Source organism: Pantoea sp. Acro-807, assembly GCF_011752675.1.
Classification (GTDB): Bacteria; Pseudomonadota; Gammaproteobacteria; order Enterobacterales; family Enterobacteriaceae; genus Pantoea; species Pantoea eucrina.
Genome location: NZ_VWXE01000005.1, coordinates 115174 through 229543, shown reverse-complemented (window position 1 = coordinate 229543; position 114370 = coordinate 115174). Strand labels below are relative to the sequence as shown.

The following is a 114370-nucleotide window of genomic DNA, read 5'->3' as shown; positions in this document are numbered from 1 at the left end:
GCGCGGCGGTAACGCCTTTTAATAAAAGGTCGCTGACCGGCAAAGCCAGCAGCGCCCCGAGTAAAAATTTACGTCTGGTGGTGGGTTTTTCTAACAGCATGGCGCGACAATTCTCACTAGCTAAGAAAGATAATTTATATTTTTGTTAATGACGTTATAAATCGGCAAACAAGCGGGCAATCTTATGGATACAAATATTTCAGGATGTAAAAATTAAATTTAAAATGTGTTTAAGTGAAGGATGGTTATTTTTTTGCAGTGTCATGCGCGTGCAATAGTGCCACTTATTAACTGAAATTGTGGTTTAAACCCGCTAAAAGCAGGGGTTTTTAGCGCTTTATCTTGATATAACGCTAAAAGCGCTGTATTAAAGAAATAATCGCCTGGCGCAACTGTTGAAAATAAATCACGCTTACGCTGTAGCATCGAACAGCGTAAATATTCAGCTTCATTACCGCTCAGCCAGCTTTTTATCCCTCTGCGGTTTATTTGCCCATTTAATGCATAAAAAACCGGCAAAATAATTAATACCCGGTATTAACGTTATATTCTGACAAAGCTCAGAACAAACCGGCATTTTGACTCTGCCCGCCGCGCGTTAAATTCAGCGTCTCTCCCTCTGAGGATAATAATAATGCGCTTACTGATTTTACTGGCAGCGGTCTGGAGTACTGCCTTTACCCTGCATGCCGCCACGCCAGAGGATACGCTGGTAGTGGCAGTACCGCTGGATGGCATCATCAGCTTTGACCCGGCGGAGAGTTTTGAGACGGTCAGCAACAGCGTGCAACGCAATCTCTACCAGACCCTGACCGAGCCGGACCGCAACGCGCCGCAGCAGCTTGCGCCGCTGCTGGCTAGCGAATGGCATCCCGGCAGTACGCCGCACAGCCTGCGGTTTACCCTGCGGCCCGGCGCGCGCTTTGCCAGCGGTAACGCGGTGACAGCGCAGGATGTGGTGTTCTCTCTGACGCGCGCGGTAGAGCTCAACAAAGCGCCGGCGTTTATTCTGGCGGAGTTTGGCTGGACCCCTGCCAATATCGCCAGCCAGTTTCAGGTGCTGAGCGACACACAGCTGGAGATCCGCTGGCCGGCCGCAATTGGACAGGATCTGGCGCTGCGACTGCTCACCGCGCCGGTGGCGTCGATTGTTGACAGCAAAACGGTACAGCAGCATGCGGTCAACGGTGACAGCGGCAACGGCTGGCTGCACACCCACTCCGCCGGCAGCGGCGCTTTTACGCTGCAGCAGTATGTGCCGCAGCAGGCGGTGGTGCTTGGCGCCAGTCCGCAGGCCAGACCGGCACCGCAGCTGCGGCGCGTGCTGCTCAAAGGGGTAACGGATGCCGGCGCACGCCGCCTGCTGATCCAGCAGGGCGATGTCGATGTCGCCTATCAGCTCGGCCCCGATCAGATCGACGCGCTGAAACAGGATAAGCACCTGCGTATTGAAGCCTTTCCTTCCAGCCTGATTTACTACCTGGCGTTCAATGCCCAAAACGCCGCGCAGCCGGCACTGGCTAACCCGGCGCTGTGGCGCGCCGCGCGCTGGCTGGTGGATTATCAGGCTATCTCACAGCAGCTGCTGAAAGGTCAATACCGCATCCATCAGAGTTTCCTGCCGCAGGGATTTGACGGCGCACTGGAGGAGACGCCGTTTCACTATGACGTCGCGAAAGCCAAAGCCATTCTGGCGGAGGGCGGCATTCAGCCCGGCACGCGCATTGCGCTGACGGTCATCAACCAGCCTCCCTATATTGATGTAGCGCAGGCGCTGCAGGCGAGTTTTGCTAAAGCAGATATCGATATCGATCTGCAGCCGGTAGCGGAGTCGGCGCTGTGGAGTAAAATGCGCGGCCGCGATTTCCAGTCGATCTTTATCTACTGGGGGGCGGATTATGTTGATCCCAATACCAACGCCAGCGCCTTTGCCTGGAACGTACCGGGCGGCGCTAAAACGCTGGCGTGGCGGGTGGGCTGGGATATTCCGCAGCTCAGCGCGCAGACGCGGGAGGCGGCGGGTGAGAGCGACGTGGTAAAACGCCGGGCGCTTTATACCGCACTGCAGCAGCGCGTACAGCAGGACTCCCCGTTTGTGGTCACGCTGCAGGGTGCGCAGCAGGTGGCGATCCGGCAAAACGTGACCCACGTCCGGCAGGGTATCGGCGTCAGCCTGCTCTTCTTCGATACGGTCCGTAAAGGGTAACGCCTCTTCTGCCCTCCGGCACGACCGGGGGGCTTCTCCTTTTCTGCGCAATCAGTTGCGCTACCGCAGGCTGCGCTTGCTATCCTTGGTGTCATAACGCATTGCTGAAGAGCGAGAGATTATGACCACCCCACTGCTGATTGCTCAAACCCACGATATCCGGCTGTCGCTGCTCCCGGCGATGGCCAATCGCCACGGGCTGATCGCTGGCGCCACCGGTACCGGCAAAACCGTTACGCTGCAGAAGCTGGCAGAATCCTTTTCACAGGCCGGCGTGCCGGTATTTATGGCTGACGTCAAAGGGGATTTAAGCGGCATTGCCGCTCCCGGCAGCGCCTCTGAGAAGCTGCAGGCGCGGCTGGCACAGATTGGCGTCAGCGACTGGCAGCCGCATGACAACCCGGTGATGCTGTGGGATATCTTCGGTCAGCAGGGCCACCCGGTACGTGCCACCGTCACCGATCTGGGCCCCCTGCTGCTGGCGCGGCTGCTGGGGCTGAATGAGGTGCAGTCGGGCGTATTGCAGATTATTTTCCGCATTGCAGACGATCAGGGGCTGCTGCTGCTCGATTTCAAAGATCTGCGCGCGATGACGCAGTATATCGGCGACAACGCCAAAGCGTTTCAGACGCAGTATGGCAACATCAGCAGCGCATCAGTGGGTGCGATTCAGCGCGGCCTGCTGGCGCTGGAGCAGCAGGGAGCGGAGCATTTTTTTGGTGAGCCGATGCTCGATATCCGCGACTGGATGCGCTGCGACGAGCAGGGCCGCGGCTATATCAATATTCTCGCAGCCGAAAAGCTCTATCAGCTGCCTAAACTCTACGCCACCAGCCTGCTGTGGCTGCTGGCGGAACTCTATGAGCAGCTGCCGGAAGCGGGCGACCTGGATAAGCCGAAAATGGTCTTCTTCTTTGATGAGGCGCATCTGCTGTTCAGTGATGCACCGCCCGTGCTGCTGGAAAAGATTGAGCAGGTCATCCGCCTGATCCGCTCCAAAGGCGTGGGCGTCTGGTTCGTCACGCAGAATCCGTCAGATATTCCGGATAAGGTACTGGGCCAGCTTGGCAATCGCGTGCAGCACGCCCTGCGCGCCTTCACGCCGCGCGATCAGAAAGCGGTAAAAAGTGCCGCTGAGACCCTGCGCGCTAACCCGGCGTTCGATGCCGTGGCGGCGCTTCAGGCGCTCGGCACCGGTGAGGCGCTGATCTCTTTCCTCGATGAGAAAGGCAGTCCATCTATCGTGGAACGCGCTATGGTGATCGCCCCCGGCTCACGCATGGGGCCGCTGACGCAGGATGAGCGCAACGACCTGATCAACCATTCGCCGCTTTATGGCAAATATGATGATGAGGTCGATCGCGAGTCGGCGTTTGAGCGCCTGCAGCAGGGGATCGCCACCGCGCCGCAGCAGTCAGCGGCGCCGGACGTTAAAGGCGCCGACGTGAAGGTTGAGAGCGGTATTCTCGGCGGCCTGAAAGAGATTCTGTTTGGCACCACCGGACCGCGCGGCGGTAAACGCGACGGCGTGGTTCAGAGCGTGGCCCGCGGCGCAGCGCGCCAGGTCACCAGCCAGATCGTGCGCGGCATGCTGGGCAGCCTGCTCGGCGGGCGCCGCCGTTAAGGACTCTCTGCTAAGATCGGATAATGGATAAATATCAACAACTGAAGCGCAGCAAACAGCTGGCGCTGGCGCTGCTGCTGGCGGCAGCGGCAACCTTTATCGTTACGCTGTTTCTGCCCGCTAATTTCTGGGTGCTGGGCGTTAAAGCGATCGCTGAAGCGGCTATGGTCGGCGCACTGGCCGACTGGTTTGCGGTGGTGGCGCTGTTTCGCCGCGTGCCGCTGCCGCTGATTGCGCGCCATACGGCGATTATTCCGCGTAACAAAGATCGCATCGGCGAAAATCTTGGTCGCTTTGTGCAGGAGAAGTTTCTCGATACCGATTCGCTGCTGGCGCTGATCCGCCGCAACAATCCGGCACAGCTGCTGGCGCAGTGGCTGAACGCGCCGGGCAACGCCGATCGCACAGGGCGTCATCTGCTGCAGGTCATGCGTGGTTTTCTCGATCTCACTGACGATGCCCGCATTCAGCAGTTTATGCGGCGCGCCGTGCATCGCGCGCTGGATAAGGTCGATCTGACGCAGTCCAGTGCGATGATCCTCGACAGCCTGACCAAAAATAACCGTCATCAGGCGCTGCTGGATGCGGCGATTGAACAGCTGCTGCAGCTGCTGCACAAACCCGGCACGCGTGAGTTTATCGCTCTGCAGATTGTGCGCTGGCTGAAGCGTGAGCATCCGGTTAAAGCTAAAGTGCTGCCGACCGAGTGGCTGGGTGAACACAGCGCCACGCTGGTCGCTAACGCGGTGGACTCCATTCTCGACGAAGTGGCGCGCGATCAGGGGCATGAGCTGCGTCTCGGCTTTAATCGCGCGGTGCAGCGGCTGATTGACCGGCTGAAAAGCGATCCGGAGATGGCAGCGCGCGCGGAGTCAGTGAAGCAGTGGCTGAAAGAGGATGAGTCGCTGAATCGCTATATCGGTGAGCTGTGGCAGGATCTGCGCGCCTGGCTAAAACGCGATCTCAGCAGCGACGATTCCCGCGTACAGGAGCGGGTACGGCTGGCGGCGCTGTGGCTGGGAGAGACCCTGCTGGCCGATGAGGCGTTACGCAGTTCAATGAATCAGCATCTGGAGGATGCGGCGCGCAGCGTGGCCCCGGAGTTTGCTGCTTTTCTGACGCGTCATATCAGCGATACGGTAAAAAGCTGGGATGCACGTGATATGTCGCAACAGATTGAGCTGAACATCGGGCGCGATCTGCAGTTTATCCGCATCAACGGCACGCTGGTCGGCGGCACCATCGGCCTGCTGCTCTATCTGCTGTCCCAGTTGCCCGCGCTTCTGCAGACGCAACCCTGACCCGCCGAGGCTGAGCCAGGGCGCCATCATTAACCGAGGGCGCCATAAATGGCGCCCCTACGTTACCCTGCAGGGGCCTCATTAATGAGGCCCTGGCGCATTCATGCGCCCCTGGATCTCTCCCGCTTAACGTCGTTTCAGCAACAGATAGAGACTGATAGCGAAGAAAGCGCCGCTGGGCAGGATTGCCCCTAATATTGGCGGCAGGCCATAGACCAGGCTCAGCGGACCAAAAATCTGATCCAGCACGTAGAACAGGAAGCCGAAGCTGATACCCGTCACCACGCGCACGCCCATCGATACGCTGCGCAGCGGTCCGAAGATAAAGGAGAGCGCCATCAGCATCATGACCGCTACCGAAAGCGGCTGGAAGATTTTACCCCACATATTGAGCTGATAACGGCCTGACTCCTGCCCGCTCTGCTTCAGATATTTACTGTAGTTATACAGTCCGCTGATAGAGAGCGCGTCCGGATCCAGCGCCACCACGCCCAGCTTGTCTGGCGTCAGGTTGGTTTTCCACTCGCCGTTCAGGCTCTGCGAACCGGTGATCTGTTTTGGATCGGTGAGGTCTGACTCATCCACCTGCGCCAGCTCCCACCGCTTACGCGCCTGATCCCAGGTCGCGGTGGCCGCATAGCGCACGCTCTGCAGACGGCGGGCGTCGTTAAAGCGGTAGATGCTGACCCCATCAATCTCGTTATCGCCCTTAATGCGTTCGATATAGATAAAGTCGTTGCCATCCTTCGCCCAGAGGCCGTTCTGCGTGGAGACCAGCGACCCGCCGTAAAGCTGCTGCGCGCGGAAATTACGCGCCATCTGCTCGCCCTGCGGCGCCACAAACTCGCCGACGGCCATGGTCAGCAGCACCAGCGGGATCGCGGTTTTCATGACGGACAGCGCCACCTGCAGGCGGGTAAAGCCGGACGCCTGCATCACCACCAGCTCGCTGCGCTGAGCCAGCGTGCCGAGGCCAAGCAGCGCGCCAAGCAGCGCCGCCATCGGGAAGAAGATCTCGATATCTTTCGGCACGCTCAGCAGGGTGTAGTAGCCCGCATCCAGCGCGGAATACGCGCCCTGCCCGGTTTTGCGCAGCTGATCGACAAACTTGATAATGCCCGACAGCGACACCAGCATGAACAGCGTCATCATGATGGTGTTAAAAATGGTTTTACCGATATAGCGGTCAAGAACCTTAAACATCACACCGACCCTCCGCGGCTGAAACGCGCCCGCAGACGACGCATCGGCACGGTATCCCAGGCGTTAAGCGCCACCGCCAGTGCCAGATACGCGACGTTAACGGTCCACATCCAGATAGCCGGATCGAAGCGCCCTTTGGCCGCATTGGAACGCAGCGAACTCTGCAGCAGGAAGAAGATCAGATAGAGCAGCATCGCAGGCAGCATCGACAATACGCGGCCCTGACGTGGATTGACCACGCTAAGCGGCACCACCATCAGCGCCATAATCAGCACCGAGAAAACCAGCGTCAGACGCCAGTGCAGCTCAGCCTGGAACTGCGGCGTTTTAGTGTTGATCAGCGTAAGCAGATCGGCCTGATCGGCATCGTTAGGATCGAGCGTCGCTTCTTTATAGCCCACTACCGCCTGATAGTTCACAAAGTCAGTGATGCGGAAATCACGCAGCAGCGCGGTACCTTCAAAGCGGGTGCCTTTATCCAGCGTCACCACCTGCGAGCCATCCTTGCGCTGCTCCATATGGCCGCTGTCCGCCAGCACCACCGACGGACGCGCGTTGCCTTTAGGCCGCAGCTGCGCGAGGAACACGTTGCCGAAGGTGTTGCCTTTCACATCCTCGACAAACAGCACGGTATTGCCGTCGCTGGAGGTCTGGAACTGGCCTGCGGCCAGCGCAGCAGCGCCCGGGTTCGCTTTGGCATTCTGCGTAACCTCATCCTGGTAACGCGATGACCAGGGGCCGAGCCAGATCACGTTGACCGCCGCCACCAGCGAGGTCATCAGCATCAGGATCATCGCCGCTTTAACCAGTAACCCTTTACCCAGGCCGCAGGCGTGCATCACCGTAATTTCACTTTCGGTGTATAGCCGGCCCAGCGTCATTAAAATCGCCAGAAACAGACTTAAGGGTAAAATAAGTTGCGCCATTTCAGGCACACCGAGTCCTAACAAGGTCAGAACCAGATTTGTGGGGATTTCGCCATCCACCGCCGCCCCTAAGATCCTGACTAACTTCTGACAAAAGAAGATTAGCAGCAGGATAAACAGGATAGCCAGCTGGCTTTTGAGCGTTTCCCGAACCAGATATCTAATAATGATCACGCTTAGTACGCCTGTGAAAACTTGTCTTTTTGCAGGAAAATCGCTAGTTTCAACGCTTATCAGCCATTTTTCTTCATCAATGGCCGTATTGGTCGCTAAAATGGTCTGTTAATGCGTCAGGGTGGTGAAAAAATATCATATTGTCACCCCACTCATTATGACCAGCGGCGTTAAATTGTCATGGCGTCGCGCCAAATAATGGGTGACGAACGCGCTACATTCTAACGACAGCTACGGCCGTTGTCTTTAAGATTCAGGAGAGTGCATGGAGTTCAGTGTAAAAAGCGGCAGCCCGGAAAAACAGCGGAGCGCCTGCATTGTTGTAGGCGTTTTTGAGCCGCGCCGTTTATCGCCCATTGCCGAACAGCTGGATAAAATCAGCGACGGCTATATCAGTGCGCTGCTGCGCCGCGGCGAACTGGAGGGCAAAGTCGGCCAGACGCTGCTGCTGCACCATGTGCCGAATATTCTCTCTGAACGTATTCTGCTGATTGGCTGCGGCAAAGAGCGCGAGCTGGACGAGCGTCAGTATAAGCAGGTGATCCAGAAGACCATTAACACGCTGAATGACACCGGCTCCATGGAAGCGGTCTGCTTCCTGACCGAACTGCATGTTAAAGGCCGCAACACCTACTGGAAAGTGCGCCAGGCTATCGAAACTTCGAAAGAGGCGCTCTACAACTTTGATCAGCTGAAAAGCAATAAAGTTGAGCCGCGTCGTCCGCTGCGCAAGCTGGTGTTCAACGTCCCGACGCGTCGCGAACTCACCAGCGGTGAGCGCGCTATTCAGCATGGCCTTGCCGTAGCAGCCGGCGTGAAAGCGGCAAAAGATCTCAGCAACATGCCGCCAAATATCTGTAATGCGGCCTATCTCGCTTCGCAGGCACGCCAGCTGGCGGACGCTTACAGCAAAAACGTTACGACCCGTGTTATCGGCGAACAGCAGATGAAAGAGCTGGGCATGAATGCCTATCTTGCGGTCGGCGCCGGTTCGCACAATGAGTCGCTGATGTCGGTTATTGAGTACAAAGGTAACAGCGATCCGGACGCGCGTCCCATCGTGCTGGTGGGTAAAGGGCTGACCTTTGACGCCGGCGGCATTTCCATCAAGCCTGCTGAAGGCATGGATGAGATGAAATATGATATGTGCGGCGCGGCCTCGGTCTATGGCGTAATGCGCATGGTGGCGGAACTCAATCTGCCGCTGAACGTCGTGGGCGTGCTGGTGGGCTGTGAAAATATGCCGGATGGCCGCGCAATGCGCCCGGGCGATGTTCTGACCACGATGTCAGGCCAGACGGTGGAAGTGCTGAATACCGATGCTGAAGGTCGTCTGGTACTGTGCGACGCCCTCACCTACGTTGAACGTTTTGAGCCTGAAGTGGTGATTGACGTGGCGACCCTGACCGGTGCCTGCGTAATTGCGCTGGGTCATCACGTCAGCGGCCTGCTTTCGAATCACAATCCGCTGGCGCATGAGCTGATCAGCGCTTCTGAACAGTCAGGCGACCGCGCGTGGCGGCTGCCGATGGCCGATGAGTATCAGGAGCAGCTGGAGTCGAACTTTGCCGATATGGCGAATATCGGCGGACGTCCGGGCGGTGCGATTACGGCCGCCTGCTTCCTGGCGCGTTTTGCACGCAAATATAACTGGGCGCACCTCGATATCGCCGGCACCGCATGGCGCTCCGGTAAAGCCAAAGGCGCTACCGGTCGTCCGGTACCGATGCTCTCTCAGTTCCTGCTGAACCGTGCGGGTCTGAACGGCGACGATTAATCGGTATTGCGCGTCCTGTGGCGGCATTTCCCCCGTAGGGGCGCCATTCATGGCGCCCGGGTCGATGCGCGTACGGGACGCGATGACGCCATTCATGGCGCCCGGGTCGATGCGCGTACGGGACGCGATGGCGTTCAATATGGCGCGGTGTTTGACCAGGGGCGCATAAATGCGCCCCCTGTGGCGGCATTTCCCCTGTAGGGGCGCCATTCATGGCGCCCGGTTTGATGCGCGTGCGGAACGTGATGACGCCATTAATGGCGCCCGGGTTGACGCGCGTACGGGACGTGATGACGCCATCAACAACATTCCTGCTGCTGATATCGGCCTTAATGTTGGACGCACGCCGCGCGCTGACGCACAATGCTCTCTGTTGTTACTGATGGAATTTAGCCCGCCATGAAAAACGCCACCTTCTATGTTTTAGAGTCAGAAAGCGCCAGTGATGGCCTTAGCGCTATTGAAGCGCTGGTGTGCGATCTGGCTGCTACCCGCTGGCGTGAAGGCAAACGTATCCTGATCGCCTGTGAAAGCGAAGCGCAGGCGAACCGGCTGGATGAGGCGCTGTGGCAGCGCCCGGCTAACGCCTTTGTGCCACATAATCTGGCGGGTGAAGGCCCGCGTTACGGTGCGCCGGTAGAGCTTGCCTGGCCGCAGCGCCGCAGCAGTGCGCCGCGCGATTTGCTGATCAGCCTGCTGCCGGCATTCGCAGATTTTGCCACCGCTTTCCATGAAGTGATAGACTTCGTACCGTATGAAGAATCCCTGAAACAACCGGCGCGCGATCGCTATAAAGCCTATCGTAGCGTTGGTTTCCAACTGAAAACGGCGCCACCACCCCCGCCGCAAACGACATAGCAGAAATGGACAAGACATATAACCCGCAAGATATCGAGCAGCCGCTCTACGAGCACTGGGAACAGCAGGGCTACTTTAAACCGAATGGCGACACCAGCCAGGAAAGCTTTTGCATCATGATCCCGCCGCCGAACGTTACCGGCAGCTTGCATATGGGTCACGCCTTCCAGCAGACCATTATGGATACCATGATCCGCTACCAGCGCATGCAGGGTAAAAATACCCTGTGGCAGGCGGGCACTGACCATGCCGGTATTGCGACGCAGATGGTTGTAGAGCGTAAGATCGCCGCCGAAGAGGGGAAAACGCGCCAGGATTATGGTCGTGACGCCTTTATCGATAAAATCTGGGAGTGGAAAGCGGAATCAGGCGGCACTATTACCCGCCAGATGCGCCGCCTCGGCAACTCCGTGGACTGGGAGCGCGAGCGCTTCACCATGGATGACGGCCTCTCAAATGCGGTGAAAGAAGTTTTTGTGCGCCTTTATAAAGAGAACCTGATCTACCGTGGCAAACGCCTGGTAAACTGGGACCCTAAACTGCGCACCGCTATCTCCGATCTGGAAGTAGAAAACCGCGAAAGCAAAGGCTCGATGTGGCATATCCGCTATCCGCTGGCGGATGGCGCGACCACGGCAGACGGCAAAGATTATCTGGTTGTCGCCACCACCCGTCCGGAAACCCTGCTGGGCGATACCGGCGTTGCCGTCAATCCGGAAGATCCACGCTATAAAGATCTGATCGGCAAAGAGCTGATCCTGCCGCTGGTAGATCGTCGCATTCCGATCGTGGGTGATGAGCACGCCGATATGGAAAAAGGCACCGGCTGCGTGAAGATCACTCCGGCGCACGATTTCAACGACTATGAAGTGGGTCGTCGTCACAAGTTGCCGATGATCAACATTCTGACCTTTGACGGCGATATCCGCAGCCGTGCCGAGGTGTTTGACACCAACGGTGAAGCGAGCACCGCCTGCTCCGATGAAATTCCGGCGGCGTTTCAGGGTATGGAGCGCTTTGCCGCGCGTAAAGCGATTGTCGCTGCCGTGGATGAAGCGGGCCTGCTGGATGAGATCAAGCCACACGACCTGACGGTGCCGTATGGCGATCGCGGCGGCGTGGTGATTGAGCCGATGCTGACCGATCAGTGGTACGTGCGTACCGCCCCGCTGGCGAAAGTCGCGGTAGAAGCGGTAGAGAACGGCGACATCCAGTTTGTACCGAAGCAGTATGAAAATATGTACTTCTCCTGGATGCGCGATATTCAGGACTGGTGCATTTCACGCCAGCTCTGGTGGGGCCATCGTATTCCGGCGTGGTATGACAACGACGGCAACGTCTATGTCGGCCGCACCGAAGAAGAAGTGCGTCAGGAAAATAACCTGGCTGCAGACGTGGCGCTGCGTCAGGATGATGACGTGCTGGATACCTGGTTCTCCTCCGGCCTGTGGACCTTCTCTACCCTTGGCTGGCCAGAGAACACCGAAGCGCTGCGCACCTTCCACCCCACCAGCGTGCTGGTGAGCGGCTTCGACATTATCTTCTTCTGGATCGCGCGCATGATCATGCTGACCATGCACTTTATCAAAGATGAAAACGGCAAGCCGCAGGTGCCGTTTAAGACCGTCTATATGACCGGTCTGATCCGCGATGAAGAGGGACAGAAGATGTCGAAGTCGAAAGGCAACGTCATCGATCCGCTCGATATGGTTGATGGGATTTCGCTGGAAGCGCTGCTGGAGAAACGTACCGGCAACATGATGCAGCCGCAGCTGGCGGAAAAAATCCGCAAGCGCACCGAGAAGCAGTTCCCGGACGGCATCGTGCCATCAGGCACTGACGCCCTGCGCTTTACGCTGGCCGCGCTGGCCTCAACCGGGCGCGATATCAACTGGGATATGAAGCGTCTTGAAGGCTATCGCAACTTCTGTAATAAGCTGTGGAACGCCAGCCGCTTTGTGCTGATGAATACCGAAGATCAGGATTGCGGTCAGCAGGGTGGCGAACTGAAGCTGTCGCTGGCGGATCGCTGGATCCTGAGCGAGTTTAACCGCACGGTGAAAGCGTACCGTGAGGCGCTGGACAGCTATCGCTTCGATATCGCGGCCAATATTCTCTATGACTTCACCTGGAATCAGTTCTGCGACTGGTATCTGGAGCTGACCAAGCCGGTGATGAACAGCGGCAGCGAAGCGGAGCTGCGCGGCACGCGCAACACGCTGGTAACGGTGCTGGAAGCCCTGCTGCGTCTGGCACACCCGATTATTCCGTTTATTACGGAAACTATCTGGCAGCGCGTAAAAGTGCTGAAAAACATCGATCATGACACCATTATGCTGCAGCCGTTCCCGCAGTATGACGCGGCGAATGAGGATGCCGCAGCGCAGGCAGACATTGAGTGGATGAAACAGGCGATTGTCGCGGTACGTAATATCCGTGCTGAGATGAACATCGCGCCGAGCAAGCCGCTGGATGTGCTGCTGCGCGACTGCTCCGCTGACGCACAGCGTCGCGTGGAAGAGAACCGCAACTTCCTCTCCCGCCTGGCGCGTCTCGCGAGCCTGACGATCCTGCCGACGGGCGACAAAGGCCCGGTCTCTGTGACCAAGATCGTCGAGGGCGCAGAGCTGCTGATCCCGATGGCCGATCTGGTCAACAAAGAGGCGGAGCTGGAGCGTCTGGCAAAAGAGCTGCTGAAGCTGGATGTTGAGATTGAGAAGATCCAGACCAAGCTGGCGAACGAAGGCTTTGTGTCGCGCGCTCCGGAAGCGGTGGTCGCGAAAGAGCGCGAGCGCGTGGCGGAGATGGAGCAGTCAAAAGCAAAACTGATTGAACAGCAGGGCGTGATTGCGGCATTGTAAGCGCTTAAGACCTGTTCGTTAACCGAAGCCGGGCTCTGCCTGGCTTTTTTATTACCGGAATTCTGCCATGAGCACCCTCACCTCACTGAATCTGCAGGTCCGCCCGATCTGCGCTGCGGACAACCAGCCGATTGCACAGGTGATCCGCACGGTGTCAGCCGAGTTTGGCCTGACCGCGGATAAAGGCTATACCGTCGCCGATCCCCAGCTTGATAGCCTGTTTGAACTCTACAGTACCCCAGGGAGCGCCTACTGGATTGTGGAGCTGGAAGGCAGCGTCGTGGGCGGCGGCGGCATTGCGCCGCTGGCGTGCAGCGCGCCCGATATCTGCGAACTCCAGAAGATGTATTTTCTGCCGCAGGTGCGCGGGCTCGGCCTGGCGCGTGAACTGGCGCTGCGCGCGCTGGCGTTTGCCCAGGCGCAGGGGTTCCGCCGCTGCTATCTGGAGACCACCGCCAGCCTGACGCGGGCGATTGCGCTTTATGAAGCGCTGGGATTTACGCACATTGACCGCGCCATGGGCTGTACCGGTCACGTCGATTGCGAAGTGCGGATGCTTAAAACGCTGGCGTAGAAGCCCGCACTCAGAACGCGGGCACGCCGCTGTGAAAGCGCAGCTCCGTATCCGGCTCGCCGATCAGGCGCGCTTCCGCTGCGCCGATCGCCTGCACGCGCGGTGTAATATCGCGCGGTGAGATCTGCGCTGCCAGCGCAAGGTAGTCCTGATAGTGACGCGCTTCTGAACGCAGCAGCGAGATATAGAACTTCTCCAGCTGCGCATCCAGATGCGGTGCCAGGCTGGCAAACCGTTCGCAGGAGCGCGCTTCAATATAGGCGCCGCAAATCAGCTTATCCACCAGCGTATCGGGCTCATGGGTGGTGACCTCCCGCAGCAGCCCTTTTGCATAGCGGCTGGCGGTGATTTTGCGGTAAATCAGACCGCGCGCCTGCATGATCTCCCATACCTGATAAAAGTGGTGCAGCTCCTCTTTGATCAGCAGCACCATCTTCTCCACCATCTCATCCGCCCACGGCAGTTCGTTGCGCACGATAACGCTTTTGGTCAGATTTTTATGCGCATTGATGAAGTCGCTGCTGTGCGCTTCGCCAAAGACAAACGCCTCATAAGGTTCGAGCCACGCCAGAATCGCCTCACCGCTCGGTTTATCTGCCACATATTTACGGATCAGCCATACGGCGGTCTGTGCCGCTTTCAGCTCACATACCATGTGATCGGTCAGCAGCAGCGTAAGATTTTCCGGTTTGCGCGCCTCTGCGATCCACGCCTCAGGCGTGCGACAGTGCAGGAACTGGTGGATGGGTGCTAATAGCGGGGCGTAATTCATCGGTGGTCTTTACAGGCAGGTAAGTGAAACGGGCGACAGGCGCCGCCCGGTACAATCAGTGACGGACGCCGTTATCCTCGCCGTCGTCGTCCATCTCTTCATCTTCGTCTTCGTCATCTTCCGCGTTGGGATCTTCGAAGTAGGTACCCCAGCCGTCATAATCGACGTTGTATTTGCCCACCAGGTTCACCAGCTGCTCAACCTGCGCATCGATCAGTTCAGGTTTCAGGGCAGATTCGCTGAGGATATCCACACACATTACCGTGGTGCCATCTTCCAGCTCCAGCTCTTCCGGCTCGGTGACTTCATAGCCCAGCTTAAACGCATCAACTGCCGCTTTTTCCAGCGAGTCGAAGTTGTTGCAGGAGAGATGATGTTCAATGGTGTAGAGCGCGTCCGGATCGCTTCCGTCATCCAGCAGCTCTTCGATGATCAGACGCGTCTCTTCGCGCTGTTCTTCCAGCAATGCTTCGTATGCCATGTGTGAGTCCTCAAAATGGTGGCAGTGAATGCAATTATTTTCCCATACTGCCTCGCGCGCCACTACACAAAACAGAAAGTTTATTTGCGCCGGGGTTGAAAATGAATATTCATACCATTAAATTGAATTTTAATTCATTATTAAGCAGCTTACGGAGCAAAGCATGAGCCAGTTATATTCGAAACATTTCCTGCGGTTGCTGGATTTTACTCCGGCAGAGATCGCCAGCCTGCTGTCGCTGGCCGCTGAATTAAAGCAGGCCAAAAAAAGCGGCAGTGAACCGCGCTACCTTACCGGCAAAAATATTGCGCTCATCTTCGAAAAAGACTCGACCCGTACCCGATGCTCTTTCGAAGTTGCCGCTTACGATCAGGGTGCAAACGTGACCTATCTCGGGCCGGGCGGCAGTCAGATTGGGCATAAAGAGTCGATGAAAGACACCGCCCGGGTGCTGGGACGCTTCTATGACGGTATTCAGTATCGCGGCTATGGTCAGGCGCTGGTGGAAACTTTGGCTGAACACGCCGGTGTACCAGTGTGGAACGGTCTGACCGATGAGTTTCATCCTACGCAGCTGCTGGCCGATCTGCTCACGATGCAGGAGCAGCTGCCGGGTAAAGCGCTGAGCGACATGACGCTGGTGTATGTGGGCGACGCGCGCAATAACATGGGCAACAGCATGCTGGAGGCCGCCGCGCTGACGGGGCTCGATTTGCGTCTGGTAGCGCCTGAAGCGTGCTGGCCGGAGAGCGAGCTGGTAGAGACGTGCCGGGCAGCGGCGGCGCAAACCGGCGGCAAAATTACGCTGACGGAGAATATCGCCGAAGGCGTGCAGGGTGCAGACTTTATCTATACTGACGTCTGGGTCTCTATGGGCGAGGCGAAATCGGTGTGGGAAGAGCGTATCGCTCTGCTGCGCCCCTATCAGGTTAACAGCGCGATGCTGGCGCTGACCGGTAATCCGCAGGTGAAGTTTCTGCACTGCCTGCCCGCTTTTCACGATGACAAAACCACGCTGGGCCAGCAGCTGGCGGCGCAGTACGGACTGGAAGCCGGAATGGAAGTCAGCGACGAGGTATTTGAGTCGGCGCACAGCGTGGTATTCGATCAGGCGGAAAACCGCATGCACACCATTAAAGCAGTGATGGTGGCCACGCTGGCTCAGCGCTGATTAACGCCAGGCAAACGTTTACTTAGCGCTTGCTGCCCGCCCGCGAATGCGTATAATGCGCCACAATTTGCCGGAGGAAATATGCCACAGCGCCAGCCACATTTTGCCGCTCCCGTCCGCCTGAACGCAGGCGGCACCGCTGTTTCTTTCCGCTATTCACCGATCGTTATAAAGCCCCTGTAAAGGGGCTTTTTTTTGTCCGCTATCCGGCAGCACTGAGGAGAAAGCTATGGCTAACCCGCTATATCGCAAACACATCATTTCCATCAACGATCTTAATCGCGATGAACTGGAGCTGGTGCTGCATACCGCTGCCCGGCTTAAGGCGCAGCCGCAGCCTGAGCTGCTGAAGCATAATGTGATTGCCAGCTGTTTTTTCGAAGCCTCTACCCGGACCCGCCTCTCGTTTGAGACGGCGATGCATCGCCTGGGGGCATCGGTGGTCGGGTTCGCCGACGGCGGTAACACCTCGCTGGGCAAGAAAGGCGAAACGCTGGCCGACACCATTTCCGTCATCGGCACCTACGTTGACGCTATCGTGATGCGCCATCCGCAGGAGGGTGCGGCGCGTCTGGCCACGGAATTTTCCGGCGGCGTACCGATCCTCAACGCCGGCGATGGTGCGAATCAGCATCCGACGCAAACCCTGCTCGATCTCTTTACCATCCGTGAAACGCAGGGGCGGCTTGATAACCTCAGCGTCGCGATGGTCGGCGATCTGAAATATGGCCGTACCGTGCACTCGCTTACGCAGGCGCTGGCAAAATTCACCGGCAACCGTTTTTACTTTATCGCCCCGTCAGCACTTGCCATGCCCGCCTATATTACCGATATGCTGGATGAACAGAACATCGTCTGGACGCGGCACGACAGCATTGAAGAGGTGCTGCCTGAACTCGACATTCTTTATATGACACGGGTGCAGAAAGAGCGTCTCGATCCGTCAGAGTACGCCAATGTTAAGGCACAGTTCATTCTGCGCGCCGCCGATCTGCACGGCGCGCGCGGCAATATGAAGGTGCTGCATCCGCTGCCGCGCGTGGATGAGATCGCCACCGACGTCGACAGCACGCCCCATGCCTGGTATTTCCAGCAGGCGGGGAACGGCATTTTTGCCCGCCAGGCGCTTCTGGCGCTGGTACTGAATAGCGAACTGACAGACTAAGGAGCCGACGATCATGACCCAGGATAATAAACTGCAGGTAGAAGCGATTAAACGCGGCACGGTAATCGATCATATTCCGGCCCAGACGGGATTTACGTTGCTGTCGCTGTTCCGCCTGACGGAAACCGAGCAGCGTATTACCATCGGCCTTAACCTTCCTTCCGGCGAGATGGGACGTAAGGATCTGATCAAAATCGAGAACACTTTTCTTACTGAAGATCAGATCAATCAGCTGGCGTTTTATGCGCCGCACGCTACGGTAAACCGTATCGAAGAGTATGAGGTGGTGGCCAAAATTACCCCAACGCTGCCGGCGCGCATTGAGCAGGTGCTGACCTGCCCGAACAGCAACTGTATCAGCCGCAGCGAGCCGGTTTTCTCCAGCTTTGCGGTAAAGCAGCGTGAAGATGATATCCACCTGCAGTGTAAATATTGCGAGAAGTCGTTTGCCCGCCATGTGGTGCTGGGTCACTGGTAATCATCTGACCGCTCCCTATAATGGGAACCCTTGCTTACGCGGCGAGCGCCCCGCTGGCCGCGCACTTCTGAGGAGAAACGATGTCTCGCGAAATCAGTACGGAACAGGCTCCCGCCGCTATCGGTCCCTATGTGCAGGGCGTAGATCTCGGCAGCATGATTATCACCTCCGGACAGATCCCGGTCGATCCGGCAACCGGCGCGGTCGCCGATGATGTGGCAGCCCAGGCGCGCCAGTCGCTGGAGAATGTCAAAGCGATTGTTGAAGCAGCCGGTCTGCAGGTTGGCGACATTGTCAAAACCACGGTCTTTGTCAAAGACCTCAACGACTTTGCCACGGTTAACGCCACTTACGAGGCGTTTTTTACTGAGCATCAGGCCAGCTTCCCGGCGCGCTCCTGTGTCGAGGTCGCCCGCCTGCCTAAAGATGTCAAAATTGAGATTGAAGCGATCGCCGTACGTCGCTGATCCCCTGCCCCTCTCCCGGCCGGGAGGGGGGACTCACCACTTCCTTGCGGCATATCAAGCCATACGCAATTAATCCCGCCCCGGACACAACATATAGTCATTACACTACCTGAAATATCTATATATAGCTCAGGAGTGGTGAATGGTGACGACGGTTATAAAACGCGACGGCTGCAGAGTCCCCTTTGATATACAGCGTATTGAACAGGCCATTGCGGCGGCGGCAGAGGCAGTGGCGCAGTGCGATCCTGCCTGGTGCCGGGCGCTGGCTGAGCAGATTGGTCAGCAGCTGGCCGCGCGCGCGGAAGTCGATATCCATGAGATCCAGCTGGCGGCTGAAGAGGCGCTGATGCATGCCGGTAAACCGGCGGTGGCGCGCGCGTGGATTGAGTATCGCCACGACCGGGACCGGGCGCGCGAGCAGCGCAGCCGGCTGCATCACGCCATCAGGGGGCTGGTGGAGCAGACCGACACCGCGCTGCTGCATGAGAATGCGAACAAAGACAGTAATGTCATCCCGACCCAGCGCGACCTGCTGGCGGGCATCGTGGCAAAACATTATGCGCAGCAGCATCTGCTGCCGCGCGCGGTGGCCGAGGCGCACGATCGCGGCGAGATCCACTATCACGATCTCGATTACGCCCCCTTTTTCCCGATGTTCAACTGCATGCTGGTCGACCTGCGCGGCATGCTGACCCGGGGCTTCAAAATGGGCAATGCGGAGATCGAGCCGCCGAAATCGATCGCCACCGCCACCGCCGTTACCGCGCAGATCATCGCGCAGGTCGCCAGCCATATTTATGGCGGCACGACGCTTAACCGCATTGATGAAGTGCTGGCGCCGTTTGTGGAATTAAGCATGGCGAAGCATCGGCAGGTCGCGGCGGCGTGGCAGATCGCCCGCGCGGAGGAGTATGCCCGGGAACGCACTGAAAAAGAGTGCTTTGACGCGTTTCAGTCGCTGGAATATGAAGTCAATACGCTGCACACCGCCAACGGCCAGACCCCGTTTGTGACCTTTGGCTTCGGGCTTGGCACCTGCGAAGCAGCACGCATGATCCAGCGGGCGATTCTGCACAACCGTATCGCCGGGCTGGGTAAAAACCATAAAACGGCGGTATTTCCCAAGCTGGTTTTTGCCATCCGCGAGGGGATTAACCGTCGACCGGGCGACATTAATTACGATATCAAACAGCTGGCGCTGCGCTGCGCCGCTAAACGCATGTATCCCGACATCCTCAATTATGACCAGGTTGTGGCGGTGACCGGCTCATTTAAAACGCCGATGGGCTGCCGCAGCTTTCTCGACCGCTATGACGTGCAGGGAGAGCCGGTTCATGACGGGCGCTGCAACCTCGGCGTGGTAACGATCAATCTGCCGCGCATTGCGCTGGAGGCACAGGGCAATGATGACCGCTTCTGGCAACTGCTCGATAAGCGGCTGGCGCTGACAAAGCAGGCCCTGATGACGCGTATCGCGCGTCTTGAACGCACCAAAGCGCGCGTGGCGCCGATTCTTTACATGGAGGGAGCGTGCGGCATACGGCTGCAGGCTGATGAAGAGATTGGCGTTCTGTTCCGCAACGGACGCGCGTCGGTTTCGCTTGGCTTTATTGGCCTGCATGAGACGCTGAATGCGCTGAGCGGTAATGCGCAGCACCCTTACGATTCGCCCACGCTGCAGGCAAAAGGCGTGGCGATTGTTTCCCGCCTGCGCGCAGCGGCCAGCGCGTGGAAAGCGGAGAGCGGCTACGGCTTTAGCCTCTACAGCACGCCGAGCGAAAACCTGTGCGATCGCTTCTGTCGCCTCGATGCAGCGGAATTTGGTGTGGTTCCGGGCGTGACCGATAAAGGCTACTACACCAACAGCTTCCACCTTGATGTAGAGAAGAAGGTGAATCCGTACGACAAAATCGATTTTGAAGCGCCCTATCCGGCCATCAGCAGCGGCGGCTTTATCTGTTACGGCGAATATCCCAGCCTGCAGCACAACCTGAAAGCGCTGGAAGATGTCTGGGACTACAGCTATCACCGCGTGCCCTACTACGGCACCAATACACCGATCGATGAGTGCTACGCCTGCGGCTTCAGCGGCGAGTTCAGCTGCACCAGCAAAGGCTTTACCTGTCCCGCCTGTGGCAATCGCGACCCTGCCCGGGTCTCCGTGACGCGCCGCGTCTGCGGCTATCTTGGCAGCCCGGACGCCCGCCCCTTCAATGCCGGTAAACAGCAGGAGGTGCAGCGACGCGTGAAGCACATGAGTGGCGGCCTGCCGAAATGATGCGTATTCATGGCTATTATGACATTGACGTGGTGAACGGGCCGGGCACGCGCTGCACGCTGTTTGTCGCGGGCTGCGAGCATCGGTGCCGGGGCTGCTATAACCCGCGCACCTGGCGCACCGACATGGGCACACCCTTTACGCTGCAGATGGAAGAACAGCTGATTGCCGATCTCAACGATACCCGCGTGCCGCGTCAGGGCTTATCGCTCAGCGGGGGCGATCCGCTGCATCCGCACAACGTACCGCATATTCGCCGGCTGGTGCGGCGCGTGCGGCGCGACTGCCCCGGTAAAGATATCTGGCTCTGGACCGGCTATGAGCTGGCTGAGCTTTCTGCCGCTCAGCGGGTGATACTCGACGCTATCGATGTGCTGATTGATGGCCGCTTTGTTGAGGCTGAAAAGGATGCACGGCTGCAGTGGCGCGGCAGTCGTAATCAAAAGATCTGGTGGTTGCGCCAGCCGCCGCCTGCGGAAGACATTGCGCCGCCGGGCTTGCGTTTCAGTGATTAGCGTCCAGACTTGTCAGGTCACTCATGCAACGAACCCTGGGTTCGTTAACCACATGGAGAAGAGAAGATGGGCAAGAAAATAGCGGTTCTGATCACCGATGATTTTGAGGATTCTGAATTTACCTCACCAGCGGATGCTTACACCCAAGCGGGCCATGAAGTGGTCACCATTGAGATGCAGGCAGGAAAAACGGTGAAAGGTAAACAGGGCAAAGCGGAAGTGAAGATTGATAAAGATATCGATCACGTCAGTGCAGCAGAATTTGATGCACTGCTGCTGCCGGGCGGCCACTCCCCCGACGCGCTGCGCGGTGACGATCGCTTTGTCAATTTCACCAAAGAGTTTGTTGCCAGCGGCAAACCGATTTTCGCTATTTGTCACGGTCCACAGCTGCTGATCAGCGCCAACGGCGTGCGCGGCCGCAAGATGACCTGTGTGAAAGCGATTGCGATCGATTTGCGTAACGCGGGTGCCGATTTTTACGACAAAGAAGTGGTCGTGGATGATGACAAGCTGGTCACCAGCCGCACCCCGGAAGATCTGCCGGCATTTAACCGCGAATCGCTGCGCATCCTGAGCGCATCATAATATCCCGGCCGCCCGTAGTATCCAGGGCGGCATGATATATCTGACCCAGGGCGGCATGAATGCCGCCCCTACAATTATACGACCTGTAGGGGGCGCATTCATGCGCCCCTGGTTTTTGCGATATACCCGCCCCAGGGCGGCATGAATGCCGCCCCTACAATTATACGACCTGTAGGGGGCGCATTCATGCGCCCCTGGTTTTTGCGATATACCCGCCCCAGGGCGGCATGAATGCCGCCCCTGTGATTGCACGACCTGTAGGGGGTGCATTTATGCGCCCCTGGTTTATTTATGATGCGATACGCTGCCAGCTGATTTTCTTGCCAAAACCCAGTGTGTTATCCGTCATCTTCAGCTCATCTATCGTGAGCTGCCAGAGAGGCGCGGTGACTTTTTTTGCGACCGGAAAACGGCGCTGATAGGCGCTTAACGCCTGCGCATCCTCGCTTAGCCGGATATGTCCGCGATACTGGACGCCTTTAAGCAGCTGAACACTTTTCGGCTGGCCATTAATGGTGCCTGCGACCTGCGGGTTATGCAGCATCATGGCACCGTGACGCGTGGCGGTGTCGCTCATCAGCCAGAATGCCATCTGTGCTTCATCAAACAGATAGTAGCAATTAGCGCACCACAGCTCTTCCGATGCGCTGGCGCAAAGCGAAAGCACATGCTGTTTCTTCAGGTAGCGCAGTAAATGAGACAGATCGGACAAAGGTCGCTCCCTGCACATAGCCGTGAACGCGGCGGCACGTTACACTGCTGGTGCTTTGTTTTGAGGTCTGAGAAATGGAACAGAACTGGCAGCTTTATATGCTGCAAACCGCTGCCGGGATGATCTATACCGGAATTACCACCGATGTGGCGCGCCGGCTGCTGCAGCATCAGCAGGGACGCGGCGCCCGCTCGCTGCGCGGTAAAGGGCCGCTTACGCTGATGTTTCACTGCCCTGCCGGTGACCGCGCTGCGGCTTCACGACTGGAGTATCAGGTCAAACAACTCGCCCGTACCCACAAACTGCTGCTGATAGCGCAACAGCCGGCGTGTCTGACCACCTGGTTTACTCAGCGTGGTTAAAAGGCGCAGCAAATACCACTAACCCTTCTGCGCCGCTGAACGCATCGTCTGCCAGCTTGTAAATCTGGAATGTCGCCTCGCTGTCGGGCCAGCGGCAGTGCAGCCCATGATGGGCCGCCGGCTCAAAGCCCAGCGGCTGGTAAAATGCGGGATCGCCCAGCACCACGACCGCGCTGTAGCTGAATTCATTCAGTGAATCGAGCCCCTCATAAACCAGCTGCTTTGCCAGGCCCTGCCCGCGTACCGAACTGTCAACGGCCAGTGGAGCCAGCGCCACCCAGTTACGATCTTCACCCTGCAGCGTTACCGGACTGAAAGCAGCATAGCCCAGCACCTGACCCTCATCATCGGTTGCCACCACGCCCAGCGTGAGCAATCCATCTTCGCGCAGCTGCTGTACCCGTTCAGCTTCAGCTGGGGTCGCAAAACTGCGTTTTAACAGGCTGTCGATGCCGGCAGCATCAACGCCAATCTCAGTACGAATTAACATGGCATCCCCGTGCGTGACGCATAAGCCTGCGCCTTCTGTTCCCTTCTGCCTTAGCCTGAGCAGCTACCAGCAGCAAGTCGTTGGCTTCGCCGCGAAACCCGGCATCTGCTTCGGCATCGCGTGAAACGGTCAGACGCCTCCTGCAGCGTGGCGATGCGGCAAAACTGACTCGCAGCAATCCGATCGCCCAGGCCGCGCCCTTGCAGAAAGTCTAACTCACCTTCAGCGAAAACATGACGAAATTGCGCGTTTAAGAGTTGTTGCAAAAGAGTTTTTTCCATCTCCGTACCCGCTTTGCCCGCAATATACGCCTATTCAGCAGGCTTTTTCCCCTAACCGGCGGCGTACGGTTACGAACGGTGTGGCTCTGCGTATTTATAACAGGTTATCAATTATGCCATCTCTGTCGCGCAGTCCTCCCTGCTGAGATCAACAAGCCTGCTATTACGCGTCAGGAAAATAGCGCAGCGGCAGGGGTATACCTTCCGGAAAAATGGTTAATAAAGGCACAATCCGGCTACATCCCTGCCCTTAATAGCAGTTTTAATATGGGTAATGTTGCGTAATACTTATGGCAGCAGGCTGTTCAACGCCTGCGCCATCATTTGCTGGAGTACTCATGTCTGAGAAAAAACCTGTTCGCCTGTCCGTGCTGGATCTGGCTCCTATTCCGCAAGGCGCGTCTGCGCGCGACGCCTTTCACCATTCACTGGCGCTGGCGCGTCAGGCGGAAGCGCTGGGTTTCCACCGCTACTGGCTCGCTGAGCATCACAACATGACCGGTATTGCCAGCGCGGCGACCTCGGTGCTGATCGGGTATCTCGCGGCAAATACCGAAACCCTGCGGCTTGGATCCGGCGGGATTATGCTGCCTAACCATGCGCCGCTGGTGATTGCCGAGCAGTTCGGTACCCTGGAGTCGCTCTACCCTGGTCGCATCGATCTCGGGCTGGGCCGTGCACCGGGTTCCGATCAGCGCACGATGATGGCGCTGCGCCGTCATCTCTCCAGCGCCCAGGCCGACAGCTTCCCGGAAGATGTCGCTGAGCTGCTGCGCTGGTTTGATGCTGAAGAAGGCGAGCATCATCCGGTACAGCCAGTGCCGGGCCTCGGCCTGAAAATTCCGGTGTGGCTGCTCGGCTCAAGCCTTTACAGCGCTCAGCTGGCGGCGAAGCTCGGGCTGCCGTTTGCCTTTGCCTCGCACTTCGCCCCGGATCTGCTGCTGCAGGCGCTGCATCTGTACCGTGAGAAGTTCCAGCCTTCGGCGCGCCTGGCTAAGCCATACGCTATGGTCTGTGTGAATATTGTGGCGGCAGAGAGTGAGCGCGACGCGCGCTTCCTGTTTACCTCCATGCAGCAGCAGTTTATCAACCTGCGCCGCGGCAAGCCGGGCCCGCTGCCTGCGCCGGTGGAAAATATGGATAGCCTCTGGTCGCCGTCAGAGCAGTATGGCGTGCAGCAGGCGCTGAGCATGTCGATTGTGGGCGATAGCGAAAAGGTGCGTCACGGTCTGGCAGCGTTGCAGCGCGAAACGCAGGCGGATGAGATCATGGTCAACGGTCAGATCTTCGATCCCAAAGCGCGGCTGCGCTCATTTGCGCTGGCGATGGAAGCTGCCGGCACGCTGTAGCAGGTTGAGTAAAAGAGATAAAAAAAGGGACGCCGCATGGCGTCCCTTTTTATTGCTTAACGTTTAGCGATTATGCATCACGACGACGTGAGGTGCCTTCGTCGCGACGTGGGCCACGGCCCGCTTCGCGGCTAAAGCGTCCGCCTTCGCGGCCACCTTCACGACGCTCGGAGAAGCGACGCGGTGCGCCTTCACCACGTGGTGCACTGTCGCCACGCGGTGCGCTGCTGCGACGCTCGCCACCGAAGTCACGACCGCCACTGCGGCGCTCAGTACGCTCGTGCGGCTGTGCATCACCCAGCAGCTGCATATTCATCGGCTTGTTCAGAATACGCGTGCGCGTGAAGTGCTGCAGAACTTCACCCGGCATGCCTTTTGGCAGTTCGATGGTGGAGTGCGTGCCAAACAGCTTGATGTTACCAATGTAGCGGCTGCTGATATCGCCTTCGTTAGCGATAGCACCCACAATGTGGCGAACTTCAACGCCGTCATCGCGACCCACTTCAATGCGGTAAAGCTGCATGTCGCCAACGTCACGACGCTCACGACGTGGACGATCGCCATCACGGCTCTCACCACGGCTGTCGCGGTCACGACGCGGACGGTCAGCGCGGTCATCACGATCGCGGAACTCACGACGCTGCGGACGCGGCGCGTCAGCCGGTACGATCAGTGGACGTTCACCCTGAGCCATTTTCAGCAGGGCAGCCGCCAGCGTTTCGATATCCAGCTCTTCTTCCGGCTGCATTTTGCTCAGCAGCGCGCGATACTGATCCAGATCGCTGCTTTCCAGCTGCTGCTGTACTTTTGCTGCAAATTTGGCCAGACGACGCTCACCCAGCAGCTCTGCGTTTGGCAGTTCTACTTCCGGAATAGTCAGCTTCATGGTGCGTTCAATGTTACGCAGCAGACGACGCTCGCGGTTCTCAACGAACAGCAGCGCACGGCCAGCGCGGCCCGCACGACCGGTACGGCCGATACGGTGAACATAAGACTCCGCATCCATCGGGATATCGTAGTTAACAACCAGGCTGATACGCTCAACGTCCAGACCGCGCGCCGCAACGTCGGTTGCAATCAGGATATCAAGACGGCCATCTTTCAGGCGCTCCAGCGTCTGCTCACGCAGTGCCTGGTTCATGTCGCCGTTCAGCGCGGCACTGTTGTAGCCGCTGCGCTCTAAGGCTTCAGCCACTTCCAGCGTTGCGTTTTTGGTACGCACGAAAATGATGGCTGCATCAAAGTCTTCTGCTTCCAGGAAACGCACCAGCGCTTCAGTTTTACGGCCGTAAGCGGTCCAGTAAGACTGTGAAATATCCGGACGCGTGGTCACGCTTGACTGGATACGCACTTCCTGTGGATCTTTCATGAAGCGTTTGGTAATACGACGAATCGCTTCTGGCATAGTTGCAGAGAACAGTGCGGTCTGATGACCTTCCGGGATCTGCGCCATGATGGTTTCAACGTCTTCGATGAAGCCCATACGCAGCATTTCATCAGCTTCGTCCAGAACCAGACCACGCAGGTTAGAGAGGTCCAGAGTACCACGCTTCAGGTGGTCCAGCAGGCGGCCCGGGGTACCCACAACGATCTGTGGTCCCTGACGCAGGGCGCGCAGCTGTACGTCATAACGCTGGCCGCCATACAGGGCCACGACGTTGACGTTACGCATATGTTTAGAGAATTCTGTCATCGCTTCAGCCACCTGCACCGCCAGTTCGCGGGTCGGTGCCAGCACCAGAATCTGTGGTGCGCGGACAGAAGGATCAACGTTGTTTAACAGCGGCAGTGAGAACGCCGCGGTTTTACCACTACCGGTCTGCGCCATACCCAGAACATCGCGGCCCGCCAGCAGGTGAGGAATACACTCAGCCTGGATTGGGGAAGGCTTAACGTAGCCCATACCGTTCAGAGATTCGAGGATGTCGGCGTTCAGGCCCAGATCAGCAAAAGTGGTTTGAATATCAGTCATGTAGTACACGTGCCTCTTAGATTGCGGCGGCCAGTCTACATAACTCGTCGTGAAAATTTTCAGTCATTTTCATCAAAAAGTGTGAACCGGCTCAAATTAGAAGTTTTGACGAACAGAAAAGCCCTCACCTCTGGAGGTGATGACTTTACAGGTACAACAGGCAATAAAAGTTCGTCAGCTATTGCTGGTCAGATTCTGATAAATCGTCTTGTGTCTGGCCGAGTTGCGCCAGTTCCAACAATGCGTATCGGTGTTCAACAAAGTTGTTAACGTTGTTAGACACCGCCAGTTTGAACAACGCTTTCGCGTCGTCCTTCTCCCCCAGACTTAGGTAGTACTTACCTAAATAGAAGTTGGTTTCACTGAGATGTTCAGCGAGCGAGGTGTTATCCGTTGCGTCCGCCTTGAGACGTTCCATCAATGTTTTTTCACTGATGTCGCCCAGGTAGAACTCGACAATATTCCATCCCCATTGGTCCTTAGCCGCTTTGTCATAACGCTGTTTCAGCGCTACTTTAGCCTGGTCTTTGTCTATCTCGCTTTCAGTGAGATAGAGCCAGAGGCTGCGGAACGGATCGTTAGGATCGTCTTGATAAAACGCCAGCAGATCATCTTGCGCTAACCTGTATCGACCACCGTAGTAGAGAGCGATACCGCGGTTTAAATGCGCATAATTGTAAGTTGGATCAAGCTCAAGTACAGAATCAAACGCTTCGTAGGCGGCATCAAAGTTGCCAGCCTGCGTTAAGTATATACCAAGATAGTTAAACACTTCTGGCATATCTGGTCTTATAGACAGCGCTTGCGAGAAATCGTTCCGCGCCAGTGCCCTCAGACCCAAACTATCATACAACACTCCGCGCTCATATAACAGCTGTGCGCGTTCATCGTCGGTCAGGGCCCGACTGGCAAGAATTTGTTCCATTCGCGCCAGAATGACCTCTTGCTGCAGTGTGGGCTGCAAAGGTACTGCCAGAACTTCGTTCTTACGCCAATTGGAGTTGCTGCATCCTGCCAGCGAAATAGCTGTCGCAACAATACACCAGCGCAAAAAAGGCTTCATTTCCCACTCCCGATACAAACATTGGGATAACCATCCTGTCATCCGCCTGCTATGCACAAGGGTTCCCGCCCTCGCGATGATACCCTGGCGGTGTCAACTTATCGGCACAGCGACCGTGAATTGACGCTACCAGAGTATACAAACACCCCTTTCTGCCGGGCAGAAAGGGGCTAATCAGGACACGCTTATTCAGCGTCAGAAGCGTCCACAGCAGCAGCGGCTTCTGCCGGCTTCTGCTCAGTTGCCTCTTTGATGCTCAGACGTACGCGGCCCTGACGGTCAACTTCCATCACCTTAACCGGTACTTCCTGACCCATCTGCAGGTAGTCGGTCACTTTCTCTACGCGCTTGTCGGCAATCTGAGAAATATGAACCAGACCTTCTTTACCGCCACCGATAGCCACGAACGCACCGAAATCAACGATACGGGTAACTTTGCCGGAGTAGATGCGGCCCACTTCAATCTCAGCGGTGATCTCTTCGATACGACGAATCGCTTCTTTCGCTTTCTGACCGTCGGTCGCAGCGATTTTTACGGTGCCGTCATCTTCGATTTCAATGGTAGTACCGGTCTCTTCGGTCAGCGCACGGATTACCGAGCCGCCTTTACCAATCACATCTTTGATCTTGTCAGAGCTGATCTTAATGGTGTAAATACGCGGTGCGAATTCAGAGATCTCCTGACGCGGCGTGCTGATAGCCTGCTCCATGACGCTCAGGATATGCAGACGCGCACCCTTAGCCTGGTTCAGCGCAACCTGCATGATTTCGCGGGTGATGCCTTCGATTTTAATGTCCATCTGCAGCGCGGTAATACCTTCACGGCTACCCGCTACTTTGAAGTCCATATCGCCGAGATGATCTTCATCACCCAGGATGTCAGACAGCACGACAAACTTCTCATCTTCCTTCACCAGACCCATAGCAATACCGGCAACGGCTGCTTTGATCGGTACGCCTGCGTCCATCAGTGCCAGTGAAGCACCGCAAACGGAAGCCATAGAAGAAGAACCGTTTGATTCAGTGATTTCTGATACAACGCGTACGGTGTACGGGAACTCTTCCTGCTTAGGCATAACTGCCAGTACGCCACGCTTCGCCAGACGACCGTGACCAATTTCACGACGCTTCGGTGAGCCAACCATGCCGGTTTCGCCCACTGAGTATGGAGGGAAGTTGTAGTGGAACAGGAAGCTGTCGGTACGCTCGCCCATCAGCTCATCCAGGTTCTGCGCATCGCGTGCGGTACCCAGCGTAGCAGCAACCAGCGCCTGCGTTTCACCACGGGTGAACAGCGCAGAGCCGTGCGTACGCGGCAGTACGCCGGTACGAACGTCCAGACCGCGGATCATATCTTTTTCGCGACCGTCGATACGCGGTTCGCCGCTCAGGATGCGGGTACGAACCACATTCTTTTCGAGGCTATGCACGATATCGCCGATTTCTGCATCATCCAGCGCAGCATCTTCAGCCAGCAGCGCAGCGATCGTCTCATCTTTGATCACGCCAACCTGTGCGTAACGCTCCTGCTTATCGGTGATGCGGTAAGCATCAGCGATGCGCGCTTCCGCCAGCGCGGCAACACGTGCAATCAGTGCATCGTTAGTCGCTTCTGGCTTCCAGTCCCAGCGCGGTTTGCCCGCTTCGGCAACCAGCGCGTTGATGTTTTCGATAACAACCTGCTGCTGGTCGTGGCCAAATACCACGGCGCCGAGCATCTGCTCTTCAGTCAGGATATCGGCTTCAGATTCAACCATCAGTACCGCGTTCTGGGTACCCGCAACCACCAAGTCCAGACGTGACTGTTTGATCTCATCTGCGGTCGGGTTCAGGACATACTGGTCGTTGATGTAACCAACGCGAGCAGAACCGATTGGACCGTTGAACGGAATACCTGACAGTGACAGCGCAGCAGAGGCGCCAATCATTGCCACGATGTCCGGGTTAACCTGAGGGTTAACAGAAACGACAGTAGCGATAACCTGCACTTCGTTAACGAAGCCTTCCGGGAACAGCGGACGCACCGGGCGGTCAATCAGACGCGCAATCAGGGTTTCGCCTTCGCTTGGACGGCCTTCGCGACGGAAGAAGCTGCCCGGGATACGACCAGCAGCATAGGTACGCTCCTGATAGTTAACGGTCAGCGGGAAAAAGTCCTGGCCTGGTTTCGCTTTCTTCTGGCCAACAACGGTTACAAATACCGCTGTGTCATCCATGCTTACCATAACAGCCGCGGTAGCCTGACGTGCCATCATGCCGGTTTCCAGCGTGACGGTATGCTGACCATATTGGAATTTGCGTACGATCGGATTCAGCAAAATTAACATCCTTAAATTCAGGGCAGAGCCATTGCGGCTCGCCAGTGATAACCGATCTTTGTCGCATCCTCGCGACTAATGACAACCCTCAACCGCCCCTGCGGCAAAGCCTCTCATTAGCCGCGCGAACCTCTGCAAACAAAGATCACACTCAGCAACAATACATGAGTTTGGTCTGGATTGCTGCGGATTGCTCGAAAAAAGGGGCCTTAAAGGCCCCCTTTTCGCGAAACTCGCACAAATCTGATCGTCAGATGCGTTTTTTTGCATAGTGCATGCGCTACATCCCTGATCAGATTCTTCAGACTTAGCGACGCAGACCCAGGCTCTCGATCAGGCTGGTGTAGCGAGCAACGTCTTTACGCTTCAGATAGTCCAGCAGCTTACGACGCTGGGATACCATGCGCAGCAGACCGCGACGGCTGTGGTGGTCTTTCTTGTGCTCAGAGAAGTGACCCTGCAGGTGGTTAATCTGAGCAGTCAGCAGAGCAACCTGAACTTCAGTTGAACCGCTGTCGTTAGCGCCACGACCATATTTAGCAACGATCTCTGCTTTAGCTTCTACGCTTAGAGACATAATAAACTCCAGTAAAAAAATGAATGTATGGGTGCCGATCTCTAATTCAGCAGCCCGCTTTTAAAGCCGCGCTATTCTACTCTGCGCCCGCAGGCAACGCAAATGCGCTGTTGCAGCAAAGATGAGCAGCACGGTCAGCCAGGAAACTCCACCACCAGCCGGCGTGGCGCTACCCGTCCATCGGCGGCGATTTCAGCCATGCCGATGAATTTTTGTGCCTCACCTTCCGTGACCCTTACCAGACCTGCTGCCGGCGTATCCGCAGCCTGGACCGGCATACCCTGCTTAAAGCTGGCGGCAACCGTAACGGGCAGATTGACCACCGGAAAATCTTCCGCCGGGCTGTCCATTGGCAGCAGCAGCGCATCGAGCGCGCTGTAGTCAGGCGTTTCAGCCGCGGTGGCTTCTGCTGCCACCGCCTGCAGCTGCTCCAGCGTCATCATTCGTGCAATCGGGTAGCGTGCGACCTGCAGACGACGCAGCATAATGACATGCGCGCCACAGCCCAGCTTCTCACCCAGATCGTCGATGATAGTACGAATATAGGTGCCTTTGGAGACGTGGATCTCCAGCTCCAGCTCATCACCTTCATGGCGAATAAACTGCAGCTCAAATACGGTGATGGGTCGGGCTTCACGCGGCACGGTAACGCCTTCGCGCGCATACTCATAGAGCTTGCGACCCTGATATTTCAGCGCCGAGAACATAGTCGGCACCTGCATCGTATCACCGCGAAAACTCTCCAGCGCCGCATCCAGCTCAGGCTGGCTGAAGGTCACCGGGCGGGTTTCCACAATGTTGCCATCTGCGTCTGAAGTATCGGTACGTTCGCCCAGCCGGGCGATAACGCGATAACGCTTATCAGAGTCGAGCAGATACTGCGAAAACTTGGTGGCCTCGCCCAGACAAACCGGCAGCATACCGGTGGCAAGGGGATCCAGCGCACCGGTATGACCCGCTTTGTTAGCATTAAACAGGCGCTTAACTTTTTGCAGCACATCATTGGACGACGCGCCCTGATGCTTATCCAGCAGGAAGACACCGTGTACGTCGCGGCCGCGACGACGAGGACGACTCATCAGTCCTCCTTGTCATCTTCCGCCGGGGTTTCACCGCGCCGTTCTGCATCGTTTCTGATCACGTTAGAGACCAGATTTGACATGCGCATCCCTTCAATCAGTGAGTTGTCATAGAAGAAGGTCAGCTCCGGCACAATGCGCAGACGCATCGCTTTGCCCAGCAGAATGCGGATGTAGCCTGACGCCTCTTTCAGCGCTTTCAGACCATTTTTTACCGCTTCCTCATCCTGATCGTTCAGGAAGGTCACAAATACTTTGGCATAGGCCAGATCGCGCGACACTTCAACGCCAGAGACCGTCACCATCATACCCAGACGCGGATCTTTGATTTCGCGCTGCAGAATAATCGCGATCTCTTTTTGCAGCTCCTGAGAAACCCGCTGCGGGCGACCAAATTCTTTCGCCATAATGATATCTCCCAAATAATTCGGGAGGCCAGTGGCCTCCCAAATTGCAGTACATCGATAAGTGAATTATGCGATGGTGCGTTTAATTTCAATGATTTCGAACACTTCGATCATATCGCCAACGCGAACGTCGTTGTAGTTCTTCACACCGATACCACACTCCATGCCGTTACGCACTTCGTTGACGTCATCTTTGAAGCGACGCAGGGATTCCAGCTCGCCTTCATAGATAACCACGTTGTCGCGCAGGACACGAATTGGGTTGTGACGCTTGATGTTGCCTTCGGTAACCATACAGCCCGCGATCGCGCCAAATTTCGGTGATTTAAACACATCACGTACTTCGGCCAGACCGATGATCTGCTGTTTGAATTCCGGCGCCAGCATACCGCTCATCGCAGCTTTTACTTCGTCAATCAGATTATAGATGACGGAGTAGTAACGCAGGTCGACGTTTTCAGCATCAATCACGCGACGCGCAGAAGCGTCAGCACGGACGTTAAAGCCGAGGATGATCGCATTGGAAGCGGCCGCCAGCGTAGCGTCGGTTTCGGTGATACCGCCCACGCCAGAACCGATAATCTTCACCTTCACTTCGTCGGTGGAGAGTTTCAGCAGCGAATCGGAGATCGCTTCTACCGAGCCCTGTACGTCAGACTTCAGAACGATGTTCAGCTCTGAGACTTCGCCTTCAGTCATGTTCGCAAACATGTTTTCCAGCTTCGACTTCTGCTGACGCGCCAGTTTCACTTCGCGGAATTTACCCTGACGATAGAGAGCAACTTCACGCGCTTTCTTCTCGTCACGGACCACAGTCGCTTCATCACCCGCTGCCGGTACGCCAGAGAGACCCAGGATCTCAACCGGAATCGATGGGCCTGCTTCCTGTACTTCGCGTCCCAGTTCGTCACGCATCGCACGTACGCGGCCATACTCGAAGCCACACAGTACGATATCGCCTTTGTTTAGCGTACCTTCACGTACCAGCACGGTAGCGACCGGACCACGACCTTTATCCAGGAAGGATTCGATAACCACACCGCTTGCCATACCTTCACGAATAGCGGTCAGCTCAAGCACTTCCGCCTGCAGCAGAATGGCGTTCAGCAGATCGTCGATACCGGTACCCGCTTTCGCAGAAACGTTGACGAACATGTTTTCGCCGCCCCACTCTTCCGGAATGATGCCGTACTGAGTCAGCTCGTTCTTCACGCGGTCCGGATCGGCTTCTGGTTTGTCGCACTTGTTCACTGCAACCACAACCGGTACGCCGGCCGCTTTTGCGTGTTGAATCGCTTCGACGGTCTGTGGCATCACGCCATCATCCGCAGCAACGACCAGGATAACGATATCCGTTGCCTGCGCACCGCGAGCACGCATAGCGGTAAACGCGGCGTGTCCCGGGGTATCCAGGAAGGTGACCATGCCGTTTTCGGTTTCAACGTGATAGGCACCGATGTGCTGGGTAATACCACCCGCTTCGCCAGAGGCGACTTTGGTTGAGCGGATGTAATCCAGCAGGGAGGTTTTACCGTGGTCAACGTGACCCATGATGGTCACGACCGGCGCACGGCTCTCCTGCGCTGCATCAGTATCACGATCGTCCATTACCGCTTCTTCCAGCTCGTTCTCGCGGCGCAGGATCACTTTATGACCCATCTCTTCCGCGACCAGCTGTGCAGTTTCCTGGTCGATAACCTGGTTGATAGTCGCCATCGCGCCCATCTTCATCATCGCTTTGATGACCAGTGAACCTTTCACTGCCATCTTGTTCGCCAGTTCAGCTACGGTGATGGTTTCGCCGATAATCACGTCGCGGTTAACGGCCTGCGCTGGCTTGTTAAAGCCCTGCTGCAGTGCGCTAGGTTTGCGATGCTTACCGCCTTTACCACCGCGAACCTGCGCACGCGCTTCTTCACGATCGGTTTTAGCTTCGGAGTGCTTGTTGCCTTTTTTGGCAGGACGCGTGGCTTTAGCCGTGGTGCGTGCACGTGCACGACCCGCTTCAACCTGACGATCGTTTTCGTCTTCTGCCTGACGGGCATGAGTTGAAGTTGTGACGTGATAGTCACCTTTATCTTCTTCCTCAGGTTTGTCCCACTCAGCGCCTTTCTCTTCTGCCAGGCGGCGTGCTTCTTCCGCTACGCGGCGTGCGCTCTCTTCGAGCTTACGACGGGCTTCTTCTTCAGCTTTACGCTTCAGTTCAGCCGCTTCAGCTTCGCGACGGGCTTTATCAGACTGCGCAGCCTTGGTCACTTCATCGGTAGGTTGGTTTGTCACTTTATCTTTTTCCGCTGCTTCACGCTTAGCCTTGTCAGCGGCTTCGCGCCTGGCTTTATCTTCGGCTTCACGTTGCGCTTTTAATTCAGCCTCGCGACGGGCTTGTTCTTCCGCCTCGCGACGCGCCTGCTCTTCCGCTACGCGCTGTGCCTCAGCTTCCGCTTCTGCCTGAGCCTGCTGCTCAGCCTCTGCATCACCCTTCACATATGTGCGCTTTTTGCGAACTTCAATTTGCACCGATTTACTTTTACCCCCGGTGCCCGGAATATTCAAGGTGCTGCGCGTTTTGCGCTGCAACGTCAGTTTACCTGAACTGGTTTGACCGTGCTCACGGTTCAGGTGGGACAGTAAGGTCTCTTTCTCTTGCTGGGACACCGCGTCGTTTTCAGACTTAGGGATCCCCGCATCAGCAAATTGCTGTACCAGGCGATCGACCGGAGTCTGAATTTCGGCGGCCAGCGATTTTACGGTTACATCTGTCATGCTGTTCCTTCCTGTTATTACGCGTCATCGCCGAACCAGCAGATATTACGTGCAGCCATAATCAGCGCACCGGCCTTCTCATCATCCAGCCCTTCAATATCTGTCAGATCGTCAACACCTTGCTCAGCGAGATCTTCCAGCGTGCAAACGCCTTTTGACGCCAGGCGATAGGCCAGCGCACGATCCAGGCCTTCAAGATTCAGCAAGTCCTCAGCGGGCTCCTGATTACCAAGGCTTTCTTCTTTCGCTAATGCCAGGGTGGTTAACGCATTTTTGGCTCGTTCACGCAGGGCTTCAATGGTCTCTTCGTCGAGGCCGTCAATTTCCAGCAGCTCGTTCATTGGCACATAGGCCAGTTCTTCCAGCGAAGAGAAGCCCTCTTCCACCAGTATGATGGCGAACTCTTCGTCGATGTCGAGATGTTTCGTGAACATATCGATTGCTGCGTGGGCTTCAGCCTGATGCTTAGCCTGCAGATCGTCGACGGTCATCACGTTCAGCTCCCAGCCGCTCAGCTGGGAAGCCAGACGCACGTTTTGGCCATTACGGCCGATCGCCTGAGCCAGATTACCGGCCTCAACAGCGATATCCATGGTGTGATTATCTTCATCCACCACGATTGACGCCACATCGGCAGGCGCCATGGCGTTAATTACAAACTGTGCCGGATTATCATCCCACAGCACGATATCGATACGCTCGCCGCCCAGTTCACTGGAAACAGCCTGCACGCGTGCGCCGCGCATACCGACGCAGGCACCTACCGGATCGATACGTTTGTCGTTGGTTTTTACCGCAATTTTAGCGCGGGAACCCGGATCGCGGGCAGCCGCTTTAATTTCGATAACTTCTTCACCAATTTCCGGCACCTCAATGCGGAACAGTTCGATCAGCATTTCAGGTTTGGAACGGGTAACAAACAGCTGAGCACCACGCGCTTCAGGACGCACGGCATACAGCACGCCGCGAATACGGTCGCCCGGACGGAAGTTCTCACGTGGCAGCATATCTTCACGTACGATCACCGCCTCGGCGTTGCTGCCCAGGTCCAGCGTGATGTTGTCGCGATTCACTTTCTTCACCTGACCGGTGATGATGTCGCCTTGCTGCTCGCGGAACTGGTCCACAACCATTGCGCGCTCAGCTTCACGTACTTTCTGAACGATAACCTGCTTCGCAGTCTGTGTAGTGATACGGTCAAAGGTGACAGATTCAATCTGATCTTCAACGTAATCGCCCAGATTGAGCGCTTCATCTTCGAAGCGAGCCGCGTCCAGCGTGATTTCACGCGTAGGCTGAGTAACTTCATCAACGATTACCCAACGACGGAACGTGTCGAAATCGCCGCTGCGACGATCGATACTGACGCGCACGTCGATTTCCTGCTCATACTTCTTTTTGGTCGCAGTGGCCAAAGCGCTCTCCAGCGCTTCGAAGATTTTCTCACGCGGCAGAGCTTTTTCATTAGAAACGGCTTCTACTACAGCTAAGATTTCTTTATTCATCCTGGTTAGCCTCAATCCGGACTTTTAAAAGTGGGGGACCAGGTTCGCTTTCTGAATATTGCTCAGTGCGAACACTTCATCGTTACCCTCGACGGTCACAGTGATCATCTCGCCTTCCACCGACTTGATGATGCCCTGCCATTTGCGACGGTTCTGTACCGCCATCCGCAGGACCAGGCTGACTTCCTCACCCGCAAAGCGCGCATAGTGTTCTGCGGTGAAAAGTGGACGATCGAGACCCGGCGAGGAAACTTCAAGGTTGTAAGCCACCGTAATTGGATCTTCCACATCCATCACAGCGCTCACCTGGTGGCTAACATCGGCGCAATCATCAACATTGATACCCTCTTCGCTATCAATATAGATGCGCAAGGTTGATGTGCGACCACGAACGAATTCAATACCGACCAGTTCGTAGCCAAGCGCTTCTACCGGAGCAGAGATCAACTCTGTCAATTTTTGCTCTAATGTGGACAAGCCCACCCCCAAGACATAAAAAAAGGGCCTAAAGCCCAGTGTTACGATTTCCTGATAACAAAAAACCCCGAAAAATCGGGGCTTTTTATGACTGGACCCTGTATGCCGCAGTGCGGCTTCGGCGCACAATCCAGAAGAATTTTTTTCAAAAACTCACTGATAGTGCGTCCGTCGATGCATACAGTATATTTGAAAAAGAACTCTAAGGGAAAGTGGTTGCGGGGGCCGGATTTGAACCGACGACCTTCGGGTTATGAGCCCGACGAGCTACCAGGCTGCTCCACCCCGCGTCCGAAAACGTGGCGAATATTACGCCGATCTTGCGAAAATAGCAAGTTTTACTGAGAATTGGTACCGAGGACGGGACTTGAACCCGTAAGCCCTTTCGAGCACTACCACCTCAAGGTAGCGTGTCTACCAATTTCACCACCTCGGTACTGCACTGACTGCGACGATAGTATAGTCGCTTAAGCGTTGACGATTTACTGCTTACTGCGGGATATCATTGCCCGGGGTTGCCGGTTTAGCTGGCTGAGTCTGCTGTTCAGACTGAGCTGGCGCAGTGAGGTTTTCCCACTCGCTTCCTTTGGAAGTCTTATTGCTGTTCAGGTTACCCAGAATCAGACTGATAATGAAGAACAGCGAAGCCAGTATCGCGGTCATACGTGTCATAAAGTTACCTGACCCGTTTGAACCAAACAGCGTACCGGAAGCGCCTGCACCGAATGAGGCTCCCATATCAGCGCCTTTGCCTTGCTGCAGCATGATCAGACCAACCAGGCCAATCGCCACAATAAGGAAAACAACTAACAGAGCTTCGTACATAATCAACCTGTTTCCTTGCGCGTAACCGCACAGTTAAAGCTTCAACCAATACAGACGGGTAGTCTCGTCATTACCCATCAGAAGCGGGTGTGAATACTAACCAAAGGCGCCTGGCTCTGCAAGTGCAATTTTAGTCATAAAATTCAATTGCAGAAAAAAGCGCCAGCATGATGATTTACCAGGCGAAAAGGCGTCCCGCCTGCCGACTGGCCGGGACTAAACTGCTTTTACCGCTGCGGCAATATTATGCGCCAGCGCAGTGACCTGCGCTTCATCTTCGCCTTCCACCATCACGCGGATCAGCGGCTCCGTGCCTGATTTACGCAGCAGTACCCGCCCGCGCCCTGCCAGCGCCTGCTCTGCTTCGGCAGCCGCAGCTTTCACGCTTTCGCTCTCCAGCGGATCGTGGCTGCCGGTAAAGCGCACGTTAACCAGGATTTGCGGCAGCATTTTCATACCGCTGCACAGATCGTGCAGACTCATGTGGTTACGCACTATGGCAGTAAGCACTTGCAAACTTGCTACAATTCCATCGCCGGTGCTGATTTTATCCAGCAGAATAACGTGTCCGGAGTTCTCAGCCCCCATGCGCCAGCCTTTCTCCTGCATTTTTTCCAGTACGTAGCGGTCGCCCACTTTGGCACGGGTGAACGGGATGCCCAGCTGTTTCAGGGCCAGCTCCAGCCCCATGTTACTCATCAGCGTCCCGACCACGCCACCGCGCAGCTGCCCCTGACGCAGCGCTTCGCGCGCAATGATATAGAGAATCTGGTCGCCATCCACTTTCTGTCCCAGATGATCCACCATCATGATGCGATCGCCATCTCCGTCATAGGCGAGACCAAGGTTAGCCTGCTCTTCCAGGACGCGCTGCTGCAGCTGACGCAGGTCAGTCGCTCCGCACTCCTTGTTGATGTTCATGCCGTCCGGCTGCACGCCAATCGCGATGACCTGCGCACCCAGCTCACGCAGCACGTTAGGGGCGATGTGATAGGTGGCACCATTCGCGCAATCGACCACAATTTTCAGACCGTTGAGACTCAGCTCGCCGGGGAAAGTGCCTTTACAGAATTCAATATAGCGACCGGCGGCATCCACGATACGGCTGGCACGCCCCAGTTCAGCAGATTCCACGCAGGTCAGCGGTTTTTCCAGCTCGCGCTCAATCGCTTCTTCCACATCATCCGGCAGCTTGGTGCCTTCGGCTGAGAAAAATTTAATGCCGTTATCATCAAACGGATTGTGAGAGGCGGAGATCACGATCCCCGCTTCCGCACGAAACGTTCGCGTCAGGTAGGCGATTGCCGGGGTTGGCATCGGTCCGGTAAAAGCTGCCGAGAGGCCTGCTGCTGCCAGCCCCGCTTCGAGCGCCGACTCCAGCATATAGCCAGAAATGCGCGTGTCTTTGCCAATCAGTACTTTTCTTGAACCTGAACGCGCCAGCACTTTGCCTGCGGCAAAACCCAGCTTCAGTACAAAATCGGGCGTGATCGGCGCTTCGCCTACTTTGCCGCGGATGCCATCTGTACCAAAATATTTACGCTCACTCATGCCTGTTATCCTTTTGCTCTCTGGGTCGCTTCCACGATGCGCATCGCTTCAACTGTCTCTTTCACATCATGCACGCGAATAATCTGGGCGCCCTGCATCGCAGCAATGACTGCGCAGCTCAGGCTGCCGGTAAGACGCTGTGCCGGGCCGACATTAAGCAGCTGACCAATCATCGATTTACGCGACATTCCCACCAGCAGCGGTAAGCCGTAATGGTGAAAATGGCTCAGGTGGGCCAGCAGCTCATAGTTATGGCTGAGATTCTTACCGAAACCAAAGCCCGGGTCGAGCAGCAGTTGCGCTTTTTTGATGCCCGCCGCCTCACAGCGCGCAATTTGCGCAGCGAAGTAAGCGTCCACTTCGCTGACCACATTGTTATACGAAGGTGTCTGCTGCATGGTACGGGGTTCACCCTGCATATGCATCAGACAAACCGGTAAACCGCTCTCTGCCGCCGCACCGAGCGCGCCAGGCTCTGAAAGCGAGCGAATATCATTGATGATGTGAGCACCCGCTCTCGCTGCTTCACGGATGACGTCAGGCTTTGAGGTATCTACTGAGATCCAGACTTCAAACCGCTGTGCAATGGCCTCCACGACCGGGATAACCCGCTCCAGCTCCTCCTCAACGCTGACCTCGTCCGCTCCGGGCCGGGTCGACTCGCCGCCGACATCGATGATTGTCGCGCCGGCATTTACCATCTCATTAGTATGCGTCAGCGCATTTACCAGAGAGTTATGCGCGCCGCCGTCAGAAAAGGAGTCGGGCGTTACGTTCAGAATACCCATTACATGGGGGAAGGAGAGATCGAGAAAGGAATCACGCGCGTGGAGTTTCATGGCAGGTATGGTCCTGAAGTGGTCAAACGTTAAATGTAAAAACCCCGGACTGGCCGGGGTTTTTGCTGAGGTGATGGCCTCTTATTTATTGAACTGCTCAGACATGGTATTACCCGGATTCGGCGTACGCGGTTCATCAACCGGACGTGGCGCCTTTGGCGTACCGTTGCTGTCAGAGTTGTTGCTGCCGGGATCTTCCCAGCCAGCTGGCGGTCGCACATCGCGGCGCGCCATCAGGTCATCAATCTGCGGAGCATCAATGGTTTCATACTTCATCAGCGCATCTTTCATCGCATGAAGAATATCCATGTTCTCGCCCAGAATACGACGTGCACGCTGATAGTTGCTGTCGATCAGGTGTTTAACTTCCTGATCGATGATGCGCGCAGTCTCATCTGACATATGCTTGGCTTTCGCTACGGAACGGCCAAGGAACACTTCACCCTCTTCTTCCGCATAGAGCAGCGGGCCAAGCTTCTCTGAGAAGCCCCACTGCGTCACCATGTTACGAGCCAGATTGGTCGCCACTTTGATGTCGTTAGATGCACCGGTAGAGACATGTTCTGCGCCGTAGATGATCTCTTCAGCCAGACGACCGCCATAGAGCGTGGAGATCTGACTTTCCAGTTTCTGACGGCTGGCGCTGATAGCATCACCTTCCGGCAGGAAGAACGTCACGCCCAGCGCACGGCCGCGCGGAATGATCGTAACTTTATGTACCGGATCGTGTTCTGGCACCAGACGGCCGATAATCGCATGCCCGGCTTCATGGTAAGCGGTTGACTCTTTCTGCGCTTCCGTCATCACCATGGAGCGGCGTTCTGCACCCATCATGATTTTGTCTTTGGCTTTTTCGAACTCGACCATCGACACTACGCGCTTGTTGCCACGAGCGGCAAAGAGTGCGGCTTCGTTGACCAGGTTTGCCAGGTCAGCTCCCGAGAAGCCCGGTGTACCGCGTGCGATAATAGCCGCATCGATGTCGGTTGCCAGCGGCACACGGCGCATATGCACTTTCAGGATCTGTTCACGACCGCGCACGTCCGGCAGGCCAACGACAACCTGACGGTCAAAACGGCCCGGACGCAGCAGCGCAGGGTCGAGTACATCCGGACGGTTGGTTGCGGCGATAACAATAATGCCTTCATTGCCTTCAAAACCATCCATCTCAACCAGCATCTGGTTCAGCGTCTGCTCACGCTCATCGTGACCACCGCCTAAACCGGCACCACGCTGACGTCCTACCGCATCGATCTCATCGATAAAGATGATGCACGGCGCAGCTTTTTTCGCCTGTTCGAACATGTCACGCACGCGGGATGCGCCCACGCCGACAAACATTTCTACGAAATCGGAACCGGAAATAGTGAAGAAAGGCACTTTCGCTTCGCCGGCGATAGCTTTAGCCAGCAGCGTTTTACCTGTACCCGGCGGGCCCACCATCAGGACGCCTTTCGGGATTTTACCGCCCAGCTTCTGGAAACGGCTTGGTTCACGCAGATACTCTACCAGCTCACCTACCTCTTCTTTCGCTTCATCACAGCCAGCGACGTCGGCAAAGGTGGTCTTGATCTGGTCTTCCGTCAGCATGCGGGCTTTGCTTTTGCCGAAGGACATCGCGCCCTTACCGCCGCCGCCCTGCATCTGACGCATAAAGAAGATCCATACGCCAATCAGCAGCAGCATCGGGAACCAGGAAATGAAGATAGAAGCCAGCAGGCTTGGCTCTTCAGGTGGTTCACCCACTACTTTGACGTTTTTGGTCAGCAGGTTATCGAGTAACTTGGGATCGTTGACAGGAATGTAGGTGGTATATTTATTACTGTCTTTTTTGGTTACGTTAATTTCACGCCCGTTAATACGTGCCTCGCGGACCTGATCCTGGTTCACTTCCGACAGGAAGGTTGAATAATCAACCCTACGGCCATTCGACTCGCTGGGCCCAAAGCTCTGGAATACTGACATCAGCACGACCGCGATGACTAACCAGAGAATCAGGTTTTTCGCCATGTCACTCAAGGGATTAACCTCATATTACAACGGTGTTAACAGACAGCGTAGGGTACTATATATCCTTCATACCTGGAATCGCAGCATGGATGAATTTGCTGGTTTACCCTGAAACTCAGAATCAGGCCGGGATAAACGCACTATTCAGCTTGCTTTGACGCCGGTATTCGGGCCTACAGTTTGCGCCCTGTCGCCACAATATACACTTCACGTGAACGTAACCGCGAAGCGTCTGGCTTACGAATTTTCACTTTCGTAAATAGGGAGCGAATTTCCCGGAGGTATTCATCGAAGCCATCTCCCTGAAACACTTTCACAACAAAACTGCCGCCGGGAGCCAGTACATCCCGACACATTTCCAGCGCCAGTTCAACTAAATACATTGAACGAGGAATATCCACAGCTGGCGTACCGCTCATGTTGGGTGCCATATCTGACATCACCACCTGAACTTTCTGGTCCCCTACCCGCTCAAGCAGCGCTTTCAGCACGGCCTCGTCACGGAAGTCACCCTGCATAAAATCCACGCCGACAATCGGATCCATCGGCAGCAGATCGCAGGCAATCACCCGCCCGCTATTGCCAATCTGCTGTACCACATATTGTGACCAGCCGCCGGGTGCCGCGCCTAAGTCCACCACGGTCATACCGGGTTTAAACAGCTTGTCACCCTGCTGAATTTCATCAAGTTTAAACCAGGCGCGCGAACGCAGCCCTTTTTTCTGTGCCTGAAGCACATATTTATCGCTAAAGTGTTCCTGAAGCCAGCGACTGGAACTGGCCGAACGCTTTTTACCCGTCATAATTTTTCCAGTTAAATCGTCATCGTAGCGATAAATCAGCGCGCAATGGGTAGCGATGATTTGGCGATATACCCGAGATGGCGGTAGAATGACCCGTTTTCAATCCCTGAGTAAGCAAAAAATACGATGAATCTGAGTACCAAACAAAAACAGCACCTGAAAGGCCTGGCCCACCCACTGAAGCCGGTGGTCATGCTGGGCGGCAACGGCCTTACTGAAGGCGTGCTCGCCGAAATCGAACAGGCGCTTGACCATCACGAACTGATTAAGGTGAAAATTGCCTCAGAAGATCGCGAAACCAAGCAGCTGATCGTCGAGGCCATTGTGCGTGAAACCAAGGCCAGCAATGTGCAGGTTATCGGCAATGTGCTGGTGCTGTACCGCCCGGCGAAAGAGCGCAAAATCACGCTGCCTCGTTAAGCTCTATACTAAGCGCGGCGCAGCGGGCAGAGAAAGTGCCACGCTCACGCATGCGATAAAAGGCCGCCATGCGGCCTTTTTCCTTTCTTTACATTGTGCCCGGCATAACAGCAGCGGGTGCTTACAGATATTCAACCTTCAGCACTTCATACTCCACGTCACCGCCTGGCGTTTTCACAATGGCTACGTCATCGGCCTCTTTGCCCACCAGACCACGCGCCATTGGCGAGTTAACTGAGATCAGATTTTGTTTAAAATCTGCTTCATCGTCACCCACAATGCGGTAAGTAAACTCTTCGTCGGTATCTACATTCAGCACAGTTACCGTGGCACCGAAAATGACGCGACCGGTTTTTGGCATAGATGTGATGTCGATCACCTGCGCATTAGAAAGTTTAGCTTCAATCTCCTGAATACGCCCTTCGCAAAACCCCTGCTCTTCACGCGCAGCATGGTACTCGGCGTTCTCTTTCAGGTCGCCATGCTCACGAGCTTCAGCGATGGAGGCGATGATGCGCGGACGCTTTACGGTTTTCAGTTCGTTCAGCTCTTCACGCAGCTTCTCAGCGCCTTGTAACGTCATCGGAATCTGATTCATTTTGGCTCCTCGTCTCTATCCTGGTTAACGGTGTCATCCTGACTGGTGACAGCAGAATAATCGCTTCTGCGGCACACGGCCCCTTTTCAAAAGCAAAAGAACCCTGACCCGGAAAGCTTTCCGGGTCAGGGATCGGTTTTGCATTTTGATACGTATTTTACCCCAGAGTTCCCTGTGGGTCATCGTTTACTTTGCCCTGCCCGGGGACGTAGTATTGACGCCCCATCCGTCAGTTACCGCGAGATTATGCGATTTTCACGACTTGTTACCGGATTAACCTGCGCGGTAATGCTGCAGGCACAAGCGGCCCCCGTTGAAGAATACATGCAGTATTTACCTGACGGCGCGAACCTGGCGCTGATGGTACAGAAAGTGGGCGCATCAACCCCTATTATTGACTACCACGGAAAACAGATGGCTTTACCGGCCAGCACCATGAAAGTGATCACGGCGCTGGCGGCACTTCTGGAGCTGGGACCCGACTTCCGCTTTCAGACCACGCTTGAGACACGCGGTGCTATTACCGACGGCACGCTGAACGGCGATCTGGTGGCCCGCTTTGGCGGCGATCCTACGCTGAGCAGGCAGAATCTGCGCAATATGGTCGCCGCGCTGAAGCAGCAGGGTATCACGCACATCAAAGGCAACCTGGTGATTGATACCTCCGTATTTGCCAGCCACGATATGGCTCCCGGCTGGCCATGGAACGATCTGACCCAGTGCTTCAGCGCACCACCTGGCGCGGCGATTGTCGACAAAAACTGTTTCTCGGTTTCGCTTTACAGTGGCAAAACCGCTGGTGAAACCGCCTTTGTGCGTATTGCGTCTTACTATCCGGCCCATATGTTCAGCCAGGTCCGGACGCTTGCCCCTAACAGCGGCGAAGGTCAGTACTGCGAGCTGGATGTGGTGCCTGGTGAGCTTAACCGCTATACGCTGACAGGCTGTATGCGCCAGCGGGCAGAACCGCTGCCGCTCGCCTTTGCGGTTCAGGATGATGCCGCCTGGTCAGGTGAAATCCTGAAAGGGATGCTGCGTGCGGCTGATATTGATTATAGCGGTCATCTGGTACGCCAGACGCAGGTTACGTCGCCGGGTACCGTGCTCGCCTCGACCCAATCCGCGCCGCTGCATACGCTACTGCGCATGATGCTGAAAAAGTCGGACAACATGATTGCGGACACCGTGTTCCGCACCATCGGCCATCACTACTTTAACGTGCCGGGTACGTTTCGTGCCGCCTCTGACGCCGTGCGTCGTATTCTGCGCGAAAAAGCGGGTATTGATATGGGCAACAGCATTCAGGTTGATGGTTCCGGCCTGTCGCGTCACGATTTGATCTCGCCAGAGACAATGATGCAGGTGCTGCAGTACATTGCTAAAAACGACGCCACGCTCGACTATATCTCTATGCTGCCGCTGGCCGGCTACGACGGCACGCTGCAGTACCGTGGCGGGCTCCATGAAGCGGGCCTCGATGGCAAAGTCTCAGCAAAAACCGGTTCTCTGCAGGGCGTCTATAATCTGGCAGGGTTTATTACCACGTCCAGCGGTGCGCGCGTTGCCTTTGTGCAGTTTCTGTCAGGCTATGCCGTGCCCCCGGAAAATCAGAAAACGCGGCGTATTCCGCTGGTTCGCTTTGAAAGCCGCCTCTACACGGACATTAACAAGAACAACTAATGAAATTGTTGATTGTTGAAGATGATGCGCTGCTGCAGTCGGGCCTGGCACAGGCGCTGGGCGCTAAGGGTTATGCAACAGATTGCGCCAGCAGCGCCGCAGAGAGTAATGCGCTATTGCGCAGCGGTCAGTATACCCTGATCGTGCTGGATCTTGGCCTGCCGGATCGCGACGGCGCTTCGCTGCTGCGCCAGTGGCGGCGCGAGGGCGTTGCGATCCCGGTGCTGATCCTTACGGCGCGTGATGCGCTGGAGGATCGCGTGGAGGGCCTGGATGCCGGTGCGGATGATTATCTGATCAAGCCTTTTGCACTGGCAGAACTGCAGGCGCGGGTTCGGGCGCTGATCCGCCGCTATCAGGGGCAGAGCGATAACCAGCTGCAACAGGGCGATCTGACGCTCAATCTCAGCACGCAGCAGGTGCTGCTTGAAAATCAGTCGGTGGATATTACGCCTAAAGAGTTTGCGCTGCTGACGCGCCTGCTGATGCGCATCGGACAAAATGTGCATCGCGAAACGCTGCAGCAGGATCTTTATAGCTGGAACGACGATCCCGGATCGAACACGCTGGAAGTGCATATTCATAATCTGCGCCGCAAGCTGGGAAAAGATCGGATTAAAACGGTTCGCGGTGTGGGTTACCGGCTGGAACTGCGCGAATGAACAGTATGCGGCAGCGCTTACTGATCATGCTGGCGCTGATCCTGCTTATCTGTCAGGTCATGAGCGTGATCTGGCTCTGGCACGAGAGCCGGGAGCAGATCAGCTTTCTTGTCAATGAGACGCTTTCGGCTCAGGCGCGCAATCAGCGGGTCGAGAATGAGATCCGCGAAGCGATCGCTTCGTTGCTACTGCCCTCACTGGTGATGGTATGCCTGACGCTGCTGCTCTCGTTCTGGGCGATTAACTGGATTATTCGCCCGCTTAAGCTGCTGCAGGATAGCCTGGCGCATCGTTCCGCCGACAACCTCACTCCCCTGCCGGTGTATGCGGATATGGATGAAATTGTTGCCGTCACCGGCGCGATAAATCAGCTGTTTTCCCGTCTGGACCACACGCTGCAGCAGGAGCGGCTTTTTACTGCCGATGCTGCCCATGAGCTGCGTACGCCCCTCGCCGGGCTGCGGCTGCATCTGGAACTGCTGCAGCAGCAGCAGGTGCCGCAGAGTGAAATGCTGATTAGCCGTATCGATCAGCTGATGCACACCGTAGAGCAGCTGCTCATGCTGTCACGTGCCGGCCAGGCGCTGGCGGGCGGACACTATCAGCAGCTGTGGTGGCTGCAGGATATCATGCAGCCGCTGAAACCAGAGATGGACGAGCTGCTGCTACAGCGTCAGCAGCGGCTGCGCTGGCCAGAGGGGAGTGATATCCCGCAGCAGGGCGAAGCGGTGCTGTTGCGCCTGATGCTGCGCAATTTGCTGGAGAACGCCTCGCGCTATAGCCCGGAAAACAGCGAGGTGCAGGTTAAGCTATACCGGGATGCGCAGCAGGTAACGGCAGAAGTATGGGATGAAGGGCCGGGTATTGATGCCGGAGCCGCAGAGGAGTTAACCCAGGCCTTTCGCCGTCGCGATCAGCGCTACGGCGGCAGCGGACTGGGTCTGAATATTGTGCTGCGTATTGTACAAATGCACCGCGGTACGCTGACGCTGGAAAACCGTGAAGACCGCAGCGGACTGATTGCCCGCTGTACGCTGCCGTATCAGCTCAACGGCTAGCTCTGCAGATAAAAAAAGCGGCCCGAAGGCCGCTTTTAGCTGCGATTAACGCTGATAGATAATTTCGACGCCTTCGTCGTCTTCATCATCCCAGTCATCATCCCAGTCATCATCTTCTTCCACTTCCTGAGCGGTCTCCAGCGCTTCACGATGGTAATCATCCCACATGAACGCGACCTTCTCAGGCTGCTTCTCTTCCAGTTCCGCTTCTTTAGGATTAGCGATGATAAAGCTCATCACATCCCAGCAGAGTTCATTCACGCCGGTACGGCTGGCGGCAGAGATAAGATAATATTTGTCATCCCAGCCGAGCGCCTCTGCAATCGCTTTAGCGCGGCTTTCAGCTTCTTCCTGACTCAGCAGGTCAGTTTTGTTAAACACCAGCCAGCGCGGCTTCTGATAGAGCTTCTCGCTATATTTTTCCAGCTCGCCAAGAATGATGCGGGCGTTTTCAACCGGATCGGTTTCGTCGATAGGCGCAATGTCGATCAGGTGCAGCAGGACGCGACAGCGCTCAAGATGCTTCAGGAAGCGAATGCCCAGCCCGGCGCCTTCCGCTGCGCCTTCAATCAGCCCCGGGATATCGGCCACGACAAAGCTTTTTTCGCTGTCCATGCGCACAACGCCCAGGCTGGGAACCAGCGTGGTAAACGGATAGTCCGCCACTTTTGGCTTCGCTGCAGAGACGGCGCGAATAAAGGTCGATTTACCCGCATTCGGCAGACCCAGCATGCCGACATCGGCCAGCAGCATCAGCTCCAGCTGCAGATCGCGTTTCTCGCCTGGCGTCCCCATGGTTTTCTGGCGCGGGGTGCGGTTAACCGAGGATTTAAAACGCGTGTTACCAAGACCGTGCCAGCCGCCTTTCGCTACCATCAGCTTCTGCTCATGGCGCGTCATATCGCCCAGCGTTTCACCGGTGCCCTGATCGATTATGCGCGTACCGACCGGCACTTTGATGGTGACATCTTTGCCACGTTTGCCGGTGCAGTCGCGGCTCTGACCATTCTGACCGCGCTCAGCGCGGAACGCTTTTTCAAAGCGATAATCGATCAGGGTATTGAGGTTTTCATCTGCCAGCAGATAGACGTCACCGCCATCACCGCCGTCACCGCCGTCCGGGCCGCCTTTAGGAATATATTTCTCGCGGCGGAAGCTAACGCAACCGTTGCCGCCATCGCCTGCGACCACAAGGATCGTCGCTTCATCAACAAACTTCATTCTATTTCTCCGTCACACTGTCGTCTGTCGCTGCAGAGAGCGGCAGACGGGTCCGCCAGGGTCTTCTGTGCTGACCGGCGGCGGATAATGCAAATCTGGTAATATGATATGTACAGAAAGTGTACAACAAACCGCGCAGCTTAGTTAGCGGGGAATCGATAACCGGCGGCAGAATGTAAAAAGCCCCGCAAAGCTGCGGGGCCTTTCCTTCGTGTGTTCAGACGATTATCGTCTGCAGCACGACAACCTTACTCAGCAACGATGCTGATATATTTACGGTTGTTCGGGCCTTTCACTTCGAATTTAACTTTGCCGTCTGTGGTAGCAAACAGGGTGTGGTCACGACCACAGCCTACATTGGTACCGGCGTGGAACTTGGTGCCACGCTGACGAACGATGATGCTACCTGCCAGAACAGATTCACCACCGAAACGCTTAACACCCAGACGTTTTGCGTTGGAGTCGCGACCGTTACGGGTCGAACCACCAGCCTTCTTATGTGCCATTTGTCAGATCTCCTCTTACGCGCTGATCGTCGTGATTTTCACATCAGTGAACCACTGACGGTGACCAGCTTGCTTACGGTAGTGTTTACGACGACGAAACTTAACAATCTTGATTTTTTCGCCGCGACCGTGAGCAACAACTTCTGCCTTGATCATTCCGCCTGAAACCAGTGGCGCGCCGATTTTCACGTCTTCGCCATTTGCAATCATCAGAACCTGGTCGAACTCAATGGTTTCGCCGGTTGCGATGTCCAGCTTTTCCAGGCGAACGGTCTGACCTTCGCTTACTCGGTGTTGTTTACCACCACTTTGGAAAACCGCGTACATATAAAACTCCGCTTCTGCGCTTGCCTTTCTGTGTAATCAGGCGGCGCGATAATATTCACAATAGGGCGCGAATTCTACGCAAATATCCAGCAGAAAACAAGCGCACTTTGCACTCTCCTGCAGAAAAAAAGCGCAGAGTGAATGCAACCGTTTCTCATCCTGAATTTTCAAGTACAATCAGTAACAGATTACCTGAACTCACGCTGGGTAAAAGCGCCTACCATGCAAAAAACGAGTCAAAGCTGAACAGACGAATGAACCTAGAACAAATTAACGAACTAACCGCGCAGGACATGGCGGCCGTCAACCAGACCATCCTCGACCAGCTGAATTCAGATGTCTCACTGATCAACCAGTTGGGCTACTACATTGTCAGCGGCGGAGGTAAACGCATTCGTCCGATGATTGCCGTGCTTTCAGCGCGTGCGCTCAACTATCAGGGTTCGCTGCATGTTACGAACGCAGCACTGATTGAATTTATCCACACGGCAACACTGCTGCATGATGATGTGGTGGATGAGTCTGACATGCGTCGCGGCAAAGCGACTGCGAATGCGGCGTTTGGTAATGCCGCCAGCGTGCTGGTAGGTGATTTTATCTATACGCGCGCTTTTCAGATGATGACCAGCCTCGGATCCTTAAAGATCCTCGCGCTGATGTCAGAAGCGGTGAATGTGATCGCAGAAGGCGAAGTGCTGCAGCTGATGAACTGTAACGATCCTGACATCACTGAAGAGAGCTACATGCGCGTGATCTACAGTAAAACGGCGCGTCTGTTTGAGGCTGCTTCTCAGGCCTCAGCGATTCTGGCAGAGGCTTCGCCTGCTCAGGAGAAAGCGCTGCAGGATTATGGTCGCTACCTTGGCACCGCTTTCCAGTTAATTGACGATTTGCTCGACTACAGCGCAGATGGCGAGACGCTGGGTAAAAATACCGGTGACGATCTCAGCGAAGGGAAACCGACGCTGCCCCTGCTGCATGCCATGCATCATGGCACCCCCGAGCAGGCCGCTATGATCCGCAGCGCGATTGAGGAAGGCAACGGACGCCATTTGCTGGAGCCGGTGCTGGCCGCTATGCAGCAGACGGGTTCACTGGAATGGACGCGCAAACGCGCTGAAGAAGAAGCGGATAAAGCGATTGCTGCGCTACAGCTGCTGCCTGAGAGTCCGTGGCGTACTGCGCTTGAAGCGCTGGCGCATATGTCAGTGCAGCGCGACTTTTAATTCCGGACGGAGCCGCCCGGCTCCGTTTTTTATTTTCCCGCCGTTTCCTGCGCCGTTTGCATAAGTTTGCACGCTTTTTGCGAATACCCGCCAGATTTTGCTACCTGGGTGTAACAATTACTGGAAATTAATGGAACCTTTTTGCTATATAGAGCCGTTAATTTCCAGTTTTACCCTTCACTGCCACAGCAGCGATTACGCATTACATGGATATGGAGAACAAGTTATGCAGACAAGGAAAGAGGATTGGCATCCTGCAGATATTATCGCAGCGCTACGCAAACGTGGTACTTCACTGGCGGCTCTGTCACGTGCGTCAGGACTTTGCTCCTCAACGCTCGCCAATGCGCTGTCACGCCCCTGGCCCAAAGGCGAGTGGCTTATCGCTATGGCGCTTGAGGTACATCCGGCAGAAATCTGGCCAAGCCGCTATTACGATCCTGACACCCTGCTTCTGCTGGATCGCAAAAAGCGGATCCGATCGCCCGATAGTCTGAAAAAGATCCCGGAAAAAAAATAAAAAAAAACCAGCCACGCTGCTGTGACTGGTTCTGGTCCATCATACTGACTGGCTTATTCGCCGCTGATACGCTCAATGTTCGCGCCCATCGCTTTGAGCTTATCTTCGATATGCTCATAGCCGCGATCGATATGGTAAATCCGGTCAACAACCGTAGTGCCTTCAGCAATACAGCCTGCCAGTACCAGACTCGCCGAAGCACGTAAATCGGTCGCCATAACCTGTGCACCCGAGAGCGTTTCCACACCGTGACAAATCGCCGTGTTGCTCTCGATTTCCGCATGCGCACCCATACGGATCAGTTCCGGGATGTGCATAAAGCGGTTTTCAAAGATGGTTTCTGTGATCACGCCCGTGCCTTCCGCCAGCAGATTCAGCAGAGTGAACTGCGCCTGCATATCGGTTGGAAAACCCGGATGCGGTGCAGTGCGGATATTCACCGCTTTTGGCCGCTTGCCGTGCATATCAAGACTAATCCAGTCATCACCGGTTTCAATCTCTGCACCCGCGTCGCGCAGTTTAGCCAGTACCGCATCCAGCGTATCCGGCTGTGCATTGCGGCAGATGACTTTGCCGCGCGAGATAGCCGCAGCCACAAGGAAGGTGCCGGTTTCGATACGATCCGGCAGCACGCGATAGACACCGCCACCCAGACGTTCCACACCTTCAATCGTAATTTTGTCCGTGCCTGCGCCAGAAATTTTTGCACCCAGCGTATTGAGGAAGTTTGCCGTATCAACAATCTCCGGCTCGCGCGCCGCGTTCTCGATTACCGTGGTGCCGGTTGCCAGCGTTGCCGCACTCATAATAGTTACGGTAGCGCCGACGCTGACTTTATCCATGACGATGTGCGCGCCTTTCAGGCGGCCATTGACTGAGGCTTTAACATAGCCCTCTTCCAGCTTAATTTCCGCGCCGAGCTGTTCCAGACCAGTGATATGCAGATCGACCGGACGGGCACCAATCGCGCAGCCGCCCGGCAGTGATACCTGACCCTGACCAAATCGTGCCACCAGCGGCCCGAGCGCCCAGATAGAAGCACGCATCGTTTTAACCAGATCGTAAGGAGCGCTGAAGACGTTAACTTCGCGCGCATCAACATGCACCGAACCGTTACGCTCTGTGCGTGCACCCAGCAGGCTCAGCAGCTTCATGGTGGTATCAATATCACGCAGCTGCGGGACATTCTGAATTTCTACCGGCTCTTCTGCCAGCAGCGCGGCAAACAGAATCGGCAGCGCTGCATTTTTTGCGCCGGAAATGGTCACTTCACCACTTAAGCGGGTGGGGCCTTGCACACGAAATTTGTCCATTAACACGGCTCTCAATTATCTATCAACAAAACAACCAGACTGGTACTCAGAATCCGTTAAGTTTACGGTCGCGAGCCCACTCGGCGGGAGTATAAGTCTTGATGGAAACCGCATGAATGCGATTATCCGCAATGTATTCCATCAGCGGCGCATAAACAGCCTGCTGTTTTTTTACCCGGCTCAGTTCGCCAAACATTTCGCCCACGGCGATCACCTGGAAATGGCTGCCGTCGTTGCTCATCACGTGGACTTCATCTAATGACAGCGCCTGCATCAGGACTGCCTGAACTTCACTATTTTCCATGGTTTATAACTTCACTTGATAATAATAAGGCGGATATCTTAGAGGAAAGCGGCTGAGTCTTAAATATGCAAAAGCCCCTGAACGCATCAGGGGCCTGGTTTTTCAGCCGTCAGATCAGACGCTTTTCTCCGCAGAAACAATAATCTGCTGAAGATTATAAAGCGTAATAAGAGAATGGAGTTTATCTGTCGCACCCGTGAACAGCGGCGTACTTCCCTGCGCGCGTACCATCTCGCGCAGATGCACCAGCAGCGCCAGCCCGGCCGAATCGACCCGCTCCAGAGCCGCCACATCAATGACATTTATATTCTGCATAACCGTTTCACGCTGCTGCCATAGTGTCAGCAGCGTATCCCGGTCAAGCTTGCCGCTCAGTACCAGCGTATCAGTACTGCGCTGCCAGCGTAACGATTCACTCATTATTGCTGTTTATCCAGTGTAATAGGTTGTGCCGCATAGGTTTTCAGCTGTGCAGTCAGGCCATCAATGCCTTTAGTGCGCAGCAGATCGCTCCACTCATTCTGCTTGGTGGTGATCATACTGATCCCTTCGGCAATCATATCGTAAGCCTGCCATTTTCCGCTCTGGCTGTTTTTACGCCACTGAAAATCGAGACGCACCGGCGGACGGCCGTTAGGATCAACAATGGTGACGCGAATAGCCACAATATTGGCATCGCCCAGCGGTTTTTCCGGCTGAATCTGGTAAGTCTGACCGTGATACAGCGCCAGCGCCTGCCCGTAAGCCTGGGCCAGGTAGTCACCGAATGCGGCAAAGTAGGCGTCGCGCTGTGCCGGCGTCGCTTCACGATAGTAACGGCCTAAAACCAGCGCGCCGGCATATTTAATCTGCACATAGGGCAGCAGCTCCTGGCGCACAATATCGCGCAGATAGTTGGGATCCTGCTTGATTTTCGGCTGTTCATTTTTCAGCCGGGTAAAAGTTTTGGCTGCGGCTTCATTCATCAGCTTATACGGGTTGCTCTGATCCGTATCCGCTGCCGTGGCGGCCAGGGGAGCGATTGCCAGCAGGGCAACCATCAGAAAACGTTTCAACATCGTGTTTTACCTCTTTGGATTATTCCGTTGTGGCAGGCGCAGGTGCACGCTCGCCATCCTGTGACTGATTCTCTTTGCTGCCGTCGCCGCTTTTGTAAAGGAACTGACCAATCAAATCCTCAAGCACCAGGGCAGATTTGGTGTCGCGCAACGTTCCGCCATCTTTCAGCATAGCTGAACCGAGATCCGGATCGTCAAAGCCCAGATTCAGCGCCAGAAACTGTTCGCCCAGCAAACCCTGCGTACGAATAGCCAGAGAACTGGTATCCGGGATTTTGTCGACATACTGTTCGCTGATATCCATGGTCACGCGCGGCGACAGGCTTTTCTCATCCAGTGAAATATCCGTTACGCGGCCAATGACGACGCCGCCAATTTTTACAGGTGAACTGATTTTCAGGCCGCCAATATTGTCAAAGGTAGCGTAGAGCTTCCACGTGGGCTCGGTGCCCAGCGATTTGAGATCGGCCACGCGCAGACTGAGAAACAGCAGCGCCACCAGCGCCGCCAGCATAAATACCCCTACCCAAATTTCATTTTTCTTGCTTTGCATTGCATCAGTTCCCAAACATCAGTGCGGTCAGCACAAAATCAAGCCCAAGCACCGCCAGTGAAGCGTGTACGACGGTACGCGTTGTTGCCCGGCTGATACCTTCCGACGTCGGAATCGCATCGTAGCCGTTAAACAGCGCAATCCAGGTTACCGTAATGGCAAAAACTGCGCTCTTGATCAGGCAGTTAAGGACATCATTATGAAAATCTACCGCGCTTTGCATCGCGGACCAGAAAAAGCCGGGATCGATACCTTTCCAGCCAACGCCAACCAGTGCACCACCGGCAATACCGACGGCCGTAAAAATCAGCGTTAACAGCGGCATACTGATAAAACCCGCCCAGAAGCGTGGCGAGACCACGCGGCGCAGCGGATCCACCGCCATCATCTCCATACTGGAGAGCTGCTCTGTGGCTTTCATCAGACCAATCTCTGCCGTCAGCGCCGAGCCGGCTCGTCCGGCAAACAGCAGCGCCGTGACAACCGGCCCCAGCTCACGCAGCAGCGACAGCGCCACCAGCATGCCAAGGCTGGTCTCCGCGCTGTAGGTGGTCAGCACCAGATATCCCTGCAGTCCCAGCACCATGCCGATAAACAGACCAGAAACCACAATAATCAGCAGCGAGAGTACGCCAACGCTATAAAGCTGCCTGATCAACAATGGAGCATGGCGGCGAAAAGCGGGTTTTCCCACCAGCGCATGAAACAGCATCAGACCGGCGCGACCAAAGGTCGCACAGCTGTTTATTCCCCGACGCCCGAACGACGCCAGTGCCTGTAACACCATGAGTTTACTCTCTCCCTGTCCGGGTCAAATCACTAAGATAGTCGCCGGCGGCGAAACGAAACGGCACCGGACCATCAGCATGCCCATCAATAAACTGGCGTACGCGCGGATCGGCGTTCTCCTTCAGCTGCCGGGTGCTGCCTTCAGCAATGATTTTTTGCCCGGCAACAATATAGGCGTGATCGGCGATGCTCAGGACTTCAGGCACATCATGCGATACCACAATACAGGTCACGCCCAGCGAGTGGTTCAGCTCATCAATCAGCTTGACCAGCACGCCCATAGTTATTGGATCCTGCCCCACAAACGGCTCATCAAACATAATGAGTTCCGGTTCCAGCGCAATGGCACGTGCCAGCGCAGCACGTCGCGCCATCCCGCCGGAGAGCTCTGCCGGCATAAGTTTTGCCGCGCCGCGCAGTCCGACCGCTTCAAGCTTCATCATCACCGTGCTGTGCAGCAGTTCCGGCGGTAGCTGAGTGTGCTCGCGCAGTGGCCAGGCGACGTTTTCATAGACGTTAAGATCGGTAAAGAGCGCGCCTGACTGAAACAGCATGCTCATTTTCTTACGGGCTTCATAGAGCTTGCGCCGTGACAGGCTGGGAATATTCTGGCCCTGAAACCAGATTTCGCCGTGGTCAGGCTGCAGCTGACCGCCAATCAGGCGTAACAGCGTTGTTTTTCCGATGCCGGAAGGTCCCATAATCGCGGTCACTTTGCCCGCCGGAACCGTAAGTGAAATATCATCGAATATCGTGCGATCGCCACGGGTGAAACTCACACCGCGCACCTCGACCAGATTCGTTTGCTGCTGAGTCATTATTACCTCGTTAAGCGGGTCGGGCGTACTAAATGGGGTGGATGGTAGCCTGGTAAACCGCAATTCACGATAGTTTTACAGAAACTTACCGGTTCAGTGTGGCGAAAACGGTCATTAAATTTACTTTTGTCGCTCAGAGAGTCAAAATCAGCGGCTGACTCTCCCCGCATCTCAGGTTTTTTTGCCGGCCAGGGTCCGCCGGCACCGTATCCATCAAGGATTTTTCATGTTTGTAGCTACCGCCCTGTTGTTTATCGGATTGCTGTTACTGGCTTACGGGGCCGATCGACTGGTCTTCAGCGCCGCCATTCTGTGCCGCTCATTCGGTATTCCGCCGCTGATTATCGGCATGACGGTAGTCAGTATCGGCACATCGCTACCGGAGCTGATTATTTCGTTTTCAGCTGCGCAACATGGACAGATGGATTTGGCCGTAGGCACCGCGCTGGGCTCAAACATTACGAATATCCTGTTAATTCTGGGTGGCGCCGCGCTGCTTCATCCTTTAACCGTACACTCCAATTTGATTCGGCGCGAACTTCCGCTGCTGCTGCTGGTCTCTTTGCTGAGCGGCATTATGCTGTTTGATAATTACCTGAGCCGGCTGGATGGTGTCGCGCTGTTGCTGATGGCGCTGTTCTATCTGCTGATCGTGATCCGCATTGCCCGCCGCGCCGGACATGACAACAGCGATACACTCACCCGGGAACAGCTGGCAGAACTGCCGCGCGATGAAGCGGGTAACACGGTAGCCTTTCTCTGGCTGGCGGTCGCGCTGATTATATTGCCGATGTCGACCCGTATGGTCATCGACAATGCCACCGTCTTTGCTGATTACTTTGGCGTAAGCGAGCTGGTGATGGGGCTGACGCTTATCGCGGTAGGGACCAGCCTGCCGGAGCTGGCCACGGTTGTCGCGGGTGCGCTGAAAGGTGAAGATGATATGGCGATTGGTAATCTGATCGGCGCCAATATTTTCAACCTGGCGATTGTTCTTGGCCTGCCCGCGCTGTTTCATCCGGGCGAGGTCAATCCGCTCGCGTTTAGCCGTGATTACTGGGTCATGCTCGGCGTCAGCGTAGTGTTTGCCCTGTTTTGTCTGCTGCGTAAGCGGCGCGTCGGCCGGATAGCCGGCGCGCTGTTACTGAGCGGATTTCTTCTCTGGGTGCTATGGCTGTGGCTCAGCCCCACCCTTCTTACTGGCTATTAAGGATGCACTGATATGTCACAGCAGCATGCAGAGTTTGATTTTCAGCAGGCGGGTAAAAAGGTTCTGCGCATCGAACGTGAAGGACTTGAACAGCTTGATCAGTATATCAATGACGACTTCAGCCGCGCCTGCCAGCTGCTTTATGCCTGCCAGGGAAAAGTCGTGGTGATGGGCATGGGCAAGTCAGGACATATCGGTAAGAAAATGGCCGCGACCTTTGCCAGCACCGGCACCGCCTCCTTTTTTGTGCATCCGGGCGAGGCGAGCCATGGCGACCTCGGCATGGTGAGCGCCAGCGATGTGGTTATCGCCATCTCGAACAGCGGCGAGTCGGCAGAGATCCTGGCGCTGATCCCGGTGCTGAAGCGACAGAAAGTGCAGCTGATCTGTATGACCAGCCGCCCGGAGAGCGCCATGGGCCGCGCGGCAGATGTTCACCTGTGTGTGAAAGTGCCGCAGGAAGCGTGCCCGCTGGGACTGGCACCAACGTCCAGCACCACGGCAACGCTGGTGATGGGCGATGCGCTGGCGGTGGCGCTGCTTGAGGCGCGCGGTTTTACGCCAGAGGATTTTGCTCTGTCGCATCCTGGCGGCGCGCTGGGTCGTAAACTGCTGCTGCACGTCAGCGACATTATGCACAGCGGCGATGAAATTCCGCACGTCACGCGCGAGGCGTCGCTGCGTGATGCCCTGCTGGAGATCACGCGCAAAAACCTCGGTCTCACGGTGATCGTCGATGACTTAATGAAAATTGAAGGGATTTTTACCGATGGCGATCTGCGCCGTATTTTTGATATGGGCGTCGATTTTCAGTCAGCGCGTATTCAGGACGTCATGACGCGTGGCGGCATCCGCGTCCGGCCAAATATGCTGGCGGTAGAGGCCTTAAATCTGATGCAAAATAAAAATATCACTGCCGTCCTGGTAGCCGATGAAGATCGGCTGCTGGGCGTCGTCCACATGCATGACATGCTGCGCGCTGGCGTAGTCTGAACAGGAAATGTAAATGAACGCTGAAAATGCGCTGGTTGCCACCTGCTATGGTCCGGTATCAGCTGAAGTCATGGCACGGGCAGCGCAAATCCGCCTGCTGATTTGTGATGTCGATGGCGTCATGTCAGACGGCCTGATCTATATGGGAAACAGCGGTGAAGAGCTGAAGGCGTTTAATGTGCGGGATGGCTACGGCATACGTTGCCTGCTGACCTCCGGCATCGAAGTCGCTATTATAACCGGCCGTCGCGCTAAGCTGCTGGAAGATCGCTGTGAAACGCTGGGCATTACGCATCTTTACCAGGGACAATCAGATAAGCTTTTGGCGTGGCGCGAACTTCTGGATAAACTGTCACTGGACAGCACGCAGGTTGCCTATATTGGCGACGATCTGATCGACTGGCCGGTCATGGCGCAGGCGGGTCTGAGTGTTGCCGTAGCGGATGCACATCCGGTCTTGCTGCCGCGTGCAGACTATGTCACACGCATCGGCGGCGGACGCGGTGCGGTACGCGAAATATGCGACCTGATATTACTGGCGCAGAATAAATTTGAGGATGCCAGAGGGCAATCAGTATGAGTAAAAGCAGGCGTTGGATAACGCTGATTCTGGCTCTGGTCGCGCTGATATTGATCGGCTGGAACCTGACGAATCAGGATGAGAGTGCCACGCCGTTGGCTTCAAACGATCAGGAGCCAACCTACACCAGCGCGAACTCTAATACCGTGGTATACAACCCAACGGGTGCACTGGCCTACAAGCTTGTCTCCGATAAAGTGACCTATTTTTCAGCTGATGAAGTCAGCTGGTTTGATCGTCCCGTTATGACAACCTTTGATGAAAACAAAGTGCCAACCTGGTCAGTACGGGCGGACAAAGCAAAGCTAACGAAAGATCGTATGCTTTATCTGTATGGCCACGTTGAAGTGCATACGCTGACGCAGGATTCTCAGCTGGAACGCATTATCACTGATAACGCGCAGGTCAATCTGGTGACCCAGGATGTCATGTCTGACGACCAGGTGACGCTATTTGGCCGCAGTTTTAACTCCACGGGCATGAAGATGCGCGGCAATTTGCGGACAAAAAACGCCGAACTGCTTGAAAAGGTCAAAACCTCTTATGAAATTCAAAATGAACAAAAATAGCGTTAACGCGCTGCTGCTGGGATCGCTGCTGATTGGCAGCCTGCCCGCGCTGGCTGTCACCGGCGACTCAGAAAAACCGGTTAATATCGACTCCGTTAATCAGGCGCTGGATCTGCAGGGCAACGTGGCGACCTTTACCGGCAATGTTATTGTCACGCAGGGCACGATTAAAATTACAGCGGATAAAGTCGTGGTAACCCGTCCCGGCGGCGACAGCAACAAAACCATTGTTGATGCCTATGGCAATCCGGCTACGTTTTATCAGATGCAGGACAACGGCAAGCCGGTTAAAGGCCATGCCGCTAAGCTGCACTATGAGCTGGCCAACGATTTTGTCGAGCTGACCGGTAATGCTTTTATTGAACAGCAGGACAGCAACATCAAAGGCGATCGCATCACCTATCTGGTGAAAGAGCAGAAAATGCAGGCCTATAGTCAGGGTCAAAGCAAACGCGTCACCACGGTGCTGGTTCCTTCACAGCTGCAGGATAAAAACGGTTCCGCTGCGAGCCCTAAAAAGAGTAACTGACCGATGGCAACTTTAGTCGCTGAAAATCTGGCCAAAGCGTATAAAGGCCGCCGCGTAGTGGAAGATGTCAGCCTGCAGGTTAAATCGGGCGAGATTGTCGGACTGCTGGGTCCTAACGGCGCCGGTAAGACCACGACATTTTATATGGTGGTCGGCATTGTCCCGCGCGATGCGGGCCGCATTATTATCGATGATGAGGATATCAGTATCCTGCCCCTGCACGCCCGTGCGCGTCGTGGTATCGGATATCTGCCGCAGGAAGCCTCTATTTTCCGGCGGCTGAGCGTGTATGACAATCTGATGGGCGTGCTGCAGATCCGCGACGATCTGACCGAAGAGCAGCGCCAGGATCGCGCCAATGAGCTGATGGAAGAGTTCCATATTGAGCATCTGCGCAACAGCCTGGGCCAGGCGCTCTCCGGGGGAGAACGTCGCCGCGTTGAAATTGCACGCGCGCTGGCAGCGAATCCAAAGTTCATTCTGCTGGATGAGCCGTTCGCCGGGGTTGACCCCATCTCCGTTATCGATATCAAAAAGATCATCGAACATTTGCGCGACAGCGGCCTCGGTGTCCTGATCACCGACCATAACGTGCGTGAAACGCTGGCCGTCTGCGAACGCGCCTATATTGTCAGCCAGGGCAATCTGATTGCACACGGCACGCCGGATGAAATTCTGGCAGATGAGCAGGTTAAGCGGGTTTATTTGGGCGAAGAGTTCAGACTCTGATAAGGTGTCGATTAACCCGATATTCGCTTAGGACATTCAAGCCGGATTATGAAGCAAGGTTTGCAACTCAGGTTCAGCCAACAGCTGGCGATGACCCCCCAGCTGCAACAGGCCATTCGCCTGCTGCAGCTCTCTACGCTTGAACTCCAGCAGGAGCTCCAGCTGGCGCTGGAGAGCAATCCGCTGCTTGAGCAGACCGATATTCATGATGAAGTGGACGCACGCGAAACGCAGGAAAGCGATACGTTAGATACCCGTGAGGCGCTGGAACAGAAAGAGATGCCTGACGAGCTGCCGCTGGATGCGTCGTGGGATGAAATTTATACCGCCGGCACCCCTTCCGGCACCGGAACAGATTATCAGGATGATGAACTGCCGGTGTATCAGGGAGAAACCACGCAGTCGCTGCAGGATTACCTGATGTGGCAGGTGGAGCTGACCCCGTTTACCGATACCGATCGCGCTATTGCGACATCGATTGTTGATGCGATCGACACGACCGGTTATCTCACCGTGACGCTGCAGGAAATTTGCGACAGTATCGGCGACGATGAGCTGACGCTGGATGAGGTAGAGGCGGTTCTCAAGCGCGTCCAGCGGTTTGATCCGGTTGGCGTAGGCGCGCGCGATCTGCGCGACTGTCTGCTGGTTCAGCTATCGCAATATGCGGCTGACGCTCCTATGCTAAAAGAGGCGCGCCTGATTGTCAGTGAACATCTCGATCTGCTGGCTAATCACGACTTCCGCAGCCTGATGCGGGTGACCCGCCTGAAAGAAGAGGTGCTGAAAGAGGCGATGCTGTTGATACAGTCGCTCGATCCGCGCCCCGGACAATCGATTAATACGGGTGAACCGGAATACGTTATTCCGGATGTGCTGGTGCGCAAAGCGGGCGCACGCTGGATAGTGGAACTGAACGCTGAAAGCCTGCCGCGTCTGCGGATCAACCAGCACTATGCCGCCATGGGCGGTTCAGCGCGCAGCGATAGCGACAGCCAGTTTATTCGCAATAATCTGCAGGAAGCGCGCTGGCTCATTAAAAGCCTGGAGAGTCGTAATGACACTCTGCTCAAGGTTACCCGCTGTATCGTTGCGCAGCAGCAGGCGTTTTTTGAGCAGGGCGAAGAGTATATGCGTCCGATGGTGCTGGCAGATATCGCGCAACAGGTCGATATGCACGAGTCCACCATCTCACGCGTGACCACGCAAAAATATCTGCACAGTCCGCGTGGTATTTTTGAGCTGAAATATTTTTTCTCCAGCCATGTCAGCACGGAAGGCGGCGGCGAAGCCTCGTCTACGGCCATTCGTGCGCTGGTAAAAAAACTGGTCGCGGCAGAAAATCCCGCAAAGCCCTTGAGCGACAGCAAACTGACCGCCATGTTATCTGAACAGGGTATTATGGTAGCGCGACGTACGGTTGCGAAGTATCGCGAGTCTTTATCTATACCGCCATCAAACCAGCGTAAACAGCTGGTCTGACCGAACTCAGAAGGAAGACCTATGCAGCTAAACCTTACCGGACTCAATGTCGAAATCACTGACCCGCTGCGCGAATTTGTGAACAGCAAATTTGGCAAACTTGAACACTATTACGATCGAATCAATCAGGTTTATATTGTTCTGAAAGTGGAGAAAGTGACTCAGATTGCAGAGGCAACTCTGCACGTTAACGGCGGTGAGCTGCACGCCACAGCGGAAGCGGAAGATATGTACGCGGCCATTGACGGGCTGGTTGATAAGCTGGCACGTCAGCTGACCAAACATAAAGACAAACTGAAAAAACACTAACCTTCACGTTTGCAGAGCGCTGACCCGTTCAGCGCTCAGGGAAAAATGGGGCGGAAGAGCGCCCCGTTTTATCATCTGCGCAAGCGCCAGCAGGGCTTTTCGCTCTGTGGCTATGTGAACTCGCAAGTGAAACCACGATGAACAACGATCTGACACTGGAATTGAGCTCGGTTCTGACGCCTGACTGCACCCGCAGCGGCGTACACTGCCAGAGTAAAAAACGCGCGCTGGAGATTATCAGCGAACTGGCGGCTAAGCAGCTCAATCTGCCGCACCAGACGCTTTTCGAAGCGATTCTGACCCGCGAGCGTATGGGCAGTACCGGCATTGGCAACGGCATTGCTATTCCGCATGGCAAACTGGAAGAGGATACGCTGCGGGCGGTGGGGGTGTTTATCAGCCTCGATCAGCCAATTGCTTTTGACGCCGTGGATAATCAGCCGGTCGATCTGCTGTTCGCTCTGCTGGTGCCTGCCGATCAGTGTAAGACGCACCTTCATACCCTGTCGCTGGTCGCAAAACGCCTGGCAGATAAGACGGTCTGCCGTCGCCTGCGTGCGGCCCAGAGTGATCAAGAGCTCTACGCCATTATCACAGAAGCTCAGGAAGCGCATTCGTAATCAGTACATAGCGTTACCGGTCTGCAGGCCGGATAAAACAGGGGAGAATAGTGATGGTGCTGATGATCGTCAGTGGTCGATCAGGCTCAGGTAAATCAGTTGCGCTGCGTGCCCTGGAGGATATGGGCTTTTACTGTGTCGACAATCTGCCGGTAGTCCTGCTGCCTGAGCTGGCGAATACGCTGACAGAGCGGAATATTTCGGCGGCGGTGAGTATTGATGTACGCAACATGCCGGAGTCGCAGGAAGTCTTTGAGCTGGCGTTAAATAATCTGCCTGACTCTTTCTCTCCTCAGCTGCTGTTTCTGGATGCCGATCGCAATACGCTGATCCGGCGCTACAGCGACACCCGTCGCCTGCATCCGCTCTCCAGCAAAAACCTGTCGCTGGAAAGCGCCATTGATGAAGAGAACGATCTGCTGGAGCCGCTGCGCTCGCGTGCCGATCTGATTATTGATACCTCAGAGATGTCAGTGCATGAGCTGGCTGAGATGCTGCGCACCCGCCTGCTGGGCAAGCGCGAACGCGAACTCACGATGGTGTTTGAGTCGTTCGGTTTCAAACACGGTATCCCGATCGATGCCGACTACGTGTTTGACGTGCGCTTTTTGCCTAACCCGCACTGGGATCCCAAGCTGCGTCCGATGACGGGCCTCGATCGACCGGTGGCGGCGTTCCTGGATCGGCATACAGAAGTACATAATTTTATCTACCAGACGCGCAGCTATCTTGAGCTATGGCTGCCGATGCTGGAAACCAACAACCGCAGCTACCTTACTGTGGCGATCGGCTGTACCGGTGGCAAACATCGTTCCGTGTATATCGCCGAGCAGCTGGCTGACTATTTCCGTTCGCGCGGTAAAAACGTGCAGTCGCGTCATCGCACACTGGAAAAGCGTAAATCATGACCGTAAAGCAAACTGTCGAAATCCGTAACAAGCTGGGTATGCATGCGCGCCCGGCGATGAAGCTGTTTGAGCTGGTGCAGAGCTTTGACGCGGATGTTCTGCTGCGCAATGAAGCGGGCACCGAGGCTGAGGCGAGCAGCGTTATTGCGCTGCTGATGCTGGATTCAGCAAAAGGCGGTCATATTGAAATTGAAGCCAGCGGACCGCAGGAAACTGCGGCGCTGGCCGCCGTTATTGAGCTGTTTGAATCGGGCTTTGACGAAGAGTAAAGGTTTTAGTGTAGCCGGTAGCGATTCAGGAAACCCTCCCCTCCCAGCTGGCGCATCTGACGCATGATCCACTGCTGACGCTGGCGAACATAGCCTGAAGGCGCATCCGCGCGAAAACGGATCGGATTAGGTAATACTGCAGCCAGCAGGGCAGCCTCTGCGATAGTCAGGCGGCTGGCGGGCTTATGGAAATAGTGCTGCGCTGCAGCTTCAGCGCCAAAAACGCCGGGACCGAACTCAGCAATATTAAGGTAGACCGTCAGAATACGACGTTTACTCCAGACGGTTTCAATGCCAACCGTCATCCCCGCCTCCAGCCCTTTACGTAGCCAGCTACGTCCGTCCCACAAAAAGAGATTTTTCGCGGTCTGCTGAGAAAGCGTTGACGCGCCACGCATGCGCTCGCCGCTGCTGTTGTCGAGCACCTGCTGAATAGCGCCAACGTCAAAACCCCAGTGCTCAGGGAATTTCTGATCTTCGGCGGCAATCACGGCCAGCGCCATCCACGGGGAGATGTTATCCATGCTGACCCACTCTGAATGTGCGACATAACTGATATCTCCGTGCAGCCAGGCGCCTGCCTGACGTTCCGCCATAACCGCGGAAAAAGGCACGGGTAAAAAAGCGAAAACGGCAATTCCTCCGATCCAGAGTACTGCCCATGCCAGCAGACATTTAACCATCAGCGACCTGAAAAGGCTGAACCCTTTCCCTCTGTATTTTTTCATTACCTCTTCCTGTATCCCTTCCCTGTATTAATTAATCACTCTGGTCATGATTGCGTCCAGTGCTCATTGTTATACTTGCCTGCATGCTGCCAGCCGGTTTCCGGAGCTGAAAAAGCGTTCAGGCCAGCCGCGGCTCTTCTGCTGATACCCTGAAACATCAAAGACTTCCATCTTTAAGGAATCGGTTCCATGCATAAAAATCGCGCAAAGCAAACTTCAGACCGCCGTTAACCTGTACTAATAGTCATGTTAATAAGACTTTCATATAGCTTAACATTTGCAAAGAATAGCTTAGCGTTTCCTGACTATCGTCTGCTATGAGATCGGTTTCAGACACATATTATGCTGCCAGAAAGCCGAATCCCCCGGCAATTGTCCGTAAATCAAATTTTACACTCTGACCGGCCTGTTTTTCAGAACGACCGATCTGGAAGTTTAACCGCCTGCTTTCCAAAACGTTTCGGATAAATGTGATGCAATACGGCTATTTTTATTACAAAACAATAGCATAAAGAATATTTTCCTGATAACAATCCGTCCCCGGATAGCTATCCGGACTTTCGCCGCTTCCCTCAATCCTGATGGCGAAAAATCAGCCAAAACCGGTTGATATTGGTTAAATAACAAACAAATCAGCGGGGAAATTGATTCCCCGCTTGACAGTGTTGTCAAATTAATGTTTTCTGTAGCGGAACGTTGTTCAACATCACACAATTTAATGAATCTTGTCGCGCAGGCTGGCAAATTTGCTAAGGTGATTTTGTAACGTTAACCAATACCTGACTGCTGCTTTTTACTTCAATTAACCATAACAGCAGCAGTCACTTTTTCCCTGGTGTTGGCGCAGTATTCGCGCACCCCGGTTTCGACCGGGGTCATTTTTTTTAGCGCTTCTGATTTTCCCGCCCGGCAACCCATTCACGCAGTACGGCAACATCCTGTCGCCACTCCTGCTTCAGTTCATCGATCCACTCCTGCACATTGTCCCACCAGGCCGGCAGTTCCGGTGACTGGATCTGTTTTGCCAGCTGCTGCAGATGCAGCAAGCCTACCGATCCCGCGGCACCTTTAATTTTGTGCCCCTCTTCGGCAATGCCTTTTTGATCGCGCGCCATCATATTGGAATCAAGCACATCAAGATAACCAGGCATCATCTGTTCAAACATTGTCAGGCTCTGTGTAATCAGGCCAGGCCCGACCAGCTCGATATACTGCTCCAGCATCGCCACATCCAGCAGCATGCGCGACTGCGTATCCGCGACAGGCATATCTGTCTCTTCTTCCTCGCCCTGATAATCCCAGAATTTTTTGATCACCGCCGTCAGCGCCGGTACCGCCAGCGGTTTACTGAGTACTTCATCCATTCCGGCATCGAGATACTCTTTTTTATCTTTAAGTACGTTGGCCGTCAGCGCGACCAGCGGCGGCAGCTGCACGCCCTTATGCTGCTGATGGATAGCGCGCGCAACGTCCAGTCCGGTCATATCCGGCAGCTGAATATCCAGCAGCACCAGGTCAAACTCCTGCGGATCAAACAGGTTTAGCGCGTCATGGCCATTCATGGCGACCTCAACGCTGCAGCCGAGCTTCTCCAGCACCGAGCGGGCGACAATCACATTCAGTTCAATATCTTCCACCAGCAGTACGTGCAGCGCCGGCAGCGGCAGGCTGTCATCCAGGCCGGTATCTTCCACTTCGTCAGCCACGCGCGGCGCGTTAATCTCAACCACAAAGCAGGAGCCTTTACCCGGCGCGCTGCTGACGGTGATATCTCCGCCCATCGCCTGCGCCAGGCGGCGCGATACCGCCAGCCCGATACCGGTACCGGTCGCGGGTTTGCCGCCGTGCTGATCTTTGACCTGATAATACATGGCAAAGATTTTGTCCTGCTCCTCCTGCGGAATACCCATCCCTGAATCCTGCACTTCAAAGCGCAGCGTTTCATTCGCGCTGTACGCGACCCGCACGACAATCTCCCCCTCGCGGGTGAATTTCACGGCGTTTCCAATCAGGTTCCACAGGATCTGCCGTAAGCGCGTGCCGTCAGCCAGAATTTTATGCGGCAGCGGCAGCGCGGGCTGCATAACAAACTTCAGATCTTTCGGCTGGGCCAGCAGGCCGGATAAGTTTTCGAGATCGGCAAGGAAACCGGTGAAATCAAGCGGCTGGTTATCCAGCTGAACTTTGCGCCGCTCGATTTTGTCCACTTCGATCACATCGTTAAAGATATTGCCCAGCGTAATGGCTGAGACGTGAATCGTTTTCAGGTACTTCAGCTGCTCCTGGCTGAGCTCGGTATCCAGCAGAATACGGCTCAGACCCACGATGCCGTTCAGCGGCGTGCGCAGCTCGTGGCTGATCGTTGAAATAAAGGTGGTTTTCTCCCGGCTGGCGTTCTCCAGCGCATCCTGATAGCGCTTACGCTCCGTGATATCGCGTCCGAATCCCATCAGGCCGCTGCGCTTGCCCACCCGATCGTAATAGGGCACTTTACGGATTTCAAAACAGGCTTTGCGCCCGTCCGGATACTGCAGCCACTGCTCATAGGTGAGCGATACGTTATGGCGAAACACCTTTTCGTCTGTTTCCAGTACCTTGGTCGCTGCCTCATCATCATAAATATCGCGCGGCGTCAGTCCGATCAGCTGTTTTTCACTTAGGCCGGTCAGCAGCTCCATGGCGCGGTTGCAGCCGGAGAACTGTTTGTCGATATTACGGTAGAAGACCAGATCGGGCGATGCATCCAGAAATGAGCGCAGGAAAGAGGATTGCTGCTCCAGCTCAATCTGCGCCTGCTCGCGGCGCGCCATCTCTTCACGCAGCTTATCCATCACCTGTTTACGCGCCTCTTCTGCGCTGATGCGATCGCTGATCTCCTGATTCAGCTGCGTGATGGTCTGTTTCATCTGCTGATTAAGCTCGAGATCGCGCGTGCGCATCTCTTCCAGCTTATCAACCAGCTTCGTTAGCCGCTGACGCGACTCCTCCAGCTGATCGACCACGACTGACAGGAAATAGACCGCCCAGGGCGTAATCAGCAGACCAAAGAAGACCGAGCGCACCACGTCGATACTTTCCACGTGCCCGCGCAGTACCATAGTGACCGCCATCTGGACAATCATCGCCAGCACCACCAGCGCCGACGCCAGCAGCAGTGAAAAGCGCACCAGACCGAGTTTGACCATCAGGTCGACATAATATTGAGCTAACAGACGAATTTGTTTCATGGCAGATCCCCTGAACGAATGGCGCCATCATAACGTAATTAGCCTGCGTCTGCCCGGGCTGACCGGGATATTGCGCCCGCCTGACGCCCCATCATAGTGCATCCGCGCCCGGCTTGAACGTTATCTGGCACGCGCTGAGTAAAGCACTTGACTAATTTGCACAGGTGAATAATCTGAAAGGCCGTCTGCGCGCAGCTAAGCGTCAGACCTTATTGCTCTCTTTCGCCTGTGGCAGCTGATTTCTCAGCATACTGCCACCCCTCCTTATTGCATACTGATTCACATTTAACGAAATTTTACTCAGTTACCTTCTGATTAGTTTTGCTTATACAGACCTATATTTAATTCAAAACAGACGCCATAAGAAAAACAGATACATGACATGCCGGTCTGCACAGCTACGATATTTTATGCTGCTATAAGCAGCACTGCCAGCAGGGTAAAGTAATATCGCCGCCTGCAGATAGTGAGACGGCTCACACTTAGCAGGGGTTTAAATCGGCGCTTATTGACATAAATTTACTGTTAAAAAATATAAAATTCATAAGGTTAACCTCTTTTTTCTGCAGATATAGGGCTCAGCGCTCTCTATTTGACCTCTGTGCGCTTTCCCGATAAGTTGAAATTCCGCTGGATGCTTTCCAGTCGGGACTGTGTCTCGACATATCTATGCAGCAAGAAGACTCCCTCTGGATGCAAGTTATCTCCCGTTAGAGACCGGATTGAAGAGCAACTCATCAAGGACGTTATACCCGGATCCTGAGAGTCATTGCTCGGTGTGGCGACGCCCGCGTACAGCGCGGAAAAAACCAGTGAAACAGCACGCGTCAGCGCTCTGTGCCTGAAACAGAACAGGCAATGTCTAAAGCAGTTTAAGGAGACTCTCAATGTCCACGCAAAAACCTCATTCCTATGGTTTGTACGACCCGGCCGCAGGCAGCGATAGCTGTGGTGTAGGTTTTATTACCCGCAAGGACGGCGAGCAGACACATGACATTCTGCAGATGGCGCACAGCGCACTCTGCACCGTGCCGCATCGCGGCGGGATGTCCGCAGAGGGTGTCGGTGATGGTGCCGGCGTTAACGTCGATCTCTCGCTTAACTTTTTCCGTAAATTAACCGGCCAGGCGCTGGAAGCTGGCCAGTTTGGCGTAGGCAACTTTTTTGTCCCGAAAGATGCCGCGCTGCGGGCTAATGCCGAACGTCTGGTTGAAGAGACGCTGGCCGCATGGAATTTCCCGGTGCTGCTGAAGCGCGATATGCCGCTGGATAATAGCGTAACCCGCCCTGCCGCCGTGGCGTTTCAGCTGCCGATTGTGCAGTGGGTGTTTGCCGCTCCGCCTGCGCTGACGAATCAGACTGACTTCGAACGTCAGATCTACCGGGCGCTGCTGGATATCGAAGCGCGCGCGTTCACCGAAAGTGAGTTTGGCGGCCTCTATCCGCTCTCACTCTCTTCCCGCACGCAGGTGTTTAAAGCGCGTCTGAACTCGAATGAAGTGATCCCTTACTTTAAAGACCTCACCGACAGCGATCACCAGGTGCGCGGACTCTTTTTCCATACCCGCTTCTCGACCAATACCGATCCCCATACCACTATGGCACAGCCGTTCCGCCTGATGGCGCATAACGGCGAGCTGAATACCGATCGTAAAAACCGCATTGCTGAAGCGGCGCTGATGCTGGCGCGCGGTAAAAAAATTGTCCGCCCTAAAGGCCAGTCTGACAGCTCGCGTCTTGACCAGAGCATCCACAGCCGCCTGATGGAAGACGATCTCGACCTGATCACCGCCGTGGTCTCCATGATGCCCCCGGCGTGGGAGAACGACAGTTCACTCTCCGCTGACGTGCGTGCGATGCTGGAGTACTTTTCGCTGTATGAAGAGAAAAATGATGGTCCGGCCGCGCTGATTTTCGGCAACGGCGAGGTCATCGGTGCTCGTCTGGATCGCCTGGGCTTGCGTCCGCTGCGTTCAGTGGAAACTGCCGACTATATCGGTGCCATGTCAGAAGCGGGCCAGATTGCCTTTCCGCCAGAAAGCGTACTGCGTCGCGGCCGCATCGAAGCGGGCGGTATGCTCTATTACGATCACAAAGAGAAGCGCGCCTATACCACGACCGAAGCGCTGGAAAAACTGGCGGCCGCAAAAGATTATCGTGCCCTGCTGCAGGCGGCGCGCGTCGAGCTGCATGAGCTGCCGGAAATTCCGGCCGAGAAGCTTGGCTCTCCGCTGCGCTATCGCGGCGATCTCAAAACCTACCAGCGTTTTGTCGCCTACTACTACAACCAGGAAAGCTTCAAGTTCATGATGGATCCGATGCTGCAGACCGGTGCGGAGAAGATCTCCGCAATGGGTTACGGCAACGCCATCAACGGCCTTTCCGATCATGAAGGCGGCATGGCGCACTACTTTTCGCAGCGCTTTGCGCAGGTGACCAACCCGCCGCTCGACTCTATCCGTGAAGCTGACGGCATGACGCTGCGCGTGGCGCTGGGCGCAAAACCCCATCTTGGCCGTAGCAAAGGGCAGCAGATTATTGTTCCCAGTCCGATCCTGACCCACCTTGATATGCTGCGCCTGCGCGAGCAGAACGTGGCACCTTACGCGCGCTTTGAAATGCTCTATGAGCCGGTGACCGGCAAAGATATCGTCAGCCGCGCCGCTAATGCCAGCGCGCTGGAAAAAGCGATAGATAATCTGGCTCAGCAGGTGGTGGATTTCGCCCGTACGCAGGGCGGCATTGCCGTGATCACCGATCGTCACGTATCAACCACTCATGCCGCCATGCCGATGCTGCTGGTGATCTCCGCCATTAACCAGCGTCTGGTGCAGGAAGGGCTGCGTCTGGATGTCTCTCTGGTGGTTGAGAGCGGTCAGAGCATCTCGTCGCACCATATCGCTGCCACGCTCGGCTTCGGTGCTTCCGCCGTCTATCCGCTGGGCGTACAGATGCGCGCAGAAGAGAAATTTGGTGAAGGCGAAGAGGGTAATAAGGCGTTCAGGCGCTATGCCAAAGCCGCTGAGAAAGCGCTGATGAAGACCATGGGTAAAGTGGGCCTCTGCACCGTCGAGAGCTACAGCTGCGGTGAGTTTTTTGAGCCTAATTTTCTCGATACTGAAGATCCGGTGCTGAAAAAATATTTTCCGAATATCAAAACCCCGGTGGGTGGCGCAGGCTTCCCGGCGATCGCCCAGATGGCAGTAGACTGGCATCAAAGCGCGCTGAAAATCCAGGGTGAAGCGGAAGTGCCGCTGCTTGGCCTGTTCAAAGAGCGTGCGGAAGGTGCCGGTCACTCCTACGGCACCATCGCCGTGCGAACCTTTATCGATATGACTGAACAGCCGATCCGCTTTGCCGATAAGGCGCGCGAAGAGGATAACTTTATCCGTCTGATGACGCTCGCCAGGCTGGAAAACGCGTTTGGTATTAAAGCGGACGCATTCAAAGAGAGCAGCTTTGAACGGATCCCGAATGCGGTCATCGATACCTTTGCCATTACGCCGGATTACCGTCAGTTCTCCAGCCTGATGCATGCTGAGCGCAAACGCCGTCCGGCAGCGCTGCGTGACATTCTTGCCCTGCCCTGCGATCTGACCCACGTTGACAGTGAAGCGGAGTTTGGCCGCAAGCTGGGCCGCTATTCGCTGGTGAACAATGGTTTCGCCATCCGTGGCCTGCAGTGTCAGACGGTGGCGGGCAGCCTGAACCAGTTTGAACTGCGCCTGATCGACGCGATTGCCGGTCTGAAACCGGAGCAGGAGCGTCTGGCGGCGCTGGCGCGTGCGCTCAGCACCCGCTTCCGGGATGACATTGAGAGCAGCAGCGTGGAAGAGAGCGTGCTGCGCATTACCGCCTATGGTAAGGCCGCAGAGTACCTGGCAAAAATTTTCACGGCGCAGCCTTCGCTGCCGCTGGAGGAGATTCAGCCGGCACACGAAATCACCCGCACCTTCGCTTCCGGTGCAATGAGCCACGGAGCGCTGGTTGCGCCTGCGCATGAAGCCGTCGCGCACGGCACCAATATGGTGGGCGGCATGAGTAACTGCGGTGAAGGCGGCGAGCACTATTCGCGTCACGGCACCATCCGCGCCTCGCGCATTAAACAGCTGGCTTCAGGACGTTTTGGTGTCTGGGCGGCCTACCTGGCCGATCCGATGCTGGAAGAGCTGGAGATCAAAATTGGTCAGGGTGCAAAACCTGGCGAAGGCGGTCAGCTGCCGGCGCCTAAAGTCACGGTAGAGATTGCTGCCGCACGCGGCGGCACGCCGGGTGTGGAGCTGGTGTCGCCTCCGCCTCACCATGACACCTACTCCATTGAGGATCTGGCACAGCTGATCCACGACTGCAAAGCCGCGCGCGTGCGCGTTATTGTCAAACTGGTCTCTTCAGAAGGTATCGGCACCATTGCGGTGGGCGTAGCCAAAGCCGGCGCCGACGTCATTAACGTGGCGGGCAACACCGGCGGAACCGGTGCGGCATCGGTAACCAGCCTGAAATATACCGGCCGCGTGGCAGAAATCGGTATTGCTGAAGTTCATCAGGCGCTGTGCGCCAATGGCCTGCGTGACAAAGTACAGCTCCGCTGCTCCGGCGCGCAGCAGACCGGCAGCGACGTGATTAAATCCGCGCTGCTGGGCGGCGATAGCTTTGAGTTTGGTACCACGGCACTGATGATGCTGAAGTGCGTGATGGCGAAAAACTGCAACGTGAAGTGCCCGGCGGGCTTAACCACCAATGCCGAAGCCTTTGATGGCGATCCGCGTCAGCTGGCGCAGTACTTCATTAACGTGGCGCAGGAAGTGCGCGAGTTTCTCGCCCGCCTCGGCCTGCGCTCGCTGCGTGAGGCGCGCGGCCGGGCCGATCTGCTGCACCTGATGGATCATCCGCTGGAAGTGGGCAAACTCGATCTGCGCGCCATGCTGACGGTAGTACCGGAACAGAAAATCGCGCATCCGGTCTATCTGGAAAAAGATTTTACGCTCGACGACGGCTGGGTAACGGAAGTGACGGCGCAGCTGGTTGAGCAGGCGGGCCGTGAGGTTACTCTGGGCAACGGCGTGACGCTGAATAACCGCAATAAAAGCGTTGGCGGACAGCTGGCTATCGATATCGAGCGCCTGCTGAACCATACGCTACCGGCTGAGCAGCGCCTCCTGCTGCCGGCGGTGCTGAAGGACGATCGCGGGCGCCACTACCTGGCGCCACGTACGGTGCAAATCCATACCCAGGGCGCAGCCGGACAATCATTCGGGGCGTTCTGTAACGACGGCATGCTGATGCAGCACTACGGCACCTGTAACGATGGCGTAGGCAAAGGTCAGTGCGGCGGTGAGCTGGTGGTGATGTCACCAGGCGGCGGCGCACAGGATAGCGATGGCAACGTGCTGATCGGCAACTTTGCGCTGTTTGGTGCCACCGGCGGCCGGCTGTTTGTGCAGGGCCAGGCGGGCGATCGCTTCGCGGTACGTAACTCCGGCGCCACCGCCGTGGTGGAAGGCGTGGGCGATTTCTGCTGTGAATATATGACCAACGGCGCCATCCTTAACCTCGGCACCTTTGGCAAAGGCTTTGGCAACGGCATGAGCGGCGGCTTCGCTTATCAGTATGACCCGTACGGCAACCTTGCCGGCCATGCGGCGGGAGACTCCGTACTCTTTGGTTCCATTGCGGATGATAACGAGATGGCGCGCGTGCATAAGCAGGCGGTACTGACCATGCTGAACTGGCATCTGGAAGCGACCCGCTCGCCACGCGCCGCCTGGCTGCTGGCGAACTGGGAGAGCGAATGTCAGCACTTTGTGTATGTTATGCCGCGTTCGCTGCTGCTCTACCAGGATGGTGGTGAGATCCTGAAAGCAAAATCGCGCAAAGATCTGCTGGAAGAGCTTTCAACCTCGCTGGCTGCGCACCAGGTAGCCAAATTTAAAGCGGCGTGGCGCAGCGGCAAAACCATTGCTGACGGGGCCGTACCCGCCTACGGTGCGACTGATACGCAGGAGATGTTTATCCTGCTTAACAACTACACCGTGCTGAGCTTTGCGCAGCAGCTGGCGCTGGGCAAGCTGCCGAAAGGCACCGCAGTGGAAGATCCGGCGGTTGAAAAAGCGGTACGCAATCTGCTGATGACCGAGGATTTTGCGCTGGTCAGTAAGCTGCAGCGGCACGCCCGCGCGGCAATTGAGAGCTACAGCGATGATGAGCTGGCAAGCCTGATCGCGGCAAAACGCATGGCTGATTACAAAGCGGCATTAACGCAGCGTAATATCCGCTCTATGGATAGCCTGGCGACCTATGGCTGGATCATCTATCAGGATGCGCGCCATCGCGAGGTGCTGGGCCACCTGCCGGACTTTGAAGAGCTGTTTGCGCGTGCGGCGCTGCCGGAAATTGCCGCTGCGGTCGGAAAACTGTCCTGATCGCGTCAGCCCGGCATTTGAGCCTTAAGAGTGAACATTACTAACAGGATTGAGTACCCGTATCATGAAGATTCCTTACATTCCTGAAGACGCACCGTTTAACGGTGAGCAGAAATACTGGCTGGCGGGTTTTCTCGCCGGTCTCCACTCGCGCCTGTTAGTGCTGGAAGATAAGCAGACGGCGCCTGCCGCTGGCGCCAGCGCAACTACGCAGCTGCACATTCTGTACGGCTCCCAGACCGGCAATGCCGAAGCGCTGGCCCAGACCGCGGCTAAAGCGGCTCGTGCCAAAGGTCTGGTCCCGGTGGTGCAGGCGCTGGGTGAGGTCGATCTCGAAGTCTTCACCACCATGCGTCATGTGCTGATTGTGACCTCAACCTATGGTGAAGGTGAGATGCCTGACAACGCGCAGCTGTTCTGGCAGGCGATTTCAGCCAGCACCGCACCGCGCCTGGAGCAGATGCACTTTGCCGTGCTGGCAATTGGCGATACCGGCTACGACGGTTTCTGCCAGGCGGGTAAATTCATCGATATGCGTCTTGAACAGCTGGGTGCGCGCCGCGTAGTGGATCGCATCGACTGCGATATCGATTTTGAAGAGCCATCCGATGCCTGGATTGGCAGCGCGATGCCGCAGTTTGCCGCCAGCGCCGGCAGCAGCGGCACCGTGCTGGAGAGCGCACCGGAAGCGCCGGTGATCCCCGGCAGCAATAAGCAGAATCCTTATGCGGCTGCGCTGACCACCAATAAACGCCTCTCCGGCGAACAGTCGGCCAAAGATATCCGCCACTTTGAATTTGATCTCAGCGGTAGCGGTCTGAAATATGAAGCGGGCGATGCGCTGGGGATTATTCCGGTCAACGACGCCGCGCTGGTCACGCTGCTGCTGACTGAGCTGAAAGCGGACTATGAAACACCGGTACCTGGCTTCGATCGCAATCTGGGCGATCTGCTAACCTATCAGTTTGAAATCGCCGAGCCGTCACGCAAGCTCATTGAGTGGATTGGCCAGCACACCGCCAACCAGGAGCTGCTGCATGTGCTGCAGCACGACGATAAAGATACGCTGGCCAACTGGCTGTGGGGCAAAGACAGCCTCGATCTGCTGCAGCTGGAGCTGAAGCGCAGCCTGTCGGTGCCGGAATTTGTGGCGATGCTGCGGCCGCTGCAGCACCGCGCTTACTCCATCTCCTCCAGCGCCAAAGCGCATCCCAATCAGGTGCACCTGACCATCGCCTCTGTGCGCTATCACAGCGGCGGACGCGAGCGTAAAGGCGTCTGTTCCACTTATCTGGCAGAGCGCGTACGCCGTGGCGAGAAGCCGGCTATTTTTATTTCGCCTAATAAAGCGTTCCGCGTGCCGGCTGATGGCAATGCACCGCTGATCATGGTCGGACCGGGTACCGGTATTGCGCCGTTTCGCGCGTTTCTGCAGGAGCGTCAGGCAACGGAAGCAAAAGGCAAAAACTGGCTCTTTTTCGGCGATCAGCATCAGGAGCATGACTATATCTACAGTGATGAGCTGCACGGCTGGCAGCAGAGCGGTCTGCTGACGCACCTCGATCTCGCCTTCTCGCGCGATCAGGAAGAGAAAATCTATGTTCAGAACCGGATGCTGGAGAAAGGCGCTGAGCTCTACGCCTGGCTGCAGGAAGGCGCATACTTTTACGTCTGCGGTGATGCATCGCGCATGGCGAAAGATGTCGACGCCGCATTGTATGAAGTGGTACGCCAGGCTGGCGGTCTGTCCGGTGAACGTGCCGCAGCGTATATCGACCAGCTGAAGAAAGAAAAACGCTATCTGCGCGACGTCTACTGAGTTACAGCATAAAAAAACGGGCCATCAGGCCCGTTTTTTCTGCGCGAAAAGATTACTTAACGACGCGCAGTGAAGGACGTCCGCCGCGCGGCGGTGGCTCGTCATCAGGGGAATGATCCTCATCCTGAGCATCATCCGGACGATCGCCATCGATAACGGACATGACCGTCTCTTCCTGACCCGCTTCCTGATCGTCCATCGCCTGATCGTAGACCGGCTCCGGTTCGAACATGGTGCCCGCACCATTTTCACGCGCGTAGATTGCCATTACAGCAGCCATCGGCACGGAAACCTGACGCGGCACGCCGCCAAAGCGCGCGTTGAAGCGCACTTCGTCATTGGAGAGATCGAGATTGCCTACCGCACGCGGCGCAATATTCAGCACGATCTGTCCGTCGCGCGCATACTCCAGCGGGACCTGTACGCCAGGCAAGTTGATATCCACCACCAGATGCGGCGTCAGCTGATTATCCAGCAGCCAGTCGTAAAATGCCCGCAGCAGATAGGGGCGACGCGCGGTGAGTTGCGACATTTCCATACTTAGCCCCGAGCCTGCAGGCGCATTTCCCGCTCAGCTTCCGTCAGTGAGGCGAGGAAGGAGTCGCGTTCAAATACGCGTGTCATATAACCTTTCAGCTCTTTCGAGCCGGCACCGCTCAGATCAACGCCCATCTGCGGCAGACGCCACAGCAGCGGCGCCAGGTAGCAATCCACCAGGCTGAACTCTTCGCTCATAAAGAACGGCGTGCGCGCAAACAGCGGCGCAATCGCCAGCAGCTCTTCACGCAGCTGTTTACGCGCAGCATCTGCCTCAGCGCCGCTGGTGGTTTCGATGGTACGCAGCAGGCTATACCAGTCCTGCTCAATGCGGTGCATCATCAGGCGGCTTTCACCACGCGCAACCGGATAAACCGGCATCAGCGGAGGATGCGGGAAACGCTCATCCAGGTACTCCATGATGATGCGTGATTCATACAGCGTCAGTTCACGGTCAACCAGCGTAGGTACGGTGCGATACGGGTTGAGGTCAATCAGATCCTGCGGCAGATTATCTGGTTCAACCTGCTCGATCTCCACGCTGACGCCCTTTTCAGCCAGTACGATACGTACCTGATGGCTGAAAATGTCAGTCGGACCAGAAAACAGCGTCATTACCGAACGTTTGTTGGCAGCGACAGCCATGAAAACCTCCAAGTTTGTTCACAAAAATATACTGCGAATAGCCAACCACACGGCGACTCACCCGATCATCAGACTCGCACACTGCCGGGCAGCGCTGATATCCGGCTCATGTCCGGAGCGGAGCGTCAGTTCAGGCCGCGACTCGCGGGCGCAAAGTGTCAGTGAGTTTACCAGATTTTAAGCAGCTTGTGGGGCGGGGTTGCGCATTTGCGGGCAAATAGCCGGGAAAGCTCGCGTTTTTACACTGCTTTACCGGGATAACAGCCAATAAAAAACCCGCCGAAGCGGGTTTTTTGAGCCAATTGACACTGCCGAAGCAGTAAGCAATTAACGCTTGGAGAACTGAGGACGACGACGTGCTTTACGCAGGCCGACTTTCTTACGTTCAACCTGACGAGCATCACGGGTAACAAAGCCCGCTTTGCGCAGTTCTGTACGCAGAGATTCGTCGTATTCCATCAGAGCGCGGGTGATACCGTGACGGATCGCACCAGCCTGACCAGAAATACCACCACCTTTAACGGTGATGTACAGATCCAGTTTACCAACCATATCAACCAGCTCCAGCGGCTGACGCACGACCATGCGTGCAGTCTCGCGACCGAAGTACTGCTCCAGAGAGCGCTGGTTAATTACGATGTTACCGCTACCCGGCTTGATAAAGACGCGAGCGGCAGAGCTTTTGCGGCGACCAGTGCCGTAGTTTTGAGTTTCAGCCATTGCCTATAATCCCGATTAAATGTCAAGAACTTGCGGTTGCTGCGCCGCGTGGTTGTGCTCGTTGCCTGCGTAAACTTTCAGTTTACGGTACATAGCACGACCCAGTGGGCCTTTTGGCAGCATGCCTTTAACCGCGATTTCAATCACACGCTCAGGACGGCGGGCAATCATCTCTTCGAAGGTCGCCTGCTTGATACCACCGATGTGACCAGTGTGGTGATAGTAAATCTTGTCGGTACGCTTGTTGCCGGTTACAGCAACTTTGTCCGCGTTCAGAACGATGATGTAATCACCGGTGTCAACGTGCGGAGTATATTCCGCTTTGTGCTTACCACGCAGACGGCGCGCCAGTTCAGTCGCCAGGCGACCCAAGGTTTTGCCAGTTGCGTCAACAACATACCAGTCACGCTGTACGGTTTCTGGTTTAGCTGTAAAAGTTTTCATTGAAAAGCTTACCCAAATAAAAGTTACACGTTGGTGAAATCCCAAACGCTAAGTTAACGATTGAGGCTCACGCGACCATTTCGCCCAGCAAGCCCACCCCCTCAGGTAGAGTTACCGGATCACACAGCTTTCCGGGAAAAGAAATGCTGTGCTGTAACGTGGGGTCGCAAGATTATAGAGAAGTCAGATTTAAAAATCGAACCTTTTTGCGACAAAATTCACGATTTCTGCCCGGGCGTCACGGCAGATGCGGCAGCCGGAGATACTCCTCGCTCTGCATCTCCTGCAGGCGTGACAGGCAGCGCTGATACTCGAACTTCAGCCGGGTTCCCTGATAAATTTCAAACAGCGAGGTTTCCGCTGCCACCACCAGTTTGACGTGGCGTTCATAAAATTCATCCACCAGTGCCAGAAAGCGGCGCGCCTGATCTTCAGTTTTATAAATCATCACCGGTACATCAAACAGCAGCACGCTATGGAAACGCCGCGATAGCTCAATGTAGTCATGCTGGCTGCGCCCCGCCCCGCACAGCGTCAGGAAATCAATGGCGAGTACGCCTTCATGTACTCCACGGGTGGGCATCTCCCGGTGATTGATCTCCAGCACCGGTGCATCATCGGGTGCTCCGCCCGCCAGCGCACGAAACATGCGCGTCATCTCCGCCTGTGTGGCGTCATTAAGCGGATGGTTCCACAGATGTGCTGACGTCAGCGTACGCAGGCGATAGTCGATGCCGGCATCCACGTTCATCACCTCACAGTGCTGTTTAATCTGCTCAATAGCGGGCAGGAAGCGCGCGCGCTGCAGACCGTTGCGGTAGAGATCGTCCGGCGGAATATTGGAGGTGGCGACCAGGGCGATACCGCGTGCGAACAGTGCCTCCATCAGCGTACCCAGCAGCATGGCATCGGTAATGTCGGAGACAAAAAACTCATCAAAGCAGAGGATATCGGTCTCTGCTTTAAAACGGTCAGCCACAATCTGCAGCGGATCGCTTTGTCCCTGCAGCTGCGTCAGCTCTTCATGTACCCGCAGCATAAAACGATGAAAGTGCAGCCGCAGTTTGCGATCGCCAGGAATTGACTGAAAAAACAGGTCCATGACCCAGGTTTTTCCCCGGCCGACGCCGCCCCACATATAGAGACCGCGTACCGGTGCTTCCGGCGCTGCCTTCTCTTTGCCGACCAGTCGGGAGAGGCGTCCCAGCAGACCGCGGCCGCTATTCTCACGCGGCTGCTGACGGGCAATCAGCCCTTGCTGGATAGCGTCTAAGCGGGTTATAGCTTCACGTTGTACGTCGTCCGGGCGGAACTCGCCCTGCGACAGCGCCTGCTCATAGCGCGCAAGCGGAGATGAGGTTTGCATGGTTCTCTCAGAATCCCTGAAAAGTCCGATTCACGTGTCGGTTGCTGAAAATTAGGCCGCTCTACACTAAGCGATACAGTCCGATAGTTCCACTTCCTGCAGATTAACGGGTATAGTGACTTATAGTGAAGCTGAAGTTGAAGTTGAAGCAATGCCCTACGAAGCAACGGAAATTACACGGGAGTTATTATGACCTGGGAATACGGGCTGATTGGTTTAGTGATTGGCATTATTGTCGGCGCAGTCGCTATGCGTTTTGGCAACAAAAAATTGCGCGAACAGCGCAGCATGCAGTATGAACTGGAAAAATCAAAAGCGGAGCTGGCAGATTATCGCGAAGAGCTCACCAACCATTTTGCCCAGAGCGCAGAGCTGCTGGACAATATGGCGCGCGATTACCGCCAGCTTTATCAGCACATGGCAAAAGGATCCAACGATCTGCTGCCTAATCTGCCGGGTGAAAAAAATCCGTTCGCCTATCAGCTGACGGAAGCGGAAGCGGATAACGATCAGGCGCCGGTGCAGATCCCGCGCGACTACTCTGAAGGCGCTTCCGGGTTACTGCGCGGCAGCGATCGCACTACCCCGCCCCGCAGTTAATCTTTTCAGGGCACCGCCTCATGCGGTGCCCTTTTTGTTTCGAACACTTGCAGTAAACGATTGTCACACTTTCTGTACTCCCCTATTCGCAGCGAGAGCCTGATAACCCATGAAAAAACAAACAAAACTATTAAGCGCACTGGCGCTGAGTATCAGCATGAGCCTGGCCGCAACGTCAGGCGCGATGGCCGCGCTTCCGGCACAGATTCAGGGGCAGGCGCTGCCAAGCCTGGCACCGATGCTGGAGAAAGTGCTGCCGGCGGTGGTCAGCGTACACGTTGAGGGCAGCGACAGTGGTCAGCAGGCGCAGGAGATCCCGGAACCGCTGAAGCGTTTTTTCGGCCAGGCGCCAGGTCAGTCGCAGCCTCAGCCATTTGAAGGCCTCGGTTCCGGCGTCATTATCGATGCGGCAAAAGGCTATATTCTGACGAATAATCACGTTGTAAACGGCGCGGACAAAATCAGCGTCCAGCTCAGCGACGGCAACGAATATGATGCCAAACTGATTGGCCACGACGAGCAGACAGATATCGCTCTGATTCAGGTTGAAGGGGCTAAGAACCTGACGCAGGTGAAAATCGCCGATTCTGATGCGCTGAAAGTCGGCGACTTTGCGGTAGCCATCGGTAATCCGTTTGGTCTGGGTCAGACAGCCACCTCCGGGATCATCTCGGCACTCGGCCGCAGCGGCCTTAATCTTGAAGGACTGGAGAACTTTATTCAGACGGATGCGGCGATTAACCGCGGTAACTCCGGCGGCGCGCTGGTCAACCTGAACGGTGAGCTTATCGGTATTAATACCGCGATTCTGGCATCAAGCGGCGGCAATATTGGTATCGGCTTTGCCATCCCCAGTGATATGGCGATCAACCTGGCGCAGCAGCTGATTCAGTTCGGCGAAGTGAAGCGCGGTCAGCTGGGTATCAAAGGCACCGAGATGACAGCGGATATTGCGAAAGCGTTTAACGTTGACGCGCAGCGCGGCGCATTTGTCTCTGAAGTGTTGCCAAAATCGGCCGCGGAGAAAGCGGGGATAAAATCGGGCGATATCATCACCTCTATCAACGATAAGCCGATCGCCAGCTTCGCCGAGCTGCGCGTTAAAGTAGGCACCACGCCGCCAGGCCAGCAGGTGAAAATCGGTCTGCTGCGCGACGGTAAGCCGGTCAGCGTGACCGTTACGCTGGAGCAGAGCGCGCAGAGCACCGCCAGCGCGCAGCTGATGTCTCCTGCTTTGCAGGGCGCGCAGCTGAGCGACGGCACCACCAAAACAGGCGATAAAGGCATTAAAGTCGACGCCATCGAAAAAGGCACGCCGGCTGAGCAGGTCGGTCTGCAGAAAGATGATGTGATTGTGGGCGTAAACCGTACCCGGGTGCAGAGCCTTGCCGAGATGCGTAAAGTGCTGGAGGGCAAACCGCCGGTGCTGGCGCTGAATGTGGTACGCGGCGACGAGAGTATCTACCTGCTTCTGAGATAATCCCCCCGACAGGCGGACAAGCAGGTGTGTGTCCGCCTTTCTCATGTTATTCTGCCCTGCGATCTCACCTGGCTTGAAATAACACCATGTTTCTTAAACTTTTGCGTGCAGTGGTGATGGGCCTGATCGTAGCAGGCTTGCTGCTTGTTGCGATCCCGGCGCTGCGGATGGGCAGCGACGTCACTTTTGATCATGAAAGCAGCGCTGACGAAACCCCTTTCAGTTTTAATCCGGGGGTGCGCCGCGCCGTGCCCGCCGTAGTCAATGTCTACAACCGCAGCGCCCACGGTAACAATAATCGCGGTATCACCACGCTCGGCTCGGGTGTGATCATGAACGCGAAAGGGTACATCCTTACCAACAAACACGTTATCAATAACGCCGATCAGATCATCGTGGCGCTGCAGGATGGCCGCTTTTTTGAAGCGACCCTGGTGGGCTCCGACGCCATGACCGATTTAGCCGTGCTCAAAATCAGCGCCTCAGGCCTGCCGGTTATCCCGATTAACCCTGCGCGGCTGGCGCACATTGGTGACGTCGTGATGGCGATAGGCAACCCCTATAATCTCGGGCAGACGGTCACACAGGGCATTATCAGCGCGACCGGACGCGTCGGCCTGAGCTCTTCCGGCCGGCAAAATTTCCTGCAGACCGATGCCTCAATTAATCAGGGCAATTCAGGCGGCGCGCTGATCAATTCGCTGGGCGAGCTGATGGGTATCAACACGCTGACCTTTGATAAAAGCAACGACGGAGAAACACCGGAAGGCATCGGCTTCGCTATTCCTACCGCGCTGGCGGCCAAAATCATGGATAAGCTGATCCGCGACGGGCGGGTGATCCGCGGCTATATCGGTATTACCGGACGTGAACTGCCGCCGCTGCACGGCCAGGGCAGCAATCTCGATCGCGTACAGGGTATTATTGTTAACAGCGTCGCGCCGGGCGGTCCGGCCGATAGCGCCGGGATCCAGGCCAACGATGTGCTGCTGCAGGTTAATGGCAAGCCTGCGCTCTCCGCGCAGGAGACGATGGATCAGGTGGCGGAGATCCGCCCCGGTTCAGTGATTGATGTGCAGGTGCTGCGCAATGAGCAAAAAATGACGCTGCCGGTTACGATCCAGGAATTTCCGGAAGCTGCCGCCCCCGTCACCACCGCCCAGTAAGCCGCGGCGCCAGCCGGCGCCGCGCTTAACCTGACGTTCTCAGCTTCTGTCGACCGGAAACGCGATCACATCGCTCAGCGCGCTGGCTTTCAGCGCCAGCATAATCAGGCGATCCACGCCCAGCGCCACGCCGGAACAGGCTGGCATACCATGCGCCAGGGCATCCAGCAGATAGTGGTCAATCGGATGCTGCGGCAGCCCGCGCGCCGCACGACGACGGTTATCCTGTTCAAAACGCTGACGCTGCTCACGGCTGTCGGTCAGCTCGCGAAAACCGTTCGCCAGCTCAACCCCTTTGTAATAGACCTCGAAGCGTTCAGCAACGCGATGATCTTCCGTGCTGATCTCCGCCAGCGCAGCCTGACTTGCCGGGAAGTGATAGACAAAGCAGGGTTTGTCGTTGCCAATTTTCGGCTCTACGCCCAGCATAAACAGCAGCTGCAGCAGCGTATCGCGATCCTCTTCACGCTGCGCCAGCTCCCCCTCGCCGAGCTTTGTCGCGGCTTCGCGCAGCTGCGTTTTATCCGCAGAGAGCGGATCAATCTCCAGATGACGGATAAACGCCTGCTGATAGGAGAGGGATTCTGCAGTGTCGCACTCCAGCACCTGCTGCAGCAGATCGTCCACCTCGTTCATCAGGCGATACATATCGTAGTGCGGGCGGTACCACTCCAGCATGGTGAATTCAGGATTGTGATGACGCCCCGCCTCTTCATTACGGAAGCAGCGACCCATCTGGTAGATCGGCCCGCTGCCAGCGGCCAGCAGCCGTTTCATATGGTATTCCGGGCTGGTCATCAGCCAGAGATCGCGGCCTTCGCTGGCGCCGGGTCCGACAAAACGCGTCTGAAACGGCACCAGATGGATATCGGTAATGGTGGCCTGGCTCATCGCCGGGGTATCCACTTCCAGCACGCCGCGATCGGCAAAGAAACGCCTGATTTCCGCCAGAATCGCGGCGCGTTTCAACAAATTGGCAATGGGTGCGCTCGGCTGCCAGCTTGCCGTTTCGCTCATGGTGATGACTCCTCATACAAATAAGGGGTGGAAGTCTACCCGGAACAGAAGCAGCAAACAACGAGGCGTAGCGGAAGAGAAGCTGGCAGATCAGAGGAAAAGAAGAGCGGTGCGAAAGCTTTCGCACCGGCAGATTTTACTGGGTGCTGCGCTGAATTGCCTGACCACCCGCTTCGACATCCTCACCGACGCCGCGCGTGGTGTTACAGCCGCTCAGTACCGAAGAGAGCACCAGCACAGAGAAAATTGCGACAATACTTTTCTTAAACATAGCCATATCCTTGTTGGTTGCAGTAAAAGTACAGCTTTTAAAGCATAGTCTGCTTCTGCAACCCTGGTAGCTGCGCCCCGGAAAAATTCACGCCGCCATCGCGTTTCGCGGCCATAAAAAAAGGCGCATCACCGATGCGCCTGATTGAGTACTGATGTCGTGCTTATTTTACGCGGGAAACGTATTCACCCGAGCGGGTGTCAACTTTCACCACTTCGCCAATCTGAACGAAGAGTGGCACTTTGATCACTGCGCCGGTAGACAGGGTCGCTGGCTTGCCGCCGGTTCCGGCGGTATCGCCTTTCAGGCCCGGATCGGTTTCGGTGATTTCTGCTTCGATGAAGTTTGGCGGCTGAACGGCAATCGGTTTATCGTTCCACAGGGTTACGATACACTCTGCGTTGTCCTGCAGCCACTTGGTCACGTCATCCAGTACTTTGGCTTCAACCTGGTACTGTTCAAACGACTCAGGGTGCATGAAGTAGAAGAAGTCACCGTCGTTGTAAGAGTACTGCAGCGTCATATCACGAACGTCTGCGCCTTCGGCAGAGTCGGTAGATTTGAAGGTCTTCTCAACGCGAGAACCGGTCAGCAGACGACGCATTTTAACGCGTGCGAAAGCCTGGCCTTTACCCGGTTTTACGAATTCACTGGATTCGATGGCATACGGTTCGCCTTCGAACATGATTTTAAGACCGGAACGAAAATCGTTGCTAAGATAAGTCGCCATAAAGGCCCTCTGTAGATATTAACTGGTAATAGCCAAAAAAATGGCACACATTGTAACCCTAAATTCCCCTGTCAGAGAAGATTGGTTGCAGCAACTTGCTGATGTTGTCACCGATCCTGCTGAATTACTGCAACTTTTAGGCCTCGAACATCATCAGGAATTAGCTGCCGGCCACGCTGCACGCCAGCTTTTTGCCCTGCGCGTGCCGCGCGCCTTCATTCAGCGCATGCGCCACGGCGATGCCGGTGACCCTCTGCTGCTGCAGGTGCTGACCAGCCGCCAGGAGTTTACCGATGCGCCGGGCTACACTACCGATCCGCTCGATGAGCAGAGCAGCGTGGTGCCGGGCCTGCTGCACAAGTATAAAAACCGCGCGCTGCTGCTGGTCAAAGGGGGCTGTGCGGTAAACTGCCGCTACTGTTTCCGCCGTCACTTTCCTTATCAGGATAATCAGGGCAACAAGCGTAACTGGCAGGCGGCGATCGACTACATTGCCGCGCACCCGGAGCTGGATGAGATTATCTTTTCCGGCGGCGATCCGCTGATGGCTAAAGATCATGAGCTGGCCTGGCTGATTGCGGCGCTGGAGCAGATCCCGCATCTGAAGCGCCTGCGTATTCACAGCCGGCTGCCGGTGGTGATCCCGGCGCGCATTACGGAAACGCTGTGTCAGCTGCTGGCTGACACCCGCCTGCAGGTGCTGCTGGTAAGCCATATCAATCATGCGCAGGAGATTGATGAGGCGCTGCGCGCGCGTCTGCAGCTGCTGAAGCGATCGGGCGTGACGCTGCTGAATCAGAGCGTGCTGCTGCGCGGCGTTAATGATAATGCGGATGCGCTGGCTGAGCTAAGTAATGCGCTGTTTGATGCCGGCATTCTGCCCTACTATCTCCACGTGCTCGACAAAGTTCAGGGCGCTGCCCACTTCTTTGTTTCAGACGCCGAAGCGCGCGCGCTGATGCGTCAGCTGCTCAGCCGGGTCTCCGGCTATATGGTTCCCAGACTGGCGCGTGAGATTGGCGGTGAGCCGAGCAAAACCCCGCTGGACCTTCAGCTGCGTCAGGAGTAACGCTCGCTCTCCGGTGCGCATGAATGCGCACCCTACAAAGACGTGCCGCAATTGATGCGCACCCGGCGTGCTTATGCAGGGTCGCCATTAATGGCGACCACAGCGGCTCGTAACCCCCACATTCCGCTGCAAATAAAAAAAGCCGCTCTCGCGGCTTTTTTATTGCTGCTCTGCTATTACGGACACTTGTAAACCTGGCCGGTCATTTTGCTGTCGAGCGGCGCGAACGCAGAAAGCAGATTCTGCGTCGGGCTGGTGGCACCATAAATAACGTTGCCGCCCATTTCAGCCGCCCGGTTGCGCAGATCGTTGGCAGCACCGCGCAGCGCGCTATTTTCGCCGCCCGCCCCGCTCAGCCAGTTGCTCTGTGAGCCGGTGACGTTGCCCAGAAGCTGACATTGACTTGCTGGCTGCTCATCGACAAACGTGACGCGTTCGCCAGCGGCGCTCAGCTGATTTGAGCTGCTGCAACCCGCCAGCAGCATGATGCCCGCTGCCAGTCCGGGCAAGAGGTTAATCCGCATTGTAATCCCCATTTTATTATCATCAGTGTCGGGCGGCAGCGTAGCAGAAAAGCGCACTTTTTTTCTGAACATTCATTGCCCTGAACCCACAAAGCCGAAAGATCGCGTCCCTACTTATACCCTGTTCGCCAGCAAAAGAAAAACCCCCGACCGTTTCCGGTCGGGGGTTTCGCAGATAGCTTACGCTGTCGGGGACAATTACATCATGCCGCCCATACCGCCCATGCCACCCATACCGCCTGCGCCCGCGCCTAAATCAGGTGCGTCGCCTTTAGGCAGATCGGTAACCATGCACTCGGTAGTGATCATCAGACCAGCTACAGAGGCCGCGTACTGCAGCGCAGAACGGGTTACTTTGGTCGGGTCCAGGATACCGAAGTCGATCATGTTGCCGTACTCTTCGGTCTGCGCGTTGTAACCGTAGTTACCGTCGCCCGCTTTCACGTTGTTTGCCACAACGGAAGGCTCTTCACCGGCGTTGGAAACGATCTGACGCAGCGGAGCTTCCATTGCGCGCAGCGCAACTTTGATACCGACGTTCTGATCTTCGTTCTGACCACGCAGATCGGTCAGCTGAGCCGCAACGCGAACCAGCGCGACGCCGCCGCCTGCTACCACGCCTTCTTCTACCGCAGCACGGGTAGCGTGCAGGGCATCTTCAACGCGGGCTTTCTTCTCTTTCATTTCCACTTCAGTAGCGGCACCTACTTTCAGTACGGCTACGCCGCCTGCCAGTTTCGCTACGCGCTCCTGCAGCTTCTCTTTATCGTAATCTGAGGTCGCTTCTTCGATCTGCTGACGGATCTGCGATACGCGGCCAGAGATAGCACCCTGATCGCCCACGCCATCAATGATGGTGGTGGTATCTTTGTTGATCACAACGCGCTTCGCCTGACCCAGATCTTCCAGCGTGGATTTCTCCAGCTCCATACCGATCTCTTCAGAGATCACGGTACCGCCGGTCAGGATAGCGATATCCTGCAGCATCGCTTTACGACGGTCGCCAAAGCCTGGTGCTTTAACCGCAGCCACTTTCACGATACCGCGCATGGTGTTCACCACCAGCGTTGCCAGTGCTTCACCTTCCACATCTTCCGCGATGATCAGCAGTGGTTTGCCCGCTTTCGCAACGGCTTCCAGTACTGGCAGCATTTCACGGATGTTGGAGATTTTTTTGTCAGCCAGCAGAATGAACGGGCTTTCCAGCTCAACTGCGCCGGTTTCTGGCTTGTTGATGAAGTAAGGAGAGAGGTAGCCGCGATCGAACTGCATACCTTCCACTACGTCCAGCTCGTCCTGCAGGCCGGTGCCTTCTTCAACGGTGATAACGCCTTCTTTACCCACTTTTTCCATCGCCTGGGCGATCAGGGTACCAACGCTCTCATCGGAGTTAGCAGAAATCGTACCTACCTGCGCGATTGCACGGGTGTCCTGGCAAGGTACAGACAGCGCTTTCAGCTGCTCAACAGCAGCGATAACAGCTTTATCGATACCGCGCTTCAGATCCATCGGGTTCATGCCGGCCGCAACGGCTTTCAGGCCTTCGTTAACGATAGACTGTGCCAGTACGGTTGCGGTGGTGGTGCCGTCGCCTGCTGCATCGTTTGCTTTAGACGCGACTTCTTTCACCATCTGTGCACCCATGTTCTCGAACTTATCTTCCAGCTCGATTTCACGCGCAACAGAAACACCATCTTTAGTGATGGTCGGTGCACCAAAAGATTTATCCAGAACCACGTTACGGCCTTTCGGGCCCAGGGTAACTTTTACTGCATCTGCCAGTACGTTCACGCCACGCAGCATTTTTACGCGTGCGTCATTACCGAATTTTACGTCTTTAGCTGCCATTTCAAATTTCCCTTGAATTCGTTTCGTTCAGTGAATTACGCGTAAATTACGCTTCGACAATCGCCAGGATGTCGCTTTCAGAGATGATCAGAACTTCTTCGTTGTCGATTTTCTCGGTTTTTGCACCGTAGCCTTCGCTGAAAATCACCAGATCACCTACTTTCACGTCCAGCGGCTTGATCTCGCCGTTGTCCAGGATGCGGCCATTGCCAACAGCCAGAACTTCACCACGGGTTGATTTGCCAGCTGCAGAGCCGGTCAGGACGATACCGCCTGCTGATTTAGCTTCAACTTCTTTACGCTTGACGATAACGCGATCGTGCAACGGACGAATTTTCATTTGGTAGCTCTCCTTTGAGAAGTCCAATCATTCATTTTTGGGTTGAACGCCGGGCTTGAGGGTTCCGGCCTCGTGCAGGAAGAGATAGGGGCAGACAGGAGAGTTTCAAGGGGACAGAAATAAAAAAATTTTTGTTTGTGCTACAAACGCTTAAAAAGAATACAAATAAGGCGGCTTGCGCCGCCTCGCTTACCTCAGCGATCTTTATCGTGACCGATGCGATCCTGATCTTTACGCTCAAATTCACCATCCATTGTTACGCCGCTGTCGGGTCCCTGCCCCGGACCGCGCCAGACGCGCAGATGCGGCATCAGCCTCAGCGTCAGGAGCTTTTGCACTGGCGGCAGCAGCAGCAGCAGGCCGAGAAAATCGGTAAAGAAGCCGGGCAGCAGCAGCAGCACACCGGCGATGATCAGCGAGACGCTTTTAATCATCTCCGCTGCCGGGCTTTCGTTACGCGCAAGCTTCTCCTGCATCAGCATAAAGTTTTTCATGCCCTGATTTTTCACCAGCGACACACCGATACAGGAGGTAAAAATTACCAGCAGCATCGTCAGCAGCACGCCCAGCGCATGTGCCACCTGGATAAACAGCGTGATCTCAATCCACGCCAGGACAAAAAAGAGTAAAAACGGTAACCAGCGCACTGGTGTCTCCTGTGAGTTGGGCCGCCTCGCGACAGGCCAGGCGGCAGAAACAGAGCGATCGTAACGATCATAGGTAGTGAGATGGGCACCCGCGCGGTGGATTTCAACCGCACCGGCCAAATAATTCCTTTTGACATAAAAGTGAGAGATACATCACATATCGTTATTACCACTTGCCGGGCAAATGTCCGTAAAGTGATCTGTGTACGAGCATTTCTGCCGTGACAGAATATGATCGTGCCCGCCAGCCCGAAGATGGATAAAATGTCGGCACTGGTATTCCACGACAATATAATTGCTTCACCTGCGTGTTATTCGCTCTCCATCCATGCCGGATGCGTGGCGGTATCAGAGCAGCAATAATAAGAAGGTAATCATGGCGAACAACATTCGTATCGAAGAAGACCTGTTAGGCATGCGCGAAGTGCCGGCGGATGCTTACTACGGTGTTCATACTCTGCGTGCGATTGAAAATTTCTATATCAGTAGCAGCAAAATCAGCGACATTCCTGAATTTGTCCGCGGCATGGTGATGGTTAAAAAAGCAGCCGCGCTGGCTAACAAAGAGCTGCAGACGATCCCGCGCAACATTGCGAATACCATTATTCAGGCCTGCGATGAGGTGCTGAACAACGGCAAATGTATGGATCAGTTCCCGGTAGATGTTTACCAGGGCGGCGCCGGCACCTCGGTGAACATGAATACCAACGAAGTGCTGGCAAACATCGGCCTGGAGCTGATGGGTCACCAGAAAGGTGAGTATCAGTATCTCAACCCCAACGACCACGTTAACAAATGCCAGTCAACCAATGATGCCTACCCGACCGGCTTCCGGATTGCGGTTTACGCCTCTATTCTCAAGCTGCTGGATGCGATTGCCCAGCTGAGCGAAGGCTTCCAGCGCAAAGCCGTGGAGTTTGAAAACATTCTGAAGATGGGCCGCACCCAGCTGCAGGATGCAGTGCCGATGTCGCTGGGCCAGGAGTTCCACGCGTTTAACGTGCTGCTGAATGAAGAGACCCGCAATATTCTGCGCACCGCCGAGCTGTTGCTGGAAGTGAACCTTGGCGCAACCGCAATCGGTACCCGCCTCAACACGCCGGATGGCTATCAGCAGCTGGCCGTGCAGCGCCTGGCAGAAGTCAGCAATCTGCCGGTGGTGCCGGCGGAAGATCTGATTGAAGCGACGTCCGACTGCGGCGCCTACGTCATGGTGCATTCAGCGCTGAAGCGTCTGGCGGTGAAGCTGTCAAAAATCTGCAACGACCTGCGTCTGCTCTCTTCCGGTCCGCGCGCCGGCCTGAACGAAATCAACCTGCCGGAACTGCAGGCGGGCTCCTCGATCATGCCAGCCAAAGTCAATCCGGTGGTGCCGGAAGTGGTTAATCAGGTCTGTTTTAAGGTTATCGGCAACGATACCACGGTGACCATGGCGTCTGAGGCGGGTCAGCTGCAGCTCAACGTGATGGAACCGGTGATTGGCCAGGCGCTGTTTGAATCCGTCAGCATCCTGACCAACGCCTGCTATAACCTGCTGGAAAAATGCGTTAACGGCATTACGGCGAACAAAGCAGTCTGCGAAGCGTACGTATTCAACTCTATCGGTATTGTCACCTATCTCAACCCCTACATCGGCCATCACAACGGCGATATCGTGGGTAAAGTCTGTGCTGAAACCGGCAAAAGCGTACGTGAAGTGGTGCTGGAACGCGGCCTGCTGACCGAAGCGGAGCTGGATGATATCTTCTCCGTCCAGAACCTGATGCATCCGACCTATAAAGCGAAACGCTATACCGACGAAAACGAACAGTAATCTGTTTCCGATCACGTCGTCCCGGGCACGCCTGTATACAATACGGCGTGCTTTTTTTATATGTGGCGACTACAACATTCAGGGGGCACGTTCTGCAGCCTGAGGAGAGAAACGGATGATAGCAGTGGAACTGGCAGTGGTATTCATGGCGATCTGGCTCGGTGCCCGTCTGGGCGGTATCGGAATCGGCTTTGCCGGCGGTCTGGGAGTGCTGATATTGACGCTGGTGTGCGGCATGAAGCCCGGCGCAATCCCGTTTGATGTGATCGAAATTATTATGGCCGTTATCGCCGCGATTGCTGCCATGCAGGTCGCAGGCGGTATGGATTACCTGGTCGGGCTGGCGGAAAAGCTGCTGCGCCGCCATCCGCGCTACGTGACTTTTCTGGCGCCGCTGGTGACCTATCTGATGACGCTGCTGGCCGGCACCGGCCACACCGCTTTTTCCACGCTGCCGGTTATCGCTGAAGTTGCTAAAGAGCAGGGCGTCAGGCCATCGCGTCCGCTCTCTATCGCGGTGGTGGCCTCCCAGATTGCGATCACCGCCTCTCCGCTCTCTGCGGCAGTGGTATTTTTTGCCTCCATACTGGAACCCCGCGGCGTCAGCTATCTGGCGCTGCTGGGCGTGGCGCTGCCCTCAACGATGGCGGCAATCTTCTGCGCGGCAGTGATCACCAACTTTCTGGGTACAGAGCTGAAGGATGATGCAATCTATCAGGCGCGACTTGCCAGAGGCGACGTGACGCTGCGCGGTGAGAAAGTGTATACCACCCGACCCGGCGCGCGCCGCGCCGTATTGCTGTTTCTGACCGGCATTGTGGCAGTGGTGCTCTATGCCACCGCCATCAGCGACAGCGTGGGCCTGCTCGCCAGCCCGGTGCTGCCGCGTAACGAAGCGATCGTCGTGTTTATGCTCACGGTCGCTACGCTGATCTGTCTGACCTGCCGCGTGGACAGCAGTGAGATCCTCAGTGCCAGCACGTTTAAATCGGGCATGAGCGCCTGCATCTGCGTCATGGGCGTGGCGTGGCTGGGCGATACCTTTGTCAAAGCGCACCTGAGCGAGATCCAGACTCTGGCGGGTGACATGCTGCAGCGCTATCCCTGGATGCTGGCGCTGGTGCTGTTTTTTGCCGCCACCTTGCTTTATTCGCAGGCGGCAACCACCAAAGCATTGATGCCGGCAGCACTGATGCTCGGCGTCTCGCCGCTGGCGGCAGTGGCCTCGTTTGCTGCGGTATCAGCGCTCTTTGTCCTGCCTACCTATCCGACGCTGCTGGCCGCGGTGGAAATGGATGACACCGGTTCGACGCGAATCGGCAAGTTTGTCTTTAACCACTCCTTTATCATTCCGGGCATACTGGCCATCGCCTTTTCCGTGGCGTTTGGCTTTCTGTTTGGCAGTCTGATCCTCTGACGCCGTTACATTATGAAATCCTGTGCCGAAGCGGTCGTGCTATGCTCACCGCTTCTGCACTACCGGAGTTGATTAATCTTTTATGGCTGCACCTCTTTCCCGCCTGCTGACGCTCTGCCTGACGCTGCTGCTTTGCCTGTCGGCTCAGGCCGATCTCTTTGCGCCGAAATCCACCAGCCGCTTTGTGCCGGTCGATCAGGCCTTTCAGTTTGATTTTTCTCAGCGGGGCTCAACGCTGACGCTGAACTGGCAGGTCAGGCCCGGCTACTATCTCTATCGTCAGCAGATGAAGATTACGGCTCAGCATGCGCAGCTGGCCCCGCTGACGCTGCCGACTGGCGAAGCGCATGAGGATGAATTTTATGGCAAAAGCGAGATCTATCGTCAGGCGGTGACGCTGCCGGTGACGCTGCAGCGGGCGGATGCGGGCGCCACGCTGACGGTGACGTATCAGGGCTGCGCCGCGGCCGGATTCTGCTACCCGCCGGAGAGCCGTACCGTTCCGCTGAGCGCCGTCAGCAGCGGCAGCGCGCCGGTTACGGCGCAGCCTGCCGCCACGCCGCTGCCCTTCTCGCCGCTCTGGGCGCTGCTGATCGGTATCGGCGTCGCCTTTACCCCCTGTGTCCTGCCGATGTACCCGCTGATTTCCGGCATTATCCTCGGCGGCGCACGCCGCTACAGCGTCGGCCGGCTGCTGGCGCTGGCGCTGGTCTATGTGCAGGGCATGGCGCTGACCTACACGCTTTTGGGCGTTGTGGTCGCGGCGGCCGGGCTGCGCTTTCAGGCGGCGCTGCAGCATCCATACGTCCTGGCGGGTCTGTCGCTGCTGTTTATTCTGCTGGCGCTGTCGATGTTTGGCCTGTTTTCGCTGCAGCTGCCCGCCAGCCTGCAGACGCGTCTTGCGCACTGGAGCAATCAGCAGCGCGGCGGCTCGCTGCCTGGCGTATTTGTCATGGGCGCGCTGGCCGGGCTTATCTGCTCCCCCTGCACCACGGCGCCGCTCAGCGCGATCCTGCTGTATATCGCACAGAGCGGAAACCTGTGGGCCGGCGCCGGCACGCTGTGGCTCTACGCCGTGGGAATGGGGCTGCCGCTGATCGCCGTGACGCTTTTTGGTCATCGGCTACTGCCCAAAAGCGGCCCGTGGATGCAGACGGTAAAAGAGGCGTTCGGGTTTGTTATCCTGGCGCTGCCGGTATTTCTGCTGGAGCGTATTCTCGGCGACACCTGGGGTTTGCGGCTCTGGAGCCTGCTGGGCGTAGCGTTTTTCAGCTGGGCATTTATTCACAGCATGCACGCGCGCGGCAGGTGGCGCGTTGTGCCGGTAGTGATGTTAGGGGCAGCGCTGATTATGGCGCGGCCGCTGCAGGAGTGGGCGTTTGGCGCTACGGCAAGCCAGAGCGTGGCACACCTGCCCTTTAAGCGCATCAGCAGCAGCGCGGAGCTTGAGCAGGCGCTGCAGCAGGCACCGGGGCGCATCACCATGCTCGATCTCTATGCCGACTGGTGTGTCGCCTGCAAAGAGTTTGAAAAATATACCTTCAGCGATCCGGCAGTCGCCAGCGCGCTTGCTGACGTGCAGCTGCTGCAGGCGGATGTCACCGCAAACAGCGCGCAGGACAATGCCCTGCTGAAGCAGCTGCAGGTGGCGGGATTACCGACCATTCTGTTTTTTGACGCGCAGGGTCGCGAGATCCCCGATTCGCGTATCAGCGGCTTTCTGCGTGCGGCAGCGTTTCGCGCGCATTTGCAGAATCTGCCGCGTTAAACGACACTGGTTCAGCCACTGCCCGCTCATCGACGAGCGGGCCGATATTCCAGAGGAGAGTCATGTGCAACGCGAACAAATTCTGGAGCATGCGCTGAATGTGCTCGAACAACACGGCCTGGCGGCCACCCTGTCGCTGCCACAGCTGGCAGGTGAAACCGGCCTCAGCACTGAACAGCTGACCCGCTACTGGCCCGACTGCGATGCGCTGCTCTATGATGCACTGCGCTATCACGGTCAGCAGATCGACAGCTGGCGGCGTCAGGTACAGCTGGATGAGCGGCTCACTCCGGCGCAAAAGCTGATGGCGCGCTATGACGTGCTGGCAGAGTATGTCAGCAAAGGCCGGTTTCCCGGCTGCCTGTTTATTGCTGCCTGCAGCTTCTATCCGCAGCCTGACCAGCCGGTGCACCAGCTGGCGGAGCAGCAGAAGCGCCACTCATGGCAGTTTACCCATGAGATCCTGGTTGAGCTGGCGCTGGATAATCCCGCGATGGTGGCCGATCAGATGGAGCTGATCCTCGAGGGCTGCCTGAGCAAACTGCTGGTGAAACGCAACGTACAGGATGTGGCGACCGCCCGGCGCCTGGCGGAAGATGTATTCAGCATTGCGCTCTGTCGTCAGAACGGCGCACTCGCCTGAAAACGGGCTGACATGCCTGAAAAGCAGGCAGTCAATCACGGATAGCGCGCTTTTTTGCTAAAACCCGTTGACGATCTGCGGCCATTAAGGTTTAATGCGCCCCGTTGCCCGAATAGCTCAGTCGGTAGAGCAGCGGATTGAAAATCCGCGTGTCCCTGGTTCGATTCCGGGTTCGGGCACCACAATTCAGAAAACCCGGCCTTATGGCCGGGTTTTTGCTTTTCTGCTTTTTACCAGCTGACCCACTCTGCGCCAGCGTCGGCAGATGCCACACAGCGCTCAATCCAGTAAACACCTGTCACGCCGGCATGCACGTCGGGATACCAGAAATCTGCCAGAAACGCTTTATCGCCGCGATCGGTTGCTGCCATCGCCAGGGCAAAACGGCGGTAGAGATTAGACCAGGCTTCAAACAACCCTTCCGGATGTCCGCCACCAATACGGTCATCTTCCCGTGCGCCTGAATGCAGGTAATCCATGCCGCGCTCCAGGATCCGAACTGGCTCCCCCTGGACTTCATAACGCAGCTGGTTGGGTTGCTCGTCCCACCACTCAAGGCTCGCTCTGGCGCCAATAATGCGGATTTTCTGTCCATGCATTGACCCGCAATTCACAGCAGAAACCCAGAGCGTACCCACCGCGCCGTTATCATACTCCATCATGACAAAAGCGTTATCTTCCAGCGGCGCCCGGCTGGTCACAAAGCTTTGCCGGTTGCAGAGCAGCCGTTTAATGGTCAGCTGCGGCATCATGGTTTTCGCCAGAAACAGCGTATGCGTCGCCAGGTCACCCAGCACGTAGCTCGGTCCGACATATGCCGGATTGACGCGCCAGCGGGTACTTTCATTCTGCAGTTCCACTGCCTCGTGGTGAAAACCGTGGGCAAACTGCATATTAACAACCCGGATGTCGCCCAGCGCGCCGCCGGCAATCATCGCGCGCGCCTGATGAATCATCTGATGCCCGGCGTAGCCGTAGGTGACTCCCACAATTTTCTGCTGCTGCTGGCACAAGCGCGCGAGCTCCTGCGCTTCTTCTGAGGTAAAACATAGCGGCTTTTCGCACACCACGTGCAGTCCGGCATTCAGCGCCGCGCAGCAGATAGCAAAATGGGTGTGATTAGGCGTAGCGACAGAGACCGCCTCAATACCATCTTCCCTGCCCGCCTCTGCAGCAAATAGCGTCTGATAGTCAGGGTAGCAGCGATCGGGTGCCACGCCCAGCGCCAGCCCGAATGCCTGCCCCCGCGCCGCATCGCTGTCAAATGCACCGGCCAGCAGCGTGAAGTTACCGTCGCGCTGTGCTGCCGAGCGGTGGATATAGCCAATCTGGCTGGTAGCGCCGCCGCCAATCATGCCCCAGCGCAGTGAACGCCCGATAACCGGAATGCCATTGATCATATTATTCCCCTTAAAAACCTGTTGATTTCAGATAGCGCAGGCTGGCGGTGACATCCTGCAGGCTGGTCGCGGCGTGACGCGGATCGCGCTCCTGCTCAATCGTGATCCACCCCTGGTAATCCCACTTTGCGAGCAGCGTATGAATTGCCGGATAATCGATTGCTCCCTGCCCCAGCGGGCACATAACGCCTGCTGCACAGGCGCTGAAAAAGTCGAGGCCGCGAGTGGTGACATCGCGCCATACCGGTTCACTGACATCTTTAAAGTGCAGATAGTCAATGCGCTCCCGGTAAGCGTGCAATGTAGCTACCGGATCCATACCGGAGTAGTAAAGATGTCCGGTATCGAGACACAATCCTGCCGTCTCATAGGGAAGATCCTGTGCCAGCTGTGCCAGCTCGTCGGCAAATTCAATGCAGCCGCCTGCATGCGGATGAATCACCGCGCGTACGCCATACTCCTGCCAGGAGATCTGACTAAGCGTAGTGATATGCTGCATAAGACGCTGCCAGGCTGCGGGCGGCAAACGTGGCGCCCTGTCGGGCTGACCGGCATAGCGCGCACGCTGCGCATTACCAAAGTCGATAATCACCAGATAGGGTGCGGGATAGCGCGAGCCGGGCGTTGCCGCGGCAACGGGAACCTGTATCAGGGTGCGGCAAATGTTGTGCGTCAGGGCAACCATGGCAGGAAAGTTTTCTTCGCTGACCAGGTCATCAAACAGCGTCCCCGCGACCAGTGAAATCTGGTGCGCAGTAAGCTGCTCGCGCAACACCACAGGATCGACAGGCAGATAGCCCCACGGTCCCAGCTCAATTGCCGGATAGCCAGCCTGCACAGCCTCCTTCAGAACGGTTTGCCACGGAGGAAGAAAAGGATTGTTAGAATCGTCAACGCCCCAGCTGCAGGGCGCGTTAGCAATATGGATCATCATGATTGCTCCTGGCGCAGAAAGAGAGCACCAGTATCAGATTAAAACTTCATCATCAGCAATCGCATAACTTTCAAATATTGATAGTGATCAAATTATTTATCATCATTTTAATGATAGTTTTTTATCAAAAACTGCATTATGCACTTCAAAGGTTTTCCCGGGTGACAATGTCAAAAGGCAACGTGACGCGGGAAAAGTGGCGATCGCCTGCAATATTGCACTGCTGCAGAGTCTGCGTTATGCGCACTGCCATCTCATCCAGATCGTGCCGTAGCATTACGGTGATCTCTCCAGAAATCAGCGCCAGCTCTCCCTGCTCGACCGGACCGTGGCAAATCAGCGCGACTTTTCGTTTGGGCTGTTCACGCAGCGCCTGAATAACGCCTTCGATCCCGCCACAGGGTGCATAAATCAGAGCTAAATCGCGCTGCTGTGCCAGCAGCGTGCTGGCAGCCTGATAACCACCGGCGCGGGTCTCCTGCGTCTGCAGCGGTTCCGGCACCTGCAGCGCGCTCTGCTGCTCACGCAAATAGGAGCGAAAACTAATTTCACAGCTTTCCTGACAGGTAAAACGGTGATCTCCGGTTAGCACCGCGGCGGTACCTCTGGCCTGCAGCAGGTGCGTTGCCAGCCAGCCAGCCGTACGCCCGGCTTTCTGATTATCCAGCCCAAAATAGCCGGCATGGCCGCAGGGAGAGAAATCGGAGAATAGCGCGTAGATGCGTATACCACGCAACGAAAGTTGTTCAATGGCGTGCCGAATCAGCGGATGATCCAGCGCCACCAGCGCAATCACATCCACCTGCTCAGCCAGCGTATATAGCGAGGCCACGACCGAGGTCACATCGTGGATATCGTGCGTATAAAACAGGGGTTCACTGCCGGGCGGATGCAGCGGCAGCGCATGCTGACGCAGCGCATCCTGTAAGGTCTGATAAAAAGAGTAGCCTGCCGGCAGCAGAATAAATCCCATGCGCAGCGTTGCGCTGGCTGACACTACGCCAGTGGCGTCTTCACAGATCAGACGATAGCCCAGTCGCTGCGCGGCGTTGCGCACCCGCAGTGCTGTTGCCGGACGTACCGGCGCGCGATTATTCAGTACCCGATCCACGGTTGCTACACCCACACCGGCAGCTGCAGCGACAGCCTGTAAAGTGACTTTGCTCATTCCGTTTGTCTCATTGATAAAAAGCTATCAAAATAATGAATATAATCGGATAAAAAATCGATGAAAAATTATCTTATTCTTGCGCTATCTCGCAAAATTCCTCGATAAAATTTAATACCATAAAAGTCGTACAGTTTCTGTACCGGGTAATATCCGGTTGATTGAAATCCATCAGCAAACGTATAGATCGCCACATACCGGTTCCCTATAGTGATTTCACTCTGCATATCAAGAGCGCGCGACAGGGCGCGCAGGAGAAGCGACAGCATGAAAATTGCTTTTGACGTGGACGTTATCCGGGATCTCGGCATTACCCGGATGGTGCATCAGGTGGCGGAATGGGGCTATAAATATATTGAGCAATCACCCCATCCGCAGATCAATCCCTTTTATAAACACCCCAAAGCCAGCCGCGAAATCCTGCGTGAATATAAAAATGCGCTGAACGCCACCGGCACCGAAATCTCTTCCTTCATCACGGTTTATCGCTGGTCGGGACCCGACGAGCTGCGGCGTCAGGCGGCGGTAAAAAACTGGAAGCGCATGATTGAGATTGCGGTTGAGATGGGCGTGCAGGTTATCAATACCGAACTCTCCGGCAACCCTAATGAGCCAGAAATCTGCGAAGAGATGTTCTACCGCTCTATGGAGGAGCTGCTGCCGATCGTTGAGCGGGAAGGGATCCGCATTGAAATCCAGGCACACCCGTGGGATTTCTGCGAAGAGAACAATGAAACAGCGGATATCGTGAAGTCGTTTCGCAGCGATAACGTGAAGTATATCTATAGTGCGCCCCACACCTTCTATTATGACAAAGGCAAAGGGGATGTGAAAAACATGCTGCACTACGCTGGCGACGATCTGTCGCATATGCTGATCGCCGATACCATGAACCACACCAAACACTGCCGCTACATTGTGAATCCGCCCGGCGTGGACGCAACCATCCATCAGCACGTCGCGGTGGGAGAAGGCGAAGTCAACTTTGATGCGCTGTTTGAAGCGCTGCGCGAGATGGATTTTGCCCGGCGCAGCTTCAAAGTCGGCGGTGAGTCGATTATCTCAGCGGCGCTGTTCGGCTATCCGGAGAAGATGCGCTATCAGGCGGTAGAGACGCGCGAACTGATTGAGCGCGAACTGCTGAACCTCTGATTGCCGCATCGGGTAGTATTCTCCCCCTGAGCCCTGCAGGGGGAAACGCACCGCTTACATCGCGCCAGGCATCACCGCGCCCTTCTGCAGCGGCACTATTATCATCGCCATATCAACAGCAAAGCTGCGGATCTCCTCCTTTAGCTCACACTTCAGAATGCCCTGTCTTGTCAAAATATCCCGTTCTGGCAGGCTGTCAGAACGCAGTTTTTTGATGGAATTCACTCGAATGAAAGCAACCACGCTGGCCGGACTGGCTAAGCGCGCAGGCGTTGGCGTCGCAACCGTGGATCGGGTCCTGAACGATCGAGGGGGCGTCTCGCCCGCGATGACGCGAAAAGTGCTGCAGGCGGCCCGGGAGGCGGGCTTAAAACGTATTCTGCCGGAGGAGCATCGCCACAGCTGGCAGATAGAGGTCATCCTGAGCGGCAACGGCTCATTCTTCTTTCAGCAGCTGGCGCAGGAGTTTGCCCGTCTGGCAGATGCGCTGGGCTACCGGCGGGTCCGGCTGCATCGCACGCTTATCCCGGAAGATGCGCCGGAGAAGCTGGCGGCCCATATCGATGCCGGCAGTAAAAGAATGGACGGGCTGATTGTTTTTGCCCACGCCAGCCCGCTGATTTATCAGGCGCTGGCCAGCTGCCAGGCGCGGGGCGTGCCGGTCATCACGCTGGTGAGCGATCTGCCTGACGCGCCGCGGCTCTGCCATGTCGGTATCGATCAATACAAAGCGGGACGCACGGCGGGCCTGATGCTCGGCAGCATGGCGGCCAGTACAGGGGATGTGGTGCTGATCAGCGGTCGCGCTGACTACCTCGCGCACCAGCAGCGTATTGAAGGTTTTCAGCAGGTGCTGGCTGAGCGCTTTCCGCAGCTGCGACTGCGTGAGATCCTCGCCGGCCAGGACGATCGCGAACGCATCAGCCGGCTGCTGGAAAAAACGCTGGCGGGATCGCGCCAGATCGCCGGACTCTATAACACCGGCATGGGCAATACCCAGATTTATGAAGCGCTGGCGCGCCACCGGCTGTGCGGCAGCACGGTTTATGTGACGCATGAACTTTATGCAACTACGCGCCAGCTGCTGCAGCAGCGCATCCTGACCCTGACCCTCGATCAGAACACGCAGCGCCACGCTGAACTCGCTCTGACCCTGCTGCTGCGGCATCTGGAAGAGCGCGAGCAGCCTGATACTTACGCGCCGGGCAAAGTCGACTTTATGCTCTATACCCAGGAGAACTGTACCTGATCCCGCAAACCCGCTCACCGCCAGCGCGGTTAAATCGGCGCGGAATTGCGCTGCTACACTCAGTGGCAGCGCAACGCTCACGACCATAAGGTGAAATGACGATGTCAGATAATCAGTATCAGCCCGCAAAAGTCTGGACCTGGGAACCGGAAGCCAAAGGCAATGGCGCCAGCACGAACCGCCCTGCCGCTGGCGCCACGCATGAGAAGGCGCTGCCGGTCGGGAAGCATCCGCTGCAGCTCTACTCGCTCGGTACGCCAAATGGTCAGAAGGTCACTATTCTGCTGGAGGAGCTGCTGGCGGTGGGCGTAAAAGAGGCGGAGTATGACGCCTGGCTCATCCGCATTGGTGAAGGCGATCAGTTCTCCAGCGGTTTTGTTGATGTGAACCCTAACTCTAAAATTCCGGCGCTGAGCGACCACTCCGTGACGCCACCGCAGCGGGTGTTTGAATCAGGTAATATCCTGCTCTATCTGGCGGAGAAGTTTGGCTACTTTATTCCGGAAGATGTGGCGGGCCGCACTGAAACCCTGAACTGGCTCTTCTGGCTGCAGGGTTCTGCACCCTATCTTGGCGGCGGCTTTGGCCACTTCTACCACTATGCACCGGAGAAAATTGAATACGCCATCAACCGCTTTACGCTGGAAGCGAAGCGTCAGCTGGATGTGCTGGATCGCCAGCTGGCGGATCACCGCTTCCTCGCAGGTGACGCCTATACCATTGCGGATATCGCGACCTGGCCCTGGTATGGCAACCTGGTGCTGAATGGCCTGTATGGTGCAGCAGAGTTTCTGGATGTGCAGGCTTACACCAACGTGGTGCGCTGGGCGAAAGAGATCGCAGAGCGTCCGACGGTAGTACGCGGACGTAAAGTTAATCGCGCCTTTGGCGCTGAGCCGCAGGATCAGCTGCTGGAGCGGCATGACGCCAGCGATTTTGAACACAACACCGAAGATAAACGTCAGGCACGGGGAGAGAAGTAATGACCGCTTACATGGTAATGATTAAGGATGAGACGCTGGACAAAGATGAGCTGACAACCTACTCACAGAAAGCGGGCGACGCGCGTGGCGATCATCAGATCACGCCGCTGGCTTTTTATGGCGAGCAGGAAGTGCTGGAAGGCCGGGATGCCGAAGGCGTTGTCGTTCTGGCATTTGCCGATATGGACGCCGCGCGCGCCTGGTATCACAGTCCGGCTTATCAGGAAGCGAAAGCGCACCGCGTGAAAGGCGCTAACTACCGCGTTATCCTGGTCAACGGGGTCGCATAACGCGCCGACGCCAGGCAGACCGGCTGCCGGTCTGCTGATGTGCCCGGCGGCGTGATGCTGCGCCGGGCACCCTCATCTACACGCCGCTTTCATTCTCCAGCTTTTGCCGTTTGCGCAGATGCGGGAAAAGCGTCATCCATACGGCGACCACTATCAGCGTACCTATTCCGCCCAGCGCGGCCGCCGGTACCGCCCCCAGCCATGCGGCCAGCAGGCCAGATTCAAACTCCCCCAGCTGATTGGACGTATTGATAAAAATAGCGTTCACGGCGTTGACGCGACCACGCATATCATCCGGCGTATCGAGCTGGACCAGCGCACCGCGGATCACCATACTGACCATATCAAATCCCCCCAGCGCAGCCAGCGCCAGCAGCGACAGCCAGAGCTGAGTGGAGAGCGCAAACAGCAGCGTCGCCAGACCAAAACCGGCTACCGAGCCAAACATAATCATACCGACGTGCTTCTCCAGCTTATTACGGCTGAGCCAGACGCCCACCACCAGCGCTCCGACTGACGGTGCGCCGCGCAGCATGCCCAGCCCCCACGGCCCGGTATGCAGAATATCCTGCGCAAAAATCGGCAGCAGCGCCGTGGCCCCGCCCAGCAGCACGGCAAACAGGTCAAGCGAGATCACGCCCAGCACATCTTTGCGCTCGCGGATAAAACGCACGCCAGCGAACATATTGGTCAGATTCATCGGCATGCGCGACTGCGGCGGCCGCGCATAGCGCAGACGGCTAATCAGTACAATAGAGAAGAGATAGAACAGCGCGGAAACGCCATACACCACTTCAGGCCCGGCGACATAAAGCAGGCCGCCCAGCGTCGGGCCGACGATCACCGCCGCCTGACCGCCTACTGAACTGGCAGCCATCGCACGGGCCAGAACCGGCGGCGGCACCAGCGCCGGCAGCATAGAGGTGATAGCCGGCCACTCCAGCGCCTTTGCCACTGAGATCAGAAACACCAGTCCCCAGATCTCAACGCTTCCTGCCCAGTGCAGCAGCGTCAGCGCCACCAGCCCAAGCAGCGCTGCCCACTCAATCAGTTGTCCCACCAGAACAATGCGACGACGGTCGTGCTGATCGGCCAGATGACCAGCCGGCAGCGCCAGCAGTACCGAGGGTAAAAACTGCATTAAGCCGATCATACCCAGCGCCAGCGCACTGTGTGTCAGGGCATAGATTTGCCAGCTGACCGCAACTGAAAACATCTGAAAGCCGAATGACGAGCAGGTGCGCGCCAGCCAGAAAGCCACAAACGGTCGATGCCGCAGCAGAGAGTCTTCTGCAGCAGAGCTTTTTATACCTGTCATACGATCCCATCCTGAAATGATTAACTGATTAGCGTCATTGCACTAATCTGGTCAGAAGCCAGGCAGTGACTTCTGTTATCGTTTTGTCTCTCTGAGCGTGCGTGATATCACTCTGGCAGGCAATGGCAGGTTGTGCGCTTTTGAAACAAAAACTTAACTGCCTGGCAGATAAACATTGGTCTCTATATATCAGGAGAGTGATTGTTATTGATTGAATACCGGTATTGATTTATTGATTACTGAATTAACAGCTTAATTATCCCTTTTAACGCCAGGAATATCTCTGTATCAGAGACAGGTAAAAAAAGGTGATTTAACACTCTCTTTCGATCTATATTAGCCGCCGGTAAATTTCAGTCATAACACGCATTTATAATAAAACATATCTTTCCGGTTAATAATTTTTTTGCAGAGATACATGAAAAACAGTACTTATAATCCTTATGTTACTGAGCGTATTCATCGCTTTGACAACACGCTGTGCGGCGTGTGTTATTCAGCACCCTTTATGCATTGCGAGCAGGACGCTGATACATTACTTAATGGACATAACATAATTGCTTTGCATAATCAGTTGCCTGATACCCCTGAACTAATAATTATTCCGCTGGCGGGAAATAGCCTGATGGAATTTTTACGTGCCCCGGAAAATTATCCGATGCTGCAGGCTGCCCACGTCCGTCTGGCAATTGATTATGCAGGGCTGCTACAGGGTGGTGCCTCTCTGCTTGCCGTTGCGCACCACTTCTCATTCTGGCTGTGCGATCTCGCGCCGCCGGGAACAGAGTGGAAAAAGATCGTGGCGTTTCCATTTAGCGGTGTGGTTTTATCCGAGGATTTTTTTAACGATAATTACCTCAAGTTCAGCTTTCCGTTTTTAATTGAGTCTCTGAGAGAAAGAGAAGCAGACGTTATATTACGCACCGCACAGCTGACGCTGAATAGCGAACATTACCAGCGCCTGCAGTTAAGCGGCTGGCAGCAGCAGCGCACACCCGGCACGCTTTTTTAGGGTAACCGTTTACACAATCTGCTACTTCGCGGCGCAGCCACCTGATTTGATCGGAATTAACGCCGCTATTCCGCCATAAAATGTCGTGTGATTTGGTCCGACAGAGTTAAAACCGCTAAAAAAAGCAAACTCGTTAACGTTTTTAAGATAAAATTTAACGCAAAGGGATCATCTGGCGTCACGGAAGAACGCTGCGTGAACATTTCTGCTCACTTCGTACTCTATGTCGGGAAACAGCCTGAAGCGTTGTTTCCTTTGTTTTTCTATGGCAAAGAAAGAGGTCAATATTATGGGGAAAGCTTCCTCATCTTTTGGCGTAATCCGCCTGCTCACGGTGCTGTTCGCACTGCTGACGGGCGCGTTTATGCTGGTTGGTGGCATTTGGTTAGCCACCATTGGAGGTTCCTGGTACTACGTTATTGGCGGTGTGATGATGCTGATCACCGCTGTTCTGCTCTGGCGTCGCAGCAGCGCCGCGCTGCTGCTGTATGCGCTGCTGCTGCTTGGCACGCTGATCTGGGGCGTATGGGAAGTCGGCTTTGACTTCTGGGCGCTGGCACCGCGCACCGATGTACTGGTGATTTTCGGTATCTGGCTGATCCTGCCTTTCGTCTATCGCACGTTCAATCCTGCCGGCAGAGGCGCGATGCTGGTGGCGCTGATTGCCAGCGTACTGGTTCTGGCGTGGGCTGTTTTCCACGATCCGCAGGAGCTGAATGGCGAGCTGCCCGCTGCAGCGACCACCCCGCAGACTCAGCCTATCAGCAATATTGCTGATGCTGACTGGCCGGCGTACGCGCGCGATCAGCAGGGTACCCGCTTTTCTCCGCTGAAGCAGATCAATGCCAGCAACGTCAAAGAGCTGCAGGTTGCCTGGCAGTTCCAGACCGGCGATCTGAAAAATGCTAACGATCCGGGTGAAATCACTGATGAAGTGACGCCGATTAAAATCCGCGACACGCTCTATCTCTGCTCACCGCATCAAATCCTCTTTGCGCTGGATGCTACAACCGGTAAACAGAAGTGGAAGTTTGATCCGGCTCTGAAGCAGAATCCGACCTTCCAGCACATCACCTGCCGCGGCGTTTCCTATCATGAAACCCCTGCAGCAGCGGATAGCGCGGCAACTCAGCCGGCACTCTGCGCACGTCGCATCTATATGCCGGTCAATGATGGTCGTCTGTTTGCTCTGGATGCGGAAACCGGCGAACGCTGCCCGGCATTTGGTAACAACGGTGAGCTGGATCTGCAGCACAAGCAGCCGGTTACCACCCCTGGTCAGTATGAACCGACCTCACCACCGATTATCACCGATACCACTATCGTGATCGCCGGTGCCGTAACCGATAACTACTCTACCCGTGAGCCATCAGGTGTCATCCGCGGCTTTGACGTCAACACCGGCAAACTGCTGTGGGCATTCGATCCGGGCGCGAAAGATCCTAACGCGATTCCGGAAGATGAGCACACCTACACCCTGAATTCACCGAACTCATGGGCACCGGCGGTTTACGATCCGAAACTGGATATCGTTTATCTGCCAATGGGCGTCTCTACCCCGGATATCTGGGGCGGCAACCGTACGCCTGAGCAGGAGCGTTATGCGAACAGCGTTCTGGCGCTGAATGCCACCACCGGTAAGCTGGTCTGGTCTTATCAGACCGTGCATCACGACCTGTGGGATATGGACCTGCCTTCTCAGCCGACGCTGGCTGATATCACCGACAAAGATGGCAACACCGTTCCGGTGATCTACGCGCCGGCGAAAACCGGTAACATCTTTGTGCTGGATCGCCGCAACGGCAAGCTGGTTGTACCGGCACCGGAAACCCCGGTTCCGCAGGGCGCAGCGAAAGGTGACCACGTATCACCGACGCAGCCTTACTCTGAGCTGACCTACCGTCCTAAGCAGAATCTGACTGACAAGGATATGTGGGGCGCGACGATGTTCGACCAGCTGGTGTGCCGCGTGATCTTCAAGCGCCTGCGCTATGACGGTCCGTTCACGCCGCCGTCTGAACAGGGTACGCTGGTCTTCCCGGGTAACCTCGGTATGTTTGAATGGGGTGGTATCGCCGTTGATCCACATCGTCAGATTGCCATCGCTAACCCAATGGCGCTGCCGTTTGTCTCGAAGCTGATCCCACGCGGACCGGGCAACCCGGCTGAGCCACCGAAAGGTGCGGAAGGCGGCTCCGGTACTGAAACCGGCGTGCAGCCACAGTATGGCGTGCCGTTTGGCGTTGAGCTGAATCCATTCCTGTCACCTTTCGGCCTGCCGTGCAAACAGCCAGCCTGGGGTTATATTTCTGCGGTGGATCTGAAAACCAACGAAACCGTGTGGAAAAAACGCATTGGTACCGTGCGCGACAGCGCGCCTCTGCCGCTGCCGTTTAAGATGGGTATGCCTATGCTGGGCGGCCCAATCACCACGGCGGGACACGTTGCCTTTATCGGCGCAACGGCAGATAACTACCTGCGTGCGTTTGATACCAACACCGGTGAAATGCTGTGGCAGGCGCGTCTGCCAGCCGGTGGTCAGGCAACGCCGATGACCTATGAAGCGAACGGCAAGCAGTACGTTGTCATTGCAGCTGGCGGTCACGGTTCGTTTGGCACCAAACTGGGCGACTACGTGGTTGCCTATGCGCTGCCTGATACGAAATAACCTTTCGTAACAGCAGAATAAATCAGGCGGGCCGGTGGCCCGCCTTTTTTATGCGCTCTGTCTCTCCTGCACCACGCCGCGTACCAGTAAAGCACACAGCGCCATCATCAGCGCGGTGAGCAGAAACACCGGCTGCATACCAAACGCTCCGCTCACGATCCCGCCGCAGAGCGGTCCGGTCACCTGCCCGGCATACTGTGCCGAGGTCGCATAGCCCAGCATTTTTCCCGTCTGCTGCTGCGGGACGTGGTGGCGTATCAGCGCGGTAATGCAGGGCAGCAGTCCGCCCAGCGCCACGCCCATCAGAAAACGCAGGCCGGTAAGCTGCCATACGTGGCTGATAAACGCCTGCGGGATCAGCAGCAGCGCGCTGGCCGCGAGCCCGGCAAGCAATACTCGCCCGTGCCCGATGCGGTCCGCCAGCCGCCCGGCCAGCGGCGCAGCAAGAATACTTCCCAGCGCCGCCGCCGCCATCACAATCCCGGCGTTGACGGTTATCGCGTGCTCGCCCTGCACAAACTGCGCAATATAGAGCGTGATAATAGGTTCCACTGACATCGTGGCAAACATCATCAGCATGGCCGTGAGCCACATCAGTCGCACCACCCGAAGATTCGCCGGCGGCTCATCAGCGGCCTGCCCTGCCGTGGCTGCGCCTTTGGGCTGCCGCGGTGCCTCTTTCAGCAGACACGCCGTGCCGAGAAACGCGAGGAAGATCGCCGCGCCCGTCAGCCAGAAGGTGTGACGGATGCCAATCAGCGGCGGCAATATTCCGCCCAGCAGCGGCCCCGCGACGTTGCCCGCCATAATGCCTGCTGAGAGGATACCCAGCGCCCAGCCGGTGTGGGCTTTTGGCGTCTGCGCAGCGACCAGAATCGTGGATCCGGAAGCGTATCCCCCCAGCAGCCCGGCCAGCAGGCGCAGCGCCACCAGCTGCCAGGGTGCGGTGGCCATACCAATCAGCGACATGGCTATCGCCATGCCGAGGCTGGCGCGGATCAGCATCAGTTTGCGTCCGTAGCGATCTGCCAGCCGGCCCCACAGCGGCGCCGTCAGCGCGGCGCTCAGAAACGTGGCCGCATAGGCGGCACCCGACCAGCGGGCGATCGCCGCCGGCTCCTCAACCCCAAGCTGCTGAACATAGATCGGCAGAAACGGCAGCAGCAGCGTCATGGCGACGATAGTGGTAAATGACCCCAGAGTGCAGACCAGCAGGTTGCACTTCCAGTGTTGCTGTTCAGCTGTTAATGATACTGAAGCGTGTGACATACCCTCTCCCGGCGGTTGTTTTTATCAGGCTACCTGCGCGGAGAGAGAGAAAACAGAGGGTGCCGGAGAGTTACCTGCCAGCCTGCCACTGTTGCCAGCGAGCAACAGTCAGGGCACCTGCAGTGCGGTGATCAGCGCATCGCAAAGCTGTGTAACCGGAGAGGAGGGCTGCGGCTGCTCTTTCAGCAGCAGGTAGCTGTGAAAGCGGTCCATTTGCCAGTCGCTCAGCACCGGCTGGATATCGCCGCGCGCCAGCGCCTCACGCGTCATATAGGAGGGCAGATAGGCAATGCCGCCGCCGGCCAGCGCCGCGTTAAGCAACGCCATGCTGTTGTTAGCGCGGAAGCGGCTGCGCACCTCCAGCGCCAGCCGCTGCTTATCACGCCGGAACGGCAGAGCGGCGGTATGGGCCGGCCCGTGGAACAGCAGCAGGTTGTGGCGCGTCAGGGTACGGGGATGATCAATCAGCGGATGCGCGGCAAGGTAGCCGGGCGTAGCGTAAAGGCCCCAGTCGATGATACTGAGTTCGCGCCAGGCGCCTCCCTGCGGCGCGCGGCTGCGGACCACAATGGCGACATCGGCATCGGGGTGAGGGTCTTCGCTGGTGGTGAGATCCAGATCCACATGCAGATGAATATGCCGGCGAATAAAGGCGTCCACCACCGGCGCCACGCACTGGCAGCCAAAGGTTACCGGAGCCTGCAGGCGAAGATTGCCGGCCGGCAGCTGGTGCAGCTGCTGCACAAACGCATCCGCCTGATGCAGCTCATCCAGCATGCGCAGGCAGAATGGGTAGTACGCCTGCCCGTGGCCGGTCAGCGCAACATGACGTGTGGTACGCTGCAGCAGTTTGATCCCCAGCCGCACCTCCAGCCGGGCAATTTCACGGCTGACATAGGATTTGGAGACGCCGAGAATACGCGCGGCTTCGCTGAAACTTTGTTGCTCCGCCACGTGCGCAAACAGCAGCATGGCTGTCAGATTATCACCAGGGTTCATGGGTCCGGCTGTCAGAGAAACATAACCCGCAGCTTAAAAGGTATTGCGCCGTTCTGCACCCGATTTTCTTTCCGCTGCTGGCCGGTCATACGGCGACGGCAAAAGGCAGCAGCAGCCGCTCCGGCTCAACGCGACGCTGACGACGCAGCTGGCCTGGCGTAATGCGAAAATAATTTTTAAAGGTGCGGGTGTAGGCCTGCTGCGTATCAAAACCGTAGTTCATGGCGACCTGTAAAATGGCGTCGTCGCTGTTAAGCAGCGTTAATGCCGATTCAGTCAGACGGCGCTGGCGGATATACTCAGCCAGTGAAAAACCGGTGTGCTGACGAAACAGACGCTGCAGATGCCAGCGTGAATAGCCCGATCGACGCGCCACCTCATCCAGATGCAGATCGTGACCTAAGTTATCTTCAATCCACTCCAGTAAACTACGGATAAACTCTCGCTGATTCATCGCACCCTCCGGCTTAACAGACTGTTCCTGAAGAGCCACTGTAGCGCAGGAGATTTATCCCTTAATTAGCGAAGAATTAGCGCAGAATTAGCAAAGCGCGCAGCGGTAAAATTCAGCGGTGATAATTTTTCGCTAAGAATGCAGCGTTACACTGCCCCACACTGATAAGGAGACTCCATGCGCGTGCTGCTGGTAGAAGATGATGAGATGATTGGTGCCAACCTGCAGCAGGCCCTGGAAGCCGCAGGCTGGTCGGTGGACTGGGTGCGCGACGGCCGGTTTGCCTCGCACGCCTGGTCGGAAAGCAATTACACCTGCGTGCTGCTCGATCTTGGCCTGCCGCGTGAGGATGGTATCGACGTATTGCGGCGTGCCCGCGCCCGCGGTGATATGACGCCGGTGCTGGTGCTGACCGCCAGGGACAGCGTTGCCCAGCGCATTCAGGGGCTGGATAGCGGCGCGGATGATTATCTGCTCAAGCCCTTTGATCTGCAGGAGGTGCTGGCACGTATGCGCGCTATCACCCGACGCCGCCACGGTGCCGCCGACTCACTGCTCGGCAGCGGCGACGTGCAGCTGGATATGATGACGCGGGAAGTGCTCTATAAGGGCCAGCGTGAACAGCTTACCGCTCGCGAATATGCACTGCTCTATGCGCTGCTGGAGCGGCCCGGCGCGATCCTTTCACGCGAACAGCTGGAGAATCGCATCTATGGCTGGGGCGAAGAGGTCACCAGCAACGCCGTTGATGTGCTGATCCACGGCATGCGGCGTAAACTGGGCAACGAAGCGATTCGCAACGTGCGCGGCCTTGGCTGGCGGGTACCGGCACAATGAAAAATTTTACGTTTCTGCGCTCCCTGCGCAATAAGCTGCTGATGAGCCTGGTGCTGTTGCATCTGGCGATGATTGGTGGCGTGACCTGGTACTTTTTCCACTGCTACGGCGACATGATGGGCTCAATGAAGGACGATCAGCTCGCAAAAGTGGCCGACGTCTGGTCAGCCAGTCAGACCATGCCCGCGCTGATCCCGACGATCCTCGATCAGGACCGGCTCAAAAGCGCTTACATCGTCCAGCTGTGGGATACGCATAATCAGCTGCGTGCCAGCTCGTGGCCGGCGCTGAAAGCCCCGCTGCAGGCGGTGCACGGCTGGTCCGATTTACGCCTTGGCGACTGCGGTGACGATTGTGAATGGCGCGTCTATACCCGCCCTGGCGAAGCGGGCAGTGAAATCGGCACGGTTCAGGTGCTGCACAATATCGGCTATATGAAAAGCCTGATGGTAAAACGCGTGCTCTCGGCGGTGATCCCGCTGATCCTGATGATGCCGCTGTCGCTGCTGCTGATCTGGCTGATCGTACGTGCCATTACGCGCAATCTGCTGGTGGCATCCCGGCAGATCGCGGCGCAGGAGAGCCTGCACCCGCATACGGTATCGCCGGATGGCCTGCCTGACGAAGTGCTGCCGCTGGTCGCCGCCTATAATGCGCTGCTGGATAAACTGCGCGCCGCCTGGTCCGCCCAGCGGCAGTTTCTGGAGGATGCCGCGCATGAGCTGCGCACGCCGGTCACCGCCGTTACGCTGCAGCTGGAGAATCTGCGCCAGCATATTCAGCCCGGCGAGGCGCGCCGTCAGTTTGATCAGCTGGAAGCGGGCGTCAGCCGCACCCGTCATCTGGTGACGCAGCTGCTGGATGTGTCACGTCAGGAGGATCGGTCCGCGGTGCCGGTCGCGGAAACGATCGAACTCGACGATCTGCTGAAAGAGAGTATTGAGCAGCTGATGGTGGTTGCCGATAAGCGCGGCATCGATATCGGCTATAGCGGCAGCACGCGTTACCGGCTGCAGGCCAGCCGCTCTGAGCTGCGCACTCTGTTTGATAACGTCATCGGCAACGCAATGCTGCATACGCCAGAAGGAAGCCTGGTCGATGTGCTGCTGCACCGCACAGGCGATCGTACGGTGGTCGATATCGTCGATAACGGTTCCGGTATGCCGGAATCGTTTCTTGAGCGGGCGTTTGACCGCTTTACCCGTTCACCGGACGTGCAGGCGCAGGGCAGCGGTCTCGGCCTGTCGATTGTGCGCAGCGTGGCGCAGAAGCATCAGATGCAGGTGGCGCTCTCTAACTGTCTTACCCCTCAGGGCGAGCGCTGCGGACTGCGGGTGCGGGTGACGTTGCCATAGGGGCTGGCGCTGAGCCGCGCGGGGCTGATTGCGGCAGCGCGCGGCACCGGAGGGGTTCCGCCCGCCAGCGCAGGGGTGCGCTAAGCAGTGCGCGGCACTGAGGGGGTTCCGCCCGCCAGGCTTCTGGCAGTTTCAGCGGCATCTCCGCACGCGGACGGGCTAAGGGGCGGGTGGGCGCGCCCCTTAGCAATCCGCGCCCCGCGCCGTCCTCGCGAATTCCCGGGCTTATCCCTCCGGCCTTAACGGACCGCGCGGATTCGCTCCTGCTCACCCCGCGCTCTCGCCGGCGTCCTGCCGGCTCGCCCTGGCCGTCACTCTGCGCCCGGCGCTGCGGATAGCGCCCCTCCTCCCCGCCTGCAAATTCTTCGTTTCTTTTTTAAATTTGGTTTGGTGTGCGCAGAGGCTTCTCTACAGAACCTTCAGCCATAAGACACTTGTTGAAGAGAAAAAAAGCAGCAGCCGGGGGAACCGCGCAGCGGCGGACGGGGCTGGCGCAGGGCCGGGGAGTGCAGAGGGCGCGGCCAGGCGTCCTCTGCCCGGTCGCCGCGCCGGGGCACAGGCTGCTGCCGGCGCTGACGGCGAACGGAACCGCCCCCGGGCCCCGTAGCGAACGGAACCTGCCCCGGTGCAGCATCGCCGTGCCGGGGCGCAGGCAGCCGCCACGGCTGACGGCGAACGGAACCGCCTCTGTGGCGAACGGAACCGGCGCTTAACCCGGAACCGGTGCCCGTAGCAAACGGAACCGGCGTCCACGCCCACTCCCAATCGTATCTCTTCGCGACCACGTAAACGGTTGCGGAGTTCCGTTCGCTGCAGATAGAATATGTGACAATTGTCACAAAATAACTGAATCCTATTGCAACACTTTTTGACAAATGTGATGAAAATCTATTTTCTAACGCTCTGTTACAGGCACATTACGCGGGCCTGAAGGCTGGCAGTCAGCACGCGTTATCGCCGCATACTGCTCAATACCCGGGAACGTACTCATTCGATCGTGGCATCTCTGCGGCGATCCTCAGCAAGTGGTCAAACAATAATGAAATTTAAATCGTTGATAGCAGGTGCATTACTGATTGGTAGCGGAATGGGCGCAGCGCAGGCAGAGAGCGACCCGCAATATCTGTCTGACTGGTGGCATCAGAGCGTAAACGTGGTGGGCAGTACCCATACCCGTTTCGGGCCGCAGTTTAATAACGACGTCTACCTGGAATATGAAGCCTTTACCAAACAGGAGTGGTTCGATTTTTACGGCTACATCGATTTGCCAAACTTCTTCGGTGCGGGCAACAGCAACGCCAATGGCATCTTCGATCACGGCACGCCGCTGTTTATGGAAATTGAGCCGCGCCTGTCGCTCGACAAGCTGGCGGGCACCAGCCTGGCATTCGGTCCGTTTAAAGAGTGGTTCTTTGCCAACAACTATATCTACGATATGGGCCGCAACAGCGACAACCGGCAGAACACCTGGTATATGGGTCTCGGTACCGATATCGACACCCACAGCGATGTCGGCCTCTCGCTTAACGTTTACGCCAAATATCAGTGGGAAAACTACGGCGCGGCCAACGAGAACAGCTGGGATGGTTACCGCTTCAAGGTAAAATACTTTGTGCCAATTACCGACCTGTGGGGCGGCAAGCTGAGCTATATCGGCTTCACCAACTTTGACTGGGGCTCCGATCTGCGCGATAAATCTGACCGCTCGCGCACCAGTAACTCTGTTGCCTCAAGTCATATTTTATCACTGAACTACGACCACTGGCACGTCTCTGCCGTTGCGCGTTATTTCCATAACGGCGGTCAGTGGGCGGATGGTCAGGAGCTGAATTTCGGCAATGGTCCGTTTGAAGTGAAATCAACCGGCTGGGGTTACTATCTGGTGGCAGGTTACAACTTCTAAGTGCGGCAGTTTTGCCCCGCCGGATGCAGTGCCGGAGGGGCAAAAACAGAGGCGTTAATCCTGCGACTTCACGACGTTGATACGC

Annotated in this window: 109 protein-coding genes and 3 tRNA genes (2 of these 112 running past the window's edge); 54 read left to right on the top strand and 58 right to left on the bottom strand. The window is 56.3% G+C overall.

Features of this window, described 5'->3' with window-relative positions; genetic code table 11:
- Both F3J39_RS13805 and F3J39_RS13800 read right to left on the bottom strand, forming a co-directional pair.
- Positions 1-100, bottom strand: partial view of a gluconate 2-dehydrogenase subunit 3 family protein gene (locus F3J39_RS13805; RefSeq protein WP_071669127.1) — the 5' portion only. Its footprint begins 632 nt before the window's first position; only the first 100 of its 732 coding nucleotides appear in the window; its start codon is at positions 98-100; its stop codon lies off the left edge, out of view.
- Positions 101-261: 161 nt separating this feature from the next.
- Entirely contained in the window at positions 262-519 is a 258-nt protein-coding gene (locus tag F3J39_RS13800; protein ID WP_166714317.1) for a hypothetical protein, read from the bottom strand.
- Positions 520-634: 115 nt separating this feature from the next.
- Between F3J39_RS13800 and F3J39_RS13795 the strand changes: the two genes are divergently transcribed.
- The 3 genes from F3J39_RS13795 (at position 635) to F3J39_RS13785 (ending at position 5131) form a co-directional block, all read left to right on the top strand.
- Positions 635-2206 (top strand): ABC transporter substrate-binding protein, encoded by a 1572-nt coding sequence (locus F3J39_RS13795; RefSeq protein ID WP_166714316.1) that lies wholly within the window; start codon positions 635-637, stop codon positions 2204-2206.
- Positions 2207-2327: 121 nt separating this feature from the next.
- Complete coding sequence (locus F3J39_RS13790; protein ID WP_166714315.1) at positions 2328-3830, top strand: helicase HerA-like C-terminal domain-containing protein; 1503 nt, start codon at positions 2328-2330, stop codon at positions 3828-3830.
- Between the two features lie 23 nt (positions 3831-3853).
- The gene (locus tag F3J39_RS13785; protein ID WP_166714314.1) at positions 3854-5131 is read left to right on the top strand and encodes a DUF445 domain-containing protein; all 1278 of its coding nucleotides are present in this window, start codon (positions 3854-3856) and stop codon (positions 5129-5131) included.
- Between the two features lie 126 nt (positions 5132-5257).
- Here F3J39_RS13785 and lptG read toward each other — a convergent pair whose 3' ends face one another.
- Complete coding sequence (lptG, locus tag F3J39_RS13780) at positions 5258-6334, bottom strand: LPS export ABC transporter permease LptG (protein ID WP_039382335.1); 1077 nt, start codon at positions 6332-6334, stop codon at positions 5258-5260.
- Positions 6334-7434 carry an LPS export ABC transporter permease LptF gene (gene lptF, locus F3J39_RS13775; protein WP_071669130.1) on the bottom strand — a complete coding sequence of 367 codons (1101 nt, stop codon included), beginning with the start codon at positions 7432-7434 and terminating at the stop codon, positions 6334-6336. The genes lptG and lptF overlap by 1 nt, the downstream gene beginning before the upstream one ends.
- 265 nt (positions 7435-7699) lie before the next feature.
- On the opposite strand from lptF, the gene pepA reads away from it, so the two are divergent.
- The 5 genes from pepA to F3J39_RS13750 all read left to right on the top strand — a co-directional run bounded on the left by pepA (position 7700) and on the right by F3J39_RS13750 (position 13504).
- Positions 7700-9211 (top strand): leucyl aminopeptidase, encoded by a 1512-nt coding sequence (gene pepA / locus F3J39_RS13770; RefSeq protein WP_039382329.1) that lies wholly within the window; start codon positions 7700-7702, stop codon positions 9209-9211.
- A 169-nt stretch (positions 9212-9380) separates the two neighbouring features.
- Positions 9381-9614 carry a hypothetical protein gene (locus tag F3J39_RS13765; RefSeq protein ID WP_166714313.1) on the top strand — a complete coding sequence of 78 codons (234 nt, stop codon included), beginning with the start codon at positions 9381-9383 and terminating at the stop codon, positions 9612-9614.
- Positions 9611-10069: a DNA polymerase III subunit chi gene (locus tag F3J39_RS13760; protein WP_039382327.1), complete on the top strand. Its 459-nt coding sequence runs from the start codon at positions 9611-9613 to the stop codon at positions 10067-10069. Before F3J39_RS13765 ends, F3J39_RS13760 begins: the two co-directional genes overlap by 4 nt.
- A gap of 5 nt (positions 10070-10074) precedes the next feature.
- Complete coding sequence (locus F3J39_RS13755) at positions 10075-12930, top strand: valine--tRNA ligase (protein ID WP_166714312.1); 2856 nt, start codon at positions 10075-10077, stop codon at positions 12928-12930.
- 67 nt (positions 12931-12997) lie between these two features.
- A complete protein-coding gene (locus tag F3J39_RS13750; protein ID WP_039382322.1) occupies positions 12998-13504 on the top strand; it encodes a GNAT family N-acetyltransferase in 507 nt (168 codons plus the stop codon).
- A gap of 10 nt (positions 13505-13514) precedes the next feature.
- On the opposite strand, the gene miaE is transcribed toward F3J39_RS13750, so the two are convergent.
- Together miaE and rraB are read right to left on the bottom strand one after the other, a co-directional pair.
- A complete protein-coding gene (gene miaE, locus F3J39_RS13745) occupies positions 13515-14276 on the bottom strand; it encodes a tRNA isopentenyl-2-thiomethyl-A-37 hydroxylase MiaE (protein ID WP_039382319.1) in 762 nt (253 codons plus the stop codon).
- A 55-nt stretch (positions 14277-14331) separates the two neighbouring features.
- The gene (rraB, locus tag F3J39_RS13740; RefSeq protein ID WP_039382316.1) at positions 14332-14757 is read right to left on the bottom strand and encodes a ribonuclease E inhibitor RraB; all 426 of its coding nucleotides are present in this window, start codon (positions 14755-14757) and stop codon (positions 14332-14334) included.
- Positions 14758-14920: 163 nt separating this feature from the next.
- On the opposite strand from rraB, the gene argF reads away from it, so the two are divergent.
- From argF to F3J39_RS13705, 7 genes are all read left to right on the top strand, one after another.
- On the top strand, positions 14921-15928 hold the full coding sequence (argF, locus tag F3J39_RS13735; protein WP_108570019.1) for an ornithine carbamoyltransferase: 1008 nt from the start codon (positions 14921-14923) through the stop codon (positions 15926-15928).
- 229 nt (positions 15929-16157) lie between these two features.
- Entirely contained in the window at positions 16158-17093 is a 936-nt protein-coding gene (gene pyrB, locus F3J39_RS13730; RefSeq protein ID WP_039382311.1) for an aspartate carbamoyltransferase, read from the top strand.
- A 13-nt stretch (positions 17094-17106) separates the two neighbouring features.
- A complete protein-coding gene (gene pyrI, locus F3J39_RS13725; protein WP_039382309.1) occupies positions 17107-17571 on the top strand; it encodes an aspartate carbamoyltransferase regulatory subunit in 465 nt (154 codons plus the stop codon).
- 80 nt (positions 17572-17651) lie between these two features.
- Positions 17652-18038 (top strand): 2-iminobutanoate/2-iminopropanoate deaminase, encoded by a 387-nt coding sequence (gene ridA, locus F3J39_RS13720; protein ID WP_039382308.1) that lies wholly within the window; start codon positions 17652-17654, stop codon positions 18036-18038.
- Positions 18039-18180: 142 nt separating this feature from the next.
- Complete coding sequence (nrdD, locus tag F3J39_RS13715; RefSeq protein ID WP_166714311.1) at positions 18181-20319, top strand: anaerobic ribonucleoside-triphosphate reductase; 2139 nt, start codon at positions 18181-18183, stop codon at positions 20317-20319.
- Positions 20316-20834 carry an anaerobic ribonucleoside-triphosphate reductase-activating protein gene (nrdG, locus tag F3J39_RS13710; protein WP_166714310.1) on the top strand — a complete coding sequence of 173 codons (519 nt, stop codon included), beginning with the start codon at positions 20316-20318 and terminating at the stop codon, positions 20832-20834. The genes nrdD and nrdG overlap by 4 nt, the downstream gene beginning before the upstream one ends.
- A 66-nt stretch (positions 20835-20900) precedes the next feature.
- Positions 20901-21422 carry a type 1 glutamine amidotransferase domain-containing protein gene (locus tag F3J39_RS13705; RefSeq protein ID WP_039382303.1) on the top strand — a complete coding sequence of 174 codons (522 nt, stop codon included), beginning with the start codon at positions 20901-20903 and terminating at the stop codon, positions 21420-21422.
- Positions 21423-21711: 289 nt separating this feature from the next.
- Here the strand turns inward: F3J39_RS13705 and F3J39_RS13700 are convergent, their stop codons facing one another.
- A complete protein-coding gene (locus F3J39_RS13700; protein ID WP_104085588.1) occupies positions 21712-22134 on the bottom strand; it encodes a YhbP family protein in 423 nt (140 codons plus the stop codon).
- A 74-nt stretch (positions 22135-22208) separates the two neighbouring features.
- On the opposite strand from F3J39_RS13700, the gene F3J39_RS13695 reads away from it, so the two are divergent.
- Positions 22209-22496 carry a GIY-YIG nuclease family protein gene (locus F3J39_RS13695; RefSeq protein WP_039382299.1) on the top strand — a complete coding sequence of 96 codons (288 nt, stop codon included), beginning with the start codon at positions 22209-22211 and terminating at the stop codon, positions 22494-22496.
- Here F3J39_RS13695 and F3J39_RS13690 read toward each other — a convergent pair.
- Entirely contained in the window at positions 22480-22986 is a 507-nt protein-coding gene (locus tag F3J39_RS13690) for an N-acetyltransferase (protein WP_094110677.1), read from the bottom strand. The two genes, F3J39_RS13695 and F3J39_RS13690, sit on opposite strands and share 17 nt — an antisense overlap.
- A 619-nt stretch (positions 22987-23605) precedes the next feature.
- On the opposite strand from F3J39_RS13690, the gene F3J39_RS13685 reads away from it, so the two are divergent.
- Entirely contained in the window at positions 23606-24616 is a 1011-nt protein-coding gene (locus F3J39_RS13685; RefSeq protein ID WP_039382294.1) for a luciferase-like monooxygenase, read from the top strand.
- 70 nt (positions 24617-24686) lie between these two features.
- On the opposite strand, the gene F3J39_RS13680 is transcribed toward F3J39_RS13685, so the two are convergent.
- From F3J39_RS13680 to rlmE, 16 genes are all read right to left on the bottom strand, one after another.
- Positions 24687-26588, bottom strand: a complete 1902-nt coding sequence (locus F3J39_RS13680) for a DEAD/DEAH family ATP-dependent RNA helicase (RefSeq protein WP_039382292.1) — start codon at positions 26586-26588, stop codon at positions 24687-24689.
- Positions 26589-26766: 178 nt separating this feature from the next.
- Positions 26767-27651, bottom strand: a complete 885-nt coding sequence (gene nlpI / locus F3J39_RS13670; protein WP_039382290.1) for a lipoprotein NlpI — start codon at positions 27649-27651, stop codon at positions 26767-26769.
- A gap of 185 nt (positions 27652-27836) precedes the next feature.
- Complete coding sequence (gene pnp / locus F3J39_RS13665) at positions 27837-29969, bottom strand: polyribonucleotide nucleotidyltransferase (protein WP_039382288.1); 2133 nt, start codon at positions 29967-29969, stop codon at positions 27837-27839.
- Positions 29970-30276: 307 nt separating this feature from the next.
- Positions 30277-30546, bottom strand: coding sequence for a 30S ribosomal protein S15 (gene rpsO, locus F3J39_RS13660; protein ID WP_010615981.1), 270 nt, complete (start codon positions 30544-30546; stop codon positions 30277-30279).
- A gap of 134 nt (positions 30547-30680) precedes the next feature.
- The gene (gene truB, locus F3J39_RS13655; protein WP_039382285.1) at positions 30681-31625 is read right to left on the bottom strand and encodes a tRNA pseudouridine(55) synthase TruB; all 945 of its coding nucleotides are present in this window, start codon (positions 31623-31625) and stop codon (positions 30681-30683) included.
- A complete protein-coding gene (gene rbfA / locus F3J39_RS13650; protein ID WP_039382283.1) occupies positions 31625-32032 on the bottom strand; it encodes a 30S ribosome-binding factor RbfA in 408 nt (135 codons plus the stop codon). Before rbfA ends, truB begins: the two co-directional genes overlap by 1 nt.
- 66 nt (positions 32033-32098) lie before the next feature.
- On the bottom strand, positions 32099-34795 hold the full coding sequence (infB, locus tag F3J39_RS13645; protein WP_071669136.1) for a translation initiation factor IF-2: 2697 nt from the start codon (positions 34793-34795) through the stop codon (positions 32099-32101).
- A 17-nt stretch (positions 34796-34812) separates the two neighbouring features.
- The gene (gene nusA, locus F3J39_RS13640; protein ID WP_166714309.1) at positions 34813-36300 is read right to left on the bottom strand and encodes a transcription termination factor NusA; all 1488 of its coding nucleotides are present in this window, start codon (positions 36298-36300) and stop codon (positions 34813-34815) included.
- A gap of 24 nt (positions 36301-36324) precedes the next feature.
- Positions 36325-36777, bottom strand: a complete 453-nt coding sequence (gene rimP / locus F3J39_RS13635) for a ribosome maturation factor RimP (protein WP_039382276.1) — start codon at positions 36775-36777, stop codon at positions 36325-36327.
- 213 nt (positions 36778-36990) lie between these two features.
- Positions 36991-37067 (bottom strand) — tRNA-Met (locus F3J39_RS13630).
- A 59-nt stretch (positions 37068-37126) separates the two neighbouring features.
- Positions 37127-37213 (bottom strand) — tRNA-Leu (locus F3J39_RS13625).
- 53 nt (positions 37214-37266) lie between these two features.
- Positions 37267-37602 carry a preprotein translocase subunit SecG gene (gene secG, locus F3J39_RS13620; RefSeq protein WP_039382274.1) on the bottom strand — a complete coding sequence of 112 codons (336 nt, stop codon included), beginning with the start codon at positions 37600-37602 and terminating at the stop codon, positions 37267-37269.
- A 216-nt stretch (positions 37603-37818) separates the two neighbouring features.
- A complete protein-coding gene (gene glmM / locus F3J39_RS13615; RefSeq protein ID WP_071669137.1) occupies positions 37819-39153 on the bottom strand; it encodes a phosphoglucosamine mutase in 1335 nt (444 codons plus the stop codon).
- 5 nt (positions 39154-39158) lie between these two features.
- Positions 39159-39992, bottom strand: a complete 834-nt coding sequence (folP, locus tag F3J39_RS13610) for a dihydropteroate synthase (protein ID WP_104085589.1) — start codon at positions 39990-39992, stop codon at positions 39159-39161.
- 81 nt (positions 39993-40073) lie between these two features.
- Positions 40074-42002 carry an ATP-dependent zinc metalloprotease FtsH gene (gene ftsH / locus F3J39_RS13605; RefSeq protein WP_039382268.1) on the bottom strand — a complete coding sequence of 643 codons (1929 nt, stop codon included), beginning with the start codon at positions 42000-42002 and terminating at the stop codon, positions 40074-40076.
- 173 nt (positions 42003-42175) lie between these two features.
- Positions 42176-42805, bottom strand: a complete 630-nt coding sequence (gene rlmE, locus F3J39_RS13600) for a 23S rRNA (uridine(2552)-2'-O)-methyltransferase RlmE (RefSeq protein ID WP_039382266.1) — start codon at positions 42803-42805, stop codon at positions 42176-42178.
- A 126-nt stretch (positions 42806-42931) separates the two neighbouring features.
- Here rlmE and yhbY point away from each other — a divergent pair, with 126 nt between their 5' ends.
- Positions 42932-43225, top strand: coding sequence for a ribosome assembly RNA-binding protein YhbY (gene yhbY / locus F3J39_RS13595; protein ID WP_039382264.1), 294 nt, complete (start codon positions 42932-42934; stop codon positions 43223-43225).
- A 121-nt stretch (positions 43226-43346) separates the two neighbouring features.
- Here yhbY and greA read toward each other — a convergent pair whose 3' ends face one another.
- A complete protein-coding gene (gene greA, locus F3J39_RS13590) occupies positions 43347-43823 on the bottom strand; it encodes a transcription elongation factor GreA (protein WP_039382260.1) in 477 nt (158 codons plus the stop codon).
- Positions 43824-44069: 246 nt separating this feature from the next.
- Here greA and dacB point away from each other — a divergent pair, with 246 nt between their 5' ends.
- The 3 genes from dacB to pmrB are packed head-to-tail and all read left to right on the top strand — an operon-like array spanning position 44070 to position 47223.
- Positions 44070-45503 carry a serine-type D-Ala-D-Ala carboxypeptidase gene (dacB, locus tag F3J39_RS13585; RefSeq protein WP_039382258.1) on the top strand — a complete coding sequence of 478 codons (1434 nt, stop codon included), beginning with the start codon at positions 44070-44072 and terminating at the stop codon, positions 45501-45503.
- Complete coding sequence (gene pmrA, locus F3J39_RS13580; RefSeq protein ID WP_071669139.1) at positions 45503-46165, top strand: two-component system response regulator PmrA; 663 nt, start codon at positions 45503-45505, stop codon at positions 46163-46165. Before dacB ends, pmrA begins: the two co-directional genes overlap by 1 nt.
- The gene (gene pmrB, locus F3J39_RS13575) at positions 46162-47223 is read left to right on the top strand and encodes a two-component system sensor histidine kinase PmrB (protein WP_039382254.1); all 1062 of its coding nucleotides are present in this window, start codon (positions 46162-46164) and stop codon (positions 47221-47223) included. The genes pmrA and pmrB overlap by 4 nt, the downstream gene beginning before the upstream one ends.
- 45 nt (positions 47224-47268) lie before the next feature.
- Here the strand turns inward: pmrB and cgtA are convergent, their stop codons facing one another.
- From cgtA to rplU, 3 genes are all read right to left on the bottom strand, one after another.
- Positions 47269-48444, bottom strand: coding sequence for an Obg family GTPase CgtA (cgtA, locus tag F3J39_RS13570; RefSeq protein ID WP_039382251.1), 1176 nt, complete (start codon positions 48442-48444; stop codon positions 47269-47271).
- Positions 48445-48692: 248 nt separating this feature from the next.
- On the bottom strand, positions 48693-48950 hold the full coding sequence (rpmA, locus tag F3J39_RS13565; protein ID WP_039382249.1) for a 50S ribosomal protein L27: 258 nt from the start codon (positions 48948-48950) through the stop codon (positions 48693-48695).
- A gap of 15 nt (positions 48951-48965) precedes the next feature.
- Positions 48966-49277 carry a 50S ribosomal protein L21 gene (gene rplU, locus F3J39_RS13560; RefSeq protein ID WP_039382246.1) on the bottom strand — a complete coding sequence of 104 codons (312 nt, stop codon included), beginning with the start codon at positions 49275-49277 and terminating at the stop codon, positions 48966-48968.
- 254 nt (positions 49278-49531) lie between these two features.
- Here rplU and ispB point away from each other — a divergent pair, with 254 nt between their 5' ends.
- Both ispB and F3J39_RS13550 read left to right on the top strand, forming a co-directional pair.
- Positions 49532-50503 carry an octaprenyl diphosphate synthase gene (gene ispB / locus F3J39_RS13555; protein WP_039382243.1) on the top strand — a complete coding sequence of 324 codons (972 nt, stop codon included), beginning with the start codon at positions 49532-49534 and terminating at the stop codon, positions 50501-50503.
- Between the two features lie 226 nt (positions 50504-50729).
- A complete protein-coding gene (locus F3J39_RS13550) occupies positions 50730-51023 on the top strand; it encodes a helix-turn-helix transcriptional regulator (RefSeq protein WP_039382241.1) in 294 nt (97 codons plus the stop codon).
- 53 nt (positions 51024-51076) lie between these two features.
- On the opposite strand, the gene murA is transcribed toward F3J39_RS13550, so the two are convergent.
- The 7 genes from murA to mlaF all read right to left on the bottom strand — a co-directional run bounded on the left by murA (position 51077) and on the right by mlaF (position 55858).
- Positions 51077-52336, bottom strand: a complete 1260-nt coding sequence (gene murA / locus F3J39_RS13545) for a UDP-N-acetylglucosamine 1-carboxyvinyltransferase (RefSeq protein WP_039382238.1) — start codon at positions 52334-52336, stop codon at positions 51077-51079.
- 46 nt (positions 52337-52382) lie between these two features.
- Positions 52383-52640, bottom strand: coding sequence for a BolA family iron metabolism protein IbaG (gene ibaG, locus F3J39_RS13540; RefSeq protein WP_039382236.1), 258 nt, complete (start codon positions 52638-52640; stop codon positions 52383-52385).
- Positions 52641-52754: 114 nt separating this feature from the next.
- On the bottom strand, positions 52755-53060 hold the full coding sequence (mlaB, locus tag F3J39_RS13535) for a lipid asymmetry maintenance protein MlaB (RefSeq protein ID WP_166714308.1): 306 nt from the start codon (positions 53058-53060) through the stop codon (positions 52755-52757).
- Entirely contained in the window at positions 53060-53698 is a 639-nt protein-coding gene (gene mlaC, locus F3J39_RS13530; protein ID WP_039382232.1) for a phospholipid-binding protein MlaC, read from the bottom strand. Before mlaC ends, mlaB begins: the two co-directional genes overlap by 1 nt.
- Positions 53699-53717: 19 nt before the next feature.
- The gene (gene mlaD / locus F3J39_RS13525; protein WP_039382230.1) at positions 53718-54251 is read right to left on the bottom strand and encodes an outer membrane lipid asymmetry maintenance protein MlaD; all 534 of its coding nucleotides are present in this window, start codon (positions 54249-54251) and stop codon (positions 53718-53720) included.
- Positions 54252-54255: 4 nt separating this feature from the next.
- Positions 54256-55038 (bottom strand): lipid asymmetry maintenance ABC transporter permease subunit MlaE, encoded by a 783-nt coding sequence (gene mlaE / locus F3J39_RS13520; RefSeq protein ID WP_039382227.1) that lies wholly within the window; start codon positions 55036-55038, stop codon positions 54256-54258.
- 4 nt (positions 55039-55042) lie between these two features.
- The gene (gene mlaF / locus F3J39_RS13515) at positions 55043-55858 is read right to left on the bottom strand and encodes a phospholipid ABC transporter ATP-binding protein MlaF (protein WP_039382224.1); all 816 of its coding nucleotides are present in this window, start codon (positions 55856-55858) and stop codon (positions 55043-55045) included.
- A gap of 226 nt (positions 55859-56084) precedes the next feature.
- Here mlaF and F3J39_RS13510 point away from each other — a divergent pair, with 226 nt between their 5' ends.
- From F3J39_RS13510 to npr, 11 genes are all read left to right on the top strand, one after another.
- Positions 56085-57068 (top strand): calcium/sodium antiporter, encoded by a 984-nt coding sequence (locus F3J39_RS13510; RefSeq protein WP_104085590.1) that lies wholly within the window; start codon positions 56085-56087, stop codon positions 57066-57068.
- A gap of 12 nt (positions 57069-57080) precedes the next feature.
- Positions 57081-58061: an arabinose-5-phosphate isomerase KdsD gene (gene kdsD, locus F3J39_RS13505; protein WP_039382218.1), complete on the top strand. Its 981-nt coding sequence runs from the start codon at positions 57081-57083 to the stop codon at positions 58059-58061.
- 13 nt (positions 58062-58074) lie between these two features.
- Complete coding sequence (kdsC, locus tag F3J39_RS13500; RefSeq protein ID WP_039382215.1) at positions 58075-58641, top strand: 3-deoxy-manno-octulosonate-8-phosphatase KdsC; 567 nt, start codon at positions 58075-58077, stop codon at positions 58639-58641.
- On the top strand, positions 58638-59210 hold the full coding sequence (gene lptC / locus F3J39_RS13495; protein WP_065650292.1) for an LPS export ABC transporter periplasmic protein LptC: 573 nt from the start codon (positions 58638-58640) through the stop codon (positions 59208-59210). The genes kdsC and lptC overlap by 4 nt, the downstream gene beginning before the upstream one ends.
- Positions 59185-59739 carry a lipopolysaccharide ABC transporter substrate-binding protein LptA gene (gene lptA / locus F3J39_RS13490; protein ID WP_039382207.1) on the top strand — a complete coding sequence of 185 codons (555 nt, stop codon included), beginning with the start codon at positions 59185-59187 and terminating at the stop codon, positions 59737-59739. Before lptC ends, lptA begins: the two co-directional genes overlap by 26 nt.
- Before the next feature lie 3 nt (positions 59740-59742).
- A complete protein-coding gene (gene lptB / locus F3J39_RS13485; RefSeq protein WP_039382204.1) occupies positions 59743-60468 on the top strand; it encodes an LPS export ABC transporter ATP-binding protein in 726 nt (241 codons plus the stop codon).
- A gap of 48 nt (positions 60469-60516) precedes the next feature.
- On the top strand, positions 60517-61950 hold the full coding sequence (rpoN, locus tag F3J39_RS13480; RefSeq protein WP_039382200.1) for an RNA polymerase factor sigma-54: 1434 nt from the start codon (positions 60517-60519) through the stop codon (positions 61948-61950).
- Between the two features lie 21 nt (positions 61951-61971).
- The gene (gene hpf, locus F3J39_RS13475) at positions 61972-62259 is read left to right on the top strand and encodes a ribosome hibernation promoting factor (protein WP_039382198.1); all 288 of its coding nucleotides are present in this window, start codon (positions 61972-61974) and stop codon (positions 62257-62259) included.
- Positions 62260-62396: 137 nt separating this feature from the next.
- Positions 62397-62879, top strand: coding sequence for a PTS IIA-like nitrogen regulatory protein PtsN (gene ptsN, locus F3J39_RS13470; RefSeq protein WP_039382195.1), 483 nt, complete (start codon positions 62397-62399; stop codon positions 62877-62879).
- 53 nt (positions 62880-62932) lie between these two features.
- On the top strand, positions 62933-63787 hold the full coding sequence (gene rapZ / locus F3J39_RS13465; RefSeq protein WP_039382191.1) for an RNase adapter RapZ: 855 nt from the start codon (positions 62933-62935) through the stop codon (positions 63785-63787).
- Entirely contained in the window at positions 63784-64056 is a 273-nt protein-coding gene (gene npr / locus F3J39_RS13460; RefSeq protein WP_039382188.1) for a PTS phosphocarrier protein NPr, read from the top strand. Before rapZ ends, npr begins: the two co-directional genes overlap by 4 nt.
- Positions 64057-64061: 5 nt before the next feature.
- On the opposite strand, the gene mtgA is transcribed toward npr, so the two are convergent.
- Positions 64062-64784, bottom strand: a complete 723-nt coding sequence (gene mtgA / locus F3J39_RS13455; protein WP_104085591.1) for a monofunctional biosynthetic peptidoglycan transglycosylase — start codon at positions 64782-64784, stop codon at positions 64062-64064.
- A gap of 884 nt (positions 64785-65668) precedes the next feature.
- A complete protein-coding gene (gene arcB / locus F3J39_RS13450; RefSeq protein ID WP_166714307.1) occupies positions 65669-68011 on the bottom strand; it encodes an aerobic respiration two-component sensor histidine kinase ArcB in 2343 nt (780 codons plus the stop codon).
- An 887-nt stretch (positions 68012-68898) separates the two neighbouring features.
- On the opposite strand from arcB, the gene F3J39_RS13445 reads away from it, so the two are divergent.
- Both F3J39_RS13445 and F3J39_RS13440 read left to right on the top strand, forming a co-directional pair.
- Complete coding sequence (locus F3J39_RS13445; protein ID WP_039382177.1) at positions 68899-74430, top strand: glutamate synthase-related protein; 5532 nt, start codon at positions 68899-68901, stop codon at positions 74428-74430.
- Between the two features lie 64 nt (positions 74431-74494).
- Positions 74495-76249: a sulfite reductase subunit alpha gene (locus F3J39_RS13440; RefSeq protein WP_039382173.1), complete on the top strand. Its 1755-nt coding sequence runs from the start codon at positions 74495-74497 to the stop codon at positions 76247-76249.
- Between the two features lie 52 nt (positions 76250-76301).
- Here F3J39_RS13440 and sspB read toward each other — a convergent pair whose 3' ends face one another.
- From sspB to zapE, 5 genes are all read right to left on the bottom strand, one after another.
- Complete coding sequence (sspB, locus tag F3J39_RS13435) at positions 76302-76787, bottom strand: ClpXP protease specificity-enhancing factor (protein ID WP_039382169.1); 486 nt, start codon at positions 76785-76787, stop codon at positions 76302-76304.
- A gap of 2 nt (positions 76788-76789) precedes the next feature.
- Complete coding sequence (sspA, locus tag F3J39_RS13430) at positions 76790-77431, bottom strand: stringent starvation protein SspA (RefSeq protein WP_039382163.1); 642 nt, start codon at positions 77429-77431, stop codon at positions 76790-76792.
- 327 nt (positions 77432-77758) lie between these two features.
- Positions 77759-78151 (bottom strand): 30S ribosomal protein S9, encoded by a 393-nt coding sequence (rpsI, locus tag F3J39_RS13425; RefSeq protein WP_166714306.1) that lies wholly within the window; start codon positions 78149-78151, stop codon positions 77759-77761.
- Positions 78152-78166: 15 nt separating this feature from the next.
- Positions 78167-78595 (bottom strand): 50S ribosomal protein L13, encoded by a 429-nt coding sequence (gene rplM / locus F3J39_RS13420; protein WP_039382157.1) that lies wholly within the window; start codon positions 78593-78595, stop codon positions 78167-78169.
- A 238-nt stretch (positions 78596-78833) separates the two neighbouring features.
- Complete coding sequence (gene zapE, locus F3J39_RS13415) at positions 78834-79961, bottom strand: cell division protein ZapE (protein ID WP_094110669.1); 1128 nt, start codon at positions 79959-79961, stop codon at positions 78834-78836.
- Between the two features lie 189 nt (positions 79962-80150).
- On the opposite strand from zapE, the gene zapG reads away from it, so the two are divergent.
- The 3 genes from zapG to degS all read left to right on the top strand — a co-directional run bounded on the left by zapG (position 80151) and on the right by degS (position 83207).
- On the top strand, positions 80151-80561 hold the full coding sequence (gene zapG / locus F3J39_RS13410) for a Z-ring associated protein ZapG (RefSeq protein WP_094110668.1): 411 nt from the start codon (positions 80151-80153) through the stop codon (positions 80559-80561).
- Positions 80562-80670: 109 nt separating this feature from the next.
- Positions 80671-82041: a serine endoprotease DegQ gene (degQ, locus tag F3J39_RS13405; protein WP_039382149.1), complete on the top strand. Its 1371-nt coding sequence runs from the start codon at positions 80671-80673 to the stop codon at positions 82039-82041.
- Positions 82042-82127: 86 nt separating this feature from the next.
- Positions 82128-83207 carry an outer membrane-stress sensor serine endopeptidase DegS gene (gene degS / locus F3J39_RS13400; protein ID WP_039382147.1) on the top strand — a complete coding sequence of 360 codons (1080 nt, stop codon included), beginning with the start codon at positions 82128-82130 and terminating at the stop codon, positions 83205-83207.
- Between the two features lie 39 nt (positions 83208-83246).
- Here the strand turns inward: degS and epmA are convergent, their stop codons facing one another.
- From epmA to efp, 3 genes are all read right to left on the bottom strand, one after another.
- A complete protein-coding gene (epmA, locus tag F3J39_RS13395; protein ID WP_039382145.1) occupies positions 83247-84224 on the bottom strand; it encodes an elongation factor P--(R)-beta-lysine ligase in 978 nt (325 codons plus the stop codon).
- 136 nt (positions 84225-84360) lie between these two features.
- Positions 84361-84495, bottom strand: a complete 135-nt coding sequence (locus tag F3J39_RS13390; protein WP_039382142.1) for an entericidin A/B family lipoprotein — start codon at positions 84493-84495, stop codon at positions 84361-84363.
- Between the two features lie 163 nt (positions 84496-84658).
- Entirely contained in the window at positions 84659-85225 is a 567-nt protein-coding gene (efp, locus tag F3J39_RS13385; RefSeq protein WP_039382139.1) for an elongation factor P, read from the bottom strand.
- A 40-nt stretch (positions 85226-85265) separates the two neighbouring features.
- Here efp and epmB point away from each other — a divergent pair, with 40 nt between their 5' ends.
- On the top strand, positions 85266-86294 hold the full coding sequence (gene epmB / locus F3J39_RS13380) for an EF-P beta-lysylation protein EpmB (RefSeq protein ID WP_039382136.1): 1029 nt from the start codon (positions 85266-85268) through the stop codon (positions 86292-86294).
- Between the two features lie 176 nt (positions 86295-86470).
- Here the strand turns inward: epmB and F3J39_RS13375 are convergent, their stop codons facing one another.
- From F3J39_RS13375 to F3J39_RS13360, 4 genes are all read right to left on the bottom strand, one after another.
- A complete protein-coding gene (locus F3J39_RS13375) occupies positions 86471-86818 on the bottom strand; it encodes a DUF4156 domain-containing protein (protein WP_039385686.1) in 348 nt (115 codons plus the stop codon).
- A 198-nt stretch (positions 86819-87016) separates the two neighbouring features.
- Positions 87017-88666 carry a chaperonin GroEL gene (groL, locus tag F3J39_RS13370; RefSeq protein ID WP_104085595.1) on the bottom strand — a complete coding sequence of 550 codons (1650 nt, stop codon included), beginning with the start codon at positions 88664-88666 and terminating at the stop codon, positions 87017-87019.
- A 46-nt stretch (positions 88667-88712) separates the two neighbouring features.
- Positions 88713-89006: a co-chaperone GroES gene (locus tag F3J39_RS13365; RefSeq protein ID WP_039382130.1), complete on the bottom strand. Its 294-nt coding sequence runs from the start codon at positions 89004-89006 to the stop codon at positions 88713-88715.
- 194 nt (positions 89007-89200) lie between these two features.
- On the bottom strand, positions 89201-89653 hold the full coding sequence (locus F3J39_RS13360; protein WP_039382127.1) for an FxsA family protein: 453 nt from the start codon (positions 89651-89653) through the stop codon (positions 89201-89203).
- Positions 89654-90029: 376 nt separating this feature from the next.
- On the opposite strand from F3J39_RS13360, the gene aspA reads away from it, so the two are divergent.
- The 5 genes from aspA (at position 90030) to F3J39_RS13335 (ending at position 95476) form a co-directional block, all read left to right on the top strand.
- Positions 90030-91466, top strand: a complete 1437-nt coding sequence (gene aspA, locus F3J39_RS13355; RefSeq protein ID WP_039382126.1) for an aspartate ammonia-lyase — start codon at positions 90030-90032, stop codon at positions 91464-91466.
- Between the two features lie 115 nt (positions 91467-91581).
- Complete coding sequence (locus F3J39_RS13350) at positions 91582-92883, top strand: anaerobic C4-dicarboxylate transporter (RefSeq protein WP_071669144.1); 1302 nt, start codon at positions 91582-91584, stop codon at positions 92881-92883.
- Positions 92884-92965: 82 nt separating this feature from the next.
- Positions 92966-94651 carry a protein-disulfide reductase DsbD gene (locus tag F3J39_RS13345; RefSeq protein ID WP_166714305.1) on the top strand — a complete coding sequence of 562 codons (1686 nt, stop codon included), beginning with the start codon at positions 92966-92968 and terminating at the stop codon, positions 94649-94651.
- Between the two features lie 64 nt (positions 94652-94715).
- Positions 94716-95294 carry a transcriptional regulator gene (locus F3J39_RS13340; protein ID WP_094110665.1) on the top strand — a complete coding sequence of 193 codons (579 nt, stop codon included), beginning with the start codon at positions 94716-94718 and terminating at the stop codon, positions 95292-95294.
- Between the two features lie 106 nt (positions 95295-95400).
- Positions 95401-95476 (top strand) — tRNA-Phe (locus tag F3J39_RS13335).
- 48 nt (positions 95477-95524) lie between these two features.
- Here F3J39_RS13335 and F3J39_RS13330 read toward each other — a convergent pair.
- The 3 genes from F3J39_RS13330 to F3J39_RS13320 all read right to left on the bottom strand — a co-directional run bounded on the left by F3J39_RS13330 (position 95525) and on the right by F3J39_RS13320 (position 98796).
- Entirely contained in the window at positions 95525-96694 is a 1170-nt protein-coding gene (locus F3J39_RS13330) for a Gfo/Idh/MocA family oxidoreductase (RefSeq protein WP_166714304.1), read from the bottom strand.
- 10 nt (positions 96695-96704) lie between these two features.
- Positions 96705-97628 carry a TIM barrel protein gene (locus F3J39_RS13325; RefSeq protein WP_104085600.1) on the bottom strand — a complete coding sequence of 308 codons (924 nt, stop codon included), beginning with the start codon at positions 97626-97628 and terminating at the stop codon, positions 96705-96707.
- Positions 97629-97773: 145 nt separating this feature from the next.
- Entirely contained in the window at positions 97774-98796 is a 1023-nt protein-coding gene (locus F3J39_RS13320) for a LacI family DNA-binding transcriptional regulator (RefSeq protein ID WP_166714303.1), read from the bottom strand.
- A 267-nt stretch (positions 98797-99063) separates the two neighbouring features.
- Here F3J39_RS13320 and F3J39_RS13315 point away from each other — a divergent pair, with 267 nt between their 5' ends.
- Positions 99064-99948: a sugar phosphate isomerase/epimerase gene (locus F3J39_RS13315; protein ID WP_039382117.1), complete on the top strand. Its 885-nt coding sequence runs from the start codon at positions 99064-99066 to the stop codon at positions 99946-99948.
- Positions 99949-100002: 54 nt separating this feature from the next.
- On the opposite strand, the gene F3J39_RS13310 is transcribed toward F3J39_RS13315, so the two are convergent.
- A complete protein-coding gene (locus F3J39_RS13310; RefSeq protein ID WP_158249869.1) occupies positions 100003-100173 on the bottom strand; it encodes a hypothetical protein in 171 nt (56 codons plus the stop codon).
- Between the two features lie 4 nt (positions 100174-100177).
- On the opposite strand from F3J39_RS13310, the gene F3J39_RS13305 reads away from it, so the two are divergent.
- The 3 genes from F3J39_RS13305 (at position 100178) to F3J39_RS13295 (ending at position 102470) form a co-directional block, all read left to right on the top strand.
- Positions 100178-101197: a LacI family DNA-binding transcriptional regulator gene (locus tag F3J39_RS13305; protein ID WP_039382113.1), complete on the top strand. Its 1020-nt coding sequence runs from the start codon at positions 100178-100180 to the stop codon at positions 101195-101197.
- 101 nt (positions 101198-101298) lie between these two features.
- Positions 101299-102180, top strand: a complete 882-nt coding sequence (gene yghU, locus F3J39_RS13300; RefSeq protein ID WP_166714302.1) for a glutathione-dependent disulfide-bond oxidoreductase — start codon at positions 101299-101301, stop codon at positions 102178-102180.
- Entirely contained in the window at positions 102180-102470 is a 291-nt protein-coding gene (locus tag F3J39_RS13295; RefSeq protein WP_166714301.1) for a DUF1330 domain-containing protein, read from the top strand. The genes yghU and F3J39_RS13295 overlap by 1 nt, the downstream gene beginning before the upstream one ends.
- 76 nt (positions 102471-102546) lie before the next feature.
- On the opposite strand, the gene F3J39_RS13290 is transcribed toward F3J39_RS13295, so the two are convergent.
- On the bottom strand, positions 102547-103788 hold the full coding sequence (locus tag F3J39_RS13290) for an MFS transporter (protein WP_039382105.1): 1242 nt from the start codon (positions 103786-103788) through the stop codon (positions 102547-102549).
- A gap of 418 nt (positions 103789-104206) precedes the next feature.
- Here F3J39_RS13290 and F3J39_RS13285 point away from each other — a divergent pair, with 418 nt between their 5' ends.
- Positions 104207-104800: a hypothetical protein gene (locus tag F3J39_RS13285; RefSeq protein ID WP_166714300.1), complete on the top strand. Its 594-nt coding sequence runs from the start codon at positions 104207-104209 to the stop codon at positions 104798-104800.
- A gap of 289 nt (positions 104801-105089) precedes the next feature.
- Positions 105090-107468: a glucose/quinate/shikimate family membrane-bound PQQ-dependent dehydrogenase gene (locus F3J39_RS13280; RefSeq protein ID WP_166714299.1), complete on the top strand. Its 2379-nt coding sequence runs from the start codon at positions 105090-105092 to the stop codon at positions 107466-107468.
- A gap of 48 nt (positions 107469-107516) precedes the next feature.
- On the opposite strand, the gene F3J39_RS13275 is transcribed toward F3J39_RS13280, so the two are convergent.
- The 3 genes from F3J39_RS13275 to F3J39_RS13265 all read right to left on the bottom strand — a co-directional run bounded on the left by F3J39_RS13275 (position 107517) and on the right by F3J39_RS13265 (position 110190).
- On the bottom strand, positions 107517-108737 hold the full coding sequence (locus tag F3J39_RS13275; RefSeq protein ID WP_039382099.1) for an MFS transporter: 1221 nt from the start codon (positions 108735-108737) through the stop codon (positions 107517-107519).
- Between the two features lie 108 nt (positions 108738-108845).
- Positions 108846-109736 (bottom strand): LysR family transcriptional regulator, encoded by an 891-nt coding sequence (locus tag F3J39_RS13270; protein WP_071669146.1) that lies wholly within the window; start codon positions 109734-109736, stop codon positions 108846-108848.
- 85 nt (positions 109737-109821) lie between these two features.
- Positions 109822-110190 (bottom strand): helix-turn-helix domain-containing protein, encoded by a 369-nt coding sequence (locus F3J39_RS13265; protein ID WP_039382095.1) that lies wholly within the window; start codon positions 110188-110190, stop codon positions 109822-109824.
- A 177-nt stretch (positions 110191-110367) separates the two neighbouring features.
- Here F3J39_RS13265 and F3J39_RS13260 point away from each other — a divergent pair, with 177 nt between their 5' ends.
- The 3 genes from F3J39_RS13260 to F3J39_RS13250 all read left to right on the top strand — a co-directional run bounded on the left by F3J39_RS13260 (position 110368) and on the right by F3J39_RS13250 (position 114285).
- Entirely contained in the window at positions 110368-111027 is a 660-nt protein-coding gene (locus F3J39_RS13260) for a response regulator (RefSeq protein WP_039382093.1), read from the top strand.
- Positions 111024-112382 (top strand): HAMP domain-containing sensor histidine kinase, encoded by a 1359-nt coding sequence (locus F3J39_RS13255; protein ID WP_071669147.1) that lies wholly within the window; start codon positions 111024-111026, stop codon positions 112380-112382. The genes F3J39_RS13260 and F3J39_RS13255 overlap by 4 nt, the downstream gene beginning before the upstream one ends.
- Before the next feature lie 1039 nt (positions 112383-113421).
- Complete coding sequence (locus F3J39_RS13250; protein WP_039382084.1) at positions 113422-114285, top strand: nucleoside-specific channel-forming protein Tsx; 864 nt, start codon at positions 113422-113424, stop codon at positions 114283-114285.
- A 54-nt stretch (positions 114286-114339) separates the two neighbouring features.
- Here F3J39_RS13250 and yjdN read toward each other — a convergent pair whose 3' ends face one another.
- Positions 114340-114370 carry the end of a VOC family metalloprotein YjdN gene (gene yjdN / locus F3J39_RS13245; protein ID WP_039382083.1) on the bottom strand. The gene runs 407 nt beyond the window's last position, so the window shows 31 of its 438 coding nt (coding positions 408-438); its start codon lies beyond the right edge, outside the window; it ends in the stop codon at positions 114340-114342.

Bases quoted from the DNA above. Each gene is read 5' to 3' on its own strand.
- infB (WP_071669136.1), bottom strand. From the start codon at position 34,795: ATGACAGATGTAACCGTAAAATCGCTGGCCGCCGAAATTCAGACTCCG.
- mlaC (WP_039382232.1), bottom strand. From the start codon at position 53,698: ATGTTGAAACGTTTTCTGATGGTTGCCCTGCTGGCAATCGCTCCCCTG.
- F3J39_RS13250 (WP_039382084.1), top strand. From the start codon at position 113,422: ATGAAATTTAAATCGTTGATAGCAGGTGCATTACTGATTGGTAGCGGA.
- folP (WP_104085589.1), bottom strand. From the start codon at position 39,992: ATGAAACTCCACGCGCGTGATTCCTTTCTCGATCTCTCCTTCCCCCAT.
- F3J39_RS13255 (WP_071669147.1), top strand. From the start codon at position 111,024: ATGAAAAATTTTACGTTTCTGCGCTCCCTGCGCAATAAGCTGCTGATG.
- truB (WP_039382285.1), bottom strand. From the start codon at position 31,625: ATGAGTCGTCCTCGTCGTCGCGGCCGCGACGTACACGGTGTCTTCCTG.
- nusA (WP_166714309.1), bottom strand. From the start codon at position 36,300: ATGAATAAAGAAATCTTAGCTGTAGTAGAAGCCGTTTCTAATGAAAAA.
- rbfA (WP_039382283.1), bottom strand. From the start codon at position 32,032: ATGGCGAAAGAATTTGGTCGCCCGCAGCGGGTTTCTCAGGAGCTGCAA.
- yhbY (WP_039382264.1), top strand. From the start codon at position 42,932: ATGAATCTGAGTACCAAACAAAAACAGCACCTGAAAGGCCTGGCCCAC.
- glmM (WP_071669137.1), bottom strand. From the start codon at position 39,153: ATGAGTGAGCGTAAATATTTTGGTACAGATGGCATCCGCGGCAAAGTA.
- argF (WP_108570019.1), top strand. From the start codon at position 14,921: ATGAGCCAGTTATATTCGAAACATTTCCTGCGGTTGCTGGATTTTACT.
- F3J39_RS13295 (WP_166714301.1), top strand. From the start codon at position 102,180: ATGACCGCTTACATGGTAATGATTAAGGATGAGACGCTGGACAAAGAT.
- F3J39_RS13785 (WP_166714314.1), top strand. From the start codon at position 3,854: ATGGATAAATATCAACAACTGAAGCGCAGCAAACAGCTGGCGCTGGCG.
- F3J39_RS13345 (WP_166714305.1), top strand. From the start codon at position 92,966: ATGGCTGCACCTCTTTCCCGCCTGCTGACGCTCTGCCTGACGCTGCTG.
- F3J39_RS13790 (WP_166714315.1), top strand. From the start codon at position 2,328: ATGACCACCCCACTGCTGATTGCTCAAACCCACGATATCCGGCTGTCG.
- ptsN (WP_039382195.1), top strand. From the start codon at position 62,397: ATGAACAACGATCTGACACTGGAATTGAGCTCGGTTCTGACGCCTGAC.
- degQ (WP_039382149.1), top strand. From the start codon at position 80,671: ATGAAAAAACAAACAAAACTATTAAGCGCACTGGCGCTGAGTATCAGC.
- mlaD (WP_039382230.1), bottom strand. From the start codon at position 54,251: ATGCAAAGCAAGAAAAATGAAATTTGGGTAGGGGTATTTATGCTGGCG.
- mlaE (WP_039382227.1), bottom strand. From the start codon at position 55,038: ATGGTGTTACAGGCACTGGCGTCGTTCGGGCGTCGGGGAATAAACAGC.
- kdsD (WP_039382218.1), top strand. From the start codon at position 57,081: ATGTCACAGCAGCATGCAGAGTTTGATTTTCAGCAGGCGGGTAAAAAG.
- F3J39_RS13315 (WP_039382117.1), top strand. From the start codon at position 99,064: ATGAAAATTGCTTTTGACGTGGACGTTATCCGGGATCTCGGCATTACC.
- F3J39_RS13265 (WP_039382095.1), bottom strand. From the start codon at position 110,190: ATGAATCAGCGAGAGTTTATCCGTAGTTTACTGGAGTGGATTGAAGAT.
- mlaB (WP_166714308.1), bottom strand. From the start codon at position 53,060: ATGAGTGAATCGTTACGCTGGCAGCGCAGTACTGATACGCTGGTACTG.
- F3J39_RS13280 (WP_166714299.1), top strand. From the start codon at position 105,090: ATGGGGAAAGCTTCCTCATCTTTTGGCGTAATCCGCCTGCTCACGGTG.
- aspA (WP_039382126.1), top strand. From the start codon at position 90,030: ATGGCGAACAACATTCGTATCGAAGAAGACCTGTTAGGCATGCGCGAA.
- F3J39_RS13270 (WP_071669146.1), bottom strand. From the start codon at position 109,736: ATGAACCCTGGTGATAATCTGACAGCCATGCTGCTGTTTGCGCACGTG.
- groL (WP_104085595.1), bottom strand. From the start codon at position 88,666: ATGGCAGCTAAAGACGTAAAATTCGGTAATGACGCACGCGTAAAAATG.
- mtgA (WP_104085591.1), bottom strand. From the start codon at position 64,784: ATGAAAAAATACAGAGGGAAAGGGTTCAGCCTTTTCAGGTCGCTGATG.
- lptB (WP_039382204.1), top strand. From the start codon at position 59,743: ATGGCAACTTTAGTCGCTGAAAATCTGGCCAAAGCGTATAAAGGCCGC.
- F3J39_RS13290 (WP_039382105.1), bottom strand. From the start codon at position 103,788: ATGACAGGTATAAAAAGCTCTGCTGCAGAAGACTCTCTGCTGCGGCAT.
- rpmA (WP_039382249.1), bottom strand. From the start codon at position 48,950: ATGGCACATAAGAAGGCTGGTGGTTCGACCCGTAACGGTCGCGACTCC.
- F3J39_RS13445 (WP_039382177.1), top strand. From the start codon at position 68,899: ATGTCCACGCAAAAACCTCATTCCTATGGTTTGTACGACCCGGCCGCA.
- secG (WP_039382274.1), bottom strand. From the start codon at position 37,602: ATGTACGAAGCTCTGTTAGTTGTTTTCCTTATTGTGGCGATTGGCCTG.
- nrdD (WP_166714311.1), top strand. From the start codon at position 18,181: ATGGTGACGACGGTTATAAAACGCGACGGCTGCAGAGTCCCCTTTGAT.
- rpsO (WP_010615981.1), bottom strand. From the start codon at position 30,546: ATGTCTCTAAGCGTAGAAGCTAAAGCAGAGATCGTTGCTAAATATGGT.
- F3J39_RS13680 (WP_039382292.1), bottom strand. From the start codon at position 26,588: ATGACTGATATTCAAACCACTTTTGCTGATCTGGGCCTGAACGCCGAC.
- mlaF (WP_039382224.1), bottom strand. From the start codon at position 55,858: ATGACTCAGCAGCAAACGAATCTGGTCGAGGTGCGCGGTGTGAGTTTC.
- npr (WP_039382188.1), top strand. From the start codon at position 63,784: ATGACCGTAAAGCAAACTGTCGAAATCCGTAACAAGCTGGGTATGCAT.
- F3J39_RS13760 (WP_039382327.1), top strand. From the start codon at position 9,611: ATGAAAAACGCCACCTTCTATGTTTTAGAGTCAGAAAGCGCCAGTGAT.
- zapE (WP_094110669.1), bottom strand. From the start codon at position 79,961: ATGCAAACCTCATCTCCGCTTGCGCGCTATGAGCAGGCGCTGTCGCAG.
- lptC (WP_065650292.1), top strand. From the start codon at position 58,638: ATGAGTAAAAGCAGGCGTTGGATAACGCTGATTCTGGCTCTGGTCGCG.
- epmA (WP_039382145.1), bottom strand. From the start codon at position 84,224: ATGAGCGAAACGGCAAGCTGGCAGCCGAGCGCACCCATTGCCAATTTG.
- F3J39_RS13275 (WP_039382099.1), bottom strand. From the start codon at position 108,737: ATGTCACACGCTTCAGTATCATTAACAGCTGAACAGCAACACTGGAAG.
- F3J39_RS13390 (WP_039382142.1), bottom strand. From the start codon at position 84,495: ATGTTTAAGAAAAGTATTGTCGCAATTTTCTCTGTGCTGGTGCTCTCT.
- F3J39_RS13755 (WP_166714312.1), top strand. From the start codon at position 10,075: ATGGACAAGACATATAACCCGCAAGATATCGAGCAGCCGCTCTACGAG.
- murA (WP_039382238.1), bottom strand. From the start codon at position 52,336: ATGGACAAATTTCGTGTGCAAGGCCCCACCCGCTTAAGTGGTGAAGTG.
- F3J39_RS13305 (WP_039382113.1), top strand. From the start codon at position 100,178: ATGAAAGCAACCACGCTGGCCGGACTGGCTAAGCGCGCAGGCGTTGGC.
- lptA (WP_039382207.1), top strand. From the start codon at position 59,185: ATGAAATTCAAAATGAACAAAAATAGCGTTAACGCGCTGCTGCTGGGA.
- pepA (WP_039382329.1), top strand. From the start codon at position 7,700: ATGGAGTTCAGTGTAAAAAGCGGCAGCCCGGAAAAACAGCGGAGCGCC.
- pyrI (WP_039382309.1), top strand. From the start codon at position 17,107: ATGACCCAGGATAATAAACTGCAGGTAGAAGCGATTAAACGCGGCACG.
- cgtA (WP_039382251.1), bottom strand. From the start codon at position 48,444: ATGAAGTTTGTTGATGAAGCGACGATCCTTGTGGTCGCAGGCGATGGC.
- miaE (WP_039382319.1), bottom strand. From the start codon at position 14,276: ATGAATTACGCCCCGCTATTAGCACCCATCCACCAGTTCCTGCACTGT.
- F3J39_RS13685 (WP_039382294.1), top strand. From the start codon at position 23,606: ATGTCTGAGAAAAAACCTGTTCGCCTGTCCGTGCTGGATCTGGCTCCT.
- sspB (WP_039382169.1), bottom strand. From the start codon at position 76,787: ATGGAAATGTCGCAACTCACCGCGCGTCGCCCCTATCTGCTGCGGGCA.
- F3J39_RS13440 (WP_039382173.1), top strand. From the start codon at position 74,495: ATGAAGATTCCTTACATTCCTGAAGACGCACCGTTTAACGGTGAGCAG.
- rraB (WP_039382316.1), bottom strand. From the start codon at position 14,757: ATGGCATACGAAGCATTGCTGGAAGAACAGCGCGAAGAGACGCGTCTG.
- ispB (WP_039382243.1), top strand. From the start codon at position 49,532: ATGAACCTAGAACAAATTAACGAACTAACCGCGCAGGACATGGCGGCC.
- rpsI (WP_166714306.1), bottom strand. From the start codon at position 78,151: ATGGCTGAAACTCAAAACTACGGCACTGGTCGCCGCAAAAGCTCTGCC.
- F3J39_RS13320 (WP_166714303.1), bottom strand. From the start codon at position 98,796: ATGAGCAAAGTCACTTTACAGGCTGTCGCTGCAGCTGCCGGTGTGGGT.
- hpf (WP_039382198.1), top strand. From the start codon at position 61,972: ATGCAGCTAAACCTTACCGGACTCAATGTCGAAATCACTGACCCGCTG.
- F3J39_RS13375 (WP_039385686.1), bottom strand. From the start codon at position 86,818: ATGCGGATTAACCTCTTGCCCGGACTGGCAGCGGGCATCATGCTGCTG.
- F3J39_RS13765 (WP_166714313.1), top strand. From the start codon at position 9,381: ATGCGCCCCCTGTGGCGGCATTTCCCCTGTAGGGGCGCCATTCATGGC.
- F3J39_RS13365 (WP_039382130.1), bottom strand. From the start codon at position 89,006: ATGAAAATTCGTCCGTTGCACGATCGCGTTATCGTCAAGCGTAAAGAA.
- ridA (WP_039382308.1), top strand. From the start codon at position 17,652: ATGTCTCGCGAAATCAGTACGGAACAGGCTCCCGCCGCTATCGGTCCC.
- arcB (WP_166714307.1), bottom strand. From the start codon at position 68,011: ATGAAACAAATTCGTCTGTTAGCTCAATATTATGTCGACCTGATGGTC.
- F3J39_RS13550 (WP_039382241.1), top strand. From the start codon at position 50,730: ATGCAGACAAGGAAAGAGGATTGGCATCCTGCAGATATTATCGCAGCG.
- F3J39_RS13795 (WP_166714316.1), top strand. From the start codon at position 635: ATGCGCTTACTGATTTTACTGGCAGCGGTCTGGAGTACTGCCTTTACC.
- rplM (WP_039382157.1), bottom strand. From the start codon at position 78,595: ATGAAAACTTTTACAGCTAAACCAGAAACCGTACAGCGTGACTGGTAT.
- zapG (WP_094110668.1), top strand. From the start codon at position 80,151: ATGACCTGGGAATACGGGCTGATTGGTTTAGTGATTGGCATTATTGTC.
- sspA (WP_039382163.1), bottom strand. From the start codon at position 77,431: ATGGCTGTCGCTGCCAACAAACGTTCGGTAATGACGCTGTTTTCTGGT.
- F3J39_RS13260 (WP_039382093.1), top strand. From the start codon at position 110,368: ATGCGCGTGCTGCTGGTAGAAGATGATGAGATGATTGGTGCCAACCTG.
- pmrA (WP_071669139.1), top strand. From the start codon at position 45,503: ATGAAATTGTTGATTGTTGAAGATGATGCGCTGCTGCAGTCGGGCCTG.
- pyrB (WP_039382311.1), top strand. From the start codon at position 16,158: ATGGCTAACCCGCTATATCGCAAACACATCATTTCCATCAACGATCTT.
- kdsC (WP_039382215.1), top strand. From the start codon at position 58,075: ATGAACGCTGAAAATGCGCTGGTTGCCACCTGCTATGGTCCGGTATCA.
- rplU (WP_039382246.1), bottom strand. From the start codon at position 49,277: ATGTACGCGGTTTTCCAAAGTGGTGGTAAACAACACCGAGTAAGCGAA.
- F3J39_RS13690 (WP_094110677.1), bottom strand. From the start codon at position 22,986: ATGTTAATTCGTACTGAGATTGGCGTTGATGCTGCCGGCATCGACAGC.
- rapZ (WP_039382191.1), top strand. From the start codon at position 62,933: ATGGTGCTGATGATCGTCAGTGGTCGATCAGGCTCAGGTAAATCAGTT.
- rpoN (WP_039382200.1), top strand. From the start codon at position 60,517: ATGAAGCAAGGTTTGCAACTCAGGTTCAGCCAACAGCTGGCGATGACC.
- F3J39_RS13325 (WP_104085600.1), bottom strand. From the start codon at position 97,628: ATGATGATCCATATTGCTAACGCGCCCTGCAGCTGGGGCGTTGACGAT.
- F3J39_RS13695 (WP_039382299.1), top strand. From the start codon at position 22,209: ATGGAACAGAACTGGCAGCTTTATATGCTGCAAACCGCTGCCGGGATG.
- yghU (WP_166714302.1), top strand. From the start codon at position 101,299: ATGTCAGATAATCAGTATCAGCCCGCAAAAGTCTGGACCTGGGAACCG.
- F3J39_RS13285 (WP_166714300.1), top strand. From the start codon at position 104,207: ATGAAAAACAGTACTTATAATCCTTATGTTACTGAGCGTATTCATCGC.
- pmrB (WP_039382254.1), top strand. From the start codon at position 46,162: ATGAACAGTATGCGGCAGCGCTTACTGATCATGCTGGCGCTGATCCTG.
- degS (WP_039382147.1), top strand. From the start codon at position 82,128: ATGTTTCTTAAACTTTTGCGTGCAGTGGTGATGGGCCTGATCGTAGCA.
- epmB (WP_039382136.1), top strand. From the start codon at position 85,266: ATGGCACACATTGTAACCCTAAATTCCCCTGTCAGAGAAGATTGGTTG.
- F3J39_RS13705 (WP_039382303.1), top strand. From the start codon at position 20,901: ATGGGCAAGAAAATAGCGGTTCTGATCACCGATGATTTTGAGGATTCT.
- nlpI (WP_039382290.1), bottom strand. From the start codon at position 27,651: ATGAAGCCTTTTTTGCGCTGGTGTATTGTTGCGACAGCTATTTCGCTG.
- greA (WP_039382260.1), bottom strand. From the start codon at position 43,823: ATGAATCAGATTCCGATGACGTTACAAGGCGCTGAGAAGCTGCGTGAA.
- nrdG (WP_166714310.1), top strand. From the start codon at position 20,316: ATGATGCGTATTCATGGCTATTATGACATTGACGTGGTGAACGGGCCG.
- efp (WP_039382139.1), bottom strand. From the start codon at position 85,225: ATGGCGACTTATCTTAGCAACGATTTTCGTTCCGGTCTTAAAATCATG.
- ftsH (WP_039382268.1), bottom strand. From the start codon at position 42,002: ATGGCGAAAAACCTGATTCTCTGGTTAGTCATCGCGGTCGTGCTGATG.
- F3J39_RS13510 (WP_104085590.1), top strand. From the start codon at position 56,085: ATGTTTGTAGCTACCGCCCTGTTGTTTATCGGATTGCTGTTACTGGCT.
- F3J39_RS13750 (WP_039382322.1), top strand. From the start codon at position 12,998: ATGAGCACCCTCACCTCACTGAATCTGCAGGTCCGCCCGATCTGCGCT.
- dacB (WP_039382258.1), top strand. From the start codon at position 44,070: ATGCGATTTTCACGACTTGTTACCGGATTAACCTGCGCGGTAATGCTG.
- F3J39_RS13330 (WP_166714304.1), bottom strand. From the start codon at position 96,694: ATGATCAATGGCATTCCGGTTATCGGGCGTTCACTGCGCTGGGGCATG.
- rlmE (WP_039382266.1), bottom strand. From the start codon at position 42,805: ATGACGGGTAAAAAGCGTTCGGCCAGTTCCAGTCGCTGGCTTCAGGAA.
- F3J39_RS13350 (WP_071669144.1), top strand. From the start codon at position 91,582: ATGATAGCAGTGGAACTGGCAGTGGTATTCATGGCGATCTGGCTCGGT.
- lptG (WP_039382335.1), bottom strand. From the start codon at position 6,334: ATGTTTAAGGTTCTTGACCGCTATATCGGTAAAACCATTTTTAACACC.
- ibaG (WP_039382236.1), bottom strand. From the start codon at position 52,640: ATGGAAAATAGTGAAGTTCAGGCAGTCCTGATGCAGGCGCTGTCATTA.